Genomic DNA, 113,701 nt, shown 5'->3' with positions numbered 1-113,701 from the left:
CGGGGAATCGATGCGGGCCGGGTCTCAATATCAGGCCGCGCCGCCGAAGAGCCGCTCGATGACGTACGCGACCCCGTCCTCCTCGTTGGAGAGCGTGTGCGTCCGTATGGCGGCCAGCACGCTCGGGTGGGCGTTGCCCATCGCGTAGCCGGTGCCGGCCCAGTCGAGGACGGTCAGGTCGTTGGGCATGTCGCCGAAGGCGATGACCTCCGTGGCGTCGATGCCCCGCCCGGCGCACAGCATCGAGAGGGTGCCGGCCTTGGTGACACCGGACGCACTGATCTCCAGCAGCCCGCGCCCGCCGGAGTGGGTGAGCTGCACCTCGTCGCCCGCCCCTTCCTCGGCCGCGGCCAGCAGGGCGTCCGCGTCGAGCCGGTCCGACCAGGCGAGCAGCTTGGTGACGGGGACGTCGGTCAGCCACAGATCCGCCAGCGACGGTACGGGCAGCTCGGCGTCGATGTCCTCGGAGAGCCGCAAGCGGTAGGCGGGTTCGTACAGGACCTGGTCGCCGGTCTCCAGGGCGAAGCCGATCTCGGGCACGGCGGCGGCCAGCGCGGTGGCGACGCGCCGGGCGGTGGCGAGGGGCAGGGCGCGGGAGGAGACGACGGTGCGCGTCCCGATGTCGTACACCAGCGCCCCGTTGCTGCACACGGCCGTCCCCGCGAGACCGGCGGCCTCGGCGAGCCGGTCGACGAATCTGGGCGGCCGGGCGGTGACGAGGACGACCTCGGCACCGGCACTCTCGGCCGTGCGCAGAGCGCGCAGGGTGCGGGGCGAGAGAGTGCCGTCGTTGCGCAGGAGCGTGCCGTCGAGATCGGAGGCGATCAGCCGTGGAAGCAACATTGCCCGATGCTACTGGGCGGCCGCCGGACGGCAGCCGGGCTCAGTCCGAGTTGCACCGGAGCAGCACACCCGGCCCGTCGGGGGTGAGACCGGCACCCATGCCTCGTCCGTCTCGTCCAACCGGCTCTCGTCCCAGCGCAGTTCGTGGGGCTGGTCGTCCACGCCGTCGCTGGACCAGTAGCGGATTTCCCCGACCGCGCCGCGCAAGGCGTCCCGCTCGTCCGGTGCCCAGGGGCGGTTCCAGGTGCCCGCACCGCGGAAGTACCGCTCGAACAGCCGCCGCAGCGCGCCGAGTTCATCGGGTGAGCGCACCGGGACGAGAAACCCCCTCGGCCTCGCCCTGCCGGCAGGCCGTACCGCCGTACTGCTGTTGATAGATCACCCCGGTGGGGGCCGCCACCACCACGTAGAGCCGGTCGACGGCCACACCGTCCGGGTCGAGGAACACATATCGCGGGAAAGACATGGGGTCGGCGTCGTGGGCCGGGGTCGCGTACTCAATGGGTTTTCCGGGCCGCCCGTTCCGCTGCCGCGTGCCACCACGCCGGGGCAGGCGGGAATCCTGGCTGCGAGGTGGGCTGGTCGGGATGGAGGCCGAGCGGAATCAGCGCCGCAGCCCGGACGCGGACGGTGATCCAGCCGTGCCAGCGGCCGTCCGGGCCGGGGCCGCAGGCCAGGTCGATGTGCAGGTCGTCGACGGCGAACGGCATCCAGTCGATGCCCCGGTCCCGCAGTCAAGCGCGGACGGCAGCCGCGGGATGCGGTCGGCCCTTCAGGTTCTCGTACGCGGCGACGGTCACCCAGTCGTCCGTCCCGGTTCCAGTTCGGTTCATGGCGGCCATCATGCCCGAAGTGTCTGCGGCACGATCGGAAACGGTAATGAAATCAACGAAATCGGGAGATGGAGAACCCTTCCTCCCCGTCACTCGTCCGATCATGTGGGACAGCACGGCACAGGGCGCGAACAGCACCGAACAGGGGGACACACTCATGCGGGAGAAGCAGCCGGGACGGCTGGGGCGGCTCGGGCGGCTGCGGCCGCGGTGGCCGCGGTGGCCGCGGACGCGGCGCGGGCAGCGGCGGCTCGTGCAGGGGGTGATGGTCGCCTGTGTGGCGGCGCTGGCACCCTCGACCTGGATGTACTCCCTCGCCGACGCCCGCGTCAGGACGCCCGCGGACGCGCCCGCGCAGCAGGTCGCCATGGTGTTCGGGGCCGGCCTCTGGCAGGGCAAGCCGACGCCGTATCTCGCGAACCGGCTGAACGCCGCCGCCGAGCTGTACCGGGACGGGAAGGTGAAAGTCGTGCTCGTGACCGGTGACAACAGCCGGAAGGAGTACGACGAACCGGACGCCATGCGCACGTATCTCAGGGCGCACGGGGTGCCGGACAAGCGGATCGTGAGCGACTTCGCCGGGTTCGACACCTGGGACTCGTGCGTCCGGGCCAAGAAGATCTTCGGGGTCGACCGCGCAGTGCTGGTGAGCCAGGGGTTCCACATCCGGCGGGCGATCGCGTTGTGCCGGACCGCGGGGATCGATGCGTACGGCGTCGGCGTCGACGCCGTACACGATGCGACCTGGTACTACGGCGGGACGCGGGAGGTGTTCGCGGCGGGAAAGGCGGCGCTGGATGCCGTGTTCAGGCCCGACCCGCAGTTTCTGGGGCCACAGGAGCCCGGGGTCGAGGAGGCCCTGGCGGCGGACGGGCATTGAGGGCGGGCGACCCCGGGCTGGTGCCGGCTACAGAGAGATGACCGGGGCGGTCTCGGCCGAGACCCAGTCGAGGTAGCGGGCGCTGCCCCGCACCACCGGGATCGCAATGATCTCCGGTGTTTCGTAGTCGTGCGCCGCCAGGAGATGCGCCTCCAGTTCCTCGTACCGCTCGGCCGTCGTCTTGAACAGCAGCTGCCACTCCTCGGTGGTATCGATGGCGTTCCGCCAGCGGTAGACCGAGGTGACGGGCGCGGAGATCTGTACGCAGGCGGCGAGCCGCGCCTCCACCGCGCCCTGCGCCAGGGAATGGGCCTTCTCCTCGCTGTCCGTCGTGGTCAGCACGGTCAGCATCAGCAATGCCGGCGTCGTCACCTTCGGGCTCCTCGGGTCGGTTTCGGGGCGTCCTTGCCTTCTTCGTCGATTGTCGGGGGCGTTGCGGCGCGGCGCAGTGTCCCGCGGTCAGACGCCGTACGGACGGACGGCCTTGGCGTCGCGCAGCGCGCGCCCCCACCAGACCAGCTGGTCGAGCAGTGTCCTGGCCGCCGCGTCGCAGCCCGAGGGGTCCTTGTGCCTGCCCTCGTCGTCGAACAGGGCGCCCGCATTGTGGAACGACACGGTTTCGCGGATGCCGACGGCGTGCAGCTCCGCGAAGACCTGCCTCAGGTGCTCGACGGCGCGCAGGCCTCCGGAGACTCCGCCGTACGAGACGAAGGCGACGGGCTTGGCCTGCCACTCGGCGTGGTGCCAGTCGATGAGGTTCTTCAGCGGGGCCGGGTACGAGTGGTTGTACTCGGGGGTGATGACGACGAAGGCATCGGCCTTGGCCAACCTGGGCGACACGGGCGCCAGTTGGGCCTGCGCATCGGCGTCGGGCCGGTGGGAGAGGGCGATCGGGAGGTCGAGTTCCGCGATGTCGATCAGGTCGGTCCCGATGCCGGAGTGACCGGCGGCGCGCGAGAGGAACCAGTCGGAGACGACGGGTGCGAACCGTCCCTCGCGATTGCTGGCGAGGATGACCGCAACCTTCAGGGGCGCGGTGGAGGCGGTCGTGGATGCGATGGATGAGGGTGTTGCGGTGAGGTCCATGCGGAGAGGCTCATATGTCAACCATGGTTGAGGTCAAGTCCTGTCCGTCGGGGGCCGCCGTCGCGCGCCGCGGCATACGGTGGATCGCATGACGACTCCCCCTCCCACGCCCTTCCCGTACGCCGAGTTCGACGGGCGTCCGGCCACCGAGGCGGATCTGCGGATTCCCGCCTTCCTCAACTACGGCCATTTCACGGCCATGCAGGTCAGGGACGGAAAGGTGCGCGGCCTCGCCCTGCATCTGGCCCGGCTGGACTCCGCCAACCAGGAGCTGTTCGAGCACGGTCTCGACGGGGAGCGGGTCCGCGAGCTGATCCGGCACGCGCTGGACAGTGCCGGGGTACGGGACGCCTCGACCCGGGTGTACGGCTTTCCGTCACCGGGCGGCACGGAGACGACCGTCATGGTCACGGTGCGCGAGCCGGCGCGGAAGTCCGCCGAACCGCACGACCTGATGTCCGTTCCGTACGCCCGGACCGTGCCGCACATCAAGCGCCCCGGCGAGTTCGGCCAGACGTACTACGCAAGGCTCGCGGCACGCGCCGGTTTCGACGAGGCCCTGCTGACCACGCCGGACGGTGCGGTGACGGAGGGTTCGATCACCAACATCGCTTTCTGGGACGGCACTTCGGTCGTCTGGCCCGACGCCCCTTCCCTGCTCGGCATCACCATGGCGCTGCTGGAGCAGGAGCTGCCGGGCGCGGGGCTGGAGTCCGTACGGCGCCCGGTGACACTGGACGGGCTGGCCGCGTTCCGGTCGGCGTTCATCACCAACTCGCAGGGCATCGCGCCGGTCCGGCGCATCGACGACACCGAGTTCACGATGGACGAGGAGCTGATGAAGCGGATCGGGCAGGCGTACGACGGCGCGCCGTGGGACACGATCTGAAGCCTCCTGGCGTCACGCCGGACCCCCATGGCTGCCCGGGCGCTTCACCGCCCGGCCGACCAGGACGGTCTCGACGGCCGTGACACCGTGGGCGCCGATGTCCTGTGTCAGAAAGCGATAGAGGGCTGCCAGGTCGGGCAGCCACACCGCGAGATGGAGGTTGGCGGCACCGGCGGTGGCCATGGCGCCGTGCACCGCCGGATGAGCGGCCAGTTCCCGGCCCACCGCGTCGAGCCGGCCGGGCTCCACCTGCATCAGCAGATTGGCGTCGACGGCGAGACCGAGGCGGCGCACGTCCACATGGACATGGGTGCGCAGCAGACCGCGCTCGCGCAGTGCCGCGATGCGGCGGCGGACGGTGGACTCGGGGCGGCTCGACGCGTTCTGGGAGTACGGCCGGGACGACTCGAACCTCCTCGCCGGTGCGCTGCCGGCGCCCGAGGCCGGCGTGTCCGTCACGGACCCGACCGGGGCCGCGGACCACGGGTGGACCGCGGGAGCCGAAGGCTTTCTCGCCGCGCCCCGCCTCCTGCACGGCGAACTCCACGCCCTGCTGCGGACGGCGGCCTGAAGGCACACGGGCAGGGTCGGCGTCCGGAGGGAGGGAGCATGGGGGCATGCAGATCCATATCGAAGGCTCACATCTCCCCGGCCTCACCTGTGGGCCCGACAGTGACTTCCCCGGCGCCCACAACATCCACGTGGGCGTGCAGCGCAAGGACAGGCCCGGCGAACTGCTCGGCCTGCACCCGGGCGACGCCCCGTCGGCCTCGTGGACCTTGGACTGCACCGTCGCCCCGGCCGGGGACGGTGTCGAGATCAAGGGGCCTTACGTGCAGAACCGGCTGGGCGGGCGCTTCGTCTATCTGTCCTGGGGCACGGTCGACGAGAACGGCGTCTTCGCCATGTTCCGGCGGGCCAAGCTGATGCTGGGCGACATCGATCCGGCCGTGGTCGAAGCCGCCGTGCGCTCCGGGCATCTCACCGCGCGGCTGACTCTCTCCGACGCCAAGGGGCAGCCGCTCTGCGCCCGGGTGCGACCGCCGGCTGTCGAATGGTCCGCCACAGCACCGGCCTGAGAATGCCGCATCGCGGGACGCCCCGGGCATGGAACCGCCCTCACCGGACCCAGGGGGGGGAAGGGTCCGGTGAGGGCGGCGGCCGGGGGCGGCCTGGTGCACCGTCCCGTGGGGGGGTGTCAGACGTGTGCCCGACACTCGCAAGGTCATGCGTGTGATGTGCGCCACTCTCTTCCGGGGCGACATCACCCAATCGGCACCGGGCGGTACGGGACCGGCAGCCCTCGCTTCGATCACCGCTGTGACCTGCACGCATGCAGCTTGGCAAGGATGCCGCGCCGGGCCGTTCGGGTGAAAGCTGACTCGGTGTCAGCAGGCATGGGTGGCGGACCGCCCGTTAGCTCGTGGTCAGGACACGCCGACACACCCACTCGCGCAGTTGCCGGAGGAACCCCCCATGCGTCCTGCCCGCCTAGTGACCGGTACCGCCGTTTCCGCGGTCACCATAGCCACGCTCGGCCTCTTCACCGCCGGGCCGTACGCGTACGCAGGTGATGTCGGCGCGCTGCGGGTCAGCTCGGCGGCCGCGCCACGGGACAACGGCGACGAGGGCGGGGCGGACAACCCCGCCGGGTCCGGGCGCGACACTCCCTTCAGCCTCAACAATCCCTCCGGCCTCAATGTCCCCTCGCTGCTCGACTCCGTCGGCGGGCTCGACGCCCTGTCCGGGCTCAACATTCCCTCCGGGGACGAGGGCTCGGCAAAGCAGGACAGCTCGTCGTCCGGACGCGACAACTCATCCGGACGCGACAGCCAGTCCGGACGCGACAACTCATCCGGACAGAACGACCAGTCCGGACGCGACAACTCGTCATCCGAGCGCGACAACTCATCCGGACGCGACAACTCATCATCCGAACGCGACAACTCATCGTCCGGACGCGACAGCCAGTCCGGACGGGACAACTCGTCATCCGGGCGTGACGACTCATCCGTACCCGACGCCCCCAGCGGGCACGTCAAAACAGGTGTCGGCGGCAGCGTCCGGCCCGACACCACCCAGATCGCGGCGGGCGCCGGCGTACTCGCCGCGACCGCCGTCGGCGGAGCCTGGCTCCTGCGTCGCCGGGCGAGCGGCACGCAGGGAGCCGGCTGACGGCGACGGATTCACGTCTCCGTACCGCCTGGTTTCCGTCCCGGTGGCCGCGCGCCACCGGGACGGGACTGTCCCCGTACCGTCCCCATCTCGTCACCCGGAGGACGACCGTGCCCCAGAAGGCCAAGAGCTGGCTGCTGGCCATCGCAGCGCTGGCCGGTATCTGGCTGATCCGTCACGGCGCCGGCACCGAGCTGATCCCGCCCCAGCCGACCGCCGCCCAGGCCTTCGCGGGCGGCCCCGAGCTGCAGCCGGGGTCTCCGGTCGCCGAACCACTGAAGCCCTCGGCGCCCGTGCGCATCCGGATCCCGAGCATCCGGGTGGACGCCCCGATGATGCGACTGGGGCTCGGGGCCGACGGCAGTCTCGATGTGCCGCCGGCCGGGAACCGTGATGTCGTCGGCTGGTACCGGGACGGCACTCCGCCCGGCTCCAAGGGCAGCGCGATCGTCGCCGGTCATGTCGACAACGCACAAGGGCCATCGGTCTTCTACAACCTGGGCACCCTGCAGAAGGGCAGCACGGTCGAGGTGGTCCGCCAGGACGGGCGTACCGCCGTCTTCTCACTCGACGCGGTCGAGGTCTACGAGAGCAAGAACTTCCCCGACAAGCGGGTGTACGGCGCCTCGCCCTACGCCTCGCTGCGGCTGATCACCTGCGGCGGCGGGTTCTCGAAGACGACGGGTTACCAGGGCAATGTGGTGGCGTACGCGCATCTCACCGAGGTGCGGTGAACCCGGCCGCCCGCCGCCCGTCGTTCATGCCGTCCACTGGTCGAACGCCAACTTCGCGACCAGCGAGAACACCACGACCAGCAGTACCCCGCGGACGAACTCGCTGCCCTTCCTGAGCGCCATCCGCGCCCCGATCAGACCGCCCGCCAGGTTGAACACCGCCATCAGCGCGGCCAGTTGCCACATCACGCTGCCCTGGTAGGCGAACATCGCCAGCGCCCCGCCGTTGGTGCAGACGTTGACGATCTTGGCGGTGGCGGACGCCGTCACCAGGTCGAGGTGGAGCACCGCGGTCAGCGCCAGCACCAGGAACGTTCCGGTGCCGGGGCCGAACAGCCCGTCGTAGAAGCCGATGCCGCCGCCGACCAGCACGATCGCGGTGACGGTGCGGGCCCGGGTGACCTTGTGCCGCGTACCGTCGTCCGCCGCCCTGCCGAACGAGGGCCGCAGCATCACGAACGCCGCGACCGCCAGCAGCACAACCATGATGACCGGGCGCAGCACCTCGCTGCTGATCCCGGCGGCGAAGAACGCCCCGGTCATCGATCCGGCCAGCGCCGCGAGCCCGATCCGCAGGGCCGTCCCGACCTTCACCGGTGCCTTGCGTACGTACGTCACGGCGGCGCCCGACGTACCGACGATCGCGACCGCCTTGTTCGTGCCGAGGACGTGCGCGGCCGGGACGTGCGGCAGGCCCAGCAGCAGGGCGGGCAGCAGCAGCAGTCCGCCGCCGCCGACCACCGCGTCGATCCAGCCGGCCGCGGCTGCGGCGAGGCAGAGGACGACCAGAGTGGTGAGTGTTATGTCGGGCATGGTCGCGACCATAAGGAGGCGATACGTGCTCCGTCCAACCGCTTTCGGCCGGATCGCCGAGCCAACTCCGAGGTTCACGGGCTTCAGGCCCTCGCGAGCCCGGCGGAATCCGGATCCGCCCGGCCCGTCCGGCCGGCGCGCCGCGGTCGTACGCTTGGCCCATGAGCCAGGGCTGGAACGCGAGCGACATCCCCGATCAGAGCGGCCGTACCGCCGTGGTCACCGGAGCCAACAGCGGCATCGGACTGATCACGGCACGGGAACTGGCCCGGCACGGCGCGCGAGTGCTGCTCGCCTGCCGCGACGAGACACGCGGCAAGGAGGCCGAGTCCCGCATCCGGACGGCCGTGCCCGGCGCGGACGTGGAGTTCGTACCGCTCGATCTGGCCGATCTGGATTCCGTACGCAAGTTCGCCGCGGCCCACACGCCCGACCGGCTCGATCTGCTGATCAACAACGCGGGTGTGATGGCCCTTCCGTACGGGAAGACGGCCGACGGCTTCGAGAGGCAGTTCGGCGTCAACCACCTCGGGCACTTCGCCCTCACCGGACTGCTGCTCACAAAGCTCCTCGACACCCCCGGGGCGCGCGTGGTGAGCGTCTCCAGCGGTATGCACGCCCTGTCCAACATCGACATCGGGGATCTCAACAGCGAGCGGAACTACCGCCGTTGGATCGCCTACGGCCGCTCCAAGACCGCCAATCTGCTCTTCATCCACGAGCTGGCGCGGCGGCTGTCGGCGGCCGGTTGCGAGGTGGTGGCCGCCGCGGCGCACCCCGGTTACGCGGCGACCAATCTGCAGACGGCGGGCGTCCGGATGGAGAACCGCAAGGCGGCGGAACGGGTGGTGGAGCTCGGCAACCGGATCATCGCCCAGCCCGCGTCGTCCGGTGCGCTGCCCACCCTGTACGCGGCCACCGCGCCCGGCGTACGCCCCGACTCGTTCACCGGGCCGAGGCTGCTGGGCTGGCGCGGTGCGCCCGCCCCGTCCTGGCGGGCAGGCTGGACGCTGAACGATGTGGCGAGCGAACGGCTCTGGGTGGCGTCCGAGCAGCTCACGGGGGTGGCATATCCGGGCTTCACACACTGAGGACCGCTCCCCCGCCCCTCGTCGACGGGCTCAGCCCTGCTGGCCCTCGACGGCGGAGGGGTCCATCCACATGACCTCCCAGATGTGGTGGTTCGGGTCCTGGAAGGAACGGCCGTACATGAAGCCGTAGTCGATCGGCTCGTTGGCGGGCGATCCCCCGGAGGCGAGGGCGGTGTCGACCAGCTCGTCCACCTTCTCGCGGCTCTCGGCGCTCAGGGCGAGGATCACCTCGGTGGACTTCGAGGCGTCGACGATCTCCTTCTTGGTGAACTCCTTGAAGCGGGGCTCCGTGAGGAGCATGGCGAAGATGGTGTCGCTGATGACGAGACATGCGGTGTTCTCGTCGGTGAACTGCGGGTTGAACGAGAAGCCGAGCTTGCCGAAGAAGGCCTTGGTCGTCTCGAGGTCCTTGACCGGCAGGTTCACGAAGATCATCTGAGGCATGGTCGTTCCGCTCTCTCTGTTGTCCGAACTCTGCGTTGTTCGAACTCTGCTGTTCGAACGATTTACGACAGGTAGACGGCCGGGCTGCGCAGAACTCATCGGTCCCGCGAAGAAAACTCTGGCCCTCCGGCGTCAGGACATGGCGAGCGGCGCGCCGCCGCGGAGCAGTGATCCGCCCAGCGGGGTCAGCGTGTGCAGGACCGAGCTGCCGTGCCTCAGGGTGTGGATCAGGCCGGCCTCGCGCAGCACACAGGCGTGCTGGCTCGCCGAGGCGAGGGAGACTCCTGCCCGGCGGGCGAGTTCGCTGGTCGTGCAGCCGTTGCCGATGGCTCTCAGGATCGTCGAGCGGGTATTGCCGAGGAGCCGGCCGAGCCAGGGCCCCGGTTCGGCGAAGACCGGGGCGCGGGAGTGGGTGACCGGGTAGACGAGGACCGGCGGAAGCTGCGGGTCGCGGTAGACGACCGGGGTGACGCGGCAGAAGTACGACGGCTGGAGCAGTAACCCCCTCCCGTCCAGATGGAGTTCGCGGTCGACGGGGTAGTCCGCCTCCAGCACGGGGGCCCGCCAGCGGATCATGGGCGGGAGGGAGGCGAGCAGCTCTTCCGCCCCGCCGTCCAGGAGGGCGCGGCCGCGGACGGCGCGGTCGGCCTCGACGCTGGCCTGGATGTGCGGCCAGTACGGCTCGATCGCGGCGCGATGGTAGCCGCGCAGGGCGGCGATGAGCCGGCCGAGCAGCTCGCCGCGCCCGTCCGCGGTGCGGCGCGCCTCGCGGCGTTCGGCGCCCAGCAGGGCGAGTTCGGCGCGGATCCGCAGGGGCGGGGTGTCGCGCAACGCTTCAATTCCGGCGTCGATGCCGTACGGCTCACCGCTTTCCTGAGAAGGCGTCAGGAAGTCCGGGAAATAGCCGCGCGGTGGAATCACGGCGGCCAGCAGACGTACTTCACCATTCAACCGGGGCCGGGTTTCCGTACGCCATTTCCCGAACACCGTGGAACCACGCCGATCCCTCAGCCGATGGAAACTCAGAATGGTTTCCCACAGCGCATCCGGCCGGGTGGCCATCCGCACCTTGGAAAGGTCCACTCCGGACATATGGATACGCAGCACCGAACCCCCATCTGTTGCACCTGCAATTGCCCCCACGCAAGGGTAGGTGATCCGTAACAGCACGTCACCACGGGGTTTCGGCCAGAGGTGAAACGTCTCGCCTCCGCATGCCCTCTCCCGAAAAGCTGTACGACGTCGGGTACGAATCCGGAGCCACCGGAAGAGCGAGTGAAGGCCGTGGGGGGTTTTGCTCGTTCGGCGGCGGTCGGCGACGGTGCGGCTCCGTACCCGACGGGGGTAAGCCGGGTGCGGCCCATGGATGGGGATCCATGGGCCGCACCCCGGTCCGTTCCCGATCCATATCTTTGCGTATTGAACGAACTTTGCGTATTGAACGAAGAAAAGGCACAACGTCGAACAACCATTTTCCCCAGAACAAAACGAAACGGCGGCACCCCCGCACAGGGTGCCGCCGCCTCTGGGAGTTCCGGAGCCGCCGTCGGGTCGGTGAGGGTACGAGTGAGCCGACGACAGCTCCGGGGTCAGGGGGTGTGATGCCGGGTCAGCGGCTGTCGCTGCCCTTCGAGTCCGCCGCCGCCCGGCCCGCCTCCAGACGGGCGACAGGGATGCGGAACGGGGAGCAGGACACGTAGTCCAGGCCCACCTCGTGGAAGAAGTGCACCGACTCCGGGTCGCCGCCGTGCTCGCCGCAGACGCCGAGCTTCAGGTCCGGGCGGGTGGCCCGGCCGGCCGCGACGGCGCTGCGGACCAGCGCGCCGACGCCGTCCTTGTCGATCGTCTCGAACGGCGACACCCCGAAGATGCCCTTCTCCAGGTACGCGGTGAAGAACGAGGCCTCCACGTCGTCGCGGGAGAAGCCCCACACCGTCTGGGTCAGGTCGTTCGTACCGAAGGAGAAGAACTGTGCGGCCTCGGCGATCTGACCGGCGGTCAGCGCGGCACGCGGCAGCTCGATCATCGTGCCGATGGAGAGCTTCAGCCGGGTGCCGGTGGCGGCCTCGACCTCGGCGATGACCTGGTCGGCCTCCTCGCGGACGATCTCCAGCTCCTGGACCGTGCCGACCAGCGGAATCATGATCTCGGCGCGCGGGTCGCCCTTGGCGTTCTTGCGCTCGGCCGCGGCCTCGGCGATCGCCCGTACCTGCATGGCAAACAGGCCGGGGATGACGAGACCGAGACGGACCCCGCGCAGACCGAGCATCGGGTTCTGCTCGTGCAGCTTGTGCACGGCCTGGAGCAGGCGCAGGTCGTTCTCGTTGGCGTCCTTGCGGGACTCGGCGAGCGCGACCCGTACCGAGAGCTCGGTGATGTCGGGCAGGAACTCGTGCAGCGGCGGGTCGAGCAGCCGTACGGTGACGGGCAGTCCGTCCATCGCCTCGAACAGCTCGATGAAGTCGGCCTTCTGGAGCGGAAGCAGCGCGTCCAGCGCGGTCTCGCGCTCGGTGTCGGTGTCCGCGAGGATCAGCTTCTCGACCATCTCGCGGCGCTCGCCGAGGAACATGTGCTCGGTACGGCACAGGCCGATGCCCTGGGCGCCGAAGCGGCGGGCGCGCAGCGCGTCCTCGGCGTTGTCGGCGTTGGCCCGCACCCGCAGCCGGCGCACCCGGTCCGCGTACGCCATGATCCGGTGCACGGCGGCGACCAGCTCGTCGGCGTCGTCGGCGCCCGCGTGCATCCGGCCCTCGAAGTACTCGACGACCGGGGACGGCACGACGGGGACCTCACCGAGGTACACCTTGCCGGTGGAGCCGTCGATGGAGACGACGTCGCCCTCCTCGATGACCCGGCCGCCCACCGTCATCCGGCGGCGCTTGGTGTCGACTTCGAGGTCCTCGGCGCCGCAGACACAGGTCTTGCCCATGCCGCGTGCGACGACGGCGGCGTGCGAGGTCTTGCCGCCTCGCGAGGTCAGGATGCCCTCGGCCGCGATCATGCCGTCGAGGTCGTCGGGGTTGGTCTCGCGGCGGATGAGGATGACCTTCTCGCCGGACCGGGACCACTTCACCGCGGTGTACGAGTCGAAGACGGCCTTGCCGACCGCGGCGCCGGGCGAGGCGGCGATGCCACGGCCGAGCAGCTCCGTCTTCGCTTCGTCGTCGAAGCGCGGGAACATCAGCTGCGCGAGCTGCGCCCCGTTGACCCGCTGGAGCGCCTCGGCCTCGTCGATCAGGCCCTGGTCGACGAGCTGCGTGGCGATCCGGAAGGCGGCACCGGCGGTGCGCTTGCCGACCCGGGTCTGGAGCATCCACAGCTGGCCGCGCTCGATGGTGAACTCGATGTCGCACAAGTCCTTGTAGTGCGTCTCGAGCGTCTTCATGATCTGCATCAGCTGGTCGTACGACTTCTTGTCGATCGACTCCAGCTCGGCGAGCGGCACGGTGTTACGGATACCGGCGACGACGTCCTCGCCCTGCGCGTTCTGCAGGTAGTCGCCGTACACGCCCGCGTGGCCGCTGGCCGGGTCGCGGGTGAACGCGACACCCGTACCGGAGTCGGGACCGAGGTTGCCGAAGACCATCGAACAGACGTTGACGGCCGTGCCGAGGTCGCCGGGGATGCGCTCCTGGCGGCGGTAGAGCTTGGCCCGGTCGGTGTTCCACGATTCGAAGACGGCCTTTATGGCCAGGTCCATCTGCTCGCGCGGGTCCTGCGGGAAGTCACGTCCGGCGTCCCGCGAGACGATCTTCTTGAACTGCTTGACCAGCTTCTTCAGGTCGGCCGCGTCGAGATCCACATCGACCGTGACACCCTTGGCCTCCTTCGCCGCCTCCAGCGCCTCCTCGAAGAGGTCGCCGTCGACGCCGAGGACGGTCTTGCCGAACATCTGGATGAGGCGGCGGTAGGAGTCCCACGCGAAACGCTCGTCGCCGGCCTGGGCGGTGAGACCGACCACGGACTCGTCGGAGAGGCCGATGTTGAGGACCGTGTCCATCATGCCGGGCATCGAGAACTTCGCGCCGGAGCGGACCGAGACCAGCAGCGGGTCGTCCGCCTGGCCGAGCTTCTTGCCCATCCGCGCCTCAAGGGCGTCGAGATGCGCGCTGACCTCGTCGCGCAGCGCCGTCGGCTCCTCGCCACTGTCGAGGTAGACCTTGCACGCCTCGGTGGTGATGGTGAAGCCCGGAGGGACGGGGAGCCCGAGATTGGTCATCTCGGCGAGGTTGGCACCCTTCCCGCCGAGCAGGTCCTTCAGATCCTTGTTGCCCTCGGTGAAGTCGTAGACGAACTTCTGAGGATCTTTGTTTTCCGACACGGGTCTCGACTCCTCGAGGACGCGGTGGCTGCCCTGACGGCGAGGAACATACCCAGATCGAAGGTGTCTGGGTACGTCCACTTGCGCGTCATGAGGCCTCAACCACCCGTCCGCCAGCAGATCGAAAGTGGCATGCCTTGTCCCTCGATGGAGGCATGCCTTCACTTCTTGAACGAATAAGCACTCAGTGCGACCGAAATCCCCGATCTCGACCACGCAGCGCAGCGGAAGCGTCGATCGATCAAAGTGAAGCACCTTGGCACCGAGTGCCATCATTTGAGAAATGCAGCTCCCGAATTTGCGCTCATTTGAGCGACCTGGTTCTCAGGGTGGCGAGAATCACTCTACGATCGGCGCTCAGATGTCACCATCCGGACGGGCGAAGGGCGGTCATTGGTCACCCGTTGACCATCGAGGTGCAGCCGAGTGTGAGCAGATTCGATGCGCGATGCCCAATGTGGGCACATTGAGGCTCACCCATGGCCAGATATCGCCGAATCCGGCTTGATGTAGCGCTCAGATGAGCGAGACAAAAGAAGAGGCACGCGGTGCCTGTGGCGCCGTGTGCCTCTTGAGGGCCCCGAAGGGCCGGGGAAAGCCCTGGAGGGCCCCGTCGGGCCCCCGTCGCGCCCTCGGGAGCGTTCTCAGCCGCCCGAGGTGTCCAGCTCCGCGTCCGCGCTCACGCCCGCGCAGTCGTACGGGTCCTTCAGCCAGCCGTCCGGCAGGACCACCCGGTTGTTGCCCGAGGTGCGCCCGCGCGGCCCGTCCGCGCCGGCCGGCCACGGCTGGTCCAGGTCCAGCTCCTGCAGCTGGCCGCCCAGCTCGTCCAGCGACGAGGTGATGGCCAGCTTCTTGCGCATCTCGGAGCCGACCGAGAAGCCCTTGAGGTACCAGGCGACATGCTTGCGGAAGTCGATCACGCCACGGGTCTCGTCGCCGATCCACTCCCCCAGGAGCGTCGCGTGCCGCAGCATGACGTCGGCGACCTCGCGCAGACCGGGCGCCCGCCTCGCCTCCGTACCCTCGAACGCGCTCACCAGGTCGCCGAAGAGCCAGGGGCGGCCCAGGCAGCCACGGCCCACGACCACGCCGTCGCAGCCGGTCTCGCGCATCATCCGGCGGGCGTCGTCCGCGCACCAGATGTCGCCGTTACCGAGGACGGGGATCTCCGGGACGTGCTCCTTGAGGCGGGCGATGGCGTCCCAGTCGGCGGTGCCGCCGTAGTGCTGGGCGGCCGTCCGGCCGTGCAGGGCGACGGCCGTGACGCCCTCCTCGACCGCGATCCGGCCCGCGTCGAGGTAGGTGGTGTGGTCGTCGTCGATGCCCTTGCGCATCTTGATGGTGACCGGCAGATCGCCCGCGTTGGAGACCGCCTGGTGGAGGATCGCGCGCAGTAGCGGCCGCTTGTACGGGAGCGCCGAGCCACCGCCCTTGCGGGTCACCTTGGGGACCGGGCAGCCGAAGTTCAGGTCGATGTGGTCGGCGAGATTCTCGTCGACGATCATGCGGACGGCCTTGCCGACAGTGACCGGGTCCACTCCGTACAGCTGGATCGAGCGCGGGGTCTCGCTCGCGTCGAAGTGGATGAGCTGCATGGTCTTCTCATTGCGCTCGACCAGCGCCCGCGTGGTGATCATCTCGCTGACGAACAGCCCCTTGCCGCCGGAGTACTCCCGGCACAGGGTGCGGAACGGGGCGTTGGTGATGCCGGCCATGGGGGCGAGCACCACCGGCGGCTGCACCGTGTGGGGGCCGATCCGGAGCAGCGGGAGCGAGGGGGCGAGCGTGGTCATTGCTCCATTGTCGCGTATGGCGCGGAGCGGCCCGTCAGCAGAGTTCGTTAGTTAACCGTACTATCCATGTATGTCCGAGCTGAGCCCCCGCCGACGGCAGTTGGTGCTGGCGATCTGCTGCATGAGTCTGCTGATCGTCAGTCTTGACAACACCGTCCTCAATGTCGCCCTGCCCTCCATGCAGAAGGAACTGCACGCCACCGTCGCGGGCATGCAGTGGACGATCGACGCCTACACCCTCGTCCTCGCCTCGCTACTGATGCTCGCGGGCTCCACCGCCGACCGGATCGGGCGCCGGAAGATCTTCAAGATCGGGCTCGTCCTCTTCACCCTCGGCTCGGTGCTCTGCTCCCTGGCGCCGAACCTGGAGTCGCTGGTGGCGTTCCGGATGGTGCAGGCGGTGGGCGGATCGATGCTCAACCCCGTCGCGATGTCGATCATCACCAACACCTTCACCGACCCGCGTGAGCGGGCCCGGGCCATCGGGGTGTGGGGCGGTGTCGTCGGCATCTCCATGGCGGCGGGCCCGGTGGTCGGCGGCCTGCTGGTGGACTCGGTCGGCTGGCGGTCGATCTTCTGGATCAATCTGCCGGTCGGTCTCGCCGCGCTGCTGCTCACCTGGCGGTACGTCCCCGAGTCCCGCGCCCCGAAGCCGCGCCGCCCCGATCCCGTGGGGCAGCTGCTGGTGATCGGGCTGCTCGGTTCGCTGACGTACGCGATCATCGAGGCGCCCTCGGCGGGCTGGACCTCGCCGCGGATCCTGGTGTTCGCCGTGCTCGCCGTGTGCTCGCTCGCCGGGCTGCTGCTGTACGAATCCCGGCGCGCCGAGCCCCTCATCGACCTGCGGTTCTTCCGCAGCGCCCCGTTCAGCGGTGCCACCGCCATCGCGGTCTGCGCCTTCGCCGCACTGAGCGGGTTCCTCTTCCTCAACACGCTGTATCTGCAGAACGTGCGCGGTTTGAGCGCGCTGCACGCCGGTCTCTACATGCTGCCGATGGCGGCCCTGACCTTTGTCTGCGCACCGCTGTCGGGGCGGCTCGTCGGCAGCCGGGGGCCGCGGCTGTCGCTGCTGGTGGCGGGCGTGGCCATAACGGCGTGCGGGCTGTTGTTCGCCGCGTTCGACGCGGAGACGGACGACGTCCTGCTGTTCACCGGCTATGTGCTGTTCGGCCTCGGCTTCGGCATGGTGAACGCGCCGATCACCAACACGGCCGTCTCCGGGATGCCGCGCTCGCAGGCCGGTGTGGCGGCGGCGGTCGCCTCGACCAGCCGGCAGATCGGCGGGACGCTCGGGGTCGCCGTGATCGGTGCGGTGCTGGCGGCGGGCGTGGCCGGTACCGGTTCGCCGCGCGGCGCCTCGTACGCGGCCGCCTTCGTGGACGCGAGCAAGCCCGCCTGGTGGATCCTCGCCGGGTGCGGGCTGTGCGTCCTGCTGGTGGGGGCGCTGACCAGCGGGCACTGGGCGCGGGAGACGGCACGTCGGACCGCGGAGCGGCTGGAGGCACCGACGGGCGCTCCGGCCGGGGATCAGGCGTCGGCGAGCTCCAGGGTCTGAAGGCGGCGCAGCCGCTGCATGGTCTCGTCGTCGGCGGGGGCGTACGTCACCATGCGCGGCCCGGACGACGGGCCGAGCCACAGGTCGGTGTGGTCGAGGCGGAGCAGTCCGACATGGGCGTTGCGGAAGATCTTGGTCCGGCCACCGGGGCCCACCACCTCGTGCCGCGCCCAGATTTCCCGGAACTCCGGCGAAGCCGCCTCCAGCCGCCCCAGGAGTGCCTTCCAGGCGGGCTCGGCCAGATGCTCGGCCATCGCCCGGCGGAACTTGGCGGCCATCACCCGGTTCATCTCGGGAAGGTCGACGACGGCGGAGCGCCAGTCCGCGTTGGTGTAGGAGAGGATCATGCAGTTGCGGTCGTCGGGGTCGACGGCGTCCAGGTCGCAGAGCAGCCGCCCGTAGGTCCGGTTGTACGCGAGGATGTCGTACCGGCTGTTCTGGATACAGGCCGGGAGCGGGTCCAGCTGCCGCAGCATCTCGCGCAGCGCCGGGGTGACGCTCGGGCAGTCCGCACCGGGCGACGGGTCGACGGCACCGGCGAGCGAGAAGAGGTGTCCGCGCTCGCTGCGGTCGAGCAGCAGGGCGCGGGCGAGCGCGTCGAGCACCTGGGGCGAGACCTGGATGTCGCGGGCCTGTTCCAGCCAGGTGTACCAGGTGACGCCGACGGCGGAGAGCTGGGCGACCTCCTCGCGGCGCAGGCCGGGGGTGCGCCGGCGGCGGCCGCGGGGCAGACCGACCTGCTCCGGGGTGATCCGCTCGCGGCGGCTGCGCAGGAAGTCCGCGAGTTCATGCCGCCGGACGTCGGGCTCGGAAGGCTCGGAAGGCTCGGGCCCCGTCGGAGCCGGTTTCCTGGGCACCTCGCGTACGTCGGGCAACTCACTCGCCATCGTCGTCATACCTCCAGCGTGCCGAACGGCCCGGCGCTCTGCCAGGTGCTGCTTGTACCAGGATAAAGACACTCTGGTACCAGGCTGAGATGGCGACGATCCTCGGTGAAGTGAGTGAATCAACTGTACGGACGAAGACATCCGCCACCGCCGCCCCAGTGGTGCGGCACGACCACCCCACTCCGGTGCTCGGCGCACTCGGACTGTTCACCGTGCTCCTCGGCGCCGCACTGCCGCTCATCGACTTCTTCATCGTGAATGTCGCCCTGCCGACGATCGACCACGATCTGAACGCGGGCCCGGCGCTGCTCGAACTGGTCGTCGCGGGCTACGGCCTCGCCTACGCCGTACTGCTCGTCCTCGGCGGCCGGCTCGGCGACATGGCCGGTCGGCGCCGGCTCTTCCTGCTGGGCATCGCCGCCTTCGGAATCACCTCGCTCGCCTGCGGGCTCGCCCCGGACGCCTGGACGCTGGTCGGGGCACGGGTGGCGCAGGGCGCCGCTGCGGCGCTGATGCTGCCGCAGGTGCTCGCCACCATTCAGGCGGCCACGTCCGGGCACCGGCGGGCGAAGGCGTTGAGCCTGTACGGGGCGACGGCCGGGCTCTCCATGGTCGCGGGCCAGATCCTCGGCGGGGTGCTCGTCGCCGCCGCGCCGCTGTCGTCGGTGTTCGGCGAGAGCGCGGGCTGGCGTTCGGTGTTCCTGGTGAACGTTCCGGTGGCGGCGGTGGGGCTGGTCCTGGCCGCCCGCGCCGTGCCGGAGACCCGCTCCGACAAGCCCGCGCCGATCGACGTACCCGGCACGCTGCTGCTGACCGCGTCGCTGGTGACGCTGCTCGCTCCGCTGACGGAGGGGCGCGCCGCGGGCTGGCCGGTGTGGACCTGGGTCTCGCTGGCCCTGTTCCCGTTCGCCGCGTACGCCTTCTACCGGGTCGAACAGCGGGCCGACCGGCTCGGGCAGACCCCGCTGGTGCCGCCGAGCCTGCTGCGGCTGGACTCGCTGCGGCGCGGGCTGGCGCTGGTGGTGCCGTTCTCGATCGGCTTCGGCGGCTTCATGTTCGTGATCGCGGTGGCGTTGCAGCAGGGCCTGAAGCTGGGGCCGGCGGCCGCGGGCCTCTCGATGGCTCCGATGGCGGCGGCCTTCTTCGTGGCGTCGCTGGCGGGTCCGCGGCTGATCCTGCGGTACGGCAGCCGGGTCGTGACGGCCGGCGGGCTGATCCAGGCGGTGGGCGTGCTGGTGCTCGCGTTCACCGTGTGGCGCGAGTGGTCCGGCCTCGGGCTGCTGGGGCTGATGCCGGGGGTGGCGATCGCGGGGTTCGGGCAGGGGCTGCAGCTGCCCGTCCTGTTCCGCATCGTGCTCTCCGACGTACCGGCCGCGCGTGCCGGTGTGGGCGGCGGAGTGATGACGACGACTCAGCAGGCGGCGCTGGCGCTGGGCGTGGCCACGCTCGGCACGCTGTTCCTGTCCCTGGTCCCGGGCTCGGGGATGCGGAACGCGCTGGCCGTGACGCTGCTGGTGCAGCTGGCCGCGGTGGTGCTGACGGTGCTGCTGAGTCTGCGGCTGCCGCGCAGGGTGGCGTGAGCGGGGGGCGGCAACGGGGCACGGACAAGGGCGTGGGCCCGGATCACTCCAGGTGATCCGGGCCCACGGTCGTGCAGGTGATGAGAAGGCGTCAGCTCTGTGCCGAGGTGTCCTGCTCGGACGTGCTCGGCTGCGCGGAGTCGTCCGACGACGGCTCGGTCTGCGCGGAGGCCGGTCCCGACTGCGCGCGCTCACGCATCTTGCGCAGCAGCTCCTGCTTCTGGTCGGCCGCGCTCTTGCGGTCGGCGTTGCGGGCAGGGCCCGCGCCCTGCTGCTCGGCGCGGGCCAGCTTCTTGCGCTGTCCGCCTACGCCGAGAAGGTTGTTGCGGCTCTTGGCCACGGCGTTCTCCCATTCGTGGTGAGAAGTGAGGTCTGAGGTCTGAAGCGACCTGGAATCGATCCGATGGGCGGCGGGTGGTCGGACCCGCCGCGCGCTCACTCGTAGATCTGGAAGAACGAAGACATGCCGGAACCGTACCCCGGCCGGACGGGGCTCAGCACCCGGTTTTCTGCCCGGCCGGGTCAAGCACCACAACAATGGACTGACAGACATTGAAATCTGTCATCCGTCATGCCATAGTTGCGATGCAGGCTTCACCCCCTCCCCCGCGCTTCCATTCCTGCCATTCCTGCCATTCCTTCCACCTCGGGAGCTCTTCATGACGACCCCCACCCGCACGCTCGGCTCGACCGGCCCCCAGGTCTCCGCACTGGGCCTCGGCTGCATGGGCATGTCCGCGCTGTACGGCGAGAGCGACCGCACCGAGTCGATCGCCACCATTCACGCCGCGCTCGACGCGGGCATCACCCTGCTGGACACCGGCGATTTCTACGGCATGGGCCACAACGAACTACTGATCAACGAGGCGCTGCGCACCGCCCCCGCCGCCGCCCGCGAGCAGGCGCTGACCAGCGTGAAGTTCGGCGCGCTGCGCACGGTCGAGGGCGCCTTCAGCGGGTACGACGGCCGCCCGGCCGCGGTCAAGAACTTCGCCGCGTACTCACTCCAGCGCCTCGGCACCGACCACATCGACATCTACCGGATCGCCCGCGTCGATCCCGATGTCCCCGTGGAGGAGACCATCGGCGCCATCGCCGAGCTGGTCGAGGCCGGCCATGTCCGCCACATCGGCCTCTCCGAGGTCGGCGCCGCCACGATCCGGCGGGCGGCGGCCGTGGCCCCGATCTCCGATCTGCAGATCGAGTACTCGCTGATCTCCCGTGGCATCGAGGCGGAGATCCTGCCCGTCTGCCGCGAGCTGGGCATCGGCATCACGGCGTACGGAGTGCTCTCCCGCGGCCTGATCAGCGGCCACTTCACCAAGGACCGGCAGTGGGCCCCGGGCGACTTCCGCGCCATGAGCCCCCGCTTCCAGGAGGGGAACCTCCAGCACAACCTCGACCTGGTCGATGCTCTGCGCAAGATCGCCGAGCAGAAGGGCGTCACGGTCGCACAGACCGCCATCGCCTGGGTCCTCGCCCGGGGCACGGACATCGTGCCGCTCGTCGGCGCCCGCCGTCGCGACCGGCTCACCGAGTCCCTGGGCGCCCTGGACGTCACGCTGGACGCGGCGGACCTCGCCGCGATCGAGGCGGCCGTCCCGGCGGGAGCGGCAGCCGGTGAGCGATACCCGGAGGGCCAGATGAGCAGCCTCGACAGCGAGCGCTGACCTCCGGGTACGGTCATCAGGGTCCTGCCTCCGCCGGGCAGCTCCCCGAACAGCGCCAACGAACAGCGCCCCGCACAGCGCCCCGAAAGGCAGTACCCACGCCATGACGCCGCCCGACCCGCTGACCCCCGAGCGCATCCTCGAAGCCACCGAGGACGTGCTGCGCCGCTACGGCCCCGCCAAGGCGACGGTCGTCGACGTGGCCCGTGCGCTCGGCGTCAGCCACGGCAGCGTCTACCGCCACTTCCGTACGAAGGCCGCCCTGCGCGAGGCCGTGACCGGCCGCTGGCTGACCCGGACGGAGGCAGCCCTCACGGAGATCCTCACCACCTCGGCGGAGCCCGCCCCGGAGAAGCTGCGGCACTGGCTGGCGACGCTGTTCGAGGCCAAGCGCCACAAGGCGGGTGACGACCCCGAGCTGTTCGCCACGTACAGCGTGCTGATAGGCGAGAGCACGGTCGTCGAGGACCACATCCGCGAACTGGTCGGCCAGCTGCGGGAAATCGTCGAGGAGGGCGTGCGCAGCGGGCAGTTCGCCGTGGACGATCCGGCGGTCGCCGCGCAGGCGGTCTTCGACGCGACGGCACGCTTCCACGACCCGGCATACGCGGCGGAGTGGCAGAGCCCCGCCATCACGGCCGAGTTCACCGCTGTGTCGGACCTGCTGCTGCGCGGCCTGCGCGCGTAATGCCCTTGTGCGCGTCATGCCCCTACGCGCACAACGCCCGTGCGCGCGTAACGGCCCTGCGCGCGAAGGGAGCAGGCGCGGGCGACCCGCTCAGGCGGTCGGGTCGACCGTCGCCTGGTGGGCCTCGGCGAGATGTTCCTCGGCCTTGAGCCAGGGCAGGAACTGCACGCCCTTGCGCCAGCCGCAGGTGTCGCAGCTCAACTGCCGCTGCATCCCCGACTTCCGCACATGGACGACATGTTCACGGCCGTGCTGATCCCATCTGCTGACCTTGCTCGTGGTCATGGACGGCATCCGAGCCTCCTGTTGACGCATGGTTGACGCATGGACGGTGGGCGCGTGGACGCAACGTGCTCAGCGTGGCCAGTGTGCAACGAAGCCCCCGGTTCCGTACGAGGAACCGGGGGCTTCGCCATGAAACCTTGGCGTGTCAGCAGCCCAGCAGTCGGGCGCCGAGGTAGGCCTGGATCTGGTCCAGGGAGACGCGCTCCTGCTTCATGGTGTCGCGCTCGCGCACCGTCACCGCGTTGTCGTCGAGGGTGTCGAAGTCGACGGTGACACAGAACGGCGTACCGATCTCGTCCTGACGACGGTAGCGGCGGCCGATGGCGCCCGCGTCGTCGAACTCGATGTTCCAGTTCTTCCGCAGGTCGGTCGCGAGGCCCTTGGCCTTCGGCGACAGCTGCGGGTTGCGGGACAGCGGCAGGACGGCGACCTTGACCGGCGCGAGGCGCGGGTCGAGGCGCATCACGGTGCGCTTCTCCATGACGCCCTTGGCGTTGGGCGCCTCGTCCTCGATGTAGGCGTCGAGAAGGAAGGCGAGCATCGAACGGCCGACACCGGCCGCGGGCTCGATGACGTACGGAGTCCAGCGCTCGCCGGCCTCCTGGTCGAAGAACGACAGGTCCGTGCCGGAAGCGGCGGAGTGGGCCTTGAGGTCGTAGTCCGTGCGGTTGGCGACGCCCTCCAGCTCGCCCCACTCGCTGCCGCCGAAGCGGAAGCGGTACTCGATGTCAGCGGTGCGCTTGGAGTAGTGGGAGAGCTTCTCCTTCGGGTGCTCGAACCACCGCATGTTCTCCTCGCGCAGGCCCAGGTCCGTGTACCAGTTCCAGCGCTGCTCCATCCAGTACTCCTGCCACTGCTCGTCCTCGCCCGGCTTGACGAAGAACTCCATCTCCATCTGCTCGAACTCGCGGGTGCGGAAGATGAAGTTGCCCGGAGTGATCTCGTTCCGGAAGGACTTGCCCATCTGGGCGATACCGAACGGCGGCTTCTTGCGCGAAGTCTGCTGCACCTGGCCGAAGTTGGTGAAGATGCCCTGGGCGGTCTCGGGACGCAGGTAGGCGACCGAGCCGGAGTCCTGGGTCGGGCCGAGGTGGGTGGAGAGCAGACCCGAGAACTGCTTGGGCTCGGTGAAGGTGCCCTTGTTGCCGCAGTTGGGGCAGTTGAGCTCGGTCAGGCCGTTCGCGGGCGCGTGGCCGTGCTTCTCCTCGTACGCCTCCTCCAGGTGGTCGGCGCGGAAGCGCTTGTGGCAGGAGGTGCACTCGGTCAGTGGGTCGGTGAACGTGGCGACGTGACCGGAGGCCACCCACACCTCGGGGGCCAGGATGACCGACGAGTCGAGTCCGACCACGTCCTCGCGCGAGGTGACCATGTAGCGCCACCACTGGCGCTTGAGGTTCTCCTTCATCTCGACGCCCAGCGGCCCGTAGTCCCAGGCGGCACGCTGACCACCGTAGATCTCACTGCAGGGATAGACGAAGCCACGGCGCTTGCTCAGGCTGACGATGGAGTCGATCTTGTCGGCGGCCACGGTGCTCTCTTCATTACGACGACGACGAACGGCGAATGCTTCAGATTACCGGCGGGCACGCCCCTTGGATCAAATCGGTACCGGCGCAGTCGGCCGAGGGGTCATCTCATCAGCCTTGTTGACAATCGTTTCCAGTTTTGTTGAAAATGACTGTCATGAACGTAAGCCGCCTCATACCCACCGCCACCGTCGCCGGAGCAGTCGTCCTCGGCCTCACCGCCCTCACGGCCTGCTCCACCTCGGACGCCGCCGACCACAAGAACGGCGACAGGCTGAGCGTGGTGGCCTCGTTCTATCCGATGCAGTTCCTGGCCGAGCAGATCGGCGGGAAGCACGTCTCCGTGACCACGCTGACCAAGCCGGGCGTCGAGCCGCACGATCTGGAGCTCACCCCGCGGCAGATCGGCGGACTCGTCGACGCCGACTACATCCTTTACCTCAAGGGCATCCAGCCCGCCGTCGACGACGCCATCAAGCAGTCCGGCTCGAAGGACAGCGTCGACGCCTCGACGCTCACCAGGCTGGAAGACCACGGCACCGAGACCGGCGCCGACGAGCACGGTCATGAGCACCACGGCGACGAGGCCGGAGCCGACCCCCACATCTGGCTGGACCCGGTGAAGTACGCCGAGGTCGCCAAGGGGGTCGGAAAGTCCCTGGAGAAGACCGACCCGGACCACGCCGCGGACTACCGCAAGAACACGGACGCGCTGGTCAACAAGCTCGACGCGCTGAACACGGCGTACGAGACGGGCCTGAAGGACACCACGACCAAGACCTTCATCACCACCCACTCCGCGTTCGGGTACCTCGCCGAGCGCTACGGCCTGACCCAGGAGGGCATCGCCGGCATCGACCCCGAGGCCGAGCCCAGCCCCGCCCGGATCGGCGAGATCCACACCGTCGCGAAGAAGAACAAGGTCACCACCGTATTCTTCGAGACGCTCGCCAGCGACAAGACCGCGAAGACCCTCGCCCAGGACACCGGCCTGAAGACCGGCGTCCTGGACCCGCTGGAGGGAATCACAGCCAAGTCCAAGGGCGATAACTACTTCGAGGTCATGCAGTCCAATCTCGCCGCCCTGCAGAAGGCGCTCGGCGCGAAGTGACCCACGTAACACCCGCCACAGCTGCATCGGAGGCGCTCATGCCCGAGCCCAGGAGCACCACGACCGAACCCGTGATAGCCCTGCGCGGCGCCACAGCCACGCTCGGCGCGCGTCCGGTGCTGCGCGGCATCGACCTGACCGTGCACCGCGGCGAGGTCGTCGCCCTGCTCGGCGCCAACGGCTCGGGCAAGTCGACCGCCGTACGCTCCGTCATCGGCCAGGTCCCGCTCACCGGCGGCTCCATCGAGCTGTTCGGCACCCCGCTGCGCCGTTTCCGCACCTGGGCGCGCATCGGTTACGTACCCCAGCGCACCACGGCGGCCGGCGGCGTCCCCGCCACGATCCGTGAGGTCGTCTCCTCCGGGCGCCTCTCCCGTACGAAGCTGGGCCTGCTCCGCAAGGCCGACCGGGCCGCCGTCGACCGGGCCATCGACCTCGTCGGCCTCGCCGACCGGGCCAAGGACTCGGTGAACGCACTCTCCGGCGGGCAGCACCAGCGGGTGCTGATCGCCCGGGCACTGGCCGCCGAACCGGAGCTGCTGATCATGGACGAGCCGATGGCCGGCGTCGACCTGGCCAGCCAGGAGATCCTCGCCGCGACGCTCCGCGAACAGGTCGCGGCCGGCACCACGGTGCTGCTCGTGCTGCATGAGCTCGGCCCGCTGGAGCCGCTGATCGACCGCGCGATCGTGCTGCGCGACGGCTGTGTGATGCACGACGGGCCGCCCCCGAAGGCGCTGGGCCAGCACGCCCTGCCCGGACACGACCATGTACACCCCCACGCGGCCTCCGAGCCCGTCCGGACGGGACTGCTGAGCTGATCATGGAATTCCTCGACCCTCCGTTCATGCAGCGGGCACTGCTCGCCGCCGTACTGGTCGGCGTCATCGCCCCCGGCGTCGGCATCTATCTCGTCCAGCGCCGCCAGGCCCTGATGGGCGACGGCATCGGCCATATCGCGATGACCGGTGTCGGCCTCGGCTTCCTGCTCTCCACCAGCCCGGTGTGGATGGCCACGGCGGTCGCCGTCGTCGGCGCCGTCGCGATGGAGCTGATCCGCTGGTACGGACGCACCCGCGGCGACATCGCGCTGGCCATGCTGTTCTACGGCGGTATGGCGGGCGGTGTCCTGTTGATCAGCCTCTCCGACACCGGCTCCAACGCCAACCTCACCTCGTATCTCTTCGGCTCCCTCTCCACGGTCTCCAACGAGGACATCACCGCGATCTGTCTGCTGGCCGCCTTCGTGCTGCTGGTGACGCTGGGGCTGCGCCGGCAGCTGTTCGCGGTCAGCCAGGACGAGGAGTTCGCCCGGGTCACCGGGCTGCCGGTGCGCGCGCTGAATCTGCTGGTCGCCGTGACGGCGGCGGTGACGGTCACCGTGGCGATGCGGGTCGTCGGGCTGCTGCTGGTCAGCGCGCTGATGGTGGTGCCGGTCGCGGCCGCGCAGCAGATCTCCAGGTCCTTCAAGGTGACGTTCGTGCTGTCGGTCGTCATCGGTACGGCGGTGACCCTGGCCGGCACCGTGACCTCGTACTACCAGGACGTCCCGCCCGGCGCGACGATCGTGCTGCTGGCCATCGCGGTCTTCATCGGCCTGACGCTGCTCGCGACCCCGCTGGCCAGAAGGCGCGCACGCCGCAGCGAAGCGGCGTCCGAGGAGTGCACTCTTGAGGTATCGGCCTCCCGCCCGGCCACGGACGAACTCCGGGTTTGACCGTGACGCCCGGACGGGCTGGCACAATGGCCCGACACAGGTACGGGCGACACGAGGAGGCTGCTGTGGCGACGGCGCCGATCAGTGGAACGAACGCGGCCCCGGTACGCGGCCGGTCGACCCGGCAGCGGACGGCTGTGGCGGCGGCGCTCGACGAGGTGGACGAGTTCCGCAGCGCCCAGGAGCTGCACGATGTGCTCAAGCACCGCGGCGACTCGGTCGGGCTGACCACCGTCTACCGCACGCTTCAGTCCCTCGCCGATGCGGGCGAGGTCGATGTGCTGCGCACCACGGACGGCGAGTCCGTGTACCGGCGCTGCTCGACCGGCGACCACCACCACCATCTGGTGTGCCGGATGTGCGGCAAGGCCGTGGAGGTCGAGGGGCCCGCGGTGGAGCAGTGGGCGGAGACGATCGCCGCGCAGCACGGGTATGTGAACGTGGCCCACACGGTGGAGATCTTCGGTACGTGCGCCGAGTGCGCGAGCGCGAAGGGATGACGGCCCGGGGGCACTGTCCCCCGGACCCTGGGTGCACTGTCCCCCGGACTCCTGACCCGACCTGACCGAACTGCGTCAGAGCCTTTGCAGGTTGCGGTTGACCTTCGCGCGGGCGTTCAGCCTCCCCACGAAGTCGGCCGTGGTCGGCTGGTATTCCAGCTCGACCACGGCCTCCTGCCCGTCCCGCCCATGAGCTGTCATGGGCGGGTTCCTGACGACAGGGAACGACAGGGTCAGACAGCCGGTTCGCCGGTGCCCGCCGCCTCCACCGCACCGCCGAAGCGCCGGTCCCGCTGGGCGTACTCCAGGCAGGCCCGCCACAGGTCGCGGCGGTCGAAGTCCGGCCAGAGGACGTCCTGGAAGACCATCTCGGCATATGCGCTCTGCCAGATCAGGTAGTTGGACGTGCGCTGCTCGCCGCTGGGGCGTACGAAGAGATCGACGTCCGGCATGTCCGGGTAGTAGATGTACTTCGCGAACGTCTTCTCGTTGACCTTGGACGGGTCCAGCCTCCCGGCCGCGACGTCCTGCGCGATGCGCTGCGCGGCGTCGGCGATCTCGGCACGGCCGCCGTAGTTGACGCAGAAGTACAGCGTCATCTTGTCGTTGTCCTTCGTCTGCTCCTGGGCGACCTGGAGCTCCTGGACGACGGACTTCCACAGCTTCGGCATGCGCCCCACCCAGCGGATGCGGATGCCCAGTGCGTCCATCTCGTCGCGGCGGCGGCGGATGACGTCCCGGTTGAAGTTCATCAGGAACTTCACTTCCTCCGGGGACCGCTTCCAGTTCTCGGTGGAGAACGCGTACAGCGAGAGGTTCTTGACGCCCATCTCGATGCAGCCCTTGAGGACGTCCATCACGACGCCCTCGCCGACCTTGTGGCCCTCGGTACGCGGGAGGCCGCGTTCCTTGGCCCAGCGGCCGTTGCCGTCCATCACGACGGCGATGTGCTTGGGCACCAGCTCGCCGGGGATCTTCGGGGGCGTGGCACCGGAGGGGTGCGGCTCCGGGGTCTTGTAGTCGCGCCGGTTACGGCCGCCGAGAATCCCGCGTACTGCCATGAACTGTCTCGCTCCCTGTGCCTGATCTGCCTGTGTCACTTCTCTACATACCGCAGTGAGCGCAGTCCGCGCTCCAGATGCCAGTGCAGATAGGCGGACACCAGTCCGCTCCCCTCCCTGACATGACGCGCCTCGCACGCGTCCGCCGTCTCCCAGTCGCCGGTGAGCAGTGCGCTCAGCAGGGTGACGGCCTCAGCCGAGGGTACGACGCTGCCGGGTACCCGGCAGTCGCCGCATATGACGCCGCCCGCCGCGACGGAGAAGAAACGGTTCGGTCCGGGCATTCCGCACTTCGCGCAGTCCTCGAAGCTGGGTGCGTAGCCGTTGACGGCGAGCGAACGCAGCAGGAAGGCGTCGAGGATGAGATGCGGCTCGTGTTCGCCGCGGGCGAGGGTGCGCAGCCCGCCGACGAGCAGCAGATACTGCTGGACCGCGGGCTCGCCCTCGTGGTCGGTGAACCGCTCGGCGGTCTCCAGCATCGCGGTGCCCGCGGTGTAGCGGGCGTAGTCGGTGACGATGCCGCCGCCGTACGGGGCGATCGTCTCGCTCTGGGTGCAGAGCGGCAGACCGCGGCCGATCAGTTCGCTGCCCCGGGCGAAGAACTGCACATCGACGTGGGAGAAAGGTTCCAGCCGTGCCCCGAACTTCGACTTCGTACGCCGCACGCCGCGCGCGACGGCCCGCACACGGCCGTGGCCGCGGGTCAGGATCGTGATGATCCGGTCGGCCTCGCCCAGTTTCTGCGTGCGCAGCACCACGCCGTCGTCCCGGAACAAGCTCATGCGTCCATTGTCCGGTACGGGGACGGCTCATCGGGCCCGCTCCCGCAACCGGTCGGTCTCAGTTTCCGTCCGCCCCGCCGGCCGCCGGTACGACCAGCCCCGATTCGTACGCGACGATCACCAGCTGGGCCCGGTCGCGGGCGCCGACCTTGCCGATGATCCGGCCGGCATGGGTCTTCGCGGTGAGCGGGCTGAGGCCGAGGGTCTCGGCGATCTCGGCGTCGTTCAGCCCGCGACCGACGAGGCAGAGCACCTGACGCTCCCGTTCGGAGAGGCGGTGCGGACCGCCCGGCAGCCCGGCGGGCTCGGCGGAAAGCGGACGGTACGTCGCGCCCGGGGCCGACTTCGCGGCTACTGCCGCAGTGGGCGCACGGGCCCGATTACTCCCTGGGGAGTACGCGCCCGGTGCAGACGGGGGCCGTTCAGGAGGGGGTACGCGCCGCTGCGGCGAGCAGCCGGGCCGTGTCCTCGGCGCAGAGCTGCAGCGCCCCGCCGACCGTGGTCAGCACCTCGCGCTCCGCCTGCCCGTACGGGCCGTCGGCGAGCGCGATCCTGGCGCCCTGCAGCAGGATAGATTCACGTCCGGCGGGGGCCAGATGCGGGGCGAGGGGTTCCAGCGCCTCGTGCAGTTCGATGGCGAGGGCCGCGCCGCAGGCCTCGGCCGCCGGGCCGAAGGCGGAGCCATGGCCGATGTCGGCGGCGAGCACCTCGACGACGGTGGAGAGCTGTTCCTCCGTGCAGTCGTCGAATCCGGCGTCGCGCACGGTGGCGGCCGCGGTCTCCAGGACCGTACGGGAGGTGGTGCCGCCGGCCGCGAGGACGCCGAGCGCGACCGTGTGGACGGCGTCCCGGAGCATGGCGGAGAACCGGGTGGTGGTGGGGTGGTCGAGCACATCGGTGTCGAAGTGGGCCCGGCAGGCGGCGCATTCGACAACGGGGCCCGCGGTGCCGCGCCGCAGCATCGGCACGCCGAGCACCGCGAAGCGTCGACGGCCGGTGAGCCGGCGGTAGTTGCGATCACCGCCGCAGCCGGGGCAGAAGAACTCGCCGTCACCGACGGTGTCCCAGATGGTGCGGATGCCGCAGATACGCAGCTTCATGGCGCGTTGTCCCAGGGCTGACCGCACGTCGCACACCTCCGTAACGCTCCGGCAACATTGCCGTGTCGACGTGATGTTAACCACAGTCATGATGTGGCGTCAGCACCCCGGCCGTCACAACCGCCGGAGATGGCCGAACCCCGCCCCCCGGATACGGGTGGACGGGGTCCTGGGCCGTGCGACTTCATGCCCTTTCGGGCACCCGGGTCAGCGGGTGGCGCGGTTGACGGCGGAGACGACCGCCTTCAGCGAGGCACGCGTGGTGTTGGCGTCGATGCCGATGCCCCACAGGACCTTTCCGTCGATCGCGCACTCGATGTACGAGGCGGCCTGGGAGCTGGCGCCCTCGCTCATGGTGTGCTCGGTGTAGTCCAGGAGACGGGCGTCGATGCCGATGGCCTGCAGCGCTTCGAAGAACGCGGAGATCGGACCGTTGCCGGTGCCTGTCAGTACGGTGTCCGCGCCGTCCACCGTCGCCTCGACGGTGATGGTGTCCTGGCCGTCGGAGCCGGTCGTAGTCTGGCCGGAGCGGATCTGTACGCGCCCCCAGGCGTTCTCGGGGTTCGGCAGGTACTCGTCCTGGAACGTGGACCAGATCTGCGTCGGGGTGACCTCGCCGCCCTCGGCATCGGTCTTGGCCTGAATGATCCGGGAGAACTCGATCTGCATCCGGCGCGGCAGGTCCAGCTTGTGGTCGTTCTTCAGGACGTAGGCGATTCCGCCCTTGCCGGACTGCGAGTTGACCCGGATGACGGCCTCGTACGAGCGGCCGACGTCCTTCGGGTCGATCGGCAGGTACGGCACCGCCCACTCGATGTCGTCGACCGTCTTGCCCTGGGCGGCCGCGTCGGCCTCCATGGCGTCGAAGCCCTTCTTGATGGCGTCCTGGTGGGAGCCGGAGAAGGCGGTGTAGACCAGGTCGCCCGCGTAGGGGTGGCGCGGGTGGACCTCCATCTGGTTGCAGTACTCGCTGGTGCGGCGGATCTCGTCGATCTGCGAGAAGTCGATCTGCGGGTCGACACCCTGCGAGAACAGGTTCATACCCAGGGTGACCAGGTCGACGTTGCCGGTGCGCTCGCCCTGGCCGAACAGGCAGCCCTCGATCCGGTCCGCACCGGCCATGATGGCCAGTTCGGCGGCGGCGACGGCGGTGCCGCGGTCGTTGTGCGGGTGGACGGACAGGCACACGTGCTCGCGGCGCGACAGGTTGCGCGACATCCACTCGAACCGGTCCGCGTGCGTGGACGGGGTCGAACGCTCCACGGTGGCGGGCAGGTTGAGGATGATCTCGCGTCCCTCCTCCGGCTGCCAGACGTCACAGACCGCCTCGCAGACCTCCAGGGCGAAGTCCAGCTCGGTGTCGGTGAAGATCTCGGGGCTGTACTGGTAGCCGAAGATCGTCTCCGGGCCCAGCAGCTTCTCCGCGTACTCCACGACCAGCCGGGTGCCGTCCACGGCGATCTGCTTGATGTCGTCCTTCGAGCCGCGGAAGACGACCCGGCGGAAGGTGGGTGCCGTGGCGTTGTACAGGTGCACGGTCGCGCGGCGGGCGCCGACGATGGACTCGACGGTCCGCTCGATCAGGTCCTCGCGGGCCTGCGTCAGGACGGAGATCGTCACGTCCTCGGGGATCGCGCCCTCTTCGATGATGGAGCGGACGAACGCGAAGTCGGTCTCACCGGAGGACGGGAAGCCGACCTCGATCTCCTTGTAGCCCATGCGTACGAGCAGATCGAACATCTCGCGCTTGCGGGCCGGCGACATCGGGTCGATCAGGGCCTGGTTGCCGTCGCGCAGATCGGTGGACAGCCAGCGGGGCGCGACGGTGATCCGGTTGTCCGGCCAGGTGCGGTCGGGGATCTCGACGGCCTCGTACCGGCCGTACTTGTGGATCGGCATCCCGGACGGCTTCTGCAGCTGAGTCGCGTTGGTGATCGGCGTCGGCCGGCCGACAGCGGTCTCAGCAGGGGTCCGAGCGGAATTTGCGGCGGTCATGGCGTACGGCTCCTCGGGGGTCCAACCAATGGGACGGCCGACTGTGTCGCTGCAACACCAGACTCCGCGGGGAGGGGGTCGGCCTACGACTACAGGCCCTCGCCGCGGCAGCTAAGAAGAAGCAGCCCGAAACGCATGATGCAACGAGAGTAGCCGAGAGGCGCCTGATGCGTCCGTCCCGTATCAGTATGCGGGACCGGGCGCCGGAAACACCCAAGAGTGATCGATCACTCCATTTCGTCAATCTTGATCGCAACCAGTGACATCGCGGTTACCCGGTGCCACAGTCGGCTCTATGCAGCCTCAGTCTCAGCACGGGTTCCGCCCCGTCTTCTGCACCATCGTGCCGCCCCATGTCCTCGACAAACTGTCGCAGTCCGACAACCCCGATCTCGCGGGCCCCGCCCGCCGCACCCTGGAGAGCGACGCCGCCCGCCGCACCCGCCGTCAGATGGCAACGGTCGTCACCGTGCCCGTCGCCCCCGCGACCGAGGGGGAGGCATCCGACAAGCCCGACCGGACGCTGTACGACTGCCGTCACGGCACCCAGCTGCCCGGCACCGAGGTCCGCGCCGAGGGCCAGGATCCGACAAAGGATGCGAGCGTCAACCGCGCGTACGCGGGGCTCGGAGCCACTTTCGAACTGCTGCTCAAGGCGTACGGCCGCCGTTCGATCGACGGCAACGGGCTGCCGCTGATCGGCTCCGTGCACTACGACGAGAAGTACAACAACGCCTTCTTCGACGGCGAGCAGATGGTCTTCGGCGACGGGGACGGCGAGATCTTCCTGGACTTCACCGTCGCCATCGATGTGATCGCCCATGAGCTGACGCACGGCCTGACCCAGTACACCGCCAATCTGAGCTACTACGGCCAGTCCGGCGCGCTCAACGAATCGGTGTCCGACGTCTTCGGTTCCCTGGTCAAGCAGTACTCGCTGGGCCAGAGCGCCGACCAGGCCGACTGGCTGATCGGCGCCGGGCTGCTGGCGCCCCGGGTCCAGGGCGTCGCCCTGCGCTCGATGAAGGCGCCGGGAACCGCGTACGACGACGATGTGCTGGGCAAGGACCCGCAGCCCGCCTCGATGGAGGACTACGTCCACACCAGCGAGGACAACGGCGGAGTGCATCTCAACTCCGGCATCCCGAACCGCGCGTTCTGTCTGCTGGCGACGGCACTCGGCGGCAATGCGTGGGAGCGGGCCGGGCAGCTCTGGTTCGATGTGCTCACAGGTGGTCAACTGGCCGTGGACGCGGACTTCGCGTCCTTCGCCCGGCTGACGGTGGCCGCGGCCCGCAGCCGCTTCGGGGAGGGTGACGAGGCGGAGGCGGTCCTGAAGGCATGGTCGGAGGTGGGCGTACCGACCGCGTAGGACAATCCCGGCCCGTCCGGCGATGGAGGACACCGCATGCGGATTCAGGTCAGCAGAACCGGCGGCTTCGCCGGCATCGCACGCCACCGCGAGGTCGACACCACCGGACGGGCCGACGCCGCGGAGTGGGAGGCCCTGGCTGAATCGGCGCTCGCCGCGGGCCACGGCACCCCGCCCCCGGGCGTACCGGACGGCTTCCGGTACCGGATCACGGTCGGCGACCGGACGTTCCACTGCGCGGACCCGAAGCTGACCGACGCCCAGCGCGCACTGATCTCACGCGTCCTGAAGGAGGGCGCGTGAGACGGGCGTACCCGTGATTCCGGTCGGAACCCCAGCTTGCGCAGCTGCTTCGGGCCCCATCCACACGGCCGCCCTCGCACCCCTCGGCCCCTGGGGGCCTCAGCGGCTTCGGGCAGCTGCGCCGGCCTCCGGCCGCCGGACCGGAGCGGCGGTCAGAAGCCCAGCTTGCGCAGCTGCTTCGGGTCGCGCTGCCAGTCCTTGGCGACCTTCACATGCAGGTCCAGGAAGACCGGCGTGCCGAGCAGTGCCTCGATGTGCTTGCGCGACTTCGTGCCGACGTCCTTCAGCCGCTTGCCCTTCGGGCCGATGATGATGCCCTTCTGGCTGGGGCGCTCGATGTAGACGTTGGCGTGGATGTCGAGCAGCGGCTTGTCCGCCGGGCGGTCCTCGCGCGGCAGCATCTCCTCGACGACGACCGCGATGGAGTGCGGCAGCTCGTCCCGTACGCCTTCGAGCGCGGCCTCGCGGATCAGCTCCGCGACCATGACCATCTCGGGCTCGTCGGTGAGGTCGCCCTCCGGGTAGAGCGGCGGGCTCTCCGGGAGCAGCGGGGCGATCAGATCGGCCAGCAGATCGACCTGCTTGTCCTTGACCGCAGAGACCGGAATGATCTCCGCCCACTCGAAGCCGAGCTCCTCGCCGAGGCGGGAGACGGCGAGCAGCTGTTCGGCGAGCTGCTTGGAGTCGACCAGGTCGGTCTTGGTGATGATGGCGATCTTCGGGGTCTTCTTGATGCCCGCGAGTTCCTTGACGATGTACTTGTCGCCGGGGCCGAGCTTCTGGTCGGCGGGCAGGCAGAAGCCGATGACGTCGACCTCGGCCCATGTGGTCCGTACGACGTCGTTGAGACGCTCGCCCAGCAGGGTGCGCGGCTTGTGGAGGCCGGGGGTGTCGACGAGGATCAGCTGCGCGTCCTCGCGGTGCACGATGCCGCGCACGGTGTGCCGGGTGGTCTGGGGCCGGTTGGAGGTGATCGCCACCTTCTGGCCGACCAGAGCGTTCGTGAGGGTGGACTTGCCCGCGTTGGGGCGGCCCACGAAGCAGGCGAAGCCGGCCCGGTGGGGGGCGTTGTTCGCAGCCTGCTGTGCAGCGGCTTCTGTGTCAGGTCGAACGCTCATGCCGCCCATTGTCCCCGATCCTGGCGGCCCCGCCGTACCAAGGGCCGCGGCGAGGCCTGTCGCACGTCGTCTCAGGCCTTACGGATACGGCTCCGACGGGCCCGTATCCACATCCCCGTACCCCCGCCGACGATCACCAGCAAGGCCCCGGCCACCAGCCAGGGCAGTGCGAAGTAGGAGACTGCGGCGGACTCGCGGGTGTCGCGGGCGCTCGCTGTCAGTTCGATCTCGCCCCATTCCAGCTGGGGCGCGTCGGCCCATTGTTCGGTCAGCCGGACCTGCTGGCGGGGCAGCAGCTCGGAGGGGATCTTCTTGAGATCGCGGGCGAGCAGGGTGCGGCCGAAGAGGCCCTCGGCCTTGAGGGCGACCTTGGGGCTGAGGGTGACATTGCCCCGGTTGTGGAGCGTGTACGAGATGACGGCGCGGCTCTTCCCGGTGCCCGGGACCAGCGGCTGGGTGTGCTCGACCTTGACGTCGTCCACGGAGAGGGCGGGCATGACCGGTCCGTTGACCCGCAGATAGATCCGGGCTCCGACCGCCTTCTGGATGCCGACGGCGACGGCTCCCGCGTCGGCGGGGCCGATGCGTTCGTCGAGGGCGACGAGTGCGCCGGGGTGGTCGCCCGGCTCGGCGTCCTTCGGGACGGTGAGGGTGACGGGGACGGTGACGGAGCCGTGCGGCCGCACGGTGACCCGGTCGCGGTCGGTCCTCGCCCAGGCGCCGACCGAGCGCTGTTTCTCGTTCTGTGCGCGCACGGCGAATCCGCCGTCGCGTGCGGTGTTGTAGGCGTCGGCCGCGTACAGCCGGAAGGTCTGCGGCCGATCCGTCTTGTTGGTGACGGTGACCTTGTCGTCGAGCGTGGCGCCGGGGTCGGCGGAGAGGTAGAAGTACGGGCGCTGACCGGCCTGTGTGGTGGCCGGGTAGACCGACCAGCTGCCGTTGTCCGCGGCGTGGACCGTGGGGGCGCCGATCAGCAGGAGGGCGCCGGCCAGGAGGAGTACGTACAGCTTGCGCACGGTGCGAAACCCCCGGTTGGTCTCGGGACGGGGCGGTCCGGGCGGGTGCGCGCCCGGTCCACCGGTTGATCGGGGCTGCTCGGTCACGTGAGGGTGAGGGTGAGCACGCCGGAGTACGCGCCGGGGGCGGTGTACGCCGGTACGTTCAGCGCGAGCCGGGCGTCGACGGTGAACTCACCGCCGGTGAAGGTCCCGTTCGGCGTGGACGCCAGCGTGGCGCCCGCGCTGCCGACCGGTCCCTCGGAACCGGCCGCACAGGTGCTGGGGCTGCCGGCCTTCGTGGCGCAGACCGGGGTCCAGCCGAGTGCGGATGCGCCGATCGTCGCGCCGCCGGGGCCCTTGAAGTCGGTGACCTTTCCGGTCAGGGACCAGCCGGCGGGGCCGCCGCGGTAGTCCTCGACCGTCACCGTCTGCAGGGAGCCGCGGGAGGCGCCGCCCTTCCCGAAGTCGACCGCCGACATCTCGACGGTGTCCCCGGCCTGGACCATGGACAGCGTGCCGGCCTTGACGGACGAGTTGAGCTGCTGGCTGCCGTCCGGGATCTCGCCGCCGCCGGTGACGGTGTAGGCCTGCGGGCCCGCGCCCTTGGCCGCGTCCCAGCTGCCGCCCTCGTAGGCGACGATGCCGGTGGTCGCCGGATCGTCGACGGTGAGTTGTGCGCTGAATCCGCCGGAGCCGTCCGCCTTGACGGTGGCCGTGTCGGCGGTCTGGGTGTCACCGGCCCGGCCCGCGAGCGTGATGTCCGCGCCGGCGGTGAACTTCCACCCGGTCACGGTGACCGGGTCGCCCGCCTTGCCGGATGCGGTCCCGAGCTGGATGGCGCGCTCGTTGACCTGGCCGCCGCCGTCCGTCGCGATGATCGTCTCGGAGACGGGGGCGGGCGGGTCCGTCACCGTGCAGGGGGTGTCCAGTTCCATGATGTAGCTGGTGTGGATGTTGTAGTCGCCGGGCGACAGCGTGATCTGACCGGGCGTGGTGACCGTGAAGGTGCCGGTCATCGAGAACGACGGGAAGTCGCCCTTGCCGGGTACGGGGTCGTTCTTCTTCGGGCCCGCGACGGTGACGCTCGCGGACTGCGCACCGCCGACGGTGACCTTGCCGGTCGGCGTCATGATGTCGGCGGGCAGTGCCAGGTCGACCGGGTTGCCCGCGGCCGGTTTGACGACGGTGTACGTGACCGTGACCGTGTCGCCCACCTTCGGGGCGGCGTTGTCGACGGTGATCTCGGCTTTCGTCGTCCCGTCGATCGGCGGGATGCCCGCGATGGCCGGCGGAATGCAGTGGGTGGGGAAGTCCACCGGCACGGAGGCCGTCACCATGGCCTGCGCGGGACCTGCGAGTCCCCCTCCCCCGGCTACGACGAGCGCGCCCACGCCCAGCGCGGCGGCCCAGCGGCGGCCACGCCGGGGACGCCCTCGGGCATCGGATCTTCGCAGGCTGATTCTTCGAACGGTCGGATGCATGGAGCCCCTCCTGCCGGATGCGGCGCAGCGGCTCTTCTGCGCCGACAGGGGGCCATTGACGACTCCGGCCGAAAAGAAGTCAATGGAAGCGAAATGCGCTGACTGATGGACCATCAGATGCTGTCAAGATCCGCATTCCTCTCACATGGTGTGCGAACGCCCCGCGCCGGTGGGGCGCGGGGCGTTCGCACACGGTGTGTGGATTCTGTCGGCGTCAGCCCGCTGTCACGCTGACCCGCAGCGTGCCGTCGGGTCCGGCGAGCAGGACCGGTGTGTCCGGGCCGCCCAGGTCCCGTACCGCGGCGCGGTCCGCGTCCGACGGAGTCTGCGCCTCGGAGACGACCGCGGCCGCCTCCAGCGAGGTGGCGCCGCTGGCCACGGCCATCGCCACGGCGGTCTGCAGCGCGCTGAGCTTCAGCGACTTCAGCTGCACGGTGCCCGCGACATACGTACGTCCGGTCTCGTCCCGCACGGCCGCGCCCTCCGGGACACCGTTGCGGGCGCGGGCGCTGCGCGCCAGCGTGACGATCTTGCGGTCCTCGGGGCCGAGGTCGGTGCTCTCAGTCATGTGCCGAGCATACGAACCGGGGGGGCCTGTTCCCCGCCCCGCCCCTTCCCGTAACTGCGGGCACCACCTCCGGGCCCCCGCTCCTCGATCGCCAAAGGGGCTTACTTCTCGGCCTCGCCGGCGTTTGAGGCGCGGGGTCCGGGGCGGAGCCCCGGTTCGGGAAAGGACGGGTAGGGGAACAAGCCCGCCGCAGGCGCCCCACCCCAGCAGGGACCTACGCCCGGTCCAGCCTCAACCGCTCCGCCTTCGGCAACCCCGCCACCACCAGGTCGTAGGAGTCCTCGATCAGCTCACGGAGCACCCGGTCCGGCACCCCGGACACCGTCACCGTGTTCCAGTGCCGCTTGTTCATGTGCCAGCCCGGCACCACCGCGTCGTACTCCTCCCGCAGCCGCACCGCCTCGTCCGGATCGCACTTGAGGTTCACCGTCAGCGGACGCGCGTCCAGCGTGCTGAGCGCGAACATCTTGCCGAGCACCTTGAAGACGGACGTCTCCGGCCCGAACGGGAACTCCTCCACACTCGCGTTGAACTCCAGGCAGAACGCCCTCAGCTGCTGCGGAGTCACCCCGCGCCCACCCCCTCCGGCCCCACGGGCTCCACCAGCACCGTGACGATCTTGTTCCGGCGACCCGCCGGGGACTCCGCCGTCAGCCGGAGCCGACGGCCGTCGGGCAGGTCGACGACCGACGACGCCCCGGCGATCGGCACCCGGCCCAGCGCCTTCGCAAGCAGTCCGCCGACCGTTTCCACATCCTCGTCGTCGTACTCGTCGAGGCCGAACAGATCCCCGAGGTCGCCGATGTCGAGGCGCGCGGTCACCCGGAAGCAGCCGTGCTCCAGCCCCTGGACGGGCGGGAGTTCGCGGTCGTACTCGTCGGTGATCTCACCGACGATCTCTTCGAGGATGTCCTCGATGGTGACGATGCCCGCCGTACCGCCGTACTCGTCGATCACGACGGCGACATGGCTGCGGTCCTGCTGCATCTCGCGCAGCAGATCGCCGGCGTTCTTCGTGTCGGGCACGAACGCCGCGGGCCGCATCGCCGTGGAGACCAGATCGGCCTCCGACTCGCGGTTGATGTGCGTCTTGCGGACCAGGTCCTTGAGGTACACGATGCCGACGATGTCGTCCTCGTTCTCCCCGGTGACGGGGATCCGCGAGAAGCCGGAGCGCAGCGCCAGGGTCAGCGCCTGCCGGATCGTCTTGTAGCGCTCGATGCAGACCAGGTCGGTCCGCGGCACCATGACCTCGCGTACGAGCGTGTCACCGAGCTCGAAGACGGAGTGCACCATGCGGCGCTCCTCGTCCTCGATCAGCGACTCCTGCTCGGCGAGATCGACCATCGCCCTCAGTTCGGCCTCGCTGGCGAACGGTCCCTTGCGGAACCCCTTGCCCGGCGTCAGCGCATTGCCGATGAGGATCAGCAGCTGCGGGATCGGGCCCATGACCCTGGCCAGCGGCAGCAGGACGTACGCCGCTGCCGTGGCCGTGTTCAGCGGGTGCTGGCGGCCGATGGTGCGCGGCGACACACCGATGGCGACATAGGAGACGAGGACCATCACGGCCATGGCGACGGCCAGCGCCTCCCAGGTCTCCGGGAACTCCTTCAGACAGGCGTACGTGACAAGCACACCGGCCGACATCTCGCAGGCGACCCGCACCAGCAGGGCGACATTGAGATAGCGCGTCGGATCCGCCGCGACCTGTTCCAGCTTCTGGCTGCCGCGCCGCCCGGAGCGGACCGCCTCGGCGGCCCGGAAGCTCGACGTACGGGCGATGCCCGCCTCCGCACAGGCCGCCAGCCAGCCTATGACGACCAGCAGGACAGCACCCAGGACGAGGGGAACGCTCACGACACGGTGGGGGCGGGCGACGGACCGGTCAGGCCGTGCTCGGCGCGCCAGCCGTCGACGATCGCGGCCTGGAGGCCGAACATCTCGGCCTTCTCGTCCGGCTCCTCGTGGTCGTACCCGAGGAGATGCAGCACTCCGTGGACGGTGAGGAGCTGGAGCTCCTCGTCCATGGAGTGCTGGGTCTCCGCGTCCTCGCCCTGCTTCTTGGCGACCTCCGGGCAGAGCACAATGTCACCGAGGAGCCCCTGCGGGGGCTCCTCGTCGTCCTTGGACGGCGGACGGAGTTCGTCCATCGGGAAGGACATGACATCCGTGGGCCCCGGCAGGTCCATCCACTGGATGTGGAGCTGCTCCATGGCGTCGGTGTCCACCACGATCACCGAGAGTTCGGAGAGCGGGTGGATCCGCATCCGTGCGAGCGCGTAGCGGGCGATGTCGAGGATCGCCTGCTCGTCGACCTCGGTTCCGGACTCGTTGTTGACGTCGATCGACATGGTGCGCTGCGACTACTTCCCGTTGTGGCTGTCTCGGCTGTCGTACTTCTCGTACGCGTCGACGATACGGCCGACCAGCTTGTGCCGGACGACATCCTGGGAGGTGAGCCGGGAGAAGTGCACGTCCTCGACGCCGTCCAGGATGTCCTGGACCTGGCGCAGACCGCTCTTGGTCCCGTTCGGCAGGTCGACCTGGGTGACGTCACCGGTGATGACGATCTTCGAGTCGAAGCCGAGCCGGGTCAGGAACATCTTCATCTGCTCGGCGCTGGTGTTCTGTGCCTCGTCGAGAATGATGAACGCGTCGTTGAGCGTGCGGCCACGCATGTACGCCAGGGGCGCCACCTCGATCGTGCCCGCCGCCATCAGCCGCGGGATCGAGTCGGGGTCGAGCATGTCGTGCAGCGCGTCGTAGAGCGGGCGCAGATACGGGTCGATCTTCTCGTAGAGCGTGCCCGGCAGGAAGCCGAGCCGCTCGCCCGCCTCGACGGCGGGACGGGTCAGGATGATCCGGTTGACCTGCTTGGACTGCAGGGCCTGGACCGCCTTCGCCATGGCGAGATAGGTCTTGCCGGTGCCTGCGGGGCCGATGCCGAACACGATCGTGTGCTTGTCGATGGCGTCGACGTACCGCTTCTGGTTGAGCGTCTTGGGGCGGATCGTGCGACCGCGGCTGGAGAGGATGTTCTGGGTGAGCACCTCGGCCGGCGTCTCCGGACCGTCCCCCTCGCCGCTCTCACTCGCCCTGAGCATGGCGATCGAGCGTTCCACTGCGTCCTCCGTCATCGGCTGACCGGTGCGGAGCACCAGCATCATCTCGTCGAACAGGCGCTGGATCAGGGCGACTTCCGTCGCGTCTCCGGCGGCGCTGACCTCGTTTCCCCGGACATGGATGTCGGCCGCCGGGAAGGCCGTTTCGATCACGCGCAGCAGGGCGTCACCTGAGCCCAGAACGGTCACCATCGGATGCTTGGCCGGAACGGTGAAGTGGGCTCGCGCCTGCCCCGGCGCGGGGGTCTGGGCTGTGGGTGTCTGAGTCATGGGCCGGCTCTGTGGCCTGCACATACCTCCCGTTGCAAGGTTCTCGCCGATCGACAACCTCTGGATTACCAAGCGTACGACTCCGCACCGACAACACCGAGGTCTTTTTCGCACACGCTGCGAACACATGTGCCTCCGGGTTGGGGCCTGTCCGGCGGATCAGGGTCGGACAGGGCCTATGCCGGGCGGCGGAAGCCGATTGTCGGGACGGCCCGGCGCAGCGGCCACGGCCGGGCGGCGGCGGGCAGCAGTTCCTCCAGGAACGCGTACCGCTGGAGCGCCGCCGGGTCCTGGTCGGCGAAGGTGCGTACCTGCTGCCACCAGGCGGCGATCTCCTCCCAGTCCGGCGCCGACAGCGATCCGCCGAACTCCTGCACCGAGAGCGCCGCGGTGAGTCCGGCGAAAGCCAGCCGGTCGGCCAGCGGCCAGTCCGCCAGGGTGCCGGTGACGAATCCGGCGACGAAGACATCGCCCGCCCCGGTCGGGTCGAGGGCCTCGACCTCGATCGCGGGCACCACGGCGCTCGCCCCGGTCGCCGCGTCCACCGCGTACGCGCCCTCCGCGCCCAGGGTGACCACGGCGAGCGGCACCCGCTCGGCCAGGGCATGGGCGGCGGCGCGCGGGCAGTCGGTGCGGGTGTAACGCATGGCCTCCTCGGCGTTGGGGAGGAAGGCCTGGCAGTGCTCCAGGTCGGTGAGGGCGTCCAGGTCCCAGCGGCCCGTCTCGTCCCAGCCGACATCGGCGAAGATCCGGGCGCCGTTCCTGGCCGCCTTGGCGACCCAGGGCTCGCTGCGGCCGGGGACGAGCGAGGCGATGGCGGCCCGGGCGCGGGGCGGGCAGCTCGGGAACACGGGCTCCTCGGCGGGGATCGCGGCGCCGGAGGTGCCCGCGGGGCCCGGGGCCTCGTGGCCGTGCGAGACCATCGTCCGCTCGCCCTCGTACGCCATCGAGACGGTCACCGGCGAGTGCCAGCCGGGGACGGTGTGCGACATGGACAGGTCGATGCCCTCGCCCTGTTCCAGAGCGTCCCAGCAGTACTCCCCGTAGTGGTCGTCGCCGAACGCCGCGGCCAGTGAGGTGTGCAGTCCCAGCCGGGCCAGCGCGGTGGCCATGTTGGCGACCCCGCCGGGGCTGGAGCCCATGCCGCGCGCCCAGGACTCGGTACCGCGCACCGGGGCGCTGTCCAGGCCGGTGAAGATGATGTCGAGGAAGACCGTGCCGGTGAGGAAGACGTCGCAGTCCGGGTCCTGCGGGGCGCGCAGCCCGTCCAGTGGGTCGATGCCTGGAATGTCTGTGCTCACCTTGCACTCCCCGGTCGTGGCAGATCTGGCCAGTGTGCCCGATTCCCCTCCGCAACAGGAGGGTCCGCGCCGCCACTTCCGGAGGGCTGGTGGCGACCTCGCACATACAGACGTTGACCTGCATAAACACTCACTGCTACCCGCATGGTCGGAGGGCAAACGCGCATGTGGCCCAGATCACGCAGGGGCACCTTTCGGCCACCCGGAAGCAGTTGATACAAATTGGCCCGCGAGCCCCGTCGGCAACAGTTGCCGACGTGTGCCCCGCCTCCCCCCGTATTTCCCGCATTGCCCTCCCCTGCCTTCTCTGCCTCCTTCGGCATGTCTTCAGGAACGCCCATGTCCTCGCGCCCTCGCGCCGCGTGGCCCCTGGTCGCCGTGTTCACCGCCGGTTACCTCGCCGCCTATCTGCTCCCCACCATCGTCGGGCGGCTCTCCGTCCATCTGGGCCTCAGTACGGCCCAGGCCGGTCTGGTGGGCAGCGCCCTGCTGCTGAGCTCGGCGACCGCCGGGTTCACGCTGGCGGGCCGGGTCGAGACGTACGGGCCGCGAAGGCCGGCCCGGATCGGACTGGGGCTGGCCATGGTGGGGTACGGCTGCGCCGCGCTGGCGGGTTCCGTGCCGCTGGTGGTCATGGGCGCGATGATCGGCGGCTTCGGCTCCGGTACGGCGACCGCGGTCGCCGCGGCGGGCATCGCCGCCCAGCGCGATCCGCACCGGACCTCGTCGCTCGGGCTGCTCAGCGTCTCCGCGACGGCGGGCGCCCTCTATCTGACGATCCCGCACCTCGGCGGCGGCCACCGGCTGCCGTTCGCCTCGATCGCCCTGGCCGCCCTGCTCGTCTGGCCGGCCACCGCACGGCTCGGCAGCGCCGCACCCAGCGGCACCGCCGCCGCCCCCGTCGCCGGCCGGCTGCCGCACCGCCGTTCCGGTCTGGTGCTGGCGGGCGGAATGCTCGTCTGGTCCATGGCGCAGAACGCGCTGTGGGGAGTCAGCGGCCGGATCGGCGTGGTCCAGGCCGGGCTCTGCGAGGTCACCGTCGGCGCGGTGTTCGCCGCCGCGCTCGGCGCGGGTCTGCTCGGGGTGCTGGGCGCCGGGGTGCTGGGCGCCAGGCTCGGCCGGGCGGTGCCGATCGGTCTGGGCACCGTGATCATCGCGGTGAGCATCGTGCTCAGCTCGTCGGCCGGGAATCTCGGTTCGTTCGCGACCGGCGAGATCCTGTGGAACACCATCTACCCGGTGGTCCTGTCGTATCTGATCGGCCTGGCCGCTTCCCTGGACGTACGGGGCCGCTGGGCGGTCCTGGCGGGCTCCACCTCATCCGTCGGGGTGGCCTGCGGACCGGTCCTCGGCAGTGTGCTGTCCGAGCAGGCCGGCTACCCGGTCATGGGCCTGATCCTGGGCGCCGTCACGCTCCTGGTCGCGGCCCCGGTCACGGCCGTCGCCCTGCACACCGGTGGCCGTCCGCTGGTGCCGGGATCGGTGCGCCGCAGGGGCGGCGCCCCGGCCGCGCTGCTCGCCGTCACCACCGGAGCGGTGCCCGGTGCCGTACCCAGGCTGGGCGCGCCCGAGCAGGCCGTCATGGAGATCAGCCTGCCCGCGCTGCGCCGCAGGCGCCTGAGCAGGAACGCGTTCCGGACGGCCGGCCCGTCGGGCGGTGCCGGTCAGTCGAACTCGTACGCCTCGACCTCGGCCAGATAGCGCGCCCTGCGCTCCTCGTCGTGGTCGAGGAAGGCCGCCTCGAAGGAGTTGCGGGCCAGTGTGCGCAGCTGCTCGTGGTCCAGGCCGAGCGCCTCGTGGACGGCGTGGAAGGTGTCCCCGACGTATCCGCCGAAGTAGGCGGGGTCGTCGGAGTTCACCGTGCAGAGCAGTCCGGCGGCCATCATGGCCGGCAGCGGGTGCTCCTCCAGGGTGTCGATGGCGCGCAGCCGTACGTTGGACAGCGGGCAGAGGGTGAGCGGCACCCGGTCGGCGGCCAGCCGCTTCACCAGGTCCGCGTCCTCCATGCAGCGCAGCCCGTGGTCGATGCGCTCGGCCCCGAGGACGTCCAGGGCCTCCCGGATGTACTCGGGCGGGCCCTCCTCGCCGGCATGGGCGACCTTGCGCAGCCCGAGCGCCCCGGCCGCCTCGTACACCTCACGGAACTTGACGGGCGGGTGCCCGACCTCCGCCGAGTCGAGGCCGACCGCGCTGATCCGGTGCAGATACGGCTTCGCGGCCTCCAGGGTCACAAGCGCCGACTCGGCGGACTGGTCGCGCAGGAAGCACATGATCAGCTGGGTGGAGATGCCGTGCTTCTCCTCGCTGCGGTCCAGCGCCCGGCCGAGCCCCTCGACGACGGTGCCGATCGGGACGCCGCGGGCGGTGTGCGCCTGCGGGTCGAAGAAGATCTCCGCGTGCCGGACGCCCTGGGCGGCGGCGCGGCTGAGATACGCGTCGGCGAGCTCCTCGAAATCCTCCTCGGTCCGGAGCACCGCCATCAGGGCGTAGTACAGATCGAGGAAGGTCTGCAGATCGTCGAAGAGATAGGCGGTGCGGAGCTCTTCGGTGTTCGCGTACGGCAGCTGCACGCCGTTGCGTTCGGCGAGCGCGAAGGCCAGCTCGGGTTCGAGGGTTCCTTCGATGTGGAGGTGGAGTTCGGCTTTGGGGAGGTGCACGGGTTTTTCACGCTCACAAATGGTGGTGCTGATGTGTTTCAGAGGTGCCGGGTGGGCACGGGAACCCGGCTGAGGTCCCGGGCGACGGTCAGTTCGCCCTCGAACCCTGCGGCGCGGGCCTGGGCCTCGAAGAGGGCCGGGTCGTCGTACCGCTGCGAGAAATGCGTCAGCACGAGGTGCCGTACGCCCGCGTCCCGGGCCACCCGGGCCGCCTGGCCGGCGGTCAGATGGCCGTGGTCCGTGGCGAGTCGTTCGTCCTCGTCGAGGAAGGTCGACTCGATGACCAGCAGGTCGCATCCCTCGGCGAGTACGTGCACGCCGTCGCAGAGCCTTGTGTCCATGATGAACGCGAACCGCTGCCCGCGCCTGCGCTCGGAGACATCGTCGAGCGTGACACCGCCGAGGGCGCCCTCGCGCTGGATCCGGCCGACGTCCGGCCCCTTGATGCCGTGCTCGGCAAGTTTCGCGGGCAGCATGCGGCGCCCGTCGGGCTCGACGAGCCGGTAGCCGTACGACTCGACGGGGTGCGAGAGCCGGTGGCTGCTGAGCGTGTACGCGTCCGTGGTGGCGAGCACCCCGTCGGCGGCGACCGGTGCCTCGGTCAGCTCGACGGACTCGCGGTAGGCGGTCGCGTACCGCAGCCGCTCGAAGAAGTGCTGTCCGCTCGCCGGGTAGTGCGCGGTGACCGGGTGCGGGACCTGGTCGAGGTTGATCCGCTGGATCACCCCGGCCAGGCCGAGCGAGTGGTCGCCGTGGAAGTGCGTGACGCAGATCCGGTCGATGTCGTGCGCGGCGACGCCGGCCCGCAGCATCTGGCGCTGGGTGCCCTCACCGGGGTCGAAGAGGATGCCCTCGCCGTCCCAGCGGAGCAGATAGCCGTTGTGATTGCGGTGCCTGGTCGGGACCTGGCTGGCGGTGCCGAGGACCACGAGTTCGCGTACGGACATGGTGTGCGATCGACCGTTCTAGCCGGGGGGCCACTGCAGTCCGCGGCCGCCCAGGACGTGGGCGTGTGCGTGGAAGACGGTCTGGCCGGCGCCGGAGCCGGTGTTGAAAACGACCCGGTAGCCGCTGTCCACGATCTTCTCGTCGGCCGCGATGTGTCCGGCCTCGCGCAGTATGTCGGCGGCGATCCCCGGCTCGGCGGCGGCGAGGGCGGCGGCGTCCGGGTGGTGGACGCGGGGGATGATGAGTACGTGGGTGGGGGCCTGCGGGTTGATGTCCCGGAAGGCGACGGTGGTTTCGGTCTCCCGGACGATGGTTGCCGGGATGTCACCCGAGACGATCTTGCAGAACAGGCAGTCGGGCTGCGGTTCTCCCGCCATGGGGTGGCTCCTCGGTCGGTGGTGATCGTTGTACGGGCATGCTAGCTGGCGGGTACTACCGGGGGCGGAGCCCCCGGTAGTACCCGCTCCTCAAACGCCGGCGAGGCTGAAATTCACGCCGCACCCGGCAAAATCAAGCGCCTCCGGCGATCGAGGAGCGGGAGTCCGGGGGCCAAGCCCCCGGCGCACCCCTAAGCCCCCGGCCGCTCCGGCGCCCGCTTCGCCGGGGTTTCCGCCAGCGACGCGAGCGCGATCCGGATCGCCTCGTCCAGCTGCGGATCCCGCCCCGCAGCATGATCCTGCGGCGCCATCACGACCTCGACATCGGGATCGACCCCGTGGTTCTCCACACCCCAGCCGTAACCCTCGAACCAGAACGCGTACTTGGGCTGGGTGACCGACGTCCCGTCCACGAGCTTGTACCGGCTGTCGATGCCGATCACCCCGCCCCAGGTGCGCGTACCGACCACCGGCCCGATGCGCAACGCCTTGATCGCAGCGTTCACGATGTCGCCGTCCGAGCCGGAGAACTCGTTGGCGACGGCCACCACGGGGCCGCGCGGCGCGTCCTCCGGGTAGCTGTACGGCTGCATGCCGCGCGGCATGTCCCAGCCGACGATGCGCCGGGCGAGCTTCTCCACGATCAGCTGCGAGGTGTGGCCGCCCCGGTTCTCCCGGACGTCCACGACCAGCCCCTCGCGGGCCACTTCGATCCGCAGATCGCGGTGGAGCTGCGCCCAGCCCGAGCCGACCATGTCGGGGACATGGAGGTAACCGAGGCGTCCGCCGGAGTGCTCGTGGACGTAGGCCCGACGGTCGGCGACCCACGCGTGGTAGCGCAGCGCCTCCTCGTCGGCGACCGGTACGACGACGACATGGCGCGGGTCGCCGCCGTCCACCGGTGAGACGGTCAGCTCGACCGGTTTGCCGGCCGAGCCGGTGAGCAGCGGTCCGGGCCCGGCCACCGGGTCGACGGGGTGCCCGTCGACGGCGAGGATCGCGTCCCCGACGCGTACCGCCACGCCGGGTGCGGCGAGCGGCGAGCGGGCCGCCGGGTCGGAGGTCTCGGACGGCAGGATCCGGTCGATGCGCCAGCTGCCCTCGTCCGTACGGGAGATGTCCGCGCCGAGCAGCCCCTGCCGGGCCGAGTCGTCGCGCCATCCGCCGGTCGGCGTCACATAGGCGTGCGAGGTGCCGAGCTCGCCCTGCACCTCCCACAGCAGGTCGATCAGGTCGTCATGGGTGGCGACGCGCTCCAGCACCGGGCGGTATCGGTCCAGGACTCCGTCCCAGTCGATGCCGGCCATGTCGGGGCGCCAGAAGTTGTCCCGCATGATGCGCCCGGCCTCGTCGTACATCTGGCGCCACTCGGCGGCCGGGTCGAGGGTCCGGCGGATCCGGGAGAGGTCGACCGTGACGCTGCTGTCGCTGCCGCCGTCGTGGTCGTCGTCACCGGCCGGGACACGGCTGTCGGACGGTACGACGCGCAGCTTGCCCCGGGTGTGCAGGACGATCCGCTTGCCGTCGCCGCTGACCGCGAAGCCGCCGACGTCCGAGGCGAGTTCCTCGCAGCGCAGCTTCTCCAGGTCGTACCGTTCGAGTACGGTCTCGGGCCCGCGGGCGTCGGGCGTGGCGCCGCTCGTACCGAGCACTCCGGTCACCGGGTGGCTCAGCCACAGCAGCCCGTCCTTCGCGGCGCGCAGCGTGGAGTAGCTGGCGGCCTCGACGGGCAGCGGCACGATCCGGTCGGCGAGTCCGTCGAGGTCGATCCGGGTGACGGGCAGCGCGGTCGGGTTGTCCTCGCTCTCGCCGCTCTTCTCCTTCTCGGTCGGGCGCCCGTGGCGCTGCGGCCCGAACGGGGAGGGCGTGGTGGCGGCGAGCGTCAGCAGATGCGGACGGCAGGCGCCGATGAACGCCAGGTCGAAGACATGGGCGTCGTAGACCGGGTCGAAGGACCGCTCAGAGAGGAACGCGAGGTGCTTGCCGTCGGTGGTGAACGCGGGGGCGAAGTCCCGGAAGCGCAGCGGGGTGGCCTCGGCGACCGAGAGATCGGCGAGGTGCGCGAGCTTGAGCTGCCTGAGCGGCTCGGGCCCGGGGTGCGACCAGGCGAGCCAGGAGGAGTCGGGCGAGAAGACGAGGCCCGAGGCGTCGCCGTGCTCGCTGCGGTCCACCTCGTGGACCTCGCCGCTCTCCCGCTCGACGATCAGCACCCGCCCGTCGTGCGCGGCGACGGCGAACCGGCTGCCGTCCGGGGCCGCTTCCAGGTCGAGGACCCTGCCGATACGGCCCGCGGCGAGGCGGCGCGGTACGGCGCCCGGTGCGGTGCCGGTGGCGGGTGCGCATTCCAGTGCGTCGTCGCCCTCGGCGTCGGTGACCCAGACGACGTGCTGGTCGCCGTCGGCCTGGAAGGTGCGGGGCAGCCTGGCCCGTACGCCCGGTTCGACGGCGAGCGCCCGGGCCGGGCCCTCGCGGTGGGTGACCCAGTGGACGGCGCCGCGCGTTCCGACGGCGCTGCCGCGGCCCGTACGGTCCGGGGACGCGGAATCGAGGTTGCTGCCGGCGTGCACCGAGTGGGGCTGGAGGTCGGCGCGCTGGCCGCCGAGCCGGATGCCGATGCGGCGGGGCTCGGCACCTTCGAGGTCGTCCAGCAGCCAGAGTTCACCGGCCGAGGCGTAGCCGACGCGGGTGCCGTCGGTGGTCGCGTGGCGGGCGTAGAACCCTTCGATCCCGGTATGGCGGCGCAGGTCCGAGCCGTCGGGGAGCGAGGAGTAGAGCGCGCCCACACCTTCGTGGTCCGAGAGGAAGGCGACGCGGTCACCCACCCACATCGGGGACTCGATGTTCCCGTCGATGTCCTCGTGAAGCCGTACGAACTCCGCCGGGCCGTCGCTCGCGCCCTCCTCCGCGATCCACAACTTGCCCGCGGTACCGCCCCGGTAGCGCTTCCAGGTGGCGGCCTCGCGCCCCATGGTGGCCGCGAGCAGCAGGACCCGTCCGCCGGGCCCGTACGCGAGGGAGCCGACCGGCCCGTACGGCAGGGTCCGCGCGGGCCCGCCGTCGACCGGGACGGCCCTGGCCCAGCTGCGCCGCAGCGACGCCTGTCCCTGGGTGCTGATGACCAGTACGTGGCCCTCGGGCGTCCAGCCGCGTACGGAGGTCCGTGCGTCGCCCCAGTACGTGAGCCGCTTGGAGGGGCCGCCGTCGACCGGTGCGACGTGCACTTCGGGCACCCCGTCCCGGGTGGACGTCCAGGCGACGCGGGTTCCGTCGGGAGATATCCGCGGGTTGGTGACAGGTCGGTTGTCGGCGCTGACACGCCAGGCTCGGCCGCCGTCCAGCGGCGCCAGCCAGACATCGTCCTCGGCGGTGAAGGCGATCAAATCGCCCTGAACATGGGGGTATCGGAGGTAGGCAGGCTGCGTCACATCGATCACCCTAGGCCGCTGGCGTGCTCCACGGAACTGGGTTGGCCGGAGTCCGCCGGATGGTTGTGTGTCGGACACACTCACTTACCCAGGGGCGATTCGGTCACCGTGACCGTCACGGTGACCGTCGGGCGGGCGCCGCCACTGCCGCCGCCCGGGGGCGGATTCGCCCCGGCGGTCGACGGGGCGGCGTTGCAGTTGCCGAGCACATCTGCCCGGAAGACGACCTTCCCGCCGGTCTTCGCGGTCAGGTCCCCCCGCACACACCGCCCGTCGAGCTCCTGGGTGACCTTGCCGGTGATCGCGATGTCCTTGCCGTTCTTGGTCCTTCCGGTGCAGTCGACGTCCGCGATCAGGTGTGCGGAGGCGGAGGGCGAGGCGCCCCGGACTCGGTCCCCGTCGATGTCCGCCGTGCAGTTCAGCCACTGCACATCGACGCCGTTGCGCTCCAGGGCGCTGGTGCCGGTCAGGTCGGTGGTCACAGCGATGGATGCGGAGTTCAGGCTGCCCGTCGGCTCACAGGCCACGACACCTGCGACCGCCGCGCCCGCGAGTGCGGACGCGGCCAGAAAGCGACGGGTTCTTCCCTGACCCCATGCCCTTGATGTCCCCATACGGGCAGCTTCCCACCGTTCCCCCACGGAGCGGTAGACGGCTTGCGGCCACAACGGGGCGGCGCAGGCGCGCCGGAGGGGGCTTACGCCCAGCGGCCTGTGCGCCCCGGCAGAGGGGGCTTACGCCCAGCGGCCTGTGCGCCCCAGCAGCAGTGCCGTCGCCGCCGTGCCCGCCGTCGAGGTGCGCAGGACGGACGTTCCGAGCCGGCAGGTCCGGGCGCCCGCCGCGGCGAAGGCCGCCAGTTCGTCCGGCGACACACCGCCCTCGGGGCCGACGACCAGCACGATCTCGCCCTGGGTGGGGAGCTGGACGGTGGCCAGCGGCTCACTGTCGTAGCCCCGGTCCTCGTGCAGGACGGCGGCGAAGTCCGCCGTGGCCAGAAGTGCGGCAACCTGATTGGTCGTCAGTGCGTCCGCCACCTCGGGGAAGCGCACCCGGCGCGACTGCTTGCCCGCTTCCCGGGCGGTGTTGCGCCATTTCGCGAGGGACTTGAGGCCGCGGTCGCCCTTCCACTGCGTGATGCAGCGCGATGCCTGCCAGGGCACGATCGCGTCGACACCGGTCTCCGTCATCGTCTCGACGGCGACCTCGCCGCGATCACCCTTGGGCAGGGCCTGTACGACGGTGATACGGGGTGTGGGCCACGGCTCCTCGTGGGCCGTCGCCAGGCCGGCGACCACGAGCCGGTCCTTGCCCTCGGCGGTCCTGACGACGCCTTCCGTCCAACGGCCTTGGCCGTCCGTCAGCACGACGTCCTCACCGGCGTGCAGCCGCTTCACCGATACGGCGTGCCGTCCCTCGGGTCCTTCCAGGACGAACTCGGGCCCGTCGGGGACCTGTTCGACGACGAAGACCGGTGCGGTCACTGCGTACTCCCTGTGCTCACTGCCGCCCGTGCGGCGTCCAGTTCTTCGGCGAGCAGTCCGACCAGCCGGCCGGCGGGCAGCTCGCGTGCCATCCGATGCCCCTGCCCCGCCCACAGTGCCATGCCCTGGGCGTCCCCGGCCTTTGCTGCCGCCTTGCGCAGCCCGGCCGTCAGATAGTGGACCTGCGGGTAGGCGGCGGGGGCGTACGGACCGTGCTCGCGCATGAAGCGGTTGACCAGGCCGCGAGCCGGGCGGCCGGAGAACGCCCGAGTCAGGGCGGTCCGTACGAACAGCGGGTTGGTCAGTGCCTGCTTGTGCAGCAGATTCGCCCCGGACTCGGGGCAGATGAGGAACGCCGTGCCGAGCTGCGCCGCCTGGGCACCCGCGGCGAGCACCGCGGCAATCTGCGCCCCGCGCATCAGCCCGCCCGCGGCGATGACCGGCACCTGAACGGTCTCGCGGACCTGGGACACCAGGGAGAGCAGTCCGATCCCGGTGCCGTCGGTCTGCGGGTCGTCGCGGTGGGTGGACTGGTGGCCGCCCGCCTCTATGCCCTGGACACAGACCGCGTCGGCGCCCGCCCACTGCGCGGCCTGGGCCTCCTCGGGCGTGGTGACCGTCACGACGGTGTACGTGCCCACGCCGGCGAACGCGTCGAGGGTGTCGCGGGTCGGGCAGCCGAAGGTGAACGAGACGGCCGGGACCGGGTCGTCCAGGAGGATGGCGAGCTTGGCCTCGTAGCCGTCGTCACCGCCGCTGGAGTCCGGGTCGTCGAGCGGGGTCTCGTACCAGGCGGCCTCACCGGCGAGCTGATGCCGGTACACCTCGACGGCGCTCGGGTCGGCGAGACCCGGCTGCGGCATGAAGAGATTGACGCCGAACGGCTGACCGGTCAGCCCGCGCACCTGTTTGATCTCGTTGTACATGCCGTCCGCCGTCTTGTACCCGGCGGCGAGGAAGCCCAGTCCGCCCGCATCGGCGACGGCCGCGACGAGCTGCGGACAGGACACACCACCCGCCATCGGGGCCTGCACGATCGGATACCGGCAGAGATCGGTCAACACGGATGACATGACCGCATCGTGTCACGTCCTGCGCGCCTCGGCGTGCGCGGCCTGCGGTCCACTTTGTCCCCAAACGCCGGACGGGCTCGGCAGGCGAGCCCGTCCGGCGGCAGGGAACGGTGTACGGGGCCGTCAGCGGCCGTTGAAGGCGTCCTTCAGCCGGGAGAACAGCCCCTGCTGCCCGGGCTGGAACTGGCCGGTGGGCCGCTCCTCACCGCGCAGCTTCGCCAGCTCCCGCAGCACTCGCTCCTGCTCCGGGTCCAGCTTCATCGGGGTCATCACCTCGACGTGCACGATCAGATCGCCGCGCCCGCCGCCCCGCAGATGCGTGATGCCGCGGCCGTGCAGCGGGACCGACTGGCCGGACTGGGTACCGGGCCGGATGTCGACCTCCTCCAGGCCGTCGAGCGTCTCCAGCGGCACCTTGGTGCCGAGCGCGCCCGCCGTCATGGGGATGGTGACCGTGCAGTGCAGATCGTCGCCGCGGCGCTGGAACACCGCGTGCGGCAGCTCGTGGATCTCGACGTACAGATCGCCGGCCGGGCCGCCACCGGGGCCGACCTCGCCCTCGCCCGCGAGCTGGATGCGGGTGCCGTTGTCGACACCGGCGGGGATCTTTACGGTGAGCGTGCGCCTGGACCGGATGCGGCCGTCGCCGGCGCACTCCGGGCACGGGGTCGGCACGACCGTACCGAAGCCCTGGCACTGCGGGCAGGGCCGCGAGGTCATGACCTGGCCCAGGAAGGACCGGGTGACCTGGGAGACCTCGCCGCGGCCGCGGCACATGTCACAGGTCTGGGCGGAGGTGCCGGGTGCGGCGCCCTCGCCGTTGCAGGTCGTACAGACGACGGCCGTGTCGACCTGGATGTCCTTGGTGGTGCCGAACGCGGCCTCGGCGAGATCGATCTCCAGCCGGATCATCGCGTCCTGGCCGCGCCGGGTGCGCGAACGGGGTCCGCGCTGCGACGACGTACCGAAGAACGCGTCCATGATGTCGGAGAAGTTGCCGAAGCCACCCTGTCCGAATCCGCCCGCGCCACCGCCGCCGGAGGCGGACAGCGGGTCACCGCCGAGGTCGTAGACCTGCTTCTTCTGCGGGTCCGACAACACCTCGTAGGCGGCGTTGATCTCCTTGAACCGCTCCTGGGTCTTCGGATCGGGGTTCACATCCGGATGCAGCTCGCGAGCGAGCCGCCGGAATGCCTTCTTGATCTCGTCCTGAGATGCGTCGCGGCGCACGCCGAGTACGGCGTAGTAGTCCGTGGCCATTTACGACTCCGCCAGGATCTGTCCGACGTAACGTGCCACTGCGCGTACCGCTCCCATCGTTCCGGGGTAGTCCATGCGGGTCGGTCCGACCACGCCGAGTTTGGCGACTGCTTCGTCGCCCGAACCGTAGCCGACCGCGACGACGGACGTGGAGTTGAGCCCCTCGTGGGCGTTCTCGTGCCCGATACGTACGGTCATGCCCGAGTCCTTGGCCTCGCCGAGCAGCTTCAGCAGCACGACCTGCTCCTCCAATGCCTCCAGCACCGGCCGGATCATCACAGGGAAGTCGTGCCCGAAGCGGGTGAGGTTGGAGGTGCCGCCGATCATCAGCCGCTCCTCCGTCTCCTCGACGAGGGTTTCGAGCAGGGTGGAGAGCACGGTGGACACGGTTCCCCGGTCCTCGCTCTCGAAGGATTCCGGCAGATCCTGCACCAGCTGCGGGACGTCCGCGAAACGGCGTCCGACGACCCGGCTGTTCAGCCGGGCCCGCAGATCGGCGAGAGAGGTCTCACCGAACGGAGCGGGGCAGTCGATCATGCGCTGTTCGACCCGGCCGGTGTCCGTGATCAGCACGAGCATCAGCCGGGCGGCTGCCAACGACAGCAGCTCCACATGCCGGACCGTCGACCGGGTCAGCGAGGGGTACTGCACGATGGCGACCTGCCGGGTCAGCTGCGCGAGCAGCCGTACGGTGCGGCCCACGACATCGTCGAGGTCGACCGCGCCGTCGAGGAAATTGTGAATGGCCCGACGTTCCGGCGACGAGAGGGGCTTGACGCCCGCGAGCTTGTCGACGAAGAGCCGGTAGCCCTTGTCCGTCGGGATGCGTCCCGCACTGGTGTGGGGCTGGGCGATGAAGCCCTCGTCCTCCAGCACCGCCATGTCGTTGCGGACGGTGGCCGGGGAGACCCCCAGCTTGTGCCGCTCGGTGAGCGCCTTGGAACCCACGGGCTCCTCGGTGCCGACATAGTCCTGGACGATGGCGCGCAGCACTTCGAGTCTGCGTTCGCTGAGCATCGCGCACACCTCCAGCTGTGTTTCCTCGGTGGTTCTCGGGCCGTTCCTGCTTCATTCCCAGGAATCCGCCTGGCACTCTGTCCTCGCGAGTGCCAGCAATCCCCCGGTCAGTGTACGGCGGCCGAGTGGGGGCCTAGCAAGGGCGACCGGCCACGCTACCGCGAGACTGCGCAGGTCGTTGCCGATAGCGTCGCGGTATGGACGCCTCTTGGGAAGAGTTCGGCTGGGAGCGACTCGGTCACGGAGTGGGCCGGCGCCGCCTTCCCGGATGGGATGCGACAGTCGCACTGGTGGTCGGAGCGGATGGAGTGCTGCTCTACGACACCGGATCAACACTGCGCGAGGGTGCGGAAGTGCGGACCCAGGCACAGGCCCTGCTCGGCCGGAGGGTGACGCATATCGCACTCAGCCACCCCCACTTCGACCATGTACTGGGCACCGCCGCGTTCTCCGGCACCCAGGTGTACGGAGCGGTCGGCATGGTCGCGCTGCTGAAGCTCGGGGCGGACGATCTGCACGCCTCTGCGGTACGCCACGGAGTGTCCGAACACGATGCGGCGGAAGCCGCCGATGCGCTGGTGGCGCCGCACCATGAGGTGTGCGGCGAGTGGACGCTCGATCTGGGCGGCGGCCGTCAGGTGCTGCTGGCGGATGTGGGCCCGGCCCACAGCGGCCACGATCTGGCGGTGCTCGTCCCCGGCTCCCCCGCGGTGGTGCTCTGCGGCGACCTCGTCGAGGAGTCCGGCGAACCGCAGGCGGGCCACGACGCCGTCCCGTCCCGCTGGCCGGCCGCGCTGGACCGGCTGCTGGCGCTGGGCGGCGAGGACGCGGTGTACGTTCCGGGGCACGGAGCGGTGGTGGACGCGGCGTTCGTGCGGGACCAGCGCGACCGGCTGGCCATGCTCTTCGGCGTGTCGTGACCTGCTCTCGTCCTATCGTCATTTGATGCGCAGCTACCAGCCGGACCTGACCCCGCCGTGGAAGAAGTCCGCCCCCGTTCCCGAGGTCCCCGCCGAGCCCGATCTGGTCGTGGAGGAGGTCTCCACCGGATTCTGCGGTGCGGTGATCCGCTGCGAGAAGACGGCCCAGGGTCCGACGGTGACCTTGGAGGACCGCTTCGGCAAGCACCGGGTGTTCCCGATGGAACCGCGGGGCTTCCTGCTGGAGGGCCGGGTGGTCACACTCGTACGCCCGTCGGCGGCCGCTCCGGTACGCCCCGCGCGCACGGCCTCGGGTTCGGTCGCGGTCCCCGGGGCGCGGGCCCGGGTCGCACGTGCGGGCCGGATCTATGTGGAGGGCCGCCACGACGCGGAGCTGGTCGAGCGGGTCTGGGGTGACGATCTGCGGATCGAGGGCGTGGTCGTCGAGTATCTGGAGGGCATCGACGACCTCCCGGCCATCGTGCGCGAGTTCTCCCCCGGCCCGGACGCCAGGCTGGGCGTCCTGGTCGACCATCTGGTCCCCGGCTCCAAGGAGTCCCGGATCGCCTCCCAGGTCTCGGACGCGAACGTGCTGGTGGTCGGCCACCCCTACATCGACGTGTGGGAGGCGGTGAAGCCGTCGTCCGTGGGCGTCACCGCCTGGCCGGTGGTCCCGCGCGGCCAGGACTGGAAGACGGGCGTGTGCCGCGCGCTGGGCTGGCCCGAGAACACGGGCGCGGCCTGGCAGCGAATCCTGTCCACGGTGCGCTCGTACCGGGATCTGGAACCGGCACTGCTGGGCTCCGTGGAACACCTGATCGACTTCGTGACGGCGCCACCTCAGTAGCACCTCCGCCGGACCTCCCAGCCCCTCCGGCGCTTGAGGAGCGGGGTCCGGGGCAGAGCCCCGCGTGCCCCTCAGTCCACCAGATCCCGCACCACCGCATCCGCCAGCAACCGCCCCCGCAACGTCAGCACCGCCCGCCCCTCCCCGTACGGCACCCGCTCCAGCAGCCCGTCCTCCACCGCCCGCCCCGCCGCAGCCAGTCCGGCGGGCGCCAGCAGCGACAGCGGACACCCGTCGACCAGCCGCAGCTCCAGCAGAATCCGCTCCACCCGCCGGTCCTCCGCGGAGAGGATCTCCCGCCCGGCCCCCGGCGACCGTCCCTCGGCCAGAGCCTGCGCGTACGCCCCCGGATGCTTCACGTTCCACCAGCGCACCCCGCCGACATGGCTGTGCGCCCCGGGCCCGGCACCCCACCAGTCGGCACCCCGCCAGTACAGCTCGTTGTGCAGGCAGCGGCCCTCGGGCGTGCGGGACCAGTTCGACACCTCGTACCAGGAGAAACCCGCCGCGGCCATCGCCTCGTCCGCGATCAGATACCGGTCCGCGTGGGCATCGTCATCGGTCATCGGGATCTCGCCGCGCCGGATCCGCCGGGCCAGCTGAGTGCCCTCCTCGACGATCAGCGCGTACGCCGACACATGGTCCGGCCCCGCCCCGATCGCCGCGTCCAGCGAGGCCCGCCAGTCGTCGTCGGACTCCCCGGGCGTGCCGTAGATCAGATCGAGGTTCACGTGCTCGAAGCCCGCCTCCCGAGCCTCGGCGACACACGCCTCGGGCCGCCCCGGCGTATGCGTACGGTCCAGGATCTTCAGCACGTGCTGCCGTGCGCTCTGCATCCCGAACGAGATCCGGTTGAAGCCGCCCTCCCGCAGCTCGGCCAGATACGCCGGACCGACGGACTCCGGGTTGGCCTCGGTGGTGATCTCGGCATCGTCCGCGAGCCCGAACTCGTCGCGGATCGCCCCCAGCATCCGTACCAGGTCTCCGGCGGCCAGCAGGGTCGGCGTACCGCCGCCGACGAAGACCGTACGGACCGGACGCGGATCGTCGCCGAGGACCTTGCGGGCCTGGCGGACCTCGCCGATCAGATGGGCGGCGTAGTTGTCCCGGGAGGCCAGCGCACCGCCGGAGCCGCGCAGCTCGGTGGCGGTGTAGGTGTTGAAGTCGCAGTAGCCGCAGCGGGTGGCGCAGTAGGGCACATGCAGGTAGAAGCCGAGCGGCCGGTCGGCGGAGCCTTCCAGGGCATGGCGGGGCAGCGCCCCGTCGTCGGGTACGGGTTCACCATCGGGCAGTACGGAAGGCATACCGCCCATTGTCACTCGCCGCCGGGAACCTCCGAGCCACGCGCGAGATCGCAGACCGCCACCCGTCCCCGGGCGCACCGCCTCACCCGTACCCTCACCCCGCCTGCAGCACCAGCAGCGCCAGATCGTCATCGGGCGGCCGCTCGGCGAATTCGTGCACGGCCCGTTTGATCCGGTCCGCGATCCCGTCCGCCGACAGCCCGGCGCAGTCGGCCAGCGCCCGGGCCAGACCGTCCCCGTCGTCGAACATCAGCGCCCCGGAGCGCCGCTCCGTCACGCCGTCCGTGACACACAGCAGGCTGTCGCCCGGCGCCAGCTCGAAGCTCTGGCTCTCGTACGCGGCGTCGTCGAAGATGCCGAGCAGCATCTGCGGCTCGGCGGCCGGACGCACCTTGCCGTCGGGCCGCAGCAGCAGCGGCAGCGGGTGGCCGGCGCTGGCGAGGGTGCAGCGCACGCCGCCGCCGGGCAGCGGCACGAGTTCCCCGTACAGCAGGGAGAGAAAGCGGGACTGCCCGGTGTCCGCCGTCTGCTGGCCGCCCGCCGCGGCCACCATGAGCGCGGCCGCCTCGGCAGCCTCCATCGCATCGTCGAGGAGCAGCCGGTTGAGCCGGTCCAGCACCTCACCGACGCCGAACCCCTCACGGGCCAGCAACCGCAGCCAGGGCCGTGCGAGGCCGGTGACGACGGCGGCTTCGGGGCCACTGCCCTGCACATCGCCGAGGACGAAGCACCAGCGGTCGCCGGGGCACGGGAAGATGTCGTAGAAGTCACCGCCGACGACCCCGTCGTCGCTGGGTTCGTACACCAGTGAGCTGGTGACGCCGGGTATGTCGGCGACCTTGCTGGGCAGCAGTGCGCGTTGCAGGATGCGGCTGATGGTGGCCTGCCGGGTGTAGGCGCGGGCGGCACCGACGGCGAGGCCGACACGGCGTACGAAGTCCTCGATCAGGGCAGTCACTTCGTCGGGGACGCGTGCCATGCCCTCCCGGCCGAGGAGTACGGCGCCGAGTGTCCGGCCGCCCGATGTGATCCGGTAGGCGAGAGCGGATCCGGCGCGCCCCTCGGATTCCCCGCCGTCCTCCTCGCCCCCGGGCCAGGGCATGGAGACGGGCCCGGTGCCCACCCGCTCGGGCAGCCGGATCGGGTCCTGCTCCAGCACCGTACGCAGCTGCCCGGTCTCGGCCTCGTCCCGGTGCCAGACGCTGGCGAGCCGGGGGACGGCCGCGGGGCCGCCGTTCTCGGGCTCCAGCCAGATCGCGCACCAGTCGGCGAGTCTGGGCACCAGTAACTGCCCGGAGAGCGCCGCGACGATGTCCTCGTCGAGCTGGCCCGCGAGCAGGTCCGAGGCCTCGGCGAGGAACGAGAGCGCGCCACGGCCGGCCCAGTCCGCGTCGTCGCGCAGGGCCCGCCGGGCGCTGGGGGCGAGCAGTTCGGCGGCGCGCAGCCCCTGCTGGAATCCGGGCTCTGCCGACGGTTCGGGGAACGGGTTCCAGTCGTCGACGGGGAGCCGGGCCCAGACGGTCTTGAGGCCGGTGCGGTAGGTGATGCCCCAGCGCTCGGCGAGGGTGCCGACGAGCTGGAGCCCACGACCGTAGTCGGCGGGCTCCTCGGGGCCGGTGGGAGGCGCCTCGCCCTCCGCCGCGTCCGCCGCGCTGCCGGCCTCCGGGCGTTCGCTGCGCACGGCGCGGGCCGGGTGGTGGTCGGAGACCTCCAGCACCAGGGCCGCGGCCTCGTCCTCGGCGGCCTCCTCGAGCCGGCAGAGCAGCTCGACATTGGTCCCGGCGTGCACGACCGCATTGGTGACCAGTTCGCTGACGACGACCGCCGCATCATCGGCCAGACGTTCGCTGAAGCCCACGGCCGCCGGCAGTCCCAGCCCGGTCCACTCGGCGAGCGCTGCCTGGACGAACCGGCGGGCGGCGGAGGGCGCGAGGAGGTTTCCGGGCAGGGACGTACGGGCAACCGGCCGCGCATCCGCATGGCCGAGGGTGATACCGGGACGCTGAACGATGTCCCGCTGCAAGGGAACGGACCCCACGGTGCAGCTCCTGACCTGTTCTCGCTCTGTCTGTCTGTTCTCGTTCTGTTCTCGCTGGGCGCCGCTGACGACACCGACAGAGTGACAGATGGACCATGCTCATAAGCAACGAGTTGCCGAAGTGAGCAGAGAAAGTGAGCGGAGAAGAACGGAAGCAGCCGCACCGTGCGGCCGGTTGGCAGGGACCTGTATTACGCCTCGCGGGTCCCCGCGTACATGTCGTCGATGAGGCCCTTGTACTCACGCTCGACGACCGGCCGCTTCAGCTTGAGACTGGGCGTCAGCTCGCCGTGCTCGATATCGAGATCGCGGGGCAGCAGCCGGAACTTCTTGATGGTCTGCCAGCGCTGCAGCCCCTCGTTGAGCCGCTTCACATAGCCCTCGATGAGCGCAACGGCCTGCGGGGACGCCACCACTTCGGCGTACGGCTTCCCGCCCAGGCCGTTCTCGGCGGCCCAGCCGAGGATGGTCGGCTCGTCGAGTGAGATCAGGGCGGTGCAGAAGTTACGGTCCGCGCCGTGCACCAGGATGTTGGAGACGAACGGGCAGACCGCCTTGAACTGTCCCTCGACCTCCGCCGGGGCGATGTACTTGCCGCCGGACGTCTTGATCAGGTCCTTCTTGCGGTCGGTGATCCGGAGATAGCCGTCCACGGACAGCTCGCCGATGTCGCCGGTGTGGAACCAGCCGTCCGCCTCCAGCACCTCGGCGGTCTTCTCCGGGAGCCCCTGGTAGCCCTGCATCAGGCCGGGGCCGCGCAGCAGGATCTCGCCGTCGTCGGCGATCCGTACCTCGGTGCCGGGAAGCGGCTTGCCGACGGTGCCGGTGCGGTATGCCTCGCCCGGGTTGACGAAGGAGGCGGCACTGGTCTCGGTGAGGCCGTAGCCCTCCAGGATGTGGATGCCGGCGCCCGCGAAGAAGTAGCCGATGTCGGGGGCGAGCGCCGCGGAGCCGGAGACACAGGCGCGCAGCCGGCCGCCGAAGGCCTCGCGGATCTTGGCGAAGACGAGGGCGTCGGCGACCTTGTGCTTGGCACCGAGCGCGAACGGGACGGAGGCCGTGCCGGTGCGCCGGAAGTTGTCCTGCGAGACCGTCGCGTACTCGCGGGCGACCCCGGCCGCCCACTGGAAGATCTTGTACTTGGCCCCACCACCGGCCCGCGCCTTGGCGGCGACACCGTTGTAGACCTTTTCGAAGATACGGGGGACGGCGGCCATGTACGTCGGCTGGACCACCGGCAGATTCTCGATGATCTTGTCGACCCGGCCGTCGACGGCGGTGACGTGGCCGACCTCGATCTGGCCGGAGGTGAGGACCTTGCCGAAGACGTGCGCGAGCGGCAGCCAGAGGTACTGGACGTCGTCCTTGGTGATCAGGCCGGTCGCCACGGTGGCCTTGGCCATGTACGACCAGTTGTCGTGCGGCAGGCGTACGCCCTTGGGGCGGCCGGTGGTGCCCGAGGTGTAGATCAGGGTGGCCAGCTGGTCGGCCGTGATGGCGGCGACCCGCTCCTTGACCGCATCGGGGTTCTTCGCCAGGTGCTCGGCGCCGCGGGCTTCCAGATCGGCGAGGGTGAGCACCCAGCCCTCGGGGTCGCCCTCGGCGGGCTCGGCGCCCTCGGGGTCGATGACGACGACATGGGCGAGGTTCGGCAGCTCGGCACGGCGCTCGCGGGCCTTGGCCAGCTGGCCGGCGTCCTCGGCGATCAGGACCCGGCTCTCGGAGTCGGAGAGGATGAACGCCGACTCCTCGGCTTTGGTCGACGGATAGATCGTGGTGGTGGCAGCGCCCGCACACATCACACCGAGGTCGACGAGGATCCATTCCACTCGCGTACTGGCGGCGAGCGCGATCCGCTCCTCCGGCTGCACACCCAGACCGATGAGCCCTGCCGCGATGGCGTACACCCGCTCGGCGGCCTGTGCCCAGCTCAGCGACTTCCACTCATCGGGCCCCTCGCCGGCGGCCGTGGGGACGGGGTAGCGGTAGGCCTCCCCGTCCGGGGTGGCCGCCACGCGGTCGATGAAGAGGTTCGCCACGGAGGGCGGTCGGTTCTCGATCAAGGTCTGTGTGTCGCTCACGACATCCTCCGGGCCTGCGGCAGTGCTTCACGACCGGCTGCTGATTGCTGCTTGTTCCTACGTGTGTTCCCGCGCACTCCGTGCGCTTGGTCCTGCGGTGCCTGTCCTGCGGCGCCCGGTCTCGCTTGTTTAACTGGCGAGTAACTACGAGGCCGTGATCAGGGTAGAGCGCCCGCGTCCGCCGCGTAAGGGGCAATGGGCCGCCGCTTCATAACAAACGGGCCCCTGTGTCGCAGCACGCTGCGACACAGGGGCCCGTTGGGCTACCACCGAGTAGGGACGGACGGAGCAGGGGTGGCAGCCGGGGTGGGAGCTGCTTCTCGGCTCCACGGCGGAAGCTGCTTCCCGGCCCTGCGGCGGAAGCTACTTCTTGGCCTTGCTCTCCCCGCCCGACTCGTCCGTCGACAGCACGGCGATGAAGGCCTCCTGCGGCACCTCCACATTGCCGACCATCTTCATCCGCTTCTTGCCTTCCTTCTGCTTCTCCAGCAGCTTCCGCTTACGGGAGATGTCACCGCCGTAGCACTTGGCGAGGACGTCCTTGCGGATGGCGCGGACGGTCTCACGGGCGATGACCCGGGAGCCGATGGCGGCCTGGATCGGCACCTCGAAGTTCTGCCGCGGGATCAGCTCGCGCAGCTTGGCGACGAGCCGCACGCCGTACGCGTACGCCTTGTCCTTGTGCGTGACCGCGGAGAACGCGTCGACCTTGTCGCCGTGCAGCAGGATGTCGACCTTGACGAGCTGGGCGGACTGCTCGCCGGTGGGCTCGTAGTCGAGGGAGGCGTAACCCCGCGTCTTGGACTTCAGCTGGTCGAAGAAGTCGAAGACGATCTCGGCGAGCGGCAGGGTGTAGCGGATCTCGACCCGGTCCTCGGAGAGGTAGTCCATGCCGAGCAGGGTGCCGCGCCGGTTCTGGCAGAGCTCCATGATCGCGCCGATGAACTCGCTGGGGGCCAGGACCGTGGCGCGCACGACGGGCTCGTGCACCTTGTCGATCTTGCCCTCGGGGAATTCGCTCGGGTTGGTGACGGTGTGCTCGGTGCCGTCCTCCATCTCGACGCGGTAGACCACGTTGGGCGCGGTGGCGATGAGCTCGAGACCGAACTCGCGCTCCAGCCGCTCGCGGATCACATCGAGGTGGAGCAGGCCGAGGAAGCCGACGCGGAAGCCGAAGCCGAGCGCGGCGGAGGTCTCCGGCTCGTACACCAGGGCGGCGTCGTTGAGCTGGAGCTTGTCGAGCGCCTCGCGCAGGTCCGGGTAGTCCGAGCCGTCCAGCGGGTACAGACCAGAGAACACCATCGGCTTGGGGTCCTTGTAGCCGCCCAGCGCCTCGGTCGCGCCCTTGCTCAGGGAGGTGATGGTGTCACCGACCTTGGACTGCCGGACGTCCTTCACACCGGTGATGATGTAGCCCACTTCGCCCACACCGAGGCCGTCGGCCGGGGTCATCTCCGGGGAGGAGACCCCGATCTCCAGCAGCTCGTGGGTGGCGCCGGTGGACATCATCCTGATGCGCTCGCGCTTGTTGAGCTGACCGTCGACGACACGGACGTACGTGACGACGCCGCGGTACGAGTCGTAGACCGAGTCGAAGATCATCGCGCGGGCCGGGGCGTCGGCCTTGCCGATCGGGGCCGGGACGTCCTTGACCACCCGGTCGAGCAGCACATCTACGCCGACGCCGGTCTTCGCGGAGACCTTGAGTACGTCCTCCGGCTGGCAGCCGATGAGGTTGGCCAGCTCCTCGGAGAACTTCTCGGGCTGCGCGGCCGGCAGGTCAATCTTGTTGAGCACCGGGACGATGGTGAGGTCGTTCTCCATCGCCAGGTAGAGGTTGGCCAGCGTCTGGGCCTCGATGCCCTGCGCGGCGTCGACCAGCAGGACCGTGCCCTCGCAGGCGGCGAGCGAGCGGGAGACCTCGTAGGTGAAGTCCACGTGGCCCGGGGTGTCGATCATGTTGAGGATGTGGGTGCGGCCCTGGTCCTCGCCCGTGTTGGGTGCCCAGGGCAGACGTACCGCCTGGGACTTGATGGTGATGCCGCGCTCGCGCTCGATGTCCATCCGGTCGAGGTACTGAGCGCGCATCTGCCGCTGGTCGACCACGCCCGTCAGCTGAAGCATCCGGTCGGCAAGGGTCGACTTGCCGTGGTCGATGTGCGCGATGATGCAGAAGTTGCGGATCAGCGCCGGGTCGGTACGGCTCGGCTCGGGCACGTTGGTAGGAGTCGCGGGCACGCAGGGTCCTGATTCTTGAGACGCCGAACGCCGTGTCTCGGGTCGATGTCGGTTCGGTCGGATCGATACGTAGCCTCCATCGTCCCATGGTTGCGGGGCGGAGACCGGTTTGGGCCGGTCGGAGCGGGGCTGGTACCGTTGACAGCTGTGCCTCGCGACTCTCTCAGGCCGTGGGGCGCACATCGAAGATCCAACGAACCTGAAAAGGCTCTTTCGTGGCGAACATCAAGTCCCAGATCAAGCGGAACAAGACGAACGAGAAGGCGCGCCTGCGCAACAAGGCCGTCAAGTCCTCGCTCAAGACCGCTATCCGCAAGGCCCGTGAGGCTGCCGTCGCCGGTGACGTCGAGAAGGCCACCACGGCCGCTCGCGACGCCTCCCGCGCGCTCGACAAGGCTGTCTCGAAGGGTGTCATCCACAAGAACGCCGCCGCCAACAAGAAGTCGGCGCTGGCCTCCAAGGTTGCCTCCCTCCAGGGCTGAGCTTTCTGATGTAACCGCCGGAACGGATCAGCGGGCCCTCTCTCCCGCCCCTGCCCGGCCCCCGCGCCGCACACCGAACCTGCGTTCGCCACGCGGGTGCGGCGCACCAAGCGTGAACCGAAGGCCCCGGGCTTGCTCTCCCCAGAGCGAGGCCCGGGGCCTTCGGCGTACCCCCGTTCAGCCCGTCGAGGGCGTCCTCCCATGCCTTTGAGGCTATGGGAGATCGAGGACAAAGCGGCAGCCGGACGAACCCGGCACCCTCACCCCGCCCGGCTACCGCCCCGACCGCGCCGCCCTCGCCACCGCGACCACGGCCTTCTCCAACGCGTACTCCGGATCGTCGCCGCCTCCCTTGACGCCCGCGTCCGCATCCGCGACCGCCCGCAGTGCCACGGCCACCCCGTCCGGCGTCCACCCACGCATCTGCTGGCGCACCCGGTCGATCTTCCACGGCGGCATGCCCAGCTCACGGGCGAGGTCCGCGGGCCGCCCCCCACGCGCCGAGGACAGCTTTCCGATCGCCCGTACGCCCTGTGCCAGCGCACTGGTGATCAGCACGGGCGCCACCCCGGTCGACAGCGACCAGCGCAACGCCTCAAGCGCCTCCGCGGCCCGCCCCTCCACCGCGCGGTCGGCGACCGTGAAACTCGATGCCTCCGCGCGGCCCGTGTAGTAACGGGCGACGACCGCCTCGTCGATCGTGCCCTCGACATCCGCGACGAGCTGCGAGACCGCACTCGCCAGCTCCCGCAGATCGCTGCCGATGGAGTCGACCAGCGCCTGGCACGCCTCGGGGGTGGCCGAGCGCCCCAGCGCCCGGAACTCCGACCGTACGAACGAGAGCCGCTCGGCCGGCTTGGTCGTCTTGGGACACGCGACCTCCCGCGCCCCGGCCTTGCGCGCCGCGTCCAGCAGACCCTTGCCCTTGGCGCCGCCCGCATGCAGCAGAACGAGGGTGATCTCCTCGACCGGATCGCCGAGGTACGCCTTGACGTCCTTGATCGTGTCGGCGGAGAGATCCTGCGCATTGCGCACGATCACCACCTTGCGCTCGGCGAAGAGCGACGGGCTCGTCAGCTCGGCAAGGGTGCCGGGCTGGAGCTGGTCGGAAGCGAGGTCGCGGACGTCCGTGTCGGGGTCGGAGGCACGGGCTGCCGCCACCACCTGTTGCACGGCGCGGTCGAGGAGCAGGTCCTCCTGGCCCACGGCGAGCGTGAGGGGGGCGAGCGGATCGTCGGTGGAATTCCTTCTGGTGGCCATCGCCGTCCAGCATCCCACGCGCCACTGACACCCCCATCGCTGGAGCAACGGCGTACGCCGTACGGGAGAATGGGCAGGTGAGCGATGTGAGACATGTACTCGTGCTGCCCGACCGCGATGCCGCGGAGGAGGTGGCCGGAGAGCTCGGCGACCGTTTCGGGGTCGCCGAGGAGCCCCAGCTCGTACGCGACGCACTGGCCGGCGAGGACGATGCCGAGGACGCCCAGTGGCTGGTGGTCGTGGAGGACCCGTCGGGGCGGCTGGACGCCTCGTCGCTCGATGCGTTCGCCGCGGAGTACGACGGGTGGCTCGAAGCGCCCTAGAGGGGCGCCAGAGCACCTGTGAGCCCATGCCTGTGAGCTCGGGCCTGTGAGCTCGGGCCTGTGAGCTCGGGCCTGTGAGCTCGGGCCTGTGAGCTCGGGCCTGTGAGCTCAGCTCTTTGGGACGATCTGGATGTCCATGTCGATGGAGATGCTGGAGCCGACGGCCGCGATGCCGCGGGCCAGCATGGTCTGCCAGGTGAGGGTGAAGTCCTCGCGGTGCAGTTCCGTGGTGGCCCGGCAGGCGGCGCGGGTCTCGCCCTCCAGGCCGTTGCCCAGGCCGAGGTACTGAGTGTCCAGCGTGACCGTTCGGCTGACGCCGTGCAGCGTGAGCGCGCCGGTCACACCCCAGCGGGTGCCGCCGCGGTGGACGAAGCGGTCGCTGTAGAACTCCAGCGTCGGATAGCGCCCGACGTCGAGGAAGTCACTGGAGCGCAGATGGTCGTCGCGCATCTGGACGTTCGTGTCGATCGACGCGGCGTCGATGATCACGTGCATGGCCGAGTTCTCCATGCGGTCGGCGATCCGTACAGCACCGGCGAAGGTGTTGAACCGGCCGTGGATGCGCGCCATGCCGATGTGCCGGGCCGTGAAGCCGATCTGTGAGTGCATCGGCTCGACCTCCCACTCACCGGGGTCGGGCAGCTGCGGGGGCGCGGACAGTTGCAGGGTCACATCGCCGATGCTCGCGTGGCCGCTCTCGACGACCGTGGCCGCGCCGTGGAACGGGGTGAAGCCCTCGGCCGTGACGGCCAGCCGGTATTCGCCGGCCGGGACGGTGGCGAGGACATTGCCGTACGGGTCCGTCTCACCGCTGACGACCTTGCGGCCCACGCTGTCCGTGACCACGAACTCCGCCTGCTGCACGATCTCGTTGACGGGGTCGAGCACTCGGCAACTGAGCACTCCGGCGGTGCGCGGCACGTCAAGTCCCGTGAGAGCGTTGCCGCGCGCGGCACGCGTCGCTCCCCTGCTTCCCAGCCAACGGCCGAACATCTTCTACCTACCCCCGGGGGCGATTCACCTTGGGGCCTGACGGCTGGACGTCCTCGTCGGAGCAGCGGCCTACCGACGAGCATGCATTCGATCACTCTTGTGGCGTTCGAGGCAAACAGAGCAGCTCGCAGGAGCTTGGGTAGAGGTGTTACCGAAGGTCCGAATTGGCCGTTCCGCTTGCGTGCATCACTCATTCTGTGTGCGTCACCCATTCGGACAGTGCTCATGACCGGCCCACCGCCCGCAGCTCCGGTCCGGCACCCGTCACGGCGATCGCGCCGTCGATGTCCGTACGCAGCACCACCGCGCCGCCGGCTCTGAGCGCATCGACGGTGCGCGCGGCCGGGTGACCGTACGGGTTGTCCCTGCCCACGCTCACCAGGGCGAGTCTCGGGTGCGCGCTGCGCAGCAGAGCAGGGTCCTGGTGGGCGGAGCCATGATGGGCGACCTTGAGAACGTCCACCCGCGGCAGCGCGGGATACCTGCGCAACAGCCCCTGCTGGGCCGGAGGTTCGAGGTCGCCCAGGAGCAACAGGGTCAGCCCGCCGGTCCGGACGTACAGAGTGACACTGGCATCATTCGGCTCCTGCGGTACAGGCCCGGCCCCCGGTACCGCCGATGCGCCACCCGCCCCTGCGCCGCCCGCCGGCCAGAGGACCCGCCAGTCCAGCGGCCCGATCCGGCGGCGTTCACCGGGGACGGCCCGCACCAGGGGGACGCCCGACGCGGCAGCTGTTCTCCGTACGAACGCGACCTGGTCCGGCGGTTCGTCCAGGCTCGTCGTCTGGATAGCCCCCACCGCTCTGCCCCGCAGCACACCGGGCAACCCCCGCACATGGTCCGCGTGGAAGTGCGTGAGGACCAGGAGCGGCACCTCGGTGATGCCCAGGCCGCGCAGGCACCGGTCGGCGAGCCGGGGATCGGGACCGCTGTCGACGACCACACCCGTGCCGTCCCCCGCGGCCAGTACCAGGGCGTCACCCTGCCCCACGTCGCACATCGCGAACGCCCAGTCCGGCGGCGGCCATCCGGTCAGCACCCGGGTGAGCGGCACCGGGCGCAGCACCGCGAGGATCAGCAGCAGCGCGGCGGCCGAACAGATCCAGGGGTGGCGCACGATACGACGGGCGAACAGCACCACCAGAGCCGTCAGCGCGGTGAGCAGCAGCGCACCCTTCCCGCCGTCGGGCCAGTCGATCTCAGCCCCGGGCAGGGCCGCCCCGGTGCGGGCCACCGAGGCGATCCACCCGGCCGGCCACCCTGCGATCCGGGCGAGCAGCTCTGCCACCGGCATGGCCACCGGCGCCAGGGCGAGCGCGGCGAACCCGAGGACCGTGGCCGGCGCCACCGCGAACTCGGCCAGCAGATTGCACGGGATCGCCACCAGACTGACCCGGGAGGCGAGCAGCACGACGACCGGTGCGCACACCGCCTGCGCCGCGGCGGCCGCGGCCAGTGCCTCGGCAAGCCGGGGCGGAACCCGGCGCCGTTGCAGCGCGTCGCTCCACTTCGGGGCGATGGTGAGCAGGGCGCCGGTGGCCAGGACGGAGAGGACGAAGCCGTAACTGCGCGCCATCCACGGGTCGTACAGCACCAGCAGCAGAACCGCGGCGGCCAGCGCGGGGATCAGCGATCTGCGGCGCCCCGTGCCGATGGCGAGCAGGGTGATCAGTCCGCAGGCCGCGGACCGCAGCACGCTCGGCTCGGGCCGGCAGACGATGACGAAGGCGAGTGTGAGCCCGCCGCCGAGCAACGCCGTCATCCGCAACGAGATCCCCAACCGGGGCGCCAGACCCCGGCGTTCGACGCGCGATGCTGTGCCCGGCGGTCCGATCAGGAGAACGAGCAGGATCGCCAGGTTGGCACCGGAGACCGCCATCAGGTGGGTGAGGTCGGCCGCCTGGAAGGCATCGTGCAGTTCGGGGGTGACCCGTGAGGTGTCGCCGACCACCAGGCCCGGCAGCAGCGCCCGCGCATCGGGATCCAGCCGCTCGGTCGCCTGCCGCAGACCGCCGCGCAGAACACCCGCCGTGCGCTGGAGGAAGGAAGGAGGCCCGGTGATGCGGGGCGGGCCTTTGCCCTCGGGCCGCAGTACGGCAGCATTGCGCTCCCCTTCGTGCAATGGTGGCGCCAGTCGGCCGCCTACGTGCAGTCGCGTGGATGGAAGCAACTGCTGCCACTGCGCCATCGATCCGCCGGGCGAGACGATCAGCAGCACCGGTGTACGCAGCCGGGTGGCCGCACCGTCAGGCCCGGTCAGCCGCGTGATCTCGGCGTCCATGAGGAGCGAGGCGGGCGTGCTGTGGTCGCCTCGCACCCGGGGCCGGGTCTGCCGGGCGTCGGACGTCACCGTCACTTCCGCCTCGACAGTCGCGAACCGCTGGGCGAGCCCATGGATCGACCCCTGCCGTACGTCCGCGCCGTACAATCCGGCCGACACGGCCCCGGCCGCCGCGCAGAGCAGCGCGGCAGCAGTGGCGGCCGCGGTGGTGCGCGGCCGCCGCCGGTTGTGTACCGCGCTCTCGTCATCTGCCACCCCTCCCCCGGTGTCGGCCGAAAGCCGGCGCATCGCACGGGTCGCCGATACTCCCGACATCGCCAGGAGCACCATGGCTGCACCGATGCAGAGCATCACGCCCGCCGTCGTCCACCGCCCCGGCGTACTCAGCGCGAGGGCCGCTCCGGCCCAGGCCGCCATGGCCGGCGGGACCAGCCGGAGGTCGACCGGGCCCTCCTGCCGCGGGTCGGAGGCACCCAGCCGCCTGCCCGACGCCTCATGGACGTCCGGGAGGCTCATGGCCCCACCAGCGGTTGCAGGTCGGCGAACCGGCGGTCACCGATCCCGTTGACCTCGCGGAGTTCATCGACGGAACGGAAACCGCCGTGCTGGGTGCGGTAGTCGACGATGTGCTGGGCGAGAACCGGGCCGACACCGGGCAGGGTGTCGAGTTGTTCGACGGTCGCGCGGTTGAGGCTGACCGGCCCGGTCGTGGGGCTGCCACCGCCGCCCGTAGTGGCTCCTCCCGTACTGCTGCTGGTGGCAGGAGGGCCGGGCGGGGCGCCCACCACGATCTGTTCCCCGTCCATGAGTACCCGCGCCCGGTTGAGCCCGGTGAGGTCGACACCGGGCCGGGCCCCGCCCGCCGCACGCAGCGCATCGGCGACCCTTGCGCCGGACGGCAGTTGATGGATCCCCGGCCTTCGCACCTTCCCGCTCACGTCGACGACGATGTGCCCGCCCGGCCCCGTCGTGAGTGGCGGCCCCGGTGACGGCTCCGGCACTCCGGCGTCCTCCGGCGCCGGGGCCGATGTCCGGGCGTGCGCAGCCTCGTTGACCGGATCAGGAGCGCGTACGGAGTGGGGGCGCACGGACCAGAAATGCACCGCGGCGAAGGCTGCGGCCGCGATCAGGACAACGGCCAGTGCGGCGAGGGCCTTTGGCTCCAAACCGCATCTGAGCTGCAGCCACACCGGAACCCGCTCCCGCAGTGCCGGAACCAGCCTCTCCCACCGCCCCGGCATCCCGGAGACGGCCGCCGGAGCCGAGGTCGGGGTCGAGGTCGAGGCCGGAATCGAGGCCGGGATCGAGGTCTGGGCTGAGGTCGGCGCCGTAGACGTAGCCGTAGCCGTAGCCGTAGCGGGACTTGGCGTCGGGGGCGGGCTCGGGGCCAGGGGCAGGCTCGGCGTCGAGGGCGGTCTCGGGGCCGAGACCGGAGCGGGAGCCGGAGCGGGAGCGGGGGCCGCGGCCACTCCCAGCACAAGCCGCGCGACCCGTCCGCCGTACGCACCTCCCATGAGGGCGTCCGCCCGACGGCGCGAAGCCGCCGCTACGACGTCCGCACGCCCACGCGACGGCCGTCGCCGTCCAGGTCCGAGGCCGGGACTGCTACCGGCGCGGCCGGGGCCGCTTCCGCTGGTTGCACGATGTGATCGGGGAGCCATGCCTCACGACGGTAGGCACATCAGCCCGAACCCGCTGAGCAGGCCCAAATTCAGTGGACAACCGACCAGTTGTGGATAACTCGACCACCCCGAGGGGCGGGAGCCAGGAACCAAGGCCGGTGCATCGGGTTCAGCGCGGCGAAACCACTGCCCCGAGCAGACCGGGCCCGGTGTGCGCACCGATCACCGCGCCCACCTCGCTGACATGCAGATCGACCAACCCCGGCACTCGCTCACGCAGCCGCCCGGCGAGCCGCTCGGCCCGCTCGGGTGCCGCCAGGTGATGCACGGCGATGTCCACCCGGCCGCTGCCCGCCCGTTCCGCGACGATCTCCTCCAGGCGCGCGATCGCCTTCGAGGCCGTCCGTACCTTCTCCAGCAGTTCGATACGGCCACCGTCCAGTTGGAGCAGCGGCTTCACGGCGAGTGCCGATCCCAGCAGAGCCTGCGCGGCACCGATACGACCGCCGCGGCGCAGATAGTCCAGCGTGTCGACGTAGAAATACGCGGAGGTGCCCGCTGCCCGCTTCTCCGCGGCTGCGACGGCCTCGTCCAGGCTTCCGCCCGCCTCCGCCGTTTCCGCCGCCGCCAGGGCGCAGAATCCAAGGGCCATCGCGACCATCCCGGTGTCCACCACCCGTACCGGAACCGGTGCGTCCTTCGCCGCGAGCAGAGCGGCGTCGTACGTACCCGAGATCTCGGCCGAGAGGTGCAGCGAGACGATGCCGCGGGCTCCGGCCTCGGCCGCCGCCCGGTACGCGGCGGCGAATACCTCCGGGCTGGGCCGGGAAGTCGTCACGGGGCGACGCTTCTGGAGCGCCACCGCGAGGGAACGGGCCGAGATCTCGGTGCCGTCCTCCAGAGCCTGATTACCGAGGACGACGGTCAGCGGCACCGCGGTGATGCCGTGCCGCTCCATCGCCTCGGGCGGCAGGTAGGCCGTGGAATCGGTGACGATCGCGACATGGCGGGACATGAGCGGGAGGTTACCTGGCGAGTCAGCAGCCCGGCAGTCCGACCCCGACCGAATGATCGCTCCCGATCGCTTCGGACCGCATCCTGTCACCGCCGGTCATCGAACGCCTCAGTTCGTCGTTTCGGGCCGAGCTGCCTTCTGCCACGGGTATTCGTTCTGCCGTCGCGGGTCCGGAGCCGTGATCGCCTGCGCCACATCGTCGGCCGGCCCACGCCCTTGCCCTTGCCCTTGCCCTTGCCCTTGCCCTTGCCCTTGCCGACGCTCCTGCCCCTGGTCGCGCCCATCGCCCTGCGGCTGCCCCTGCCCGCGGACCGGCTCGTCCGGCTCCACCGTCCAGTGCCGCAGCGCCCCGGCCTCCACGTCGATCTGCGCATTCAGCACGTCCAGATCGTCGTCGGTGAACTGCCGCGCCCGGTCCCGCGCGGCCCATCGCAGCGAATCCGCAGAGTGCGTGATCCGCTCCGTACGCTGCTTCAGGCCCGGCAGCAGCGAGGCGGCCGTCGTCCGGTCGGGTTCGCGCTCCAGTCTCTTCAGCTCGTCGTCCAGCTCGCGCCCGTGCACGCTCAGCCGCTGGAACAGGCCCAGTGACTCCGAGAGCGAGGCATCCTCGGCGGCTCCCGTCTCCAACGCCTCCTGCGTGGCCCGCATGGATGTACGCAGCGCGAGCCGCAGCTGTGCCAGCTCTCCGCCCAAGCCCGCCTGGCCATAGCTCTTCGCCCGCAGCGCGGTGTCCTCGACGGTGCGGCGCGCCTGGGTGATCGTACGGTCCACACCCCTCTTCGCCACGCCGATGGCCTTGACGCCCGCGTACACGCCCAGGGCGATGAAGGCGAAAAAGAGCAACCCCAGAATCAGGATCACGGCTTCCATGAGCGCCCCTCGGATGTCGTTTCGGCTGCCGGGTGCCGGCCCCTCCACCGTAAACGGAAAGAGCAGGCCGAGGGTTCCTTCGGAACCCCCAACCTGCCCGTAGGGGAACGCCCCCACACCGCTGTACAGCAACCAGCGGTTACGCGACGACCGTCACGCGGGGACGATGAGCCCCCTCACGCGGGACGATCAGCGCCATCACGCCGGGACGATATTGACCAGCTTCGGCGCGCGCACGATCACCTTGCGGATGCCCGCACCGTTCAGCGCCGCGACCACGGCCGGGTCGGCCAGGGCCAGTGCTTCCAGTTCCTCGTCCGCGATCGACGGGGAGATCTCCAGGCGCGCCTTGACCTTGCCCTTGACCTGCACGACGCAGGTCACGGTCTCGTCCACTACGTACGCCGGGTCGGCGACCGGGAAGTCCTGGTGCACGACCGACTCGGTGTGGCCCAGCCGGCGCCACAGCTCCTCGGCGATGTGCGGCGCCAGCGGCGCCACCAGCAGCACCAGCGACTCGGCGACACTCCGGGACAGCGGGCCGCCGGCCTTGGTCAGGTGGTTGTTCAGCTCGGTGACCTTGGCGATGGCCGTGTTGAAGCGCATCCCGGCCATGTCCTGGCCGACCCCGTCGATCGCCTTGTGCAGCGCCCGCAGCGTCTCCTCGCCCGGCTCCGTGTCGACGACGGTGACCTCACCGGTCTCCTCGTCCACGACGTTGCGCCACAGCCGCTGCAGCAGCCGGTACTGGCCGACGACGGCACGCGTGTCCCACGGCCGCGACACGTCCAGGGGGCCCATCGCCATCTCGTACAGGCGCAGCGTGTCCGCACCGTACTCGGCGCAGATCTCGTCCGGTGTGACGGCGTTCTTCAGGGACTTGCCCATCTTGCCCAGGACGCGGCTGACCTTCTCACCCTGGTAGTAGAACTTTCCGTCCCGCTCCTCGACCTCGGCCGCCGGGACCGCGATGCCGCGGCTGTCCCGGTAGACGAATGCCTGGATCATGCCCTGGTTGTACAGCTTGTGGAACGGCTCGGCGGACGAGATGTGTCCCAGGTCGTGCAGCACCTTGGACCAGAAGCGGGCGTACAGCAGGTGCAGTACGGCGTGCTCGGCGCCGCCGACGTACAGGTCGACGCCACCGGTCGGCTGTCCCTCGCGCGGGCCCATCCAGTACTGCTCGATCGCCGGATCGACCAGCTGACGGCCGTTGTTCGGGTCCAGGTAGCGCAGCTCGTACCAGCAGGAGCCCGCCCAGTTGGGCATGGTGTTGGTCTCGCGGCGGTACTTCTTCGGGCCGTTGCCGTCACCCAGGTCCAGGGTGACGTTGACCCAGTCGGCGTTCCGGGACAGCGGGGTCTCGGGCTGGGTGTCGGCGTCCTCGGGGTCGAAGGTCCGCGGCGAGTAGTCGTCGACCTCCGGCAGTTCCAGGGGCAGCATCGACTCGGGCAGCGGGTGGGCGATGCCGTCCTCGTCGTAGACGATCGGGAAGGGCTCGCCCCAGTAGCGCTGACGGCTGAACAGCCAGTCGCGCAGCCGGAAGTTGACGGTGCCCTCACCGACGCCGTGCGCCTTCAGCCACTCGGTGATCTTCGCCTTGGCGTCTACGACGCCCAGACCGTCCAGCGAGATCTCGTCATTGGCGGAGTTGACCAGCTTCGCTTCGTACGAGGCGAAGGCGTCGTCCCACGTCGAGGGGTCCGTACCGCGGTCGTCCGACGGCTCGACGACACAGCGCATCGGCAGCTCGAAGGCGCGCGCGAAGGCGAAGTCGCGCGCATCGTGCGCCGGGACCGCCATGATCGCGCCGGTGCCGTACCCCATCAGGACGTAGTCGGCGATGAAGACGGGCACCTTCTCGCCGCTGACCGGGTTGGTCGCGTACGCACCGGTGAAGACACCGGTCTTGTCCTTGGCCTCGGCCTGCCGCTCCACGTCGGACTTGGCGGCGGCCAGCTTGCGGTACGCGGCGACGGCCTCGGCCGGGGACGCGTGCCCGCCGGTCCACACCGGGTGGGTGCCCTCGGGCCAGGCGGCCGGAATGATCCGCTCGACCAGCTCGTGCTCGGGCGCCAGCACCATGTAGGTGGCACCGAACAGGGTGTCCTGGCGGGTGGTGAAGACGGTGATGCCGCCCGCACCGTCGACCGGGAAGTCGACGCGTGCGCCTTCGGAACGCCCGATCCAGTTGCGCTGCTGCAGCTTGATGGCCTCGGGCCAGTCCAGCCCGTCCAGGTCGTTCAGCAGCCGGTCGGCGTAGGCGGTGATGCGCATGTTCCACTGGCGCAGCTTGGCCTTGAAGACGGGGAAGTTGCCGCGCTCGGAACGGCCGTCGGCCGTCACCTCTTCATTGGCCAGTACGGTGCCCAGGCCCGGCGACCAGTTGACCGGCGCGTCGGAGGCGTACGCCAGGCGGTACTCGCCCAGGACGTCCGCGCGCTCGGCGGCGCTCAGCGCACTCCAGTCACGGCCGTCCGGGGTGGGGCGCGAACCGCTCTCGAACTGGGCGACCAGCTCGCCGACCGGGCGGGCCCGGTCGGCCTCGGTGTCGTACCAGGAGTTGAAGATCTGCAGGAAGATCCACTGGGTCCACTTGTAGTACTCCGACTCGATCGTGGCGAACGAGCGGCGCTTGTCGTGGCCCAGGCCCAGCCGGCGCAGCTGGGCGGTCATGTTCTCGATGTTGGCCACGGTGGAGACCCGCGGGTGTGTGCCGGTCTGCACGGCGTACTGCTCCGCGGGCAGGCCGAAGGCGTCGAAGCCCAGGGTGTGCAGCACGTTGTGCCCGGTCATCCGCTGGTGGCGGGCGAAGACATCGGTGGCGATGTAGCCCAGTGGGTGACCGACGTGCAGGCCTGCACCCGAGGGGTACGGGAACATGTCCATGATGAACTTCTTCGGCTTGGCGGCCAGTTCCGGATTGCCCGCCAGGTCACCGGTCGGATTCGGCGCCTCGTACGTGCCCTCGGCGTCCCAGAAGTCCTGCCAGCGTGCCTCGATGTCGGCGGCCATCGCCGCCGTGTAGCGGTGCGGCGCAGCCGTCTCGGCTGCGGAATTCGTCTCGCTCATGATCCTCAAAGCTCCATCGATCGTCATCTGCCGGCGCCCATGTCTACGGACACGCGTCTACGGAAACGAAAAATCCCCTCGCACAGGAGGGGACGCCGCGCCGATTCCGACCAGGCATTCTCACCGGTCGGGACTGATCAGCGCGGCTCGCTAAGCAGAAGGCGTACGGCACGCATGGCGCCAGGGTATCGCACGGGCCCGGAGCCGGGCCGGGCACGACCGGTCCGTGGACGGGGCGGCGGGAGCGACCGTACGGCGGAACGTCCGGGAAGCGGGGGTTACTCCGCGTACCGCCCTGTACCGGGGCAACCGATCAAAGCCCGTACTGGCCGGTATGGAGCGACTTAGCATGCCGCAACGGGACCGCTTTGCCGAACTATTCGGAGTCGCCCCCATGAACCCTCATCGCAAGATCCGCTCATCCCCCACCATGAGCCCGGGCATGAGCCGCCCGATGCAGGGCGGACTGACCGTCGCCGTGCTGGTTCTCATCCCTCTGCTCGCCGTCGCAGGGAGCGACGACTTGCGCGCCACCCTCGACTTCACGACCGGCGTCCTCTCGCTGGTCTCGCTCACCGCCGCGGTGGGCTGGGGCCTGCTCGCCACCGACCGGCTGTTCCTCTCCTCGCGGCATCGACTGCTCGCTCAGGGCGTCCACCGTGCCGCTGCCGCCGCCTCGCTCGGCTTCCTGCTGCTCCATGTCACCGTGAAGGTCGCGCTCGGGCATGTGGCGCTGATCGGCGCGCTCATACCCTTCGGCCTCGGTGTGCGCGGGACGGCGGGGCTGATCGGTTTCGGCTCGCTGGCCGGGCTGCTGATGGTGGTCACCGCCGCGACCGGCGCACTACGCAGCGCCTTTGCCGCCCCCAGCAGGATCGCGGGCCGCTGGCGCGCCCTTCACGCGCTGTCCTATCCGGCGTGGTGCGCGGCGCTGGTGCACGGCCTGTACGTGGGCCGGCCGCCGGCGACCTGGGTCGTGGTGATGTACAGCCTCTGTCTGCTCGCGGTGGCCGGCGCCCTGTGCCTGCGCCTGCTCCCGCCTTCGGCCAAGCGCCGGGTCACCGGCCTGGTCACCGCTCTGATCAAGCCGGACACTCCACCCGCCGAACCGGAACCGGTGGTACGTGCAACCCCGCTTCCCGGTACGGAGGGTGTACTTCCGCTCGGCGCCGGGACGGGTCGGGAAGCGCCGGGCGCGAACGGGACGGGCCGCGAGGCATTCGGCCGGGGTCTGCGCGGCACCCCGTTGCCGTCGTCCTTCGAGCGCCCCCGCACCGCCCTCTCCGCGCCTGCCCCGCCGTTGTACGAGGCCCCGCCACGCAGCTCCGACCGCCTCCCGACGGGCCCGGCCACGGATACGGATACGGATACGGATACGGATACGGGCACAGTTGCGGCAGGCTCAGGCGCATCCGCCGCCCCCTGGGGCCCCGGCCCCGGGATCGCCGCCGCCTACCGTGCGGTCTCGCTGGCCGCCGAAACCCCGGTTCCTCCCCCCGGGCAGAGCCCGCAGCAGTCGGCGGGCCGGTGGCCCATGCCGTCACCCGCACCACCGGCACAGGCACTCCGCCCCCTGCCCGACCCCACACAGACATTGCGCCCCTTCTACGAACCCGCACCCCCGCCGGGTCCGTTCTTTCCGCCCCCGGCCGGAGAACCCTGGCACGCACCCGCAGGAGACCGACCGTGAACATCCCTCTCCCCGACGTCCCCGAAGTCCGCGTCGTCGGTCTCCCCCAGCTGACCACCGGCTTCGACCTGGTCGAGCGGCTGGACCTCGCCATGCACCTGAAGGTGCACGGGCCGCTCGAACCGATGACCGGCGAGCGCCTCGCCGAGCTCGCCGAGACCATCTCGCTGCGCGGCCGAGGCGGTGCCGGATTCCCGTTCGGGAGGAAGCTGCGGGCGGTCGCCAAGGCATCCATCCGGCGCGGTGTACGCCCCGTCGTCGTGATCAACGGCAGCGAGGGCGAACCCGCCTGCCGCAAGGACACCGTGCTGCTCAACCGCGCCCCGCACCTCATCCTGGACGGCGCACTCCTGGCAGCCGAGGCGCTGGGTGCCCGTACGCTGATCGTCGCCGTCACCCGTAACTCCACGGAGATCTCCGTGCGCGCCGCCCTCGCCGAGCGGGGCCTGTCCGACCGGCGTGGCCAGCAGCTGCGCGCCCGGGTGGTGCGCACCCCCGAGCGGATGGTCTCCGGGGAGGCCTCGGCGGTCATCCGGGCGGCGAGCGGCGGCCCTGCCCTGCCGCCCGGCCGCCGTGAGCGCGCCGCCGAGTCGGGTGTCTCGGGCGCCCCGACCCTGCTGTCGAACGCGGAGACGTACGCGCAGCTCGCCGTCGCCGCCCGGATCGGCGCCCGCCGCTACGGGCACACCGGTCTGCCCGACGAACCCGGCACCGTGCTGCTCACCCTCTCCGGAGCCGTCTCGCGCCCGATGGTCATCGAGGTGCCCACGGGTGTGCCGCTGCGGTACGTGCTGCAGCTGGCCGGTGCGCCGCCGTTGCCGCAGGGCGTGCTGACCGGCGGCTATCACGGCAACTGGATCGATGCGATGGCCTCGCACGACGCCGTGGTCTCCCGGGAGTCCCTGGCCGCGGCCGGCGGCGCGCTGGGAGCGGGAGCGATCTTGCCGATCGGCCCCGAGAGCTGCCCGCTCGGCGAGTCCCTGCGGGTGGCGAACTGGCTCGCCGCCGAGACCGCGGGCCAGTGCGGTCCTTGCAAGCTGGGGCTGCCGGCCGCGGCGGGCGGGCTGTCCGACGTGCTGAACGGCGGCGGGCCCGCAGCCCTGGAGGCGCTGCGCGAGGTGACCCGGGCGGTGAAGGGCCGGGGCGCGTGCAAGCATCCGGACGGCTCGGCGCGCTTTCTGACCTCGACGCTGTCCGCCTTCACGGACGACCTGGCGGCCCATGTCCTGGACGGCGGCTGCGGCCGCGAGACGCTCGGGGTCCTGCCCCTTCCCGCACCCGGCCGGCCGGGCCTGGAGGAGTCCATTCCGAGCGGCGGGCGGCTGGCGGTGGACTGGACGCTCTGCCAGGGCCACGGGCTCTGCGCGGACATCGTCCCCGAGCTGATCAGGCTGGGCCCCGACGGCTACCCGGCGCTCGCGGACGCAGCGGTTCCGATGCATCTGAGGGGGCGCGCACAGCGTGCGGTGCGCCGATGTCCCGCGCTTGCGCTCCGCATCGAGCAGGAGGCGGCGGAACGCCCCGCGCTGCCGCCGGTCATCGGCCGGAAGGCTCTTGGCAGCGGCCGCGGTTGACGTACGTACACGAGAAGCACGTACACGAGAAGCGGGTCATCCCGTGAGGATGACCCGCTTCTCATTTCTTCACTGTGGAGCTAAGGAGAATTGAACTCCTGACCTCCTGCATGCCATGCAGGCGCTCTACCAACTGAGCTATAGCCCCGTGCTGCGTACCGCCCGGTTCCCCGTGGCGACATCGAGAACATTACCGGTGACCCCACCACTCCACCAAATCGTTTCCCGTCTGCACGGTTTTAGCCGATTTTGCGGCATCTTGGTCACGTGACGGCGAGGGGGTTCACGCGGTGGCGAAGGAGTAGAAGCGCTTGAGCGCGCAGTGCTCCTCCAACAGCCGCCCGTAGATCGGCTCCCCCTCCAGCTCCCGGTAGGTCTCGATCGGGTCGCCCTTTATGATCAGCGCCCGCGCACACTCCTCGCACCAGTACTGGTACTCCGGATTGATCGGATCCATGTCCCTGACGATGGGCGTACCGCTGCCGCACCAGTCGCACTTCCGCCTGTGTGCACCCATGAGTCAGCTCCGGCTTTGGCCACGGGCGGTACACACGCAGGGGACTTCGCCGTTCCCGCCGAGCACTTGGACCGCATGGGACGGATCACCGGCAGGACGACCGGCGCCGGCGCGGCGTTCGGGGACAAGGGGCAGGTCCGGGACCTCGTGGCGGCTCGCAGGCATCGCGCGCTCCCTCCCGTTCGGTCCGTCGCCCCCTCCGGCGGTCCGATTCTGCCATGACCCCGCAAGGGGGTCAGCCCGCCGGACATCCGGCCGGTCACCGACGCCGTACGAGACCCGCCGACGCACCTGCGATCGCGGCCACCGACAACGCGAGAGCGCATGCCCACAGGGCATGCCCCGACCCCTGCGCCCCTGGCGTATCAAGGCGGTTGAGATAGAGCGTGCCGAATGCCGCGACCCCGATCAGCTGGCCGAGTTGGGTGACGGTCACCAATACACCGCTCGCATCAGCCGCATCTTCCGGACGTACGTTCGCCAATGCCCCCGTAAGGGTGGGGCTGAAGCCCAGTGCCATGCCGCTGCCCATGATCGCGAAGGCCGCATACAGCCAGAGCCCGCCGTCGCCGCCGTCCCGCATCAGCAGCCCGATGGCCACGGAGGCGACGGCCACCAGGGCGAACCCGCCCGGAACCAGGGCCCCTTGGAACCGCGCGGGCCACCGGCGCCAGGTCAGCCCGATCGCACCGAACACCAGCGCGGTCGGTGCGAACATCAGCCCCGCGCGCAGCGCCGAATAGCCCAGACCGCCCTGGACGTGCAGCGTCATCGCGAAAAGGAAGCCCGCGTTGATCGCCATCACCACAAGAACGCGCAGCGCCGCCCGCGCCATGCCGGGGATGCGCAGCACCCTGGGCGCGACCAGGGGCGCACCACCGCGCGCGGCCAGCCGTGACTCGTACCCGACAAACCCGGCGAAGAACGCCACGGAGGCGACCATGCAGACCCAGGACCAGACCGGCCAGTCCAACTCCTGCCCGAGCACCAGGGGGACGGTGAGCAGTGTGACTGCGGCGGCGAGCAGCACCAGCCCCGGCAGATCGAGTCCGCGGGCCCGCGCCTGGGCCCTGGCGGCCCCCGTGCGCGGTTCGCTGGGCAGCACGCGGATGCCGAGCACCAGCAGAACCAGCCCGATCGGCACATTCACCAGGAAGACCGGCCGCCAGCCCGCGCCGAACAGATCGGCGCTGACCAGCACCCCGCCGACCACCTGCCCGGCGGCCGCGCCGGTGGCGAGCACCGCGCTGTAGGCACCGAGCGCCCGGATCCGCGCCTCGCCGGCGAAGTGGCGCTGGATGAGGGTGAGCACCTGCGGAATCATCACCGCCGCCCCCGCTCCCTGGATCAGCCGGAAGGCGATCAACTGCCCGGTTCCGGCGGCGAGTCCGCAGGCCAGCGAGGCGGCTGTGAAGACGGCGAGTCCGGCCAGATGGGCCCGGCCGTGCCCGAGCAGACCGCCGAGCCTGGCGCCGGTGATGAGCAGCACGGCGTACGTGATGGTGTAGCCGGCCACGATGAGCTGCAACCCGGCTCCGGAGGCGCCGAGTTCGCTCCGGATCGTCGGGGCGGCGACGTTGACGATGAAGATGTCGAGCAGTGCCATGAACTGAGCCGCGAGCACCAGGGCAAGCACTCTCCCGGGGCGTTTGTCAGTGGTGGCGTCTTTACTGGTTACGGAACGTGGAGTTGCCTCTGAGGCCGTCGTCATGGCATCGAGCCTGACCCCGGTCGAATACGGGTAACGAGAGCCCGCTGATGCTGGTACTGACAGCACCTGGCAACTCCCGTGCGGGGCGCCGACGATGGGGGTGTGACAACGGTGACGACGCATCAGCAGGGCCAGCACCGGCGGCGTCCGGAGCTCGCGGCTTTTCTGCGCAACCGCCGGGCGCGGGTGACACCCGCAGATGTGGGCATGGCGCCGGGGCTGCGCCGCCGCACCCCGGGCCTGCGCCGCGAGGAGGTCGCACAGCTCTCCGGCGTCGGTGTCACCTGGTACACCTGGCTGGAACAGGGCCGTCCGATCAACGCTTCACCGCAGGTCCTGGACGCCGTGGCGCGCACCCTCCGGCTGGACCCGCCGGAGCGCGAGCACCTCTACCACCTGGCGGAGGTGGCCTACGCCCCGGGCAGACAGACCGACGCGATAGAGGTGGGGCCCGAGATCCAGGGCATCATCGACGCGCTCGATCCGCACCCCGCCGTGGTCTACAACGCGCGGTACGACGTCCTGGCCACCAACCCCGCCTACCGCGACCTGTTCGGCATCCACGAATTGGCGGGGACGGGCATACGCAATGTGCTGTGGACACTGTTCACGGTGTCCGAGGAGGCCTGTCCCGTCGTCCACCGGACCCAGGAACTGCCGATCATGGTGGCGACGCTGCGGGGTGCCTACGGGCGCCATACGGGCGAGCTCGCCTGGGAGTCGTTCGTCGAACAGCTCTCGGCCGCCAGCCCGTACTTCGCCGAGCTGTGGCGCAGCGGGGATGTCGCCCCGCCGGGACCACGGGTGAAGACCTTCCGGCACTGGGCGGCGACCGCCGAGATACGGATGACCTCGGTGTCGCTGTCCGTCAACGGGCTGCCGGAGTGCCGGATCGTGGCCTACACCCCGGCCGACGAGGAGAGCGGGGAGCAAGTGGCGGCGCTGCGGCGGCGCCGGCAGGCGTGACCGGACACGCGGTCAGGCGGCCGGAAGGACCGGAAGGAACCGAGGGCCAGGCAATCAGGGGGAACGCAAAGATCCCGCCCCCTGGCGGGGACGGGATCTTGATTGTGGAGCTAAGGAGAATTGAACTCCTGACCTCCTGCATGCCATGCAGGCGCTCTACCAACTGAGCTATAGCCCCGCTGTTCGCTGTGTTTCCCTGCGTTTCCGCGCTGCGAACAAGAAGAACTTTAGCCTGTGACCAGCCAGAAAGTGAAATCCGGCCGACGCCGCCCGGGGCTGGCCTCCGAGCGCCGTCCGGGCCCGCCCCGCAGGCAGGCCCCGGCACTCCCGGGTCCCGGCACTCCCGGGCCCTGGCGCTCCTACGTGTCGTCGCCGAGCACCGGCTCCGGCAGCGTGCCGGCGTTGTGCTCCAGCAGACGCCAGCCCCGAGCGCCCTCGCCCAGCACCGACCAGCAGCAGTTGGAGAGCCCTCCGAGCCCTTCCCAGTGGTGCGACTCCAGGCCCAGCAGCCGACCGATGGTGGTGCGGATGGTGCCGCCGTGGCTGACCACGACAAGCGTGCCGCCGTCGGGCAGCTTCTCGGCGTGTCCGAGTACGACCGGGGCGGCCCGGTCGGCGACCTCGGTCTCCAGCTCACCGCCACCGCGGCGCACGGGCTCGCCGCGCTTCCATGCGGCGTACTGCTCGCCGTACTGCCCGACGATCTCCTCGTGGGTGAGGCCCTGCCAGGCACCCGCGTAGGTCTCGCGCAGTCCCGCGTCGTGCGCTACTTCGAGGCCGGTGATCGCGGCGAGCTCGGCAGCCGTGGCCGCCGCCCGCTGAAGATCGGAGGCGACGATCGCATCCGGCTTCAGCGAGGCGAGCAGCCGGGCGGCCCGCTGGGCCTGCCCGACGCCGGCCTCGGTGAGCGCGATGTCCGTGGAGCCCTGGAACCGGCGCTCCAGATTCCATGCCGTCTGACCGTGCCGCCAGAGGACGACCCTGCGGCCCCTGCCGCTTCCGCTGCCGTTCAGCTCTGCTCACCTTCCGTGCTGCCGGTGAGCTGGGTGTGCTCCGCGGCCTTGCCTCGGGTCTTGACGGCGTCCTCGGGCAGCGCGATCTCGGGGCAGTCCTTCCAGAGGCGCTCCAGCGCGTAGAAGACCCGCTCCTCGCTGTGCTGGACGTGGATGACGATGTCGACGTAGTCGAGGAGGATCCAGCGCGCGTCGCGGTCGCCCTCACGGCGTACCGGCTTGGCACCGAGTTCCTTCTGGAGCCGCTCCTCGATCTCGTCGACGATCGACTTGACCTGGCGGTCGTTGGGGGCCGAAGCCAGCAGGAAGGCGTCTGTGATCGACAGCACGTCGCTGACGTCGTACGCAATGATGTCGTGCGCGAGCCGGTCGGCGGCCGCCTGAGCGGCGGCGTTGATGAGCTCGATGGAGCGGTCCGTGGCGGTCACAAGCAGGCTTTCGTCGGCGGTCAGATCAACCTCTAGGGTCTCACGGACCGCCGACAGCCCACGCAGCGAACGTTCGAAGATCGAATCGACATCATCCGGGCGGTGCGGTCCCGGTCATTTGATCTCGTAGTTCTGGCCGAGCACGACGGACACATCCGCGTTCGCGGCGGGCTTGCCCTGCTTCAGCGCGCTCGTCGGCAGGCCCAGGGTCTTGGCGACCTGCGTCGCCTTGTCCTTGTCCGCCGCGGTCTTGTAGACGACCTCGGACAGCGCCGCGGTCTCGGCCGTTCCGCCGCCGACGAAGGCATAGCCGCCGTTGACCAGCTTGATCCGGGCGGACTCCGTGCCGTCCTTGTCACCGGTAGCGTTCTTGATCCCGACCCGCACCGCCGCACCGGCGTCCGGAGCCTTCACCGTGCCGCCCAGGATGTCCTTGACGACGCTCTCGGTGGCCGCGTCGGTGAGGGTGCCGTCGGCCTGCACGGGCAGCAGTGCCGTCTTGTAGTCGCCGATCTTGGCATGCTGGGCGAGCTTCGCCAGGGAGGCGCCGAGGTCCTTCTCGGGGAGCGACGGGTCGAGGATCTGCGCGAGCGTCTGCACAGTGACCGTGGCGACCTTCGGGTCGTCCGAGATCTTTCGCAGAACGCCCCACATGACCTCCCCGAACCGCATGAGCTGCTTCGCCTCGGCCTCACCGGGTGCCCGGTAGGTGGCGTACGCGACGGCCATCTGACCGCTCAGGGTCTGCGCCTCACCCTTCTTCACCAGGGGGGAAGCGCCCTTCTTCGTGTCGGGCACTTCGGTGTCGGTGTCGACCTCGATGCTGCCGACCAGATCGACGAGGGTCTCCAGATAGGGGGTGTCGAGCCGCCAGGTACCGCTGATCTTGGTGCCGAGCAGCGTGTCGATGGAATCGCGGGTGCCGGTGGTGCCGTCGTCCTCGACGGACTTGCCGAGGGTGGTCGTGACGCCCTCGTCGTCGGAGACCGAGAGCGAGTTGGGGAGCAGGACCGTGGTCCCCTGCTTGGTCGTCACATTGTCGACGAGCAGCGCCGTGGAGGTGCCACCCTTCTTGGTGTTGTGCAGATGAACGACGATGACGTCCCGCTGCTGCGGGCCCGTCGATGCCGTGTTGTCCTTCTCCGAGCCGGAGATGCCTGGGATCTTTCCGGCGGACCAGAGGTAGCCGACACCGCCGACCACGACCAGGACCACCACGACTATCAGCGCGACCATGCGGTTGCGGCCGCGACGCCGTGCCTCCTCGCGCCGCTCGCTGCGGCTCTCGGTGAACTTCAGCCAGTCGATGACGTCTTCGGAGTCCTCGTCGGGCTCCTCGATGAAGGAGAACTGCTCGGTGCGGTCGTCGCGGTCGGCTCGGCGCTGCCCGGGGACGGCCGGTTCCGGCTTGGCCTCGAAGTCCGGCTCGGGCTCGGGTTCCTGCCGGGCCGGCGCGGGTGCGGGCGGGGACGGCTGCGCGGCGGCCTGCTGCGGGATGTTCCACTGCTGAGTGGTGTCGACCGCGGCGGGCTGCCGGCCGGTGTCGTAGCCATAGCCGTCGTAGCCGCCGTATGCCTGCTGCTGAGGCTGTTGCGGTTGCTGGGGCTGCTGTGAGGCGTACGGGTCGTACGGCTGCGGCTGCACGGGCTGCGGCTGCTGAGGCTGGGCGTACGGGTCGTATCCGTACCCCTGGTCGGCCTGATGCGGCTGCTGCTGGGGCTGCTGAGGCGCATACGGGTCGTACGCCTGCTGTCCGGGCTGCTGATACACCGGCTGTCCGTACTCGTCGTAGCCGATGATCTGCGGCTGCTGGTAGTACGGGTCGTACGGGTTCTGTCGGTCGTTCACCGGTGCCCCTCTGCGTGGCTCATTCGCCGCGGTACAGCTGGCGCTTGTCGATGTAGCGGACCACACCGTCCGGCACCAAGTACCAGACCGGCTCGCCCTGCGCGACCCTCTCACGGCAGTCCGTGGACGAGATCGCGAGCGCGGGCACCTCCACGAGGGAGACCCCGCCCTCCGGCAGACCGGGGTCCGTGAGCACATGCCCCGGCCGCGTCACACCGATGAAGTGGGAGAGCGAGAACAGTTCGTCGGCGTCCCGCCAGGTGAGGATCTGGGAGAGCGCGTCGGCGCCGGTGATGAAGAAGAGGTCCGCGTCGTCGTGGATCGCGCGCAGGTCCCGCAGCGTGTCGATGGTGTACGTCGGACCGCTGCGGTCGATGTCGCTCCGGCTGACCGAGAACTGCGGGTTGGACGCCGTCGCGATGACCGTCATCAGATAGCGGTCCTCGGCCGGGGAGACGTTCTTGTGGCTCTTCTGCCACGGCTGCCCGGTCGGTACGAAGATCACCTCGTCGAGGTGGAACTGGGCGGCCACTTCGCTGGCCGCCACCAGGTGTCCATGATGAATCGGGTCAAACGTCCCGCCCATCACGCCGATTCGGCGCTTTCCACGGCCGGTAGGCACTTCCTGCTCTCCCATGCGTGCAGAGCCTACTGGCACAGCTGTACGCCTCCGCCTCAGCGGTCGCGGTTGAAGCGAGTGGTGATCCACAGCAGGAGGAGCAGCACGACGAACGCACCGCCTCCGGTGACATACGGGCTGAGGCTTTCGTGGTTGCCACCGTGCTCGCCGCCCTCGGCGGCGAGAGTGACCAGCTGGTGCGCGGTGCTCGTGAGGCTCATCTTCGGCAGGACCTATCGATCGGGAGTCGGAAGGAAGACGTCGCGCACATCGTATGCGGGCGCCCCGGGCACGCTCACGCCGACTCAGTCGTTGTTGTCGTCGTTGCGGTATCCGCGGAGCAGGAACCAGCCGAGCAGGACAGCTCCGACGAGCGAGGCGAGCAGCACGATACGGAGCGTGTTGCCGGGCCCCTGATCCCCGGATGCGGCGGCAAGCAGAGCAACGGTATGCGGCATGTCGGGCGTCTCCTCAGTTATCCACAGCCCCCCGCACACCGTAGCCCCAGCACCTACGCTGGGATTTGTCAGGGGGCGAGCGACGTCTCGTACGAACAGGGGGCCCATTCATGACCGAACGCAGCCACGAGAGCCACGAGAACGTGCCGAGCAGGCAGCGCAGGCGTTTCGCAGGGATCTCGTCCCGGGCCTACGAACACCCGGCGGACCGCTCGGCCCTGGTGGCCCTGCGCAAGCTGAGCGGTTTCGACACCGTGTTCAAGACACTGAGCGGTCTGCTGCCCGAGCGCAGCCTGCGGCTGCTCTTCCTGTCCGACTCCGTCCGGGTGAGCGACGCGCAGTTCGTCCATCTCAACGACATGCTGCGGGACGCCTGTTACATCCTGGACCTGGAGAAGGTCCCGCCGATGTACGTCAACCAGGACCCGCAGCCCAATGCCATGTGCATCGGTCTCGACGAGCCGATCATCGTGGTGACGACGGGGCTGGTGGAGCTGCTCGACGAGGAGGAGATGCGGGCCGTCATCGGCCACGAGGTGGGACACGCCCTCTCCGGTCACGCCGTGTACCGCACGATTCTGCTGTTCCTCACCAATATCGCGTTGAAGGTCGCCTGGATCCCGCTCGGCAATGTCGCGATCATGGCGATCGTGACAGCACTGCGTGAGTGGTTCCGCAAGTCGGAGCTGTCGGCAGACCGGGCGGGGCTGCTGGTCGGGCAGGATCTGCAGGCATCGATGCGCGGTCTGATGAAGATCGCGGGCGGCAATCATCTGCACGAGATGAATGTGGACGCCTTCCTCGCCCAGGCCGACGAGTACGAGAAGGGCGGCGATCTGCGCGACTCGGTGCTCAAGATCCTCAATCTGCTGCCCCGCTCGCACCCCTTCACCACGGTGCGCGCGGCCGAGCTGAAGAAGTGGTCCGAGACCCGCGACTACCAGCGGATCATGGATGGTCACTACCCGCGGCGCGACGAGGACAAGGACACCTCGGTGACGGACTCCTTCCGGGAGTCCGCGGCGCACTACGCGGACACGGTGCGTACCAGCAAGGATCCGCTGATGAAGCTGGTCGGCGACATAGCGGGCGGCGCCGGAGACCTGGGCGGCAAGCTCCGCGACAAGTTCACCGGCCAAGGAGGCGGAGGCTCAGCCGGCAAGGGCGGTACTACGGACGGCTCCGCGGGCTCTGAGAGCCCCCAGGAGCCTGAGACCCCTGATGAGCCGGGGACGGCGGGGAGCTGACCGTCAGCGTCCCGCAGAGCGCCGCCGTGGGCCGGTCCGTCGCGTACGGGTCGGTGCCCGCGGGGCCTCGGGGGACGGCGCGCTGCCCGGCGAGCAGCGGCCGCAGCGCACCGGTGGTGTCCGCCGGGCACGCCTGCGGTCCGGCCTGTACGTAGCTGCTGCGCAGCTCCAGCCGGTGCAGCCGCAGGTCTTCCCGGTCGAAGCGGAAGTGCAGCTCGCGCCGTACGGTGAAGAGCGAGGCGCCGCCTGCCCGTTGGGGCCCCGAGACGGCCGGGCGGAGCGTGTATGTGAACGTGTGGTCCGACACCACCTCCAGGGTGTCGGCCCCCGCCTCCGTGTAGCTCAGGGTGCCCCGGACCCGTACGTCCGGAGCGGCCAGTGCCACCTTCGCCGGGTCGAACCGCACCAGCCAGCCGGTCACGGCGTGCTGTCCGTCATCGTCCGGCCGGCTCATGCTGCGGTCGAACTGGGCCATCTGGTCCGGGTCGAGCAGCAGTTCCACCGGCCGCACCGCATCGCCGGTGAGGACGTCGGGGTCGAGCGAGGACGCCACCAGGTAGTCCTTGACCGTGGTCAGGGCCGTCGCCACCTGACTGTCCGAGAAATTGTCCGTCCCTCGGATCGCCGGCAGATTGATGCCTGCAGCACCTGTTTCGAACTGTGCGGCGGGGCTCTTCGCGAGGAGGCCGGCGGCGGTTCCGCCGGGTACGGCACCCTGGGGAGCCAGGGGCACGACGGTCGACCTCAGAGGTTCGGCCCTTCTGCCGACGGGCGCCTGGTAGGGATGGCGGAAGCCCATGTACACGGCGGTTCCGAAGGCCAGGGCGATCAGGAGGACCAGGGCGATGGCGGCCTTGCTCCCGGCCCGGAAGCCCCGGGCCGGGAGGCTGCGTACGGCACGGGCATGGTCCCCCATGCGCTCCTGGGCGGAGAATTCCTTCAGCCGGGCAGCACGCACGAACGACTCGTCGAAGACGAGTGACCGGTACTCGTCCTCACCGCCGCCCGGCGCGCTCTCGGGCGGACCTTCTGGTGGTTCTCCGCGGTCTGCCATGACTTCTCCCGACTCCACGTCACCGACCTGGGCCGAAACGCTTCGCTCTGCTTCGGCCGAATGGCTTCGGACAGGGCCTGCCCGTCATGAGTTCGCATGACGTCGCATGTGCGGACGAGTGAGAAGCCCCCTCGGAGAGAGGGGTCACACCTTCAGGGTAGGTCGATTACGACCGGGGTAAACGCCCAGCCGCGAGAGAACCGCCCGAGAGTTGCCCCGGACCCCGGCCGACCGCCCTCAGGACGGGCGTGGGACCGCTGAGACCGTGGGGCGGAGGAAGGCGGCCGAGGCCGACGGGATGGCGCTGGGTACGGGGCCGGGGCCACTGTCCACGCCGGTGGTGGCGGGCGGCGGGGCGGGGTCCTGACGGCTGCCCGAGGTGTTGCGGTAGACGGCGCTGAAGGCCAGCGCGACCATTCCGATGCCCATCAGGACGGCGAGCAGCCAGGCCACCGGCCGGTGCCAGCGCGCCGCACCCCGGTAGGGGCGCAGGGCGCCGCCGTGGCGCCCATAGGGGCCGCTGCCGTACGTGTCGTCGTCATCGGGGTCCAGCCGGTCGCCATAGGCGCTCCCGCGGCCGTACGCGCCGCCCGGCCCGTATCCCTCGTCATAGAGCTCGTCGTCCGGCGGACCGCCGCCCGCCCGCGCCCGGGACGCCTCGGCCTCGGCGCGCGCCTGCGCAGCCGCCAGCAGCCGCTCCACCGCGGTGGGTTCATGGATCTCGGCGGCCCGTACGAAGTCCTCGTCGAATACCACGGAGGCGAAGTCCTCGTCCGCGCCCCCGCGGTCGTCGTCGGGCTCCCAGCCGTCCGGGAACGGCCTGCCCCCCACGTCGTCCGGCACGGCTCCAGACTAGCCCCGCCGGGTCGTTCTGGGCAGGGAGCCCGCAACATTCACCGAGCCCTGACGGTCACCGCACGTGGCCGTCGCCCGTGACGATGTACTTCGTCGAGGTCAGCTCCGGCAGGCCCATCGGCCCCCTGGCGTGCAGCTTCTGCGTGGAGATGCCGATCTCGGCACCGAAGCCGAACTGACCGCCGTCGGTGAAGCGCGTCGACACGTTCACGGCCACCGTCGTGGAGTCCACCAACTGGGTGAAGCGACGGGCCGCGGCCTGGGACGTGGTCACGATCGCCTCGGTGTGGCCGGAGGACCAGAGCCGGATGTGCGCGACGGCCGCGTCCAGCGACTCCACGACGGCCGCGGCGATGTCGTACGAGAGGTACTCGGTCTCCCAGTCCTCCGGCGTCGCCGCCACCACGGTGGCCTTGGACCCTTCGGCGTATTCGAGGACCCGCTCGTCGCCGTGCACGGTCACCCCGGCGTCGGCCAGCGCGTCCAGGGCGCGCGGCAGGAACTGCGCGGCGACGTCCTTGTGGACCAGGAGCGTCTCGGCGGCGTTGCAGACGCTCGGGCGCTGCGCCTTGGAGTTGATCAGGATGTCGACGGCCATGTCGAGGTCGGTCTGCGCGTCCACGTACACATGGCAGTTGCCGGTGCCGGTCTCGATGACCGGAACGGTGGATTCCTCGACCACCGTACGGATCAGCGAGGCACCGCCGCGCGGGATGAGGACGTCGACGAGGCCGCGGGCCCGCATCAGTTCCCGTACCGAGTCACGGTTCTCGCCCGGCACCAGCTGCACCGCGTCGGCCGGGAGGCCGGAGCCGCCGACCGCGTCGCGCAGCACCCGCACGAGCGCGGCATTGGAGGCGTACGCGGAGGACGAGCCTCGCAGCAGGACGGCGTTGCCCGACTTCAGGCAGAGGGCCGCGGCGTCGACCGTCACATTGGGCCGGGCCTCGTAGATGATCCCGACCACGCCGAGCGGCACCCGGACCTGTCGCAGGTCGATGCCGTTGGGCAGGGTCGAGCCGCGGACGACCTCGCCGACCGGGTCGGGCAGCGCCGCCACGTCCCGCACATCGGCGGCGATGGCGCGGATCCGCTCCGGGGTGAGGGTGAGCCGGTCGACGATCGACTCGCTGGTCCCGGCCTCGCGGGCGCGGGCGACGTCCTCGGCGTTGGCCGCGACGATCTCGCCCGTCCGTACCTCCAGCGCGTCCGCGATCGCCAGCAGCGCGTCGTCCTTCGCCGCGCGCGGCAGCGGCGCGATGTCGGCGGCGGCGGAACGTGCCCGGTAGGCGGCCTGGGCGACCGGGGACATGTTGTCGTACGGCGAGAGCGTGGTCATGCCCGCAGAGTAGTGCGCACACTGCGGGCATCCGTCACGTATCCCGTGATGCGAGACAACTGCCCCGGGTCCGCCGCTCCCGTGATGCGACAGCCGCCCCGGGACCGCCGCCGCGCTCAGTACGGGTGCACGCCGACCGGGGAGGCCGGGGGTGGCCCGTATCCCTCGGCGACGCGCTGGTGGTACGTCTCGCGGTCGATGACTTCCAGGCCGACGATCTCCCAGGGCGGAAGGCCGGCGGTGGAGCGGTGCTCCCCCCACAGCCGCAGCGCGACGGCCGCCGCATCGTGCAGATCGCGGGCCTCTTCCCAGTAGCGGATCTCCGCGTGGTCATTGGCGTACCGGCTGGTCAGCAGGAAGGGATGGTCGTGCGCGAGCTGTTCGAGACCGCGTCTGACCTCCTTCAGCGGAATCGCGGCGCCCGAGACACTGAGCGTGATGTGCCAGAGTCTCGACGGGGTGCGCTCCTCCTCCACCACCGTCGGCTCGGGTCCGGTGGTCCGGTCGTTCCCGCGGTCCGTGGACCGGCTCCCGTCGAAGCCGACACCGGCTCCGACGCTGGTCAGGGCCCGGCCACCCGTTCCTCGGGGCGGCGCCCCCGGGCGCGCTCGTCTCACCGGCGGCCTCCTGTGAATGCGTTTGCTGTGCTGTACCCCGCTGTGTCCCCGTTACAAAGTTGACCAGTCCGCGGCCGACGATGGGGCGGTTTTCGTTAAGGTCTCTGCCCCGAGGCTGGACTTTCAGCCGTTTCAGGGGGTCTGTCAGGGGTGCAGGACGACGAGATCGTCCCTGTGTACGACCTCGCGCTCATATGCCGGACCGAGTTCCCGCGCCAGGTCGCGGGTGGAGCGGCCGAGCAACTGCGGGATCTCCTTGGCGTCGAAGTTGACGAGTCCGCGGGCCACGGGGCGGCCTTCGAGGTCGCGCAGTTCCACCGGATCGCCCGCGGTGAACTCGCCCTCGACCGCGGCGATCCCGGCGGGCAGCAGCGAGCTGTGCCGCTCGACGACCGCCTGTACGGCCCCGTCGTCGAGGGTCAGCGAACCCTGCGGGGTGGAGGCGTGGGCCAGCCAGAGCAGCCGGTCCGCCGAGCGGCGTCCGGTGCGGTGGAAGTACGTACCGGTGTCGCGTCCGGCCAGGGCGTCGGCGGCCCGGCTCGCGGAGGTGAGGACGACCGGGACTCCGGCGGCCGTGGCGATCCGGGCGGCCTCGACCTTGGTGACCATGCCGCCGGTGCCGACGCCCGCCTTCCCGGCGCTGCCGATGGTGACACCCGCGAGATCCTCGGGGCCGGCCACTTCGGCGACCCGTGAGGTGCCCGGGGTGCTGGGGTCGCCGTCGTAGAGGCCGTCCACGTCCGAGAGGAGGACCAGCAGATCGGCGCGGACGAGATGGGCGACTAGCGCGGCGAGCCGGTCGTTGTCGCCGAACCGGATCTCGTCGGTGGCGACGGTGTCGTTCTCGTTGACGATCGGGAGTGCGCCCATGTCCAGGAGCTGGTCGAGGGTGCGGTAGGCGTTGCGGTAGTGGGCGCGGCGGCTGGTGTCGTTGCTGGTGAGCAGCACCTGGCCGACGCGTACGCCGTAACGCGCGAAGGAGGCGGTGTAGCGGGCGACGAGCAGTCCCTGTCCGACGCTGGCAGCGGCCTGCTGTCTGGCCAGGTCCTTGGGCCTGCGGTGCAGTCCGAGCGGGGCGAGCCCGGCCGCGATGGCGCCGCTGGAGACGAGCACGATCTCGCGCTCCCCGCCGCTCCTGACCTTGGCGAGTACGTCGACGAGCGCGTCGACGCGGTCCGCGTCGAGGCCGCCCGCCGCGGTGGTGAGGGACGAGGAACCGACCTTGACCACGATCCTGCGGGCCTCTGTGACGCCCTGCCTTGCCCCTGACACGTACATCCCCAATGATTCGGCCTCGCCCAGCCCTGGCAATCTACGCGAGCGGCGGAATCGGCGCCTGTGCGTTTCGGCCCGTGGACGTGTGAGCGGGTCCATGGCCCCGAACGGGCACGGGAAAATCGATGTGTTCGAACCGGCGCAACCATCGGAACGTCTCGCTCATCTAACAGCCGATAGGGTGCGTGGCGGCGGCTCTCCCCCCATATTCGGCAGTGTGCAGTGTCGGCCCCGCATCCGCCGCCATCTCCAGGGACCTCTACTACCAGACATGGGACAGCAGCGATGCCAGTCAAAGTAAGTGTCGTCATTCCGGTATACAACCCGGGCAAGTACATCGACCCCTGCATCGACTCACTTCTGCGACAGACTCTCCCTGCAGGGGAGTTCGAAGTTCTCTTCGTCAACGATGGATCCACGGACGACACTCCTGAACGGCTCGAAAAGCTGGCGGCGGAACACCCTCATTTCCGGGTGATCACCATCCCCAACTCCGGATGGCCCGGAAAGCCCCGCAACGTCGGTGTGGACGAAGCGAAGGGCGAGTACGTCCAGTTCGTCGACCAGGACGACCATCTCGCCTCCGACGCCCTGCGCCGGCTGTACGAGATGGGGCACCGCAATGGTTCGGACATCGTCATCGGCAAGGTGGCCAGCAACTTCCGCGGTGTCCCGCACGGGGTGTTCAAGAAGAACCGCGAGAAGTGCACCCTTCGCGACGCACCGCTGTACGACAGCCTCACGCCGCACAAGATGTTCCGGACGGAATTCCTCCGTGTGAACGGCATCGCCTACCCCGAGGGCAAGCGCCGCCTGGAGGACCAGCTCTACATGATGCAGGCGTACTTCCCGGCCGAAGTCGTCTCCATCCTGGGCAACTACACCTGTTACTTCTATTCCCGGCGCGACGACGGCAAGAATGCCGGATCCACCAAGATCGTTCCGGCCCACTACTACGGAAACCTCCGCGAAGTCCTGGACGTCGTCGTGGCCAACACCGAGCCCGGTGAGTTCCGGGATCTGCTGCTCCGCCGCTTCTACCGGGTCGAGATGCTGAGCCGGCTCAGCGAACCCGCGGTGGTCAAATACCAGCCCGAGTTCTTCGGCGAGATGTGCGACGCGATCAGGCCGCTGGCCATCGACTTCATGGGCGACGGTGTGCACGACGGCCTCGGCCCGCTGCTGCGGATCCGGTCCACACTCCTGCGCAGGGACGACCGGGAGGGTCTGCTCCGGATCGCCCGGTTCGCCGGGTCCGTCAAGGCGTCGGCCCGTCTGGAGGAGTTCGCCTGGCAGCCGGACGGCCGCGTCGCTGTCACCGTCACCGCTCGGCTGGTCCAGGGCGACGACGAGGCCCCGGTGAAACTGCTGCGCCGGGACGGCCGCTACTTCCTGCACCCGGACAACAGCGGCGCACTGCTGGCCGAGGACGAACTCCTCGACGTCACCGACGACATCGACGGCTTCTCCGCCGAACTGTCCCTGCGCAACCGCGAGACGGCCGTCGAGTGGCCCTGCCCCGCGACGTTCACCACGCAGACGGATGAACTCGGCGACGGAGCCTGCGAGATCGTCCTGCGCGGCAGTGGTCATGTCTCTTCGGAGGCGGTCAAGGGCCGCGGCCGGGTCTCCCGTGGCTTCTGGGACATCTGGGTGCCACTGCGCGGCCTGGGCCTGGTCCGCAAGGCGAGGCTGGGTGCCGACCGCGCACCGGAGGTGGACGCCGCCTGCCTGCCCGCCTCGCTCGGCTCGCCGGCCCGTGCCGTCATCCCGTACTTCACCGACCCGCATGGCAACCTCACGCTCGATGTGGGCCGCCGCAGCAAGAAGCTCGCCACCTATCTGGACGGCCGTACGGTCCTGCGGACCCCGGGCCGCCGGCCCGAACTCCGGCTGGAGCTCTTCACCACCACCACGACCGTCGCCTCCGACGCCCAACTGGTCCTGAGTCCGGCCGACGGAGCCGGCTCGGCCGTGCACACGCTGCGCACCGTGCTGCACCCGGCAGAGGGCCGGGCCCACCTCACCGTGCCCGGCCGCGCCCCCGGCGTCGCGGCGGGCGCCTGGAAGCTCTCCGTCCGGCTGGACGGCGAGAAGGACCCCGCGCTCAGCCTCTGCGACGTCACCATCAGCAGGGGCGGCAGGATCGAGCTGGATCCGGAGCTGCCCGAGGCCGCAGAAACAGTCATGGTGGGCATGGCCGCGCAGCGCCGGAAGGCGACTCTGCATCGCGCGCTGCGCGCCGTCGGCGGCCCGATCGTGCGCAGGCTCCCGCCGCAGGGCCGGAAGCGCGCGCGCCGTCTCGCCGCCCGGCTCACCGGCTGATCCGCGCCCCGCAGATCCGCCGTCTCCCATGACGAGACGGTCCCACCAGCACAAACACCAGCACCAGCACCAGCACCAAACACATCGGACAAGGACGTGATCGCATGCGGCAGCTCTCCATCGCAGGGGCCTGGGTGCACGAGCCCAAGGTCTTCCCGGACAGCCGCGGCAGCTTCCACGAGTGGTTCAAGGCGTCGGAGCTCAGCGAGGCCGTCGGACACACACTGCAGCTCGCGCAGGCCAACTTCTCCATCTCCGGCCGGGGAACACTGCGCGGCGTCCACTTCGCCGATGTGCCGCCGAGCCAGGCGAAGTACGTCAAGTGCGTACGCGGCGCGGTGCTCGACGTCATCGTGGACATCCGCGTCGGCTCCCCCACGTACAAGCAGTGGGAAGCCGTCCGGCTCGACGATGCGGACCATCACGCCGTCTATCTCGCCGAGGGTCTCGGCCATGCCTTCATGGCCCTGACGGACGACGCGTCGGTCGTCTATCTGTGCTCCGAGGGGTACGCGCCCGGCCGCGAACACGGCATCAACCCGCTCGACCCCGAGCTGGGTATCGAGTGGCCGGAGGGAATCGCCCCGCTGCTGTCCGACAAGGACGCCGCGGCCCCCTCGCTGGCCGAGGCCGAGGAGCAGGGCCTGCTGCCGTCGTACGAGGCGTGCCAGGCGTACTACGCGCAGCTGCGCGCCCGCGGCTGAGCCCGGGCGGGAACGCCCGAAGCCCCCGTGGTCCCTACGGATCACGGGGGCTTCGTACTGTCTCGGTCCGGTCAGCCCGTCACGGCCTCGATGCGCTTACGCAGGGGCGCGAACGCCGAGCGGGGGCGGCGCAGGTTGCGGGCGCGGGCCAGGGCCGGCCAGAAGTCGGCGCCGAGCAGCGTCTCGGGCTGGACGGCGTTCTTGCGCACCAGCACCTCGTCGGGCACGTCCTGCGGATCGGGTACGACGTACTCCTCGATGATCTTGTCGTACGCGTTCTTCAGGATGTCGCTCTCCGGGTTGGCCCCGAACACGGCGACCACACCGGTCGGTGCCGTGTCCACCTCGACGACCACCAGGTCGGGACGGTAGCGGCGCAGCACCTGCGCCACCTTGTACACGTCACCGGTCCAGAACTTGGTGTGCCGGTCGCGGGCCGCCTCGTCGACATCGCGCGGCAGCATGTCGTCCAGCACGATCACGCTCGACCAGCGGGCATGCTTCTCGACGTTCATGAAGTCGCGCAGGGCGTACTCGAAGAGGTGCATGCCGTCGATGAAGGCGAGCTCCAGCTTCGGATCCCCGCCGAGCACATTGAGGGGATCGCGGCGGGCGAGGGCACGGAACGGGTTGCGGCCGTTGCGCAGGTGCAGCAGCGGGTCCTTGCGAGCGAAGAAGTCATCACTCGTCGCCTTGACCAGGTGGACGTCGCAGCTGATGTCCGTCACCACCCGGAAAGCGGGGTCGACGGCGACGGAGGGCACTCGCGAGAGGGCCAGGCTCCTGCCGTCGTTGACCCCGATCTCCAAATAGTTCCGAGGCCGGTAGACGCGGTGCAATTGACGCAGAAAGTCATGGCGGTTCACGTGGAGCAGCCCTTCGGAGGAAACCAACTGGTCTGGTCCCCGGCGAAGTTACCCCATGACCGCACTGTGATGTAAGCGTTCTCCCCTATGTAAACCTTCGTTGTTCACGTCTTTGGAATTCGACGGGATTTGACCGTCGGTACGACCATTCGACGATCATGACCGCTCTGCTGCGAGGAGTGCCGGGAATGCCTCTTCCAGCGCCGTCCGCCAGTCCCGGATCGGTTCGATCCCGGCCGCCGCCCAGCGGTCGTGCCCCAGCACGCTGAAAGCGGGACGGGGAGCCGGCCGTACGAAGGCCTCGCTGGTCGTGGGGCGGACGCGCGCCGGGTCGGTACCGAGCAGCCGGAAGATCTCCCGGGTGAAGCCGCACCAGGTCGTCTCGCCGCCGCTGGTGCCGTGGTAGACGCCCGCGGGGGCGGTGCCCGCGAGGGCGGCCTGTCCGAGCCGGACCAGCCGGTCGGCCAGATCGACGGTCCAGGTGGGCTGTCCGCGCTGGTCGTCCACCACGTCGAGGGTGTCCTTGACGCCCTCCAGCTTGATCATCGTACGGACGAAGTTGCCGCCGCCCGCGCCGTACAGCCAGGCGGTACGGACCACGTAACCGCTGTCCGGCAGGGTGTCGAGCACGGCCTGCTCGCCGGCCAGTTTGGTGCGGCCGTAGGCGCTGCGCGGTCCGGTGGGGCCGTCTTCGGCATACGGCTTCTCGCCGTCCCCGGCGAAGACGTAGTCGGTCGAGACCTGGAGGAGAACGGCGCCGTGTTCACGGCCGGCCGCGGCGAGGACCCCGGGGCCCGTGCCGTTGACCCGCAGCGCGGCGTCCTCCTGGGACTCGGCGTCGTCGACAGCGGTCCAGGCGGCACAGTTCACCACGACGGCGGGGCGGTGCTTGTCGAAGCCTGCGCGCACCGATTCGGGGTCCGCGATGTCCATGGCCGCACGGTCCGCGGCGACCGCGGTGACGTCCTCACCGGCGAGCCGGGCCAGAACGTCCTGGCCCAGCATCCCGGCGGCCCCGGTGACCAGCCAGACGGCGCTCACAGCGCGGCCCGGTCCTTCAGCGGCTCCCACCAGGCGCGGTTGTCGCGGTACCACTGCACGGTCTCGGCGAGGCCGGTACGGAAGTCCTTGCGGGGCTCGTAACCGAGCTCCTCGCGGATCTTGGTGCAGTCGACCGAGTAACGGCGGTCGTGGCCCTTGCGGTCCTCGACATAGGTGACGCTGGTGTCCCAGTCGGCCCCGCAGGCATCCAGCAGCAGTCCGGTGAGCTCCTTGTTGGAGAGCTCGGTGCCGCCGCCGATGTTGTAGACCTCGCCGGCCCGGCCCTTCGTGCGGACCAGTTCGATGCCCCGGACGTGGTCGTCGATGTGCAGCCAGTCGCGGACGTTGGCGCCGTCGCCGTACAGCGGGACCGTCTTGCCGTCCAGCAGGTTGGTGACGAACAGCGGGATGACCTTCTCGGGGAAGTGGTGGTGCCCGTAGTTGTTGGAGCAGCGGGTCACCCGCACGTCGAGGCCGTGGGTGCGGTGGTACGAGAGCGCGATCAGGTCGCTGGACGCCTTGGCCGCGGAGTACGGCGAGTTGGGCGCGAGCGGGTCGGTCTCGGGCCAGGAGCCCTCGTCGATCGAGCCGTAGACCTCGTCGGTGGAGATGTGCACGAAGGTCCTGATGCCTGCCAGGTGCGCGGCGTGGATCAGGGTGTGGGTGCCCACGACGTTCGTACGGACGAATTCGGCGCCGCCGTCGATGGAGCGGTCCACATGGGATTCGGCGGCGAAGTGCACCACCTGGTCGTGCTCGGCCATCAGCTTGGAGACCAGCTCGGGATCGCAGATGTCGCCCTGCACGAACCTGAAACCGGGGTGGTCGCGCACCTCGTCGAGGTTGACCGGATTGCCCGCGTAGGTGAGCTTGTCGAGCACGGTCACGGCGATGCCGCCGGGGCCCTCGGGGCCGAGCACCGTACGGACATAGTGCGAGCCGATGAAACCGGCGCCGCCGGTCACCAGGATGTTGGTGGTCATGAAGAGATCTGCACCTTGCTGTGATCGCCGAGCACGAGTCGGTGGGCGGACGGGGAACGGGGCGCGGGGGTCACCTCGACGTCACGGCCGATGAGCGACGCCTCCACGCGGCGGACACCGGCAATGGAGGCGCCCCGCAGAACGATGGAGTACTCGATCTCGCTGTCCTCGATCCGGCAGTCCTCCGAGACCGAGGTGAAGGGGCCCACGTACGCGCCGCTGATCACCGACCGGGCGCCGATGATCGCGGGCCCGACGATGCGGCTGCCGCTGACCTTGGCGCCCGCCTCGATCCGCACCCGGCCGATGATCTCACTGTCCTCGTCGACCTCGGCCTCCTCGTGGGACGGCTCGATGCTCTCCAGCACGGTCCGGTTGACCTCCAGCATGTCGGTGACATTGCCGGTGTCCTTCCAGTACCCGCGGATCGTGGTGGAGCGCACGTCGCGCTTCTGGTCGATCAGCCACTGGATGGCGTGCGTGATCTCCAGCTCGCCCCGCCAGGACGGCTCGATCGAGCGGACGGCCTCGTGGATGGCGGGGGTGAAGAGGTAGACACCGACGAGCGCCAGATCGCTCTTGGGCTCCTTCGGCTTCTCCTCCAGGGCCGCCACCCGGCCGTCGGCGTCGAGCTCCGCGACACCGAAGGAGGTCGGGTTGGGCACCTGGGTCAGCAGGATCTGCGCATCGGGCTTGTCCGCGCGGAACTCCTCCACCAGACCGGTGATCCCGCCGACGATGAAGTTGTCACCGAGGTACATGACGAAGTCGTCGTCCCTCAGGAAGTCACGGGCGATCAGCACCGCGTGGGCGAGGCCGAGCGGCTCGTCCTGCGGGATGTACGTGACCTCGATGCCGAGCCGGGAACCGTCACCGACCGCCTCGCGGATCTCCTGGGCGGTGTCGCCCACAATGATGCCGACCTCGGTGATACCCGCTTCCGCGATGGCTTCCAGGCCGTAGAACAGCACGGGCTTGTTCGCCACGGGCACCAGCTGCTTGGCCGAGGTGTGTGTGATGGGACGCAGGCGGGTGCCGGCCCCTCCGGACAGTACGAGAGCCTTCACGTGACCAGTCCTCATGGTTGAGATATCGGTCTTGTCGCGGCTGCGACCTGCTGGAGCGACTTTACTGAGAATTGCTGCGCGATTCGTAGTGCGTCAACTCTGTGAACGAGATGCGAACACACACTTGAACAACACAGCGGCGGGCCCGCTCAGCCCGTGGTGATCCGCGACTTCCAGCGCCGTGCGTCCCGCCGCATACGCCGGGCGACGCGCCGCGACAGTGACATCCTGCGGGCTACGACCTCGGGCCGCTCGATGCGCTTGCCGTCGTGCCAGTCGGGCACGGTGACCTCGAAATCGGAGTTCGAGAGTCCGCTCGAACGGTCCCGGAAGTGCGGGTACGCAAGAAAGAGCTTGTCACCCTTTCGTGAGCTGACCACATCCGGAACGGTCTTCTCCCGCAAATACGTCAGGATGTCCACCAGCACGTCGGCCCGGCCCTGCGCGACAGCAGCGAGCCGCAGCCTCTCGGCGACCTTGATCAGGCGTGCTACCCCGTCGCTCCAGTACATGTCCAAGAGCGGCGCCGCCAGCTCCATCTTGTGGCGCCGGACCTCCTGGGAGTCCCGGAGGAAATTGGGACCGAACTGCTGCATCATCCCGACCGTGAAGGGACGGACCATCAAGAAGTCCCGCTTCGGCCCGGCGGGTTCGAGCCGGTGAATGAGCGCCATCATGGCCCGCATGGAGTCGAAGCGCCATACATAGGTGCCGCTCTTGGTGACGTGCTTTCCGTCGTCCCGGCCGACCAGGTAATAGCAGACGTAATTGGAGATGACGGAGACCCCGGCACCCCTTAGATACGCCTCCATGGTGAAGAGCGCGTCCTCACCGGTCTTGAGTCCCTCATCGAATCTCAGACCGATTCGCTCCAGCAGTTCGCGCCGGAAGAGTTTCTGTGCACTCAGCGTGTAAATGACCTTGGAATTGTATACATTGACCCGGTCCTTGGTGGCTGTCCACATCGACCGGGGTGCTCCGCGATTGACCCCGACCACCTTGCCGAGCACCACATCGGTGTTCGCCCGGTCGGCCCTCGCGACCATCCGCTCGAGAGCCTCGTCACCGAAGTAGTCGTCCGCGTCGAGGAAGAAGACATAGCGGCCCCGCGCCATGCCGAGACCTACATTGCGCGGTCCACTGGGGCCGCCGGAATTCGCCTGCCTGACCACCCTGGTCGGAACCGCGGACCGGGCCGCGAACTCCTCCAGGTACTCGCCGGTGCCATCGGTCGAGCCGTCATCGACCGCCACGATCTCGATCCGGTGGGCGCCTATGGTCTGAGCTTCCACCGATTCGAGGCAGCGGATGAGGTAGGGCATCGCCTCATATGCACCGATGATCACGGTTACATCGGGAATTGGCATCTCGTTCACATAAACAGAAGACAGTCAGCCCCGCGCGTTGGTTGCCTCGACGCCACACGCCCGAAGGGTGAGCCTTATCACAAAGGCCCGGCACAACCCTTTCAGGGGCTATGCCGGGCCAGGTGGATCGTGCTAGCGAACCAGGTGGATTCTCAGCCGCTCACGCGTTCGCCGAGGTTTCTCGCCAGGCCCGCGTTCCGGGCCTCCGACCTGGCTGCGAGCGCCTTCACGGCCGTGTCGAACTGCACGATCGAGGTGGGCTCGTCCGGGCCGAGGAGGTACTCCTTCAGCTCGCGCCGGTCGGCCGCCAAGGTGTCCGCGACAGGATCCACCACCGCCGTGAGCAGGGCGTCCAGCTCGGTCGCGGCATTGGACAGGATGACCGCGGCACGGACCGCGGTGTTCTGCCGACGGAATTCGTCCTCACCCAGCGCCGCCGAATCGGTGACCGCGTACGGCTTGCCGCTCGCGATGAAGTCCGACACCACGCTGGAGATGTCCGAGACCATGGCGTCCGACTCGTTGAAGCAGTCGTACAGACGCATCCGGGCACCCGTGATGACCTTGTGCTCCCACCAGCCGAGCGCGCGCCAGGAAGCAGCGTTCCACTCGTCCTTGAGCCGCGCGATCTCGGCCTCGCGCGCCGGGTCGGCCAGCGAGTCGCGGGACAACTCGGCCTCGTCCCCGGCGACGTGGCCGCCGCTCGACAGCGCCGCGAGCCGCGCCTCGATACGGGCCAGTTCTGCCCGTGCCTCGGCCTGCACCGGCTGGAGCGCCGCCGATTCCTTCGCCCACCGGGAGTCGGTGGCGCGCTCGACAGCGGCCTTCTCGATCATCGCGGTAATCCGCTGGTGCACGGCCTTGGCCTTGGCGCTACGGGTGCCCGTGAAGGGGTGCGGCTTGTAGAGCAGCCGGACCGGCTTCTCGGAGTTCAGCAGCCGCTTGACGATGTTCTCGCCGGCCAGCAGCAGCGAGGTGTTGCCCGGGTTGTCGTCCCAGCCTTCCCAGGTGGGGGCGTACAGCACGGTCGGGATCGGGTTCTTCGGCGCGCCGGTCCAGGACTGGATGGCGGCCAGCTGCGGGCGGCCCACCTCGACGATGTCCTCGTCGCGCACACCGACATCGGCCAGCGCGTAACGGTCCCGGCCTGCCCGGCCCGCGGTCCACACCTCGTCGTAGGCCTTGCTGTACGGGTTGACGCTGGCGAGCTTGTCGCTGTCGCCGTGGCCGATGAAGACATGCTTCATCGTCGGCACCCGGAGCAGGTGGATGTTCTTGCCGACGTTGGCCGCGTAGAGCGCGACCCGTACCGACGAGAGGTCCAGATTCATCAGGTGCACGCCGCCGGGCACACACAGCACCGGCACCGATGTCGTGTTCAGCTGAGGCACTATCGCGCGCTCACGCAGCAGGATCAGCGGGCGCCCGTCGAGCTGCGCCATGGTCTCCAGCCACATGTTGACCTGGTAGGCCGAATCCTTGGAGCCGGAGAAGTAGAGAGCCACGGTCGGCTTGTACTCGCGCAGCCAGGTGTCCACCGCGCCCAGCACCTTGGCCTCGGGCGCCACGAGCCGCTTCGGACGGATGTACGGGAGGAGCGCCGCCAGATAGCCGAGTGCGAGAACCAGCGTGATGGCGAGGCCCGCGTAGGCGAAGCCATTCACATCGGTCTCGATCGCGACCAGCACACCCGCAATCGCGAAGACATCCAGATGGAGCATCTTCTCCGCGGGGCGGTTCATCAGCAGCAGCGGCGGGGCGTCCGGGATCCGCACCTGCTCCAGGTCGATATTGCGCGTGACCACCGGGAGCTTGCGGCGGAGCTTGATGAGGGTGACCGTCGCACTCTGCGGCGCCTGGAGACCGTAGAAGGCCAGCAGGCAGGCAACCGTCACGTAGAACAGCGTCTGCTCTCCGTACCCCATGCGCGAGAGCAGCAGGATCAGTAGCAGCTGGCGGACCAGGAAGCGGATCGAGAGCCCTGCGCGGACTGCGGCGAGCCGGTTGACCAGGTAGCTGCCGCAGTGATGCAGGTACCGGTCGGCCAGATACGTCACCGCAGCAGCGCCGGCGAAGAACCAGAGATTGGGGATTATCGCCGCGAGCATGACGCACGGGAACCCCAGAGCCATGAGGAGAGCGGCGGCCAGCTCCGAACCGCTGCCCACACGAGCCATGCGAATGGCTTTCGAAATCACGAAGTACCGCTCCCGAGGGTGCCGACTGTTTACCTTGCGAGGGAAATGTGAAGCCAGAGCTTCACGAATTCGGACCCCTGCAATTCGCACGTGGCGTCTACAGAGGTCCGAATAGTCGATTGTCAAGCAGTATTACACATCGGCCTGTCGGTCCAGGACAGCGGCCAGGGCCTGTTCGAAGCCCGATGCCTCGGAGGCGCCACGGGTCGGGTCCTGCTGGCGTACGTCGATGACATGGCCGGTCATCTCGGAGAGCAGGACATCGAGGGAGGTCCTGGCGACCGCCTCGGAGGAGAGCAGCGTACCCGCGGGCTCGTCGCCGAACGCCTTGGTGCGCATCGGGGTGGCGGTGCGTTCGGGGTTCACGCAGTTCACCCGCACTCCGTCGCCCGCCCACTCGTCCGAGAGCGCCTGGGTGAGGTTCACCATGGCGGCCTTGGTCGACGAGTAGAGGCTGTACTCCGCGCGGCCCCGGGTGTAGCTGCTGGAGGTGTAGAGCAGCAGCTGGCCCTTGGTCTCGGCGAGGTACTTGTACGAGGCGCGGGCGATCTGCACGGGCGCCAGGTAGTTGACGTTCAGCGCTTCCTGGATGGTCGTGTTGTCCGTCTCGGCCAGCTTGCCGATGCGGAGCACGCCCGCGGTGTTGATCACGTAGTCGATGCGGCCGGTGTCCGCGTACGCCTTGGAAAGCGCGTCGTCGACGTGCTCCGGGTTCTCCACGTGCGTACCGGTGGTGGAGCGGCCCAGGGCATAGACGGTGGCGCCGTAGGACTCGGCGAGCGCCGCGATGTCCGCGCCGATGCCGTACGAGCCGCCGAAGACGACGAGGGTCTTGCCGGTGAGCAGCTCACGGTAGGCGGCGTCGTCGGTCGGCTGCGGGACGGCCGTGGAGGCCAGCTGGAAGAGCTTGTCCGCGATGAAGACGTCGACCGGCTGGGTGACCTTCATGTTGTACTCGTCGCCCGCGACGACGTAGATCGGCACGTCGGGGAGGTACTTCAGGACGACCGAGCAGTCATCGGTGGCCTGGAAGTTCGGGTCGCCCGCGGCGACCTCGTACGCCCGGCGGATCGTGGAGAGCTTGAAGGCCTGCGGCGTCTGGCCGCGGCGCAGCCGGGAGCGGTCGGGCACGTCGGTGATGAACTCGCCGTCGCCGCCGTGGGTGCGGGTCACGATGATCGTGTCCGCGGACGGGATGGCGACGTCGACCGCCTGGTAGCGGTCCAGGGCGTCGACGCAGTCCTTGATGACGCGCTGCGAGAGCAGGGGGCGCACGGCGTCGTGGAAGAGGACGTTGCGGTCCTCGCCCTCGGCCAGGCCCTCGCCGAGGGCCGCGATGGCGCGCTCGGTGGTCTCGTTACGGGTGGAGCCGCCTTCGATCACCTTGGTGACCTTGGCGAGTCCGGCCTTGGCGACGATCTTCTCCACGTCGGGCACATAGCCCGGAGCCATCAGCACGATGATGTCGTCGATGGAGTCGGACTGCTGGAAGATCGACAGCGTGTGCTCGATGACGGCCTTGCCTGCGATCTTCAGCAGCTGCTTGGGAATGGACAGACCCACGCGCTGGCCGGTACCGCCGGCGAGCACGACTGCTGTGGTTCGGGCTTTGGCTATGTGCTGAGCAGACACAGACGACCTACCTTGAGGGCTGGGAGATACAGCGATGGTTGCACTCTCCGTTACCGTCTCGCAAGGCGGACGTCGGCTGCTGCATGCCGTATCGAAACCTTCTGTTGCCTTGCGATCAGGGCGAATACCGGAATCTACGCTTCCCGATCGGGTGACCGACGCCACACGGTCGAGCGACATGAATCACCTTTGAGCGGGTCCGGCTCCGCCGGTTGCGCGGCGCCCAGAGCATGCCCGGCCGCCGGACGGGCTTGCGGAACAAGCACGTCCGGCGGCCGGTGCACGGTCTAGAACGGGTTGAAGTCGTCGAACTCGCGCTGCACGTCGTCGCGTTCCGACTCACGGTCGCGGCGGCGCTGGGCTGCCGGGCGCGGCGCTTCGAGACGGTGGTCCTCGCCACGCCGGCCGAGCATCTCCGCACCCGCGGCCATGGTCGGCTCCCAGTCGAAGACGACCGCGTTGTCCTCGGCGCCGATGGCCACGCCGTCGCCCGCACGGGCGCCGGCCTTCATCAGCGCGTCCTCGACACCGAGGCGGTTGAGGCGGTCCGCCAGGTAGCCGACGGCCTCGTCGTTGTTGAAGTCGGTCTGCCGGACCCAGCGCTCCGGCTTCTCGCCGCGCACCCGGTAGAGGCCGTCCTCCTCCTTGGTGACGGTGAAGCCCGCGTCGTCGACGGCCTTCGGGCGGATGACGATACGGGTCGCCTCCTCCACGGGCTTGGCCGCACGCGCCTCGGCGATGACGCCCGCGAGCGCGAAGGAGAGCTCCTTCAGGCCGGTACGGGCAACGGCGGACACCTCGAAGACGCGGTAGCCGCGCGCCTCCAGGTCCGGGCGGATCATGTCGGCGAGGTCCTGGCCGTCCGGGATGTCGATCTTGTTGAGGACGACGATGCGGGGCCGGTCCTCCAGGCCGCCGTACTGCTTCAACTCCTCCTCGATCATGTCGAGGTCGGAGACCGGGTCACGGTCGGACTCCAGCGTCGCGGTGTCCAGTACGTGCACGAGCACCGAGCAGCGCTCCACGTGCCGCAGGAACTCCAGGCCGAGGCCCCGGCCCTGGCTGGCGCCCGGGATCAGGCCCGGGACGTCGGCGATGGTGTAGACGGTGCCGCCCGCGGTGACCACGCCGAGGTTCGGGACGAGGGTCGTGAAGGGGTAGTCGGCGATCTTCGGCTTGGCCGCCGACAGGACGGAGATCAGCGAGGACTTACCGGCGCTCGGGTAGCCCACCAGAGCCACGTCGGCGACGGTCTTGAGCTCCAGGACGATGTCCCGGGACTCGCCCGGCTCGCCGAGCAGCGCGAAGCCGGGGGCCTTGCGACGGGCGGAGGCGAGTGCCGCGTTGCCGAGGCCGCCGCGGCCGCCCTGGCCGGCCACGAACGTGGTGCCCTGACCGACCAGGTCGGCCAGCACGTTGCCGTTCCTGTCGAGCACGACCGTGCCGTCGGGGACCGGCAGGACGAGGTCCTGGCCCTCCTTGCCGGTGCGGTTGTCGCCCGCGCCGGGCTGGCCGTTGGTGGCCTTGCGGTGGGGACTGTGGTGATAGTCGAGGAGCGTGGTGATGTCCTGGTCGACGACCAGGGTCACATCGCCGCCACGGCCGCCGTTGCCGCCGTCCGGACCGCCGAGCGGCTTGAACTTCTCACGGTGTACGGAGGCGCAGCCGTGGCCCCCGTTACCCGCGGCGACATGCAGCTCGACGCGGTCCACGAAGGTGGTCATGGTTGGAACCTCCAGTTACATACGTGCAGAAATGTCTCACTCGCGCTGTCCCCACATAGGAGAAAGCCGTCTCTCATGGGAGAAACACGCGAAAGGCGGACCCACTTCCCGTATGGGAAGTGAGGTCCGCCTCCGCAGAAACCGCTCGACGAGCGCCGAAAATCAGCCGGCGATCGGAACGATGTTCACGACCTTGCGGCCACGGTGCGTGCCGAACTCGACCGCACCGGCGGCGAGGGCGAACAGCGTGTCGTCGCCACCACGGCCGACGCCCGTGCCCGGGTGGAAGTGGGTGCCGCGCTGGCGGACCAGGATCTCACCGGCGTTGACGGCCTGACCGCCGAAGCGCTTCACGCCGAGCCGCTGAGCATTGGAATCGCGCCCGTTCCGGGTGGACGATGCGCCCTTCTTGTGTGCCATGTCTCCTCAGTCCCTTACTTCGCAGCCGCGGGGATACCGGTGACCTTGATCGCCGTGTACTGCTGGCGGTGACCCTGGCGACGGCGGTAGCCGGTCTTGTTCTTGTAGCGAAGGATGTCGATCTTCGCGCCCTTGTGGTGGTCCACGACCTCGGCCTGGACCTTGATCCCGGCCAGCACCCACGGGTCGCTGGTCACGGCGTCGCCGTCGACCACGAGCAGGGTCGAGAGCTCGACCGTGTCGCCAACCTGGGCAGTGGAAATCTTGTCAACCTCAACGATGTCACCGACAGCAACCTTGTGCTGGCGGCCACCGCTGCGCACGATGGCGTACACGCGGATCTCTCTTTCGCTCGGATCGGATCCCCTGATGCCAGCCGCCCGCACAGGCCGAAGCCCGCGACGATCCGGAAGGATGAGCGGCCTCTCCTGACGGACGAGTCCACCAGGAGGAATGTGCTCAGGGGTGGGCGCGCATAGGAAACACGCCGAGGGTCAAGGTTACGGGGCCACTCCCGGGCGGTCAAACCGGGCCTCCACGGACCGATCCACCGGCCCCCACGTGCTAGCTTGTCCATTTTCGTTACTCTCCGTGCACCCTGAGGCCACTGATGTCCCGCTCCGTCCCTCTCGGCCGTACCTGGCTATTGGCCCTCCTGGTATCCGCCGTCTATGTACTGGCGCAGCTGACCGCCGGCACCTCCTGGACGCTCTTCCCCGACTCGTACCGGTACGCCCGTGCCGCCGAGGAGTACCTCGGAGCCGACCGGGACGAGGCGCACCGGGCCGCGCTTTCCGCCTTCTGCGCGAGCCGGGCGGATGAGGTCGCCCAGAACAAGAAGCTCGATCCGCTGACCGGTGAGGACGAGCCGGGCAGGGCCGGGGCGGCGAGCGAGGCCGCCTGCCTGGAACGGTGGTCGGATGCCCCCGACATCACCACCGGGGACTCCCGCTACCAATCGATCTTCTCGTCCCGGCCCGGCTATCCCCTGCTCGCCGCTCCCTTTGTCAGTGCGCTCGGAGTGCTCGACGGCATGCGGGCGCTCGGGCTGCTTCTGGCCGTGGGCGGCTCCCTGGCCGTCTGCGGGCTGCTGCGCGGGGCCGGGCTCTCCCCCACGGCCGCCGTGGCCGGTCAGATCGCCTTCCTCGTCTCACCGCTCGGCCGGTGGAGTCTCCAGGCGCTGAGCGAGGGCCTGGTCACGGTCTGTGTGCTCGGTGCGGTGTGGGGCGGGGTGCTCATGGCGCGGGACAGACGGGGGGCGGGTGCGGCGCTGTTCATCGGCTCCCTGGCCGTCTGTGCGGTCACCCGGTACTCGACGGCACTGGTGCTGGCCGCTCTGATCGCGGTCGCGATGCTCGCCTCCTGGCTGCTGAGGCGGTCCCGGGCAGACCTGTTGCCCGCCGGGGTGGCCACGGGGTGCGCCGCCGCCGTGGCACTCGCGATGAAGCTGCTCGGGCTTCCCTCGTCCGAGGTCACCCTCCAGGACACCTTCACCCGCCATTTCCGCGCCCCCGAGGTCCCGGACCCCTGGGCCCGGCTCGTCGATCTCGATCTGAAGTACTGGAGCCACTGGATCGGCGAGCAGGCCTCGATGCCGTTCTTCCTGGCGGCCACCGTGATCTCGCTGTGGGTGCTGCTGCGTCGCGGTGGGGTGCTGGGCCCACTGGCCTGCGCGGTGACGCTGACCGGCGCCGCCCAGATCGCGGCTCATCCCCTGGTCCAGGAGGCCGACCGGCTGGGGGTGCTCATGTGGATCCCGATGACGCTCGGAATTGCCTTGATTACAGAAGCAGTTCGGGGCTTTCCCTCACTTCCGTTTGACCGTACGGTCCGAGTTCCTGCCTCAAACGTGGAGCCGTACCGTGCCAACACCACAGATCCCTGATGAACTCCTGGCCAACATCGCCCGGCGCGCGGTCGCCCGGATGGCCCGCACCGACCGGCCGTTCGTCGCCGAGCGGGTCCTGGGTGTCTGCGCGCACCGCGTGCGGGACCGTCGGCTCAAGGCGGACCTGCTGGGCGAAGCCGCCGATGCCCAGCTCAGCCGGGGCCTCGCCCCTCGTCATCTTTTCCATGCCTATGCCGCCGAGCTGACCTGCGCGGACGTACACCTGAAAGCGGGCCGCAAGAAGGAGGCGGCCGCCTCCTGTGCCAAGGCGCTGCTGCTGGCCTTCCATCGCATCGCCCACTTCGACAGCGCCACGTCTCCGCTGGCCGACGCCCCCGCCCGGTTCACCGCTCCACTGCGCCGCAGCCGCACGGTCAAGGCTCTGCTCTCGTCGCGGACTCGCCGCGAGCCGGCCGCTCCCCTTCCCACCGACCGACCGGTGCGGCTCCTCTTCGCCCACAGCGGCAACGACAATTTCCTCCCGCTGATCACCCGTCACTTCACGGAGAGCACAGGCGTCGAGACACGCATTCTGGACACCGCCGCCGATCCCGTCCTCGCCCCTCTGGCCAAGGGGATGAGCAGAGTGATCGGGCGTTCACTGGGCATCGGGGCCGACTACGGGCACAAGACCGAGGCTGCACTGCGCCCCCACCTCGACTGGGCCGACATCGTGTTCATCGACTGGTCCACGGCAGCCGCCGCGTTCTTCACGCTGGTCGATCCGGGCACGACCCGGATCGTCGTACGGCTGCACAGCTTCGAGGCGTTCAGCTATTGGCCCCAGCTGACCGGCTTCTCCCGGGTCGACGACATGGTGTTCGTCAGCGAGCATTTGCGGGATCTGGCTGTCGAGACCATTCCGGGTCTGACCGGACCCGGCGCCCCCCGGACCCATGTCATCGACAACGCCGTCGACCTGCCCCGATTCGCCCGTACCAAGCAGCCCGAAGCACGATTCACGCTCGGACTCATCGGTGTGGGACAGGTGGCCAAGGACCCGCGCTGGGCGCTGGAGGTGCTCAGGCTCCTTCGCCGGCGTGACCCGCGCTACCGCCTCCACCTCATAGGCGACCTGCAGGACCCTGCGACAAGCCCTGCGGTCGAGCGCTATCAGACGGCACTGCTCAAGGAACTGGCGCCGCTCGAAGCGGCCGGTGCGGTAAAGCAACTGGGGCAGACCGACGACGTCCCCACGGCACTCGCCGAGATCGGGACGATCCTCAGCACGTCCCTGCGCGAAAGCTGGCACCTCGGTCTCGTGGAGGGGGCGGCGAGCAGCGCTGTGCCCGTCGTGCGTGACTGGCCGTTCTTCGCCGGCCGGCCGCACGGGGCCCGTACGCTCTTCCCCTCCGACTGGGTGGTCGCCACTCCCGCCGAGGCCGCCGAGCGGATCCTCGCGGCCACCGCCGACGAGGACGTCTGGCGCAAGGCCGGTCACGACGCCGCCATGCACGCCCTGGCGGCATGGGACTGGGAGACGGTGAAGGGCCGCTTCGACCGACTGCTGCTGGACGCGGACTGCAACGTAAGCTCGCCGGTCGAGGCAACACTCCGAAAGGCAGACGCGCAGTGAACTACAGAGTCCAGCCCACCGCCCAGGTCGACGAGACCGCCGAGATCGGGGCCGGCAGCAGTGTCTGGGAACTCGCGCAGATCCGCGAACAGGCCCGGCTCGGCGAGGGCTGTGTGGTCGGACGCGGCGCGTACGTCGGTACGGGTGTAAGGATCGGCGACAACGTCAAGATCCAGAACTATGCGCTGGTGTACGAGCCCGCCGAGCTCGCCGACGGCGTCTTCATCGGGCCCGCGGTGGTACTCACCAACGACCACAACCCGCGCTCCGTCGACCCCGACGGCAAGCAGAAGCGCGGCGGCGACTGGGAGGCCGTCGGCGTGAAGATCGCCGAGGGCGCGTCACTGGGCGCGCGTTCCGTCGCGGTGGCCCCGGTCCGGATCGGTCGCTGGGCCATGGTGGCGGCCGGCGCCGTAGTGACCAAGGACGTACCCGACTTCGCTCTGGTCGTCGGCGTGCCGGCCCGGCAGGTCGGCTGGGTCGGTCACGCCGGTGTGAAGCTCGTGGAGCGCGAGGGTGCGGCGGGCATCTGGGAGTGCCCGCAGACGGGGGCGGCATACGAGGAGAAGGCTGGGGTGCTGACCGAACGCGCCGCGTAGCCCCAGGACTGAGCCAAGGAAAGCGCCGCGCGGGAATCGCCCTGATTCAGGGGGCGGATCCCGTGCGGCGCTTCCGTTTCGGGCACCACCTCCGAACGCTCACGGAGCTGCCTGATCTTGGAAGCCGTGCCTCTCACCTTCCCGGGCACCACTGATCTGGCAGATCGCCACGAACCGGACGTCGCTCGACTGCGCCGAAGTCCTACAGGCTGGGCTGGTTGTTGACGGTCGGCCTGATCCTCGACAAAGGGGCGACATCCAGGCTCCCGCAATCACAGAACGGGCATTGTGTGCCATTGCTAAATCCTCGCAAATGAGCCACGCCCAGAAGGACTGAAATTACACCACGGGGAACCTTGTCAATCTTCCGGCGAGTCAGCTAGATTTCCCCAATGCATCCGAAAGGTATTCGGAATGCGACCAGGGACGGGGAGCGTACATGAGGAACTGGAAGACAAGAGCCGCAACTGCCATTACGGGATTCTCTCTGGTGACAGGCGGAATGCTGGCGACCGCTCCGGCCGCCGAGGCGGTAGGAGGATGCGCATCCGGCTACCTCTGCATCTATGACGGGAGCAGCTTTACTGGCGAGAAGATCGTGAGCGCCAGCACTAATTCATGCTTCACGATGAAGAACTTCGTCGACTTCGACTGGATTGCTTCCTACGTCAATAATCTTCCGGTTACGGCAACGGTCTGGACGGCTTCCAACGAGCTGCCCTATGGGATGAGCAAGGCCCGGACCCTGCCTGCCGGTGGATTCAGCAGCAAGATCGGCATCTCCGGTCTGGGCAGTGATTACTACGACCAGGTCTGCATGGGGAACGCAAAGCCGTGGGGGTAGTGAGCAGGCAGGGCGGCGATAACTGCCGCTGCCGGGGAGAAGGGTGCCCTGAACAGTACTGTCGACGGCAATCGGGCCTGTTCAGAAATTACTGAAAGCGATTCCGTTGGTGAGCGAGGTTACCCCGCTCCGGACGCCGTCGATCTTCACTGTCCGGCCCGACACGTGCTTGACGTAGACCCGCATGATGAACGTACGGTGCCGCAGGACGAGTCGATGGGCGCGTCGCTCAATGTGTAGTTGGCGATGTAATGATGCGCGTCATCGGTGATGGTCTTCCGCGAGGACGTGCTGTTTATTCGGCAGGAATTTTCGGTTGTGTCGAGCTGGACGAATTCAAAGCGCGTGTCTACGACCGAATTCGTGCCGCGCTCGGCCGGTGTCCAGGACTCGCCATCGTTTGAGGACGACGGAGGTGCGTTCCACGGATGCGCGGAGGTTGGCGTGAGTGGAGTTGGCCCGCTCGCCAAACCGCTGCTGCTCGCCTGGTCACCACGGCCGCGCTGATCGCGCTGGCCTGGCTGGTGCACCGGTTCGTGGAGCAGCCCTCGCAGAACTGGCTGCGCGCGGCCCTGGCCCGCGAATCCAGCAATCCGCCGACGCTGCCCCATAGTTGATTGCGCGCCCGGCATCCCTCCGGGCCGGGGTCCGGCATACGACGAAGAAGGGGCCCGCCCCGGCAGAGCTTGAGTTCTAGTGGTCGTTGCAACACCCCAGCTCAGGGGATGCAATGGACTTCGAGATACGTAAGGACCGGGGGCCGCAGGGGCGGAAGAAGCT

Annotated in this window: 106 protein-coding genes, 2 tRNA genes and 1 pseudogene; 33 read left to right on the top strand and 76 right to left on the bottom strand. The window is 69.8% G+C overall.

The genetic code is table 11. From position 1 onward, the window contains the following. Positions 1–30 precede the first annotated feature (30 nt). From ACGFU7_RS22925 to ACGFU7_RS22910, 4 genes are read right to left on the bottom strand one after another with little or no spacing between them, the layout of a single operon-like run. Positions 31–828 carry a Cof-type HAD-IIB family hydrolase gene (locus ACGFU7_RS22925; protein ID WP_393697928.1) on the bottom strand — a complete coding sequence of 266 codons (798 nt, stop codon included), beginning with the start codon at positions 826–828 and terminating at the stop codon, positions 31–33. 24 nt (positions 829–852) lie between these two features. Then, positions 853–1,155 carry a DUF6210 family protein gene (locus ACGFU7_RS22920; RefSeq protein ID WP_393697854.1) on the bottom strand — a complete coding sequence of 101 codons (303 nt, stop codon included), beginning with the start codon at positions 1,153–1,155 and terminating at the stop codon, positions 853–855. Next, on the bottom strand, positions 1,139–1,309 hold the full coding sequence (locus ACGFU7_RS22915; protein WP_393697853.1) for a DUF6210 family protein: 171 nt from the start codon (positions 1,307–1,309) through the stop codon (positions 1,139–1,141). Before ACGFU7_RS22915 ends, ACGFU7_RS22920 begins: the two co-directional genes overlap by 17 nt. Positions 1,310–1,340: 31 nt before the next feature. Continuing rightward, on the bottom strand, positions 1,341–1,553 hold the full coding sequence (locus ACGFU7_RS22910) for a hypothetical protein (RefSeq protein ID WP_393697852.1): 213 nt from the start codon (positions 1,551–1,553) through the stop codon (positions 1,341–1,343). A gap of 280 nt (positions 1,554–1,833) precedes the next feature. Between ACGFU7_RS22910 and ACGFU7_RS22905 the strand changes: the two genes are divergently transcribed. Next, on the top strand, positions 1,834–2,556 hold the full coding sequence (locus ACGFU7_RS22905; protein WP_393697927.1) for a vancomycin high temperature exclusion protein: 723 nt from the start codon (positions 1,834–1,836) through the stop codon (positions 2,554–2,556). A gap of 27 nt (positions 2,557–2,583) precedes the next feature. Here the strand turns inward: ACGFU7_RS22905 and cutA are convergent, their stop codons facing one another. Next, positions 2,584–2,907 carry a divalent-cation tolerance protein CutA gene (gene cutA / locus ACGFU7_RS22900; protein WP_393697926.1) on the bottom strand — a complete coding sequence of 108 codons (324 nt, stop codon included), beginning with the start codon at positions 2,905–2,907 and terminating at the stop codon, positions 2,584–2,586. A gap of 108 nt (positions 2,908–3,015) precedes the next feature. Next, positions 3,016–3,642 carry an NADPH-dependent FMN reductase gene (locus tag ACGFU7_RS22895; protein ID WP_393697851.1) on the bottom strand — a complete coding sequence of 209 codons (627 nt, stop codon included), beginning with the start codon at positions 3,640–3,642 and terminating at the stop codon, positions 3,016–3,018. A gap of 88 nt (positions 3,643–3,730) precedes the next feature. Here ACGFU7_RS22895 and ACGFU7_RS22890 point away from each other — a divergent pair, with 88 nt between their 5' ends. Continuing rightward, the gene (locus ACGFU7_RS22890) at positions 3,731–4,531 is read left to right on the top strand and encodes an aminotransferase class IV family protein (protein WP_393697850.1); all 801 of its coding nucleotides are present in this window, start codon (positions 3,731–3,733) and stop codon (positions 4,529–4,531) included. 12 nt (positions 4,532–4,543) lie between these two features. On the opposite strand, the gene ACGFU7_RS22885 is transcribed toward ACGFU7_RS22890, so the two are convergent. Beyond that, complete coding sequence (locus ACGFU7_RS22885) at positions 4,544–4,990, bottom strand: Lrp/AsnC family transcriptional regulator (RefSeq protein WP_393697849.1); 447 nt, start codon at positions 4,988–4,990, stop codon at positions 4,544–4,546. Here ACGFU7_RS22885 and ACGFU7_RS22880 point away from each other — a divergent pair. From ACGFU7_RS22880 to ACGFU7_RS22865, 4 genes are all read left to right on the top strand, one after another. Continuing rightward, positions 4,980–5,102 (top strand): hypothetical protein, encoded by a 123-nt coding sequence (locus ACGFU7_RS22880; protein ID WP_393697848.1) that lies wholly within the window; start codon positions 4,980–4,982, stop codon positions 5,100–5,102. The genes ACGFU7_RS22885 and ACGFU7_RS22880 overlap by 11 nt on opposite strands. A gap of 46 nt (positions 5,103–5,148) precedes the next feature. Beyond that, positions 5,149–5,610: a DUF5990 family protein gene (locus tag ACGFU7_RS22875; protein ID WP_393697847.1), complete on the top strand. Its 462-nt coding sequence runs from the start codon at positions 5,149–5,151 to the stop codon at positions 5,608–5,610. A gap of 397 nt (positions 5,611–6,007) precedes the next feature. Continuing rightward, positions 6,008–6,706 (top strand): hypothetical protein, encoded by a 699-nt coding sequence (locus ACGFU7_RS22870; protein ID WP_393697846.1) that lies wholly within the window; start codon positions 6,008–6,010, stop codon positions 6,704–6,706. 110 nt (positions 6,707–6,816) lie between these two features. After that, on the top strand, positions 6,817–7,440 hold the full coding sequence (locus ACGFU7_RS22865) for a class F sortase (protein ID WP_393697845.1): 624 nt from the start codon (positions 6,817–6,819) through the stop codon (positions 7,438–7,440). Positions 7,441–7,464: 24 nt separating this feature from the next. Here the strand turns inward: ACGFU7_RS22865 and ACGFU7_RS22860 are convergent, their stop codons facing one another. Continuing rightward, positions 7,465–8,253 (bottom strand): sulfite exporter TauE/SafE family protein, encoded by a 789-nt coding sequence (locus ACGFU7_RS22860; protein WP_393697844.1) that lies wholly within the window; start codon positions 8,251–8,253, stop codon positions 7,465–7,467. A gap of 161 nt (positions 8,254–8,414) precedes the next feature. On the opposite strand from ACGFU7_RS22860, the gene ACGFU7_RS22855 reads away from it, so the two are divergent. Further along, on the top strand, positions 8,415–9,344 hold the full coding sequence (locus ACGFU7_RS22855; RefSeq protein WP_393697843.1) for an oxidoreductase: 930 nt from the start codon (positions 8,415–8,417) through the stop codon (positions 9,342–9,344). Positions 9,345–9,374: 30 nt separating this feature from the next. Here the strand turns inward: ACGFU7_RS22855 and ACGFU7_RS22850 are convergent, their stop codons facing one another. The 4 genes from ACGFU7_RS22850 to dusB all read right to left on the bottom strand — a co-directional run bounded on the left by ACGFU7_RS22850 (position 9,375) and on the right by dusB (position 15,902). Beyond that, on the bottom strand, positions 9,375–9,788 hold the full coding sequence (locus ACGFU7_RS22850; protein ID WP_393697842.1) for a VOC family protein: 414 nt from the start codon (positions 9,786–9,788) through the stop codon (positions 9,375–9,377). Positions 9,789–9,920: 132 nt separating this feature from the next. After that, positions 9,921–10,895 carry an ArsR/SmtB family transcription factor gene (locus ACGFU7_RS22845; RefSeq protein ID WP_393697841.1) on the bottom strand — a complete coding sequence of 325 codons (975 nt, stop codon included), beginning with the start codon at positions 10,893–10,895 and terminating at the stop codon, positions 9,921–9,923. A 502-nt stretch (positions 10,896–11,397) separates the two neighbouring features. Continuing rightward, the gene (gene ppdK / locus ACGFU7_RS22840) at positions 11,398–14,109 is read right to left on the bottom strand and encodes a pyruvate, phosphate dikinase (protein WP_393697840.1); all 2,712 of its coding nucleotides are present in this window, start codon (positions 14,107–14,109) and stop codon (positions 11,398–11,400) included. Between the two features lie 644 nt (positions 14,110–14,753). Next, positions 14,754–15,902: a tRNA dihydrouridine synthase DusB gene (dusB, locus tag ACGFU7_RS22835; RefSeq protein WP_393697839.1), complete on the bottom strand. Its 1,149-nt coding sequence runs from the start codon at positions 15,900–15,902 to the stop codon at positions 14,754–14,756. Positions 15,903–15,972: 70 nt separating this feature from the next. Between dusB and ACGFU7_RS22830 the strand changes: the two genes are divergently transcribed. Further along, positions 15,973–17,457: an MFS transporter gene (locus tag ACGFU7_RS22830; protein WP_393697838.1), complete on the top strand. Its 1,485-nt coding sequence runs from the start codon at positions 15,973–15,975 to the stop codon at positions 17,455–17,457. On the opposite strand, the gene ACGFU7_RS22825 is transcribed toward ACGFU7_RS22830, so the two are convergent. Next, positions 17,430–18,353, bottom strand: a complete 924-nt coding sequence (locus ACGFU7_RS22825; RefSeq protein ID WP_393697837.1) for a helix-turn-helix domain-containing protein — start codon at positions 18,351–18,353, stop codon at positions 17,430–17,432. The genes ACGFU7_RS22830 and ACGFU7_RS22825 overlap by 28 nt on opposite strands. 80 nt (positions 18,354–18,433) lie before the next feature. Between ACGFU7_RS22825 and ACGFU7_RS22820 the strand changes: the two genes are divergently transcribed. Then, positions 18,434–19,924, top strand: a complete 1,491-nt coding sequence (locus tag ACGFU7_RS22820; RefSeq protein ID WP_393697836.1) for an MFS transporter — start codon at positions 18,434–18,436, stop codon at positions 19,922–19,924. A 91-nt stretch (positions 19,925–20,015) separates the two neighbouring features. Here the strand turns inward: ACGFU7_RS22820 and ACGFU7_RS22815 are convergent, their stop codons facing one another. Continuing rightward, positions 20,016–20,264 (bottom strand): DUF6243 family protein, encoded by a 249-nt coding sequence (locus ACGFU7_RS22815; RefSeq protein ID WP_393697835.1) that lies wholly within the window; start codon positions 20,262–20,264, stop codon positions 20,016–20,018. 319 nt (positions 20,265–20,583) lie between these two features. Here ACGFU7_RS22815 and ACGFU7_RS22810 point away from each other — a divergent pair, with 319 nt between their 5' ends. Both ACGFU7_RS22810 and ACGFU7_RS22805 read left to right on the top strand, forming a co-directional pair. Beyond that, a complete protein-coding gene (locus ACGFU7_RS22810; RefSeq protein WP_393697834.1) occupies positions 20,584–21,594 on the top strand; it encodes an aldo/keto reductase in 1,011 nt (336 codons plus the stop codon). A 103-nt stretch (positions 21,595–21,697) separates the two neighbouring features. Next, on the top strand, positions 21,698–22,282 hold the full coding sequence (locus tag ACGFU7_RS22805; RefSeq protein WP_393697833.1) for a TetR/AcrR family transcriptional regulator: 585 nt from the start codon (positions 21,698–21,700) through the stop codon (positions 22,280–22,282). Between the two features lie 90 nt (positions 22,283–22,372). Here ACGFU7_RS22805 and ACGFU7_RS22800 read toward each other — a convergent pair whose 3' ends face one another. Together ACGFU7_RS22800 and ACGFU7_RS22795 are read right to left on the bottom strand one after the other, a co-directional pair. Continuing rightward, positions 22,373–22,576, bottom strand: coding sequence for a hypothetical protein (locus ACGFU7_RS22800; RefSeq protein ID WP_266361629.1), 204 nt, complete (start codon positions 22,574–22,576; stop codon positions 22,373–22,375). Between the two features lie 136 nt (positions 22,577–22,712). Further along, on the bottom strand, positions 22,713–24,095 hold the full coding sequence (locus ACGFU7_RS22795; protein ID WP_327367334.1) for a glycine--tRNA ligase: 1,383 nt from the start codon (positions 24,093–24,095) through the stop codon (positions 22,713–22,715). Positions 24,096–24,250: 155 nt separating this feature from the next. On the opposite strand from ACGFU7_RS22795, the gene ACGFU7_RS22790 reads away from it, so the two are divergent. The 4 genes from ACGFU7_RS22790 to ACGFU7_RS22775 all read left to right on the top strand — a co-directional run bounded on the left by ACGFU7_RS22790 (position 24,251) and on the right by ACGFU7_RS22775 (position 27,421). Further along, entirely contained in the window at positions 24,251–25,204 is a 954-nt protein-coding gene (locus tag ACGFU7_RS22790) for a metal ABC transporter substrate-binding protein (protein ID WP_393697832.1), read from the top strand. Between the two features lie 38 nt (positions 25,205–25,242). Beyond that, positions 25,243–26,025, top strand: a complete 783-nt coding sequence (locus tag ACGFU7_RS22785) for a metal ABC transporter ATP-binding protein (RefSeq protein ID WP_393697831.1) — start codon at positions 25,243–25,245, stop codon at positions 26,023–26,025. A 2-nt stretch (positions 26,026–26,027) separates the two neighbouring features. After that, entirely contained in the window at positions 26,028–26,921 is an 894-nt protein-coding gene (locus ACGFU7_RS22780; RefSeq protein ID WP_393697830.1) for a metal ABC transporter permease, read from the top strand. Positions 26,922–26,986: 65 nt separating this feature from the next. Then, complete coding sequence (locus ACGFU7_RS22775) at positions 26,987–27,421, top strand: Fur family transcriptional regulator (RefSeq protein WP_393697829.1); 435 nt, start codon at positions 26,987–26,989, stop codon at positions 27,419–27,421. 75 nt (positions 27,422–27,496) lie between these two features. On the opposite strand, the gene ACGFU7_RS22770 is transcribed toward ACGFU7_RS22775, so the two are convergent. The 6 genes and pseudogenes from ACGFU7_RS22770 to leuA all read right to left on the bottom strand — a co-directional run bounded on the left by ACGFU7_RS22770 (position 27,497) and on the right by leuA (position 32,359). Beyond that, complete coding sequence (locus ACGFU7_RS22770; protein WP_393697828.1) at positions 27,497–27,622, bottom strand: hypothetical protein; 126 nt, start codon at positions 27,620–27,622, stop codon at positions 27,497–27,499. A 32-nt stretch (positions 27,623–27,654) separates the two neighbouring features. After that, entirely contained in the window at positions 27,655–28,482 is an 828-nt protein-coding gene (locus ACGFU7_RS22765; protein WP_393697827.1) for an isoprenyl transferase, read from the bottom strand. Between the two features lie 35 nt (positions 28,483–28,517). After that, the gene (recO, locus tag ACGFU7_RS22760) at positions 28,518–29,264 is read right to left on the bottom strand and encodes a DNA repair protein RecO (protein WP_266906777.1); all 747 of its coding nucleotides are present in this window, start codon (positions 29,262–29,264) and stop codon (positions 28,518–28,520) included. A 58-nt stretch (positions 29,265–29,322) separates the two neighbouring features. Beyond that, positions 29,323–29,604: pseudogene (locus ACGFU7_RS22755) on the bottom strand (response regulator transcription factor); the annotation flags it as partial. 82 nt (positions 29,605–29,686) lie between these two features. After that, positions 29,687–30,364, bottom strand: coding sequence for a TerB family tellurite resistance protein (locus ACGFU7_RS22750; RefSeq protein ID WP_393697826.1), 678 nt, complete (start codon positions 30,362–30,364; stop codon positions 29,687–29,689). Positions 30,365–30,571: 207 nt separating this feature from the next. Then, a complete protein-coding gene (gene leuA / locus ACGFU7_RS22745; RefSeq protein WP_393697825.1) occupies positions 30,572–32,359 on the bottom strand; it encodes a 2-isopropylmalate synthase in 1,788 nt (595 codons plus the stop codon). A gap of 295 nt (positions 32,360–32,654) precedes the next feature. On the opposite strand from leuA, the gene ACGFU7_RS22740 reads away from it, so the two are divergent. Both ACGFU7_RS22740 and ACGFU7_RS22735 read left to right on the top strand, forming a co-directional pair. Next, positions 32,655–33,731, top strand: coding sequence for a M4 family metallopeptidase (locus tag ACGFU7_RS22740; RefSeq protein ID WP_393697824.1), 1,077 nt, complete (start codon positions 32,655–32,657; stop codon positions 33,729–33,731). Between the two features lie 36 nt (positions 33,732–33,767). Next, positions 33,768–34,034 (top strand): protealysin inhibitor emfourin, encoded by a 267-nt coding sequence (locus ACGFU7_RS22735; RefSeq protein WP_393697823.1) that lies wholly within the window; start codon positions 33,768–33,770, stop codon positions 34,032–34,034. A gap of 152 nt (positions 34,035–34,186) precedes the next feature. On the opposite strand, the gene era is transcribed toward ACGFU7_RS22735, so the two are convergent. From era to ACGFU7_RS22690, 9 genes are all read right to left on the bottom strand, one after another. Continuing rightward, positions 34,187–35,161, bottom strand: a complete 975-nt coding sequence (gene era / locus ACGFU7_RS22730) for a GTPase Era (RefSeq protein ID WP_393697822.1) — start codon at positions 35,159–35,161, stop codon at positions 34,187–34,189. Positions 35,162–35,223: 62 nt separating this feature from the next. Then, a complete protein-coding gene (locus tag ACGFU7_RS22725; RefSeq protein WP_393697821.1) occupies positions 35,224–36,168 on the bottom strand; it encodes a WxL protein peptidoglycan domain-containing protein in 945 nt (314 codons plus the stop codon). 83 nt (positions 36,169–36,251) lie between these two features. Then, positions 36,252–37,631: a beta-xylosidase gene (locus ACGFU7_RS22720; protein WP_393697820.1), complete on the bottom strand. Its 1,380-nt coding sequence runs from the start codon at positions 37,629–37,631 to the stop codon at positions 36,252–36,254. A gap of 214 nt (positions 37,632–37,845) precedes the next feature. Then, positions 37,846–38,199, bottom strand: a complete 354-nt coding sequence (locus ACGFU7_RS22715) for a cytidine deaminase (RefSeq protein WP_393697819.1) — start codon at positions 38,197–38,199, stop codon at positions 37,846–37,848. Between the two features lie 214 nt (positions 38,200–38,413). After that, positions 38,414–38,767 carry an MmcQ/YjbR family DNA-binding protein gene (locus ACGFU7_RS22710; protein ID WP_393697818.1) on the bottom strand — a complete coding sequence of 118 codons (354 nt, stop codon included), beginning with the start codon at positions 38,765–38,767 and terminating at the stop codon, positions 38,414–38,416. Then, a complete protein-coding gene (locus ACGFU7_RS22705) occupies positions 38,764–40,056 on the bottom strand; it encodes a hemolysin family protein (protein WP_393697817.1) in 1,293 nt (430 codons plus the stop codon). The genes ACGFU7_RS22710 and ACGFU7_RS22705 overlap by 4 nt, the downstream gene beginning before the upstream one ends. Further along, positions 40,053–40,550, bottom strand: coding sequence for an rRNA maturation RNase YbeY (gene ybeY, locus ACGFU7_RS22700; protein ID WP_327275325.1), 498 nt, complete (start codon positions 40,548–40,550; stop codon positions 40,053–40,055). The genes ACGFU7_RS22705 and ybeY overlap by 4 nt, the downstream gene beginning before the upstream one ends. A 12-nt stretch (positions 40,551–40,562) precedes the next feature. Next, entirely contained in the window at positions 40,563–41,591 is a 1,029-nt protein-coding gene (locus ACGFU7_RS22695) for a PhoH family protein (protein ID WP_393697816.1), read from the bottom strand. Between the two features lie 176 nt (positions 41,592–41,767). After that, positions 41,768–42,892 carry a carbohydrate kinase family protein gene (locus ACGFU7_RS22690; protein ID WP_393697815.1) on the bottom strand — a complete coding sequence of 375 codons (1,125 nt, stop codon included), beginning with the start codon at positions 42,890–42,892 and terminating at the stop codon, positions 41,768–41,770. A gap of 339 nt (positions 42,893–43,231) precedes the next feature. Between ACGFU7_RS22690 and ACGFU7_RS22685 the strand changes: the two genes are divergently transcribed. Further along, positions 43,232–44,593: an MFS transporter gene (locus ACGFU7_RS22685; RefSeq protein ID WP_393697814.1), complete on the top strand. Its 1,362-nt coding sequence runs from the start codon at positions 43,232–43,234 to the stop codon at positions 44,591–44,593. On the opposite strand, the gene ACGFU7_RS22680 is transcribed toward ACGFU7_RS22685, so the two are convergent. The 9 genes from ACGFU7_RS22680 to hrcA form a co-directional block, all read right to left on the bottom strand. Next, on the bottom strand, positions 44,557–45,549 hold the full coding sequence (locus tag ACGFU7_RS22680) for an adenosine deaminase (RefSeq protein ID WP_393697813.1): 993 nt from the start codon (positions 45,547–45,549) through the stop codon (positions 44,557–44,559). The two genes, ACGFU7_RS22685 and ACGFU7_RS22680, sit on opposite strands and share 37 nt — an antisense overlap. A gap of 38 nt (positions 45,550–45,587) precedes the next feature. Continuing rightward, on the bottom strand, positions 45,588–46,496 hold the full coding sequence (locus ACGFU7_RS22675) for a ribonuclease Z (RefSeq protein WP_393697812.1): 909 nt from the start codon (positions 46,494–46,496) through the stop codon (positions 45,588–45,590). 18 nt (positions 46,497–46,514) lie between these two features. After that, the gene (locus ACGFU7_RS22670) at positions 46,515–46,874 is read right to left on the bottom strand and encodes a histidine triad nucleotide-binding protein (protein ID WP_393697811.1); all 360 of its coding nucleotides are present in this window, start codon (positions 46,872–46,874) and stop codon (positions 46,515–46,517) included. Positions 46,875–47,065: 191 nt separating this feature from the next. Continuing rightward, complete coding sequence (locus tag ACGFU7_RS22665) at positions 47,066–50,299, bottom strand: S41 family peptidase (RefSeq protein WP_393697810.1); 3,234 nt, start codon at positions 50,297–50,299, stop codon at positions 47,066–47,068. 80 nt (positions 50,300–50,379) lie between these two features. After that, complete coding sequence (locus ACGFU7_RS22660) at positions 50,380–50,913, bottom strand: hypothetical protein (RefSeq protein WP_393697809.1); 534 nt, start codon at positions 50,911–50,913, stop codon at positions 50,380–50,382. Between the two features lie 120 nt (positions 50,914–51,033). Beyond that, the gene (locus ACGFU7_RS22655) at positions 51,034–51,780 is read right to left on the bottom strand and encodes a 16S rRNA (uracil(1498)-N(3))-methyltransferase (protein ID WP_393697808.1); all 747 of its coding nucleotides are present in this window, start codon (positions 51,778–51,780) and stop codon (positions 51,034–51,036) included. Beyond that, positions 51,777–52,853 (bottom strand): nitronate monooxygenase, encoded by a 1,077-nt coding sequence (locus ACGFU7_RS22650; RefSeq protein WP_393697807.1) that lies wholly within the window; start codon positions 52,851–52,853, stop codon positions 51,777–51,779. Before ACGFU7_RS22650 ends, ACGFU7_RS22655 begins: the two co-directional genes overlap by 4 nt. Before the next feature lie 123 nt (positions 52,854–52,976). Then, positions 52,977–54,113 carry a molecular chaperone DnaJ gene (gene dnaJ, locus ACGFU7_RS22645; protein ID WP_393697806.1) on the bottom strand — a complete coding sequence of 379 codons (1,137 nt, stop codon included), beginning with the start codon at positions 54,111–54,113 and terminating at the stop codon, positions 52,977–52,979. Then, on the bottom strand, positions 54,114–55,130 hold the full coding sequence (hrcA, locus tag ACGFU7_RS22640) for a heat-inducible transcriptional repressor HrcA (protein WP_072483581.1): 1,017 nt from the start codon (positions 55,128–55,130) through the stop codon (positions 54,114–54,116). Positions 55,131–55,327: 197 nt separating this feature from the next. Between hrcA and ACGFU7_RS22635 the strand changes: the two genes are divergently transcribed. Then, positions 55,328–56,050, top strand: coding sequence for an MBL fold metallo-hydrolase (locus tag ACGFU7_RS22635; protein ID WP_393697805.1), 723 nt, complete (start codon positions 55,328–55,330; stop codon positions 56,048–56,050). A gap of 25 nt (positions 56,051–56,075) precedes the next feature. Next, entirely contained in the window at positions 56,076–56,897 is an 822-nt protein-coding gene (locus tag ACGFU7_RS22630) for a DUF3097 domain-containing protein (protein ID WP_393697804.1), read from the top strand. A gap of 71 nt (positions 56,898–56,968) precedes the next feature. On the opposite strand, the gene hemW is transcribed toward ACGFU7_RS22630, so the two are convergent. From hemW to lepA, 4 genes are all read right to left on the bottom strand, one after another. Further along, a complete protein-coding gene (gene hemW / locus ACGFU7_RS22625; RefSeq protein ID WP_393697803.1) occupies positions 56,969–58,210 on the bottom strand; it encodes a radical SAM family heme chaperone HemW in 1,242 nt (413 codons plus the stop codon). 85 nt (positions 58,211–58,295) lie between these two features. Next, positions 58,296–60,224: a SpoIIE family protein phosphatase gene (locus tag ACGFU7_RS22620; RefSeq protein ID WP_393697925.1), complete on the bottom strand. Its 1,929-nt coding sequence runs from the start codon at positions 60,222–60,224 to the stop codon at positions 58,296–58,298. Between the two features lie 206 nt (positions 60,225–60,430). Then, the gene (locus tag ACGFU7_RS22615) at positions 60,431–62,320 is read right to left on the bottom strand and encodes an AMP-dependent synthetase/ligase (protein ID WP_393697802.1); all 1,890 of its coding nucleotides are present in this window, start codon (positions 62,318–62,320) and stop codon (positions 60,431–60,433) included. Between the two features lie 363 nt (positions 62,321–62,683). Next, positions 62,684–64,558 (bottom strand): translation elongation factor 4, encoded by a 1,875-nt coding sequence (gene lepA / locus ACGFU7_RS22610; RefSeq protein ID WP_393697801.1) that lies wholly within the window; start codon positions 64,556–64,558, stop codon positions 62,684–62,686. Positions 64,559–64,773: 215 nt separating this feature from the next. On the opposite strand from lepA, the gene rpsT reads away from it, so the two are divergent. Next, positions 64,774–65,040 (top strand): 30S ribosomal protein S20, encoded by a 267-nt coding sequence (gene rpsT / locus ACGFU7_RS22605; protein WP_093897085.1) that lies wholly within the window; start codon positions 64,774–64,776, stop codon positions 65,038–65,040. A gap of 273 nt (positions 65,041–65,313) precedes the next feature. On the opposite strand, the gene holA is transcribed toward rpsT, so the two are convergent. Then, positions 65,314–66,300, bottom strand: coding sequence for a DNA polymerase III subunit delta (holA, locus tag ACGFU7_RS22600; protein ID WP_389990636.1), 987 nt, complete (start codon positions 66,298–66,300; stop codon positions 65,314–65,316). 77 nt (positions 66,301–66,377) lie between these two features. Here holA and ACGFU7_RS22595 point away from each other — a divergent pair, with 77 nt between their 5' ends. Next, entirely contained in the window at positions 66,378–66,623 is a 246-nt protein-coding gene (locus ACGFU7_RS22595; protein ID WP_393697800.1) for a hypothetical protein, read from the top strand. 108 nt (positions 66,624–66,731) lie between these two features. Here the strand turns inward: ACGFU7_RS22595 and ACGFU7_RS22590 are convergent, their stop codons facing one another. The 6 genes from ACGFU7_RS22590 to leuS all read right to left on the bottom strand — a co-directional run bounded on the left by ACGFU7_RS22590 (position 66,732) and on the right by leuS (position 76,476). Next, entirely contained in the window at positions 66,732–67,616 is an 885-nt protein-coding gene (locus ACGFU7_RS22590; protein WP_393697799.1) for a YceI family protein, read from the bottom strand. A gap of 223 nt (positions 67,617–67,839) precedes the next feature. Then, positions 67,840–70,413: a ComEC/Rec2 family competence protein gene (locus ACGFU7_RS22585; RefSeq protein ID WP_393697798.1), complete on the bottom strand. Its 2,574-nt coding sequence runs from the start codon at positions 70,411–70,413 to the stop codon at positions 67,840–67,842. Continuing rightward, positions 70,410–71,063 (bottom strand): helix-hairpin-helix domain-containing protein, encoded by a 654-nt coding sequence (locus ACGFU7_RS22580; protein ID WP_393697797.1) that lies wholly within the window; start codon positions 71,061–71,063, stop codon positions 70,410–70,412. Before ACGFU7_RS22580 ends, ACGFU7_RS22585 begins: the two co-directional genes overlap by 4 nt. Positions 71,064–71,688: 625 nt before the next feature. After that, positions 71,689–72,534 carry a DegV family protein gene (locus tag ACGFU7_RS22575; RefSeq protein ID WP_393697796.1) on the bottom strand — a complete coding sequence of 282 codons (846 nt, stop codon included), beginning with the start codon at positions 72,532–72,534 and terminating at the stop codon, positions 71,689–71,691. A gap of 108 nt (positions 72,535–72,642) precedes the next feature. Beyond that, entirely contained in the window at positions 72,643–73,404 is a 762-nt protein-coding gene (locus ACGFU7_RS22570; RefSeq protein WP_393697795.1) for a hypothetical protein, read from the bottom strand. Positions 73,405–73,602: 198 nt separating this feature from the next. Beyond that, positions 73,603–76,476, bottom strand: a complete 2,874-nt coding sequence (gene leuS / locus ACGFU7_RS22565) for a leucine--tRNA ligase (protein WP_393697794.1) — start codon at positions 76,474–76,476, stop codon at positions 73,603–73,605. A 442-nt stretch (positions 76,477–76,918) separates the two neighbouring features. Between leuS and ACGFU7_RS22560 the strand changes: the two genes are divergently transcribed. Beyond that, positions 76,919–78,166: a hypothetical protein gene (locus tag ACGFU7_RS22560; RefSeq protein ID WP_393697793.1), complete on the top strand. Its 1,248-nt coding sequence runs from the start codon at positions 76,919–76,921 to the stop codon at positions 78,164–78,166. Continuing rightward, positions 78,163–79,740, top strand: coding sequence for an NADH-ubiquinone oxidoreductase-F iron-sulfur binding region domain-containing protein (locus ACGFU7_RS22555; protein WP_393697792.1), 1,578 nt, complete (start codon positions 78,163–78,165; stop codon positions 79,738–79,740). The genes ACGFU7_RS22560 and ACGFU7_RS22555 overlap by 4 nt, the downstream gene beginning before the upstream one ends. Before the next feature lie 75 nt (positions 79,741–79,815). On the opposite strand, the gene ACGFU7_RS22550 is transcribed toward ACGFU7_RS22555, so the two are convergent. From ACGFU7_RS22550 to ACGFU7_RS22540, 3 genes are all read right to left on the bottom strand, one after another. Continuing rightward, positions 79,816–79,888: transfer RNA gene (locus ACGFU7_RS22550), tRNA-Ala, on the bottom strand. A 135-nt stretch (positions 79,889–80,023) separates the two neighbouring features. Further along, positions 80,024–80,257 carry a hypothetical protein gene (locus ACGFU7_RS22545; protein WP_351784846.1) on the bottom strand — a complete coding sequence of 78 codons (234 nt, stop codon included), beginning with the start codon at positions 80,255–80,257 and terminating at the stop codon, positions 80,024–80,026. A 259-nt stretch (positions 80,258–80,516) separates the two neighbouring features. After that, positions 80,517–81,968 carry an MFS transporter gene (locus ACGFU7_RS22540; protein ID WP_393697791.1) on the bottom strand — a complete coding sequence of 484 codons (1,452 nt, stop codon included), beginning with the start codon at positions 81,966–81,968 and terminating at the stop codon, positions 80,517–80,519. Positions 81,969–82,070: 102 nt separating this feature from the next. Between ACGFU7_RS22540 and ACGFU7_RS22535 the strand changes: the two genes are divergently transcribed. Further along, positions 82,071–82,934: a helix-turn-helix transcriptional regulator gene (locus tag ACGFU7_RS22535; protein WP_393697790.1), complete on the top strand. Its 864-nt coding sequence runs from the start codon at positions 82,071–82,073 to the stop codon at positions 82,932–82,934. 105 nt (positions 82,935–83,039) lie between these two features. Here the strand turns inward: ACGFU7_RS22535 and ACGFU7_RS22530 are convergent. From ACGFU7_RS22530 to ACGFU7_RS22500, 7 genes are all read right to left on the bottom strand, one after another. Next, a tRNA-Ala gene (locus tag ACGFU7_RS22530) sits at positions 83,040–83,112 on the bottom strand. A gap of 181 nt (positions 83,113–83,293) precedes the next feature. Next, a complete protein-coding gene (locus ACGFU7_RS22525; protein WP_393697924.1) occupies positions 83,294–83,947 on the bottom strand; it encodes a histidine phosphatase family protein in 654 nt (217 codons plus the stop codon). After that, a complete protein-coding gene (gene rsfS / locus ACGFU7_RS22520) occupies positions 83,944–84,375 on the bottom strand; it encodes a ribosome silencing factor (protein WP_393697789.1) in 432 nt (143 codons plus the stop codon). The genes ACGFU7_RS22525 and rsfS overlap by 4 nt, the downstream gene beginning before the upstream one ends. Before the next feature lie 114 nt (positions 84,376–84,489). Next, positions 84,490–86,223, bottom strand: coding sequence for an LCP family protein (locus tag ACGFU7_RS22515; RefSeq protein ID WP_393697788.1), 1,734 nt, complete (start codon positions 86,221–86,223; stop codon positions 84,490–84,492). A gap of 19 nt (positions 86,224–86,242) precedes the next feature. Beyond that, positions 86,243–86,860 (bottom strand): nicotinate-nucleotide adenylyltransferase, encoded by a 618-nt coding sequence (gene nadD, locus ACGFU7_RS22510; RefSeq protein WP_393697787.1) that lies wholly within the window; start codon positions 86,858–86,860, stop codon positions 86,243–86,245. 38 nt (positions 86,861–86,898) lie between these two features. Next, positions 86,899–87,063, bottom strand: coding sequence for a hypothetical protein (locus ACGFU7_RS22505; RefSeq protein WP_327367385.1), 165 nt, complete (start codon positions 87,061–87,063; stop codon positions 86,899–86,901). Between the two features lie 84 nt (positions 87,064–87,147). Then, on the bottom strand, positions 87,148–87,300 hold the full coding sequence (locus tag ACGFU7_RS22500; RefSeq protein ID WP_326765550.1) for a hypothetical protein: 153 nt from the start codon (positions 87,298–87,300) through the stop codon (positions 87,148–87,150). A 110-nt stretch (positions 87,301–87,410) separates the two neighbouring features. On the opposite strand from ACGFU7_RS22500, the gene ACGFU7_RS22495 reads away from it, so the two are divergent. Next, a complete protein-coding gene (locus tag ACGFU7_RS22495) occupies positions 87,411–88,547 on the top strand; it encodes a M48 family metallopeptidase (protein WP_393697786.1) in 1,137 nt (378 codons plus the stop codon). On the opposite strand, the gene ACGFU7_RS22490 is transcribed toward ACGFU7_RS22495, so the two are convergent. From ACGFU7_RS22490 to proB, 5 genes are all read right to left on the bottom strand, one after another. Beyond that, the gene (locus ACGFU7_RS22490) at positions 88,471–89,601 is read right to left on the bottom strand and encodes a hypothetical protein (RefSeq protein WP_393697785.1); all 1,131 of its coding nucleotides are present in this window, start codon (positions 89,599–89,601) and stop codon (positions 88,471–88,473) included. The two genes, ACGFU7_RS22495 and ACGFU7_RS22490, sit on opposite strands and share 77 nt — an antisense overlap. A 237-nt stretch (positions 89,602–89,838) precedes the next feature. After that, positions 89,839–90,444, bottom strand: coding sequence for a hypothetical protein (locus ACGFU7_RS22485; protein ID WP_393697784.1), 606 nt, complete (start codon positions 90,442–90,444; stop codon positions 89,839–89,841). A gap of 67 nt (positions 90,445–90,511) precedes the next feature. Further along, entirely contained in the window at positions 90,512–91,795 is a 1,284-nt protein-coding gene (locus ACGFU7_RS22480) for a glutamate-5-semialdehyde dehydrogenase (RefSeq protein ID WP_393697783.1), read from the bottom strand. Positions 91,796–91,911: 116 nt separating this feature from the next. Then, complete coding sequence (locus ACGFU7_RS22475; RefSeq protein ID WP_393697782.1) at positions 91,912–92,412, bottom strand: hypothetical protein; 501 nt, start codon at positions 92,410–92,412, stop codon at positions 91,912–91,914. A 144-nt stretch (positions 92,413–92,556) separates the two neighbouring features. Next, entirely contained in the window at positions 92,557–93,690 is a 1,134-nt protein-coding gene (proB, locus tag ACGFU7_RS22470; protein ID WP_393697781.1) for a glutamate 5-kinase, read from the bottom strand. Positions 93,691–93,972: 282 nt separating this feature from the next. Here proB and ACGFU7_RS22465 point away from each other — a divergent pair, with 282 nt between their 5' ends. Together ACGFU7_RS22465 and rfbC are read left to right on the top strand one after the other, a co-directional pair. Continuing rightward, positions 93,973–96,012 carry a glycosyltransferase family 2 protein gene (locus tag ACGFU7_RS22465; protein ID WP_393697780.1) on the top strand — a complete coding sequence of 680 codons (2,040 nt, stop codon included), beginning with the start codon at positions 93,973–93,975 and terminating at the stop codon, positions 96,010–96,012. 104 nt (positions 96,013–96,116) lie between these two features. Then, entirely contained in the window at positions 96,117–96,716 is a 600-nt protein-coding gene (gene rfbC, locus ACGFU7_RS22460) for a dTDP-4-dehydrorhamnose 3,5-epimerase (RefSeq protein ID WP_393697779.1), read from the top strand. Between the two features lie 71 nt (positions 96,717–96,787). Here the strand turns inward: rfbC and ACGFU7_RS22455 are convergent, their stop codons facing one another. The 10 genes from ACGFU7_RS22455 to rplU form a co-directional block, all read right to left on the bottom strand. After that, positions 96,788–97,582 carry a class I SAM-dependent methyltransferase gene (locus ACGFU7_RS22455; RefSeq protein ID WP_393697778.1) on the bottom strand — a complete coding sequence of 265 codons (795 nt, stop codon included), beginning with the start codon at positions 97,580–97,582 and terminating at the stop codon, positions 96,788–96,790. Positions 97,583–97,738: 156 nt separating this feature from the next. Continuing rightward, positions 97,739–98,623 carry a dTDP-4-dehydrorhamnose reductase gene (gene rfbD, locus ACGFU7_RS22450; RefSeq protein WP_393697777.1) on the bottom strand — a complete coding sequence of 295 codons (885 nt, stop codon included), beginning with the start codon at positions 98,621–98,623 and terminating at the stop codon, positions 97,739–97,741. Continuing rightward, positions 98,620–99,606, bottom strand: a complete 987-nt coding sequence (rfbB, locus tag ACGFU7_RS22445; protein WP_393697776.1) for a dTDP-glucose 4,6-dehydratase — start codon at positions 99,604–99,606, stop codon at positions 98,620–98,622. Before rfbB ends, rfbD begins: the two co-directional genes overlap by 4 nt. Next, positions 99,603–100,673: a glucose-1-phosphate thymidylyltransferase gene (locus tag ACGFU7_RS22440; protein WP_393697775.1), complete on the bottom strand. Its 1,071-nt coding sequence runs from the start codon at positions 100,671–100,673 to the stop codon at positions 99,603–99,605. Before ACGFU7_RS22440 ends, rfbB begins: the two co-directional genes overlap by 4 nt. 149 nt (positions 100,674–100,822) lie before the next feature. Next, complete coding sequence (locus ACGFU7_RS22435) at positions 100,823–102,040, bottom strand: glycosyltransferase family 2 protein (protein WP_393697774.1); 1,218 nt, start codon at positions 102,038–102,040, stop codon at positions 100,823–100,825. Positions 102,041–102,192: 152 nt separating this feature from the next. After that, positions 102,193–104,217, bottom strand: coding sequence for a hypothetical protein (locus ACGFU7_RS22430; RefSeq protein WP_393697773.1), 2,025 nt, complete (start codon positions 104,215–104,217; stop codon positions 102,193–102,195). Between the two features lie 153 nt (positions 104,218–104,370). Next, positions 104,371–105,870 carry a D-ribitol-5-phosphate cytidylyltransferase gene (locus ACGFU7_RS22425; protein ID WP_393697772.1) on the bottom strand — a complete coding sequence of 500 codons (1,500 nt, stop codon included), beginning with the start codon at positions 105,868–105,870 and terminating at the stop codon, positions 104,371–104,373. A gap of 287 nt (positions 105,871–106,157) precedes the next feature. Next, entirely contained in the window at positions 106,158–107,594 is a 1,437-nt protein-coding gene (gene obgE / locus ACGFU7_RS22420; RefSeq protein ID WP_393697771.1) for a GTPase ObgE, read from the bottom strand. Between the two features lie 162 nt (positions 107,595–107,756). Beyond that, entirely contained in the window at positions 107,757–108,014 is a 258-nt protein-coding gene (gene rpmA / locus ACGFU7_RS22415) for a 50S ribosomal protein L27 (protein WP_018103204.1), read from the bottom strand. A gap of 14 nt (positions 108,015–108,028) precedes the next feature. Further along, complete coding sequence (gene rplU / locus ACGFU7_RS22410; RefSeq protein WP_030921216.1) at positions 108,029–108,349, bottom strand: 50S ribosomal protein L21; 321 nt, start codon at positions 108,347–108,349, stop codon at positions 108,029–108,031. A 275-nt stretch (positions 108,350–108,624) separates the two neighbouring features. Here rplU and ACGFU7_RS22405 point away from each other — a divergent pair, with 275 nt between their 5' ends. From ACGFU7_RS22405 to ACGFU7_RS22385, 5 genes are all read left to right on the top strand, one after another. Then, positions 108,625–109,899, top strand: a complete 1,275-nt coding sequence (locus tag ACGFU7_RS22405; RefSeq protein WP_393697770.1) for a hypothetical protein — start codon at positions 108,625–108,627, stop codon at positions 109,897–109,899. After that, positions 109,877–111,478: a hypothetical protein gene (locus ACGFU7_RS22400; RefSeq protein WP_393697769.1), complete on the top strand. Its 1,602-nt coding sequence runs from the start codon at positions 109,877–109,879 to the stop codon at positions 111,476–111,478. Before ACGFU7_RS22405 ends, ACGFU7_RS22400 begins: the two co-directional genes overlap by 23 nt. Then, entirely contained in the window at positions 111,475–112,077 is a 603-nt protein-coding gene (locus tag ACGFU7_RS22395) for an acyltransferase (protein ID WP_393697768.1), read from the top strand. Before ACGFU7_RS22400 ends, ACGFU7_RS22395 begins: the two co-directional genes overlap by 4 nt. Before the next feature lie 439 nt (positions 112,078–112,516). Then, entirely contained in the window at positions 112,517–112,921 is a 405-nt protein-coding gene (locus ACGFU7_RS22390) for a peptidase inhibitor family I36 protein (RefSeq protein WP_393697767.1), read from the top strand. A 428-nt stretch (positions 112,922–113,349) separates the two neighbouring features. Next, entirely contained in the window at positions 113,350–113,538 is a 189-nt protein-coding gene (locus ACGFU7_RS22385; protein WP_393697766.1) for a hypothetical protein, read from the top strand. Positions 113,539–113,701 lie beyond the last annotated feature (163 nt).

It is taken from the genome of Streptomyces sp. NPDC048473, from assembly GCF_043200155.1.
Classification (GTDB): Bacteria; Actinomycetota; Actinomycetes; order Streptomycetales; family Streptomycetaceae; genus Streptomyces.
The sequence above is the reverse complement of the archived record's forward strand: the minus strand, read 5'-3'. Positions and strand labels throughout refer to the sequence as shown.

Bases quoted from the DNA above. Each gene is read 5' to 3' on its own strand.
- ACGFU7_RS22490 (WP_393697785.1), bottom strand. From the start codon at position 89,601: ATGGCAGACCGCGGAGAACCACCAGAAGGTCCGCCCGAGAGCGCGCCG.
- ACGFU7_RS22765 (WP_393697827.1), bottom strand. From the start codon at position 28,482: ATGGCAGTACGCGGGATTCTCGGCGGCCGTAACCGGCGCGACTACAAG.
- dnaJ (WP_393697806.1), bottom strand. From the start codon at position 54,113: ATGGCCACGGACTACTACGCCGTACTCGGCGTGCGCCGCGACGCATCT.
- ACGFU7_RS22895 (WP_393697851.1), bottom strand. From the start codon at position 3,642: ATGGACCTCACCGCAACACCCTCATCCATCGCATCCACGACCGCCTCC.
- rpmA (WP_018103204.1), bottom strand. From the start codon at position 108,014: ATGGCACACAAGAAGGGCGCATCGTCCACCCGGAACGGGCGCGATTCC.
- ACGFU7_RS22575 (WP_393697796.1), bottom strand. From the start codon at position 72,534: ATGTCCCGCCATGTCGCGATCGTCACCGATTCCACGGCCTACCTGCCG.
- ACGFU7_RS22630 (WP_393697804.1), top strand. From the start codon at position 56,076: ATGCGCAGCTACCAGCCGGACCTGACCCCGCCGTGGAAGAAGTCCGCC.
- ACGFU7_RS22750 (WP_393697826.1), bottom strand. From the start codon at position 30,364: ATGAAGCTGCGTATCTGCGGCATCCGCACCATCTGGGACACCGTCGGT.
- ACGFU7_RS22505 (WP_327367385.1), bottom strand. From the start codon at position 87,063: ATGAGCCTCACGAGCACCGCGCACCAGCTGGTCACTCTCGCCGCCGAG.
- ACGFU7_RS22635 (WP_393697805.1), top strand. From the start codon at position 55,328: ATGGACGCCTCTTGGGAAGAGTTCGGCTGGGAGCGACTCGGTCACGGA.
- ACGFU7_RS22785 (WP_393697831.1), top strand. From the start codon at position 25,243: ATGCCCGAGCCCAGGAGCACCACGACCGAACCCGTGATAGCCCTGCGC.
- ACGFU7_RS22465 (WP_393697780.1), top strand. From the start codon at position 93,973: ATGCCAGTCAAAGTAAGTGTCGTCATTCCGGTATACAACCCGGGCAAG.
- ACGFU7_RS22570 (WP_393697795.1), bottom strand. From the start codon at position 73,404: ATGGAAGCCGTGATCCTGATTCTGGGGTTGCTCTTTTTCGCCTTCATC.
- ACGFU7_RS22905 (WP_393697927.1), top strand. From the start codon at position 1,834: ATGCGGGAGAAGCAGCCGGGACGGCTGGGGCGGCTCGGGCGGCTGCGG.
- ACGFU7_RS22430 (WP_393697773.1), bottom strand. From the start codon at position 104,217: ATGGCTCGTGTGGGCAGCGGTTCGGAGCTGGCCGCCGCTCTCCTCATG.
- ACGFU7_RS22910 (WP_393697852.1), bottom strand. From the start codon at position 1,553: ATGCCGTTCGCCGTCGACGACCTGCACATCGACCTGGCCTGCGGCCCC.
- ACGFU7_RS22670 (WP_393697811.1), bottom strand. From the start codon at position 46,874: ATGGCGGGAGAACCGCAGCCCGACTGCCTGTTCTGCAAGATCGTCTCG.
- ybeY (WP_327275325.1), bottom strand. From the start codon at position 40,550: ATGTCGATCGACGTCAACAACGAGTCCGGAACCGAGGTCGACGAGCAG.
- ACGFU7_RS22805 (WP_393697833.1), top strand. From the start codon at position 21,698: ATGACGCCGCCCGACCCGCTGACCCCCGAGCGCATCCTCGAAGCCACC.
- ACGFU7_RS22875 (WP_393697847.1), top strand. From the start codon at position 5,149: ATGCAGATCCATATCGAAGGCTCACATCTCCCCGGCCTCACCTGTGGG.
- hemW (WP_393697803.1), bottom strand. From the start codon at position 58,210: ATGGGCGGTATGCCTTCCGTACTGCCCGATGGTGAACCCGTACCCGAC.
- ACGFU7_RS22735 (WP_393697823.1), top strand. From the start codon at position 33,768: ATGCGGATTCAGGTCAGCAGAACCGGCGGCTTCGCCGGCATCGCACGC.
- ACGFU7_RS22695 (WP_393697816.1), bottom strand. From the start codon at position 41,591: ATGACTCAGACACCCACAGCCCAGACCCCCGCGCCGGGGCAGGCGCGA.
- ACGFU7_RS22685 (WP_393697814.1), top strand. From the start codon at position 43,232: ATGTCCTCGCGCCCTCGCGCCGCGTGGCCCCTGGTCGCCGTGTTCACC.
- ACGFU7_RS22715 (WP_393697819.1), bottom strand. From the start codon at position 38,199: ATGACTGAGAGCACCGACCTCGGCCCCGAGGACCGCAAGATCGTCACG.
- ACGFU7_RS22385 (WP_393697766.1), top strand. From the start codon at position 113,350: ATGCGCGGAGGTTGGCGTGAGTGGAGTTGGCCCGCTCGCCAAACCGCT.
- rfbC (WP_393697779.1), top strand. From the start codon at position 96,117: ATGCGGCAGCTCTCCATCGCAGGGGCCTGGGTGCACGAGCCCAAGGTC.
- ACGFU7_RS22825 (WP_393697837.1), bottom strand. From the start codon at position 18,353: ATGACGACGATGGCGAGTGAGTTGCCCGACGTACGCGAGGTGCCCAGG.
- ACGFU7_RS22810 (WP_393697834.1), top strand. From the start codon at position 20,584: ATGACGACCCCCACCCGCACGCTCGGCTCGACCGGCCCCCAGGTCTCC.
- ACGFU7_RS22800 (WP_266361629.1), bottom strand. From the start codon at position 22,576: ATGCCGTCCATGACCACGAGCAAGGTCAGCAGATGGGATCAGCACGGC.
- ACGFU7_RS22435 (WP_393697774.1), bottom strand. From the start codon at position 102,040: ATGCCAATTCCCGATGTAACCGTGATCATCGGTGCATATGAGGCGATG.
- ACGFU7_RS22790 (WP_393697832.1), top strand. From the start codon at position 24,251: ATGAACGTAAGCCGCCTCATACCCACCGCCACCGTCGCCGGAGCAGTC.
- leuA (WP_393697825.1), bottom strand. From the start codon at position 32,359: ATGACCGCCGCAAATTCCGCTCGGACCCCTGCTGAGACCGCTGTCGGC.
- rfbB (WP_393697776.1), bottom strand. From the start codon at position 99,606: ATGACCACCAACATCCTGGTGACCGGCGGCGCCGGTTTCATCGGCTCG.
- ACGFU7_RS22660 (WP_393697809.1), bottom strand. From the start codon at position 50,913: ATGGGGACATCAAGGGCATGGGGTCAGGGAAGAACCCGTCGCTTTCTG.
- ACGFU7_RS22740 (WP_393697824.1), top strand. From the start codon at position 32,655: ATGCAGCCTCAGTCTCAGCACGGGTTCCGCCCCGTCTTCTGCACCATC.
- ACGFU7_RS22770 (WP_393697828.1), bottom strand. From the start codon at position 27,622: ATGACAGCTCATGGGCGGGACGGGCAGGAGGCCGTGGTCGAGCTGGAA.
- cutA (WP_393697926.1), bottom strand. From the start codon at position 2,907: ATGCTGACCGTGCTGACCACGACGGACAGCGAGGAGAAGGCCCATTCC.
- ACGFU7_RS22820 (WP_393697836.1), top strand. From the start codon at position 18,434: ATGGCGACGATCCTCGGTGAAGTGAGTGAATCAACTGTACGGACGAAG.
- ACGFU7_RS22870 (WP_393697846.1), top strand. From the start codon at position 6,008: ATGCGTCCTGCCCGCCTAGTGACCGGTACCGCCGTTTCCGCGGTCACC.
- ACGFU7_RS22590 (WP_393697799.1), bottom strand. From the start codon at position 67,616: ATGTTCGGCCGTTGGCTGGGAAGCAGGGGAGCGACGCGTGCCGCGCGC.
- ACGFU7_RS22540 (WP_393697791.1), bottom strand. From the start codon at position 81,968: ATGACGACGGCCTCAGAGGCAACTCCACGTTCCGTAACCAGTAAAGAC.
- ACGFU7_RS22495 (WP_393697786.1), top strand. From the start codon at position 87,411: ATGACCGAACGCAGCCACGAGAGCCACGAGAACGTGCCGAGCAGGCAG.
- ACGFU7_RS22850 (WP_393697842.1), bottom strand. From the start codon at position 9,788: ATGCCTCAGATGATCTTCGTGAACCTGCCGGTCAAGGACCTCGAGACG.
- ACGFU7_RS22675 (WP_393697812.1), bottom strand. From the start codon at position 46,496: ATGTCCGTACGCGAACTCGTGGTCCTCGGCACCGCCAGCCAGGTCCCG.
- leuS (WP_393697794.1), bottom strand. From the start codon at position 76,476: ATGAGCGAGACGAATTCCGCAGCCGAGACGGCTGCGCCGCACCGCTAC.
- ACGFU7_RS22650 (WP_393697807.1), bottom strand. From the start codon at position 52,853: ATGTCATCCGTGTTGACCGATCTCTGCCGGTATCCGATCGTGCAGGCC.
- ACGFU7_RS22915 (WP_393697853.1), bottom strand. From the start codon at position 1,309: ATGTCTTTCCCGCGATATGTGTTCCTCGACCCGGACGGTGTGGCCGTC.
- ACGFU7_RS22855 (WP_393697843.1), top strand. From the start codon at position 8,415: ATGAGCCAGGGCTGGAACGCGAGCGACATCCCCGATCAGAGCGGCCGT.
- recO (WP_266906777.1), bottom strand. From the start codon at position 29,264: ATGAGCTTGTTCCGGGACGACGGCGTGGTGCTGCGCACGCAGAAACTG.
- proB (WP_393697781.1), bottom strand. From the start codon at position 93,690: ATGTACGTGTCAGGGGCAAGGCAGGGCGTCACAGAGGCCCGCAGGATC.
- ACGFU7_RS22390 (WP_393697767.1), top strand. From the start codon at position 112,517: ATGAGGAACTGGAAGACAAGAGCCGCAACTGCCATTACGGGATTCTCT.
- hrcA (WP_072483581.1), bottom strand. From the start codon at position 55,130: ATGCTCAGCGAACGCAGACTCGAAGTGCTGCGCGCCATCGTCCAGGAC.
- ACGFU7_RS22405 (WP_393697770.1), top strand. From the start codon at position 108,625: ATGTCCCGCTCCGTCCCTCTCGGCCGTACCTGGCTATTGGCCCTCCTG.
- ACGFU7_RS22585 (WP_393697798.1), bottom strand. From the start codon at position 70,413: ATGAGCCTCCCGGACGTCCATGAGGCGTCGGGCAGGCGGCTGGGTGCC.
- era (WP_393697822.1), bottom strand. From the start codon at position 35,161: ATGGGCGGCATGAGCGTTCGACCTGACACAGAAGCCGCTGCACAGCAG.
- ACGFU7_RS22780 (WP_393697830.1), top strand. From the start codon at position 26,028: ATGGAATTCCTCGACCCTCCGTTCATGCAGCGGGCACTGCTCGCCGCC.
- ACGFU7_RS22890 (WP_393697850.1), top strand. From the start codon at position 3,731: ATGACGACTCCCCCTCCCACGCCCTTCCCGTACGCCGAGTTCGACGGG.
- ACGFU7_RS22720 (WP_393697820.1), bottom strand. From the start codon at position 37,631: ATGCATCCGACCGTTCGAAGAATCAGCCTGCGAAGATCCGATGCCCGA.
- ACGFU7_RS22830 (WP_393697838.1), top strand. From the start codon at position 15,973: ATGTCCGAGCTGAGCCCCCGCCGACGGCAGTTGGTGCTGGCGATCTGC.
- ACGFU7_RS22545 (WP_351784846.1), bottom strand. From the start codon at position 80,257: ATGGGTGCACACAGGCGGAAGTGCGACTGGTGCGGCAGCGGTACGCCC.
- ACGFU7_RS22560 (WP_393697793.1), top strand. From the start codon at position 76,919: ATGAGCCGCCCGATGCAGGGCGGACTGACCGTCGCCGTGCTGGTTCTC.
- obgE (WP_393697771.1), bottom strand. From the start codon at position 107,594: ATGACCACCTTCGTGGACCGCGTCGAGCTGCATGTCGCCGCGGGTAAC.
- holA (WP_389990636.1), bottom strand. From the start codon at position 66,300: ATGGCCACCAGAAGGAATTCCACCGACGATCCGCTCGCCCCCCTCACG.
- nadD (WP_393697787.1), bottom strand. From the start codon at position 86,860: ATGGGAGAGCAGGAAGTGCCTACCGGCCGTGGAAAGCGCCGAATCGGC.
- dusB (WP_393697839.1), bottom strand. From the start codon at position 15,902: ATGACCACGCTCGCCCCCTCGCTCCCGCTGCTCCGGATCGGCCCCCAC.
- ACGFU7_RS22480 (WP_393697783.1), bottom strand. From the start codon at position 91,795: ATGACCACGCTCTCGCCGTACGACAACATGTCCCCGGTCGCCCAGGCC.
- ACGFU7_RS22500 (WP_326765550.1), bottom strand. From the start codon at position 87,300: ATGCCGCATACCGTTGCTCTGCTTGCCGCCGCATCCGGGGATCAGGGG.
- ACGFU7_RS22860 (WP_393697844.1), bottom strand. From the start codon at position 8,253: ATGCCCGACATAACACTCACCACTCTGGTCGTCCTCTGCCTCGCCGCA.